Below are 88309 nucleotides of genomic sequence, written 5' to 3'. Positions count from 1 at the left end.
GCCCCCCCCCCCCCCCGGGGGGGGGCCGGACCCCCCCGGAGTGGGGTGGTGGGGGTGGCCCCGCCCGCCACAACCACTCCTTCGTCTGGACGGTGGCGGGCTGCGTCGTGCGACGGGTCAGAGACCGCTGAGGCGTTGGCCGGCGCGGACCACGGCCATCGCGTGCCGGTCACCGGGGCGGCGACCGAGGCGCTCGATCGGGCCGGAGATGCTGACCGAGGCGATCACCCGGCCGGTCCGGTCCCGGATCGGCGCGGAGACGCTCGCCACACCGACCTCCCGTTCCGCGACGCTCTGCGCCCAGCCCCGGCGGCGTACCTCGGCGAGGGTGCGGCCGGTGAACTTGCACCGGGGGAGCAGTGGCATCACCGCCTCCGGAGGCTCCCAGGCGAGCAGCACCTGGGCCGCCGAGCCGGCGGTCATCGGCAGCACCGCGCCGATCGGTACGGTGTCGCGCAGCCCGCTCGCGCGTTCGGCCGCGGCCACGCAGATCCGCTCGTCGGCACGGCGCAGGTAGAGCTGGGCGCTCTCCCCGGTGGCGTCGCGCAGCGCGGCGAGCAGTGGCTCGGCGGCGGTCAGCAGGACGTCCGGTGCGGCGTTGGCGAGCTCACCCAGACGCGGACCGGGACGCCAGCGCCCCTGGGTGTCCCGTACCAGCATGCGATGGATCTCCAGGGCCTGTGCCAGCCGATGTGCGGTGGCTCGAGGCAGCTTGGTGCGATCGACGAGTTCGGCCAGGCTGGCGCCGTCCACGCAGGCGGCCAGGATGACCACCGCCTTGTCGAGAACGCCGACACCGCTCATACTGTGTCCCACAAGCCGAAACATACCTCCCAGAATTTAGGATGTCCAGATGGTGGGAGTCACGCCAACACCGTCCTCGCCCAGGACCCTGGCCGAGAAGGTCTGGGACGCTCACGTGGTGCGATCCGCCGAAGGCGAACCTGATCTGCTCTTCATCGACCTGCACCTGCTGCACGAGGTGACGAGCCCCCAGGCCTTCGACGGGCTGCGGATGGCCGGACGCCGGGTCCGGCGTACCGACCTCACGCTCGCGACCGAAGACCACAACACCCCGACCGGGTACGCCGACCCGGCGTTCCGGTCCCGTCGAGGTGACCTGCTCACCATCGACGACCCGACGTCACGTACGCAGATCGAGACCCTGCGCCGCAACTGCGCCGAGTTCGGCGTCAAGCTGCACCCGCTCGGCGACGAGAACCAGGGCATCGTGCACGTGATCGGACCACAGCTCGGACTCACCCAGCCCGGTCTGACCATCGTCTGCGGCGACTCGCACACCGCCACCCACGGCGCTTTCGGTGCGCTCGCCTTCGGCATCGGCACCAGCGAGGTCGAACACGTACTCGCGACCCAGACGCTGCCGCAGGCGCGGCCGAAGACGATGGCGGTCACCGTGACCGGCCAACTCGGCCCCGGCGTCACCGCCAAGGACCTGGTGCTGGCCCTGATCACCCAGGTCGGCACCGGCGGCGGGCGTGGACACGTCGTCGAGTACCGGGGTGAGGCGATCCGGGCGCTCTCCATGGAGGGCCGGATGACCATCGCCAACATGTCGATCGAGTGGGGCGCCAAGGCCGGCATGATCGCGCCGGACGAGACGACCTTCGCCTACCTCAAGGGGCGGCCCAACGCTCCGCAGGGAGCCGACTGGGACGCCGCGGAGGCGTACTGGCGCACGCTCCCCACCGACGAGGGCGCGACCTTCGACACCGAGGTCATCCTCGACGCGAGCCAGATCACCCCGTTCGTGACCTGGGGGACCAACCCCGGCCAGGGCGCGGGGCTCGGCGCGACCGTCCCGGCCCCGGAGGACTTCGTCACCGAGGCCGAGCAGAACGCCGCCCGGCGTGCGCTGGAGTACATGGACCTGCGCCCCGGTACGCCGCTGCGTGAGGTCCCGGTCGACGTGGTCTTCGTCGGCTCCTGCACCAACGGCCGGCTGGAGGACCTCCGGGCCGCCGCCGACGTGCTGCGCGGGCACACCGTCGCCGACGGCGTACGGATGCTCGTCGTACCCGGTTCGGCCGCCGTACGCGAGGCCGCCGAGCAGGAGGGCCTGGACAAGGTCTTCACCGACGCGGGGGCCGAGTGGCGCTTCGCCGGCTGCTCCATGTGCCTGGGGATGAACCCCGACACGCTCAAGCCGGGACAGCGTTCCGCCTCCACCTCCAACCGTAACTTCGAGGGGCGGCAGGGCCGTGGCGGGCGCACCCATCTGGTCTCGCCACCGGTCGCCGCCGCCACCGCCGTGGTGGGTCGGCTGGCCGCCCCGGCCGATCTGTAGAAGGGCTCGCAGACATGGAAAAGTTCACCGTGCACAGCGGTACCGCGGTCCCGTTGCGTCGTTCCAATGTGGATACCGATCAGATCATTCCGGCCGTGTATCTCAAGCGGGTAACCAGATCTGGCTTCGAAGACGGACTCTTCAGCGCCTGGCGCGAAGATCCATCATTCGTGCTCAACGATTCCAGTTATTCGGGTGCGTCGATACTATTGGCCGGGCCGGAGTTCGGCACCGGGTCATCGCGTGAGCACGCCGTGTGGGCGCTGCGCGACTGGGGATTCCGGGTGGTGATCGCTCCCCGCTTCGGTGACATCTTCCGCGGCAACTCACTCAAGGAAGGGCTTCTGCCAGTCGAGCTTGAATTGAAGGCCGTCGAAGAATTGTGGGAGCGGGTCGAGGCCGACCCGACCACCCGCATCGACGTCGACCTCGCCGCCCGGGAGGTCCGGGCAGGGGAGTCCACCTGGTCGTTCCCGCTCGACGACTTCAGTCGCTGGCGGCTCATGGAGGGCTTGGATGACATAGGACTGACCCTCCGCCACGAGACCAACATCACCGAGTACGAGCAGAACCGGCTTCCCTTCCTGCCGGTGGTGGCATAGCCCACACAGCCCCTCCCGAGGCGCCTTTTCGCCCCCACCGGAGTTACGGATTCCTTGCTGCCCTACGCCTTCCGGGCAGCACGGAGCCGCCGGTGGGGGCGAATCCGTTGCGACACAATGGCTTTTTTCCCGCAGATGTTTGTGTCCCGGTGGCACAGGGCATACCGTGCGCGCAGAATGGCTCGCGTTGAGTCCAGTTGCACATACGGGAGGAAGTCGTGAACAAGGCCGAGCTCATCGAGGCGCTCGCCGCTCGCCTGGGGGACCGGAAGACGGCGACGGCGGCGCTCGACGCGGTCCTCGCCGAGGTTCAGGGGGCGGTCGCCAAGGGGGAAAAGGTGGCGATCACCGGTTTCGGAGTGTTCGAAAAGCGTGTCCGGGGGGCGCGAACAGCGCGGAACCCCCGAACAGGCGAGTCGGTGAAGGTGAAGAAGACATCCGTTCCGGCCTTCCGGCCGGGCGCTGGCTTCAAGGACATGGTGTCGAGCGGCCGGGTGCCGAAGACGACCACCGCCGCCGCGGCGAAGAAGACCACGGCGACGGCGACGGCGACCAAGTCCACCGCCACGGCCACGAAGACGGCCGCCACCAAGAAGGCGACGGCCACGAAGACGGCCGCTACCAAGAAGGCGACGGCCGCCAAGAAGGCCGCCCCCGCCAAGAGCACCGCCACCAAGGCGGCGGCGAAGAAGACCGCGCCGGCGAAGAAGACCGCCGGGGCCAAGAAGACCGCCGCAGCCAAGAAGACCACGGCGGCGAAGAGCACTTCCACCCGCGCCACAGCGGCGAAGAAGGCTCCGGCGAAGAAAGCTCCGGCCAAGAAGGCCGCCGCTCGACGCTGAGCGGATCGCGGTTGCGAGACGCCCACCGGTGCGACCGGTGGGCGTCTTCGTGTCCGTGCAGGCGTGTCGTGGCAAGCCACGCCGGTCGAGCGCGACCCGGGAAACGTTGACCGGCCGGCGGAACCGCCCGGACGATGGCCACGCGCTGTCCGCGCCAGGGCGATGTCTGGCCGGGCTCTATCCGGTTCGGTCTCGACGGCTGGCTCGACCTGCCCGCCCTCACCCGGACATCGCCGGGCAGCGCCCGGCGTGATGGTGCTGCGCGCGGTCGACCGGGCCCGACTGCGCGACGGGGCACGACATCCGTACCCTGCTCGCCGCGCGACTCGACAAGGGCGACCACCTCGCCCCGGTGGCCGCCCGCCCGGTCCGGCGACCACCTCGCCCCGGCGACCACCTCGCCCCGGTCCGGCCGCCGGGTCCGGCCGCCCGGTTCGGCCGTCACCTGACGGCGACCCGGTCGGGCAGGTCGTACGGGGTGGCCCGCTACGCCGCTGAGCTGGCCGCTGGCCGGCTATTGGTGCTGGCAGGGGATCTGTACACCCAGCCGGGCGGAGCTGGCGTTCCAGGCCCTGCTGGAGCGGTGACTGAGCGACGCACTCGCCCCGGCTGGGGCGTTAGGAAGGGCCCCTTCCTCTACCAAATGCGATAACAGGGGGCCCTTCCTTACAGGCGGGTGGCGCTGGCCAGGTGCTCGGCGGTGAAGGCGAGCAGCCAGCCCTCGCCCTTGGGGGTGCGGTAGTCGTCGCGGATGCCGGTGAGGTGCTCCAGTGCGCCCGGGATCACCTTTCCCTGGCCGCAGATCACGGCCGTACGTCCGGTGGCGGCCAGTTCGGCCATCCGGGCCGCTCCGGCGAGCGCGCACTCGGCCACGTCCTGCCCCGGTTTCGGCTCGTCGAAATGGGAGTCGACCTCGATCGGCAGGTCGAAGAGGGCAGCCAGCGGTTCCAGTGTCTGCACACAGCGCCGCGCCGACGCCGACCGGAGCCCGTCCGGGCGTAGCACGGCGGCCAGTGTCGCCACCTGCCGCGCCTGGACCAGCCCCGCCGGATCCAGCGGCCGGGCCGTGTCCGGCCCCGACCAGGTGGCCCGGTTGCCGGCCCGCGCGTGCCGGAATACGGCCAGCACCGAGGTCACCGGTGGCAGGTCGGCGAACTCGCGCAGCACCCATACGTCGTGTGGGTACGTCACCAGCCCGATCGCCCCCTCCACCGGCAACCAGCGGATGTCGTCCACCTCGGTCTCCGGCTCGAACCCGCCCACGTCGACCGCCCGCATCGCCCAGTAGTCGACCACCTTCGGCCGGCCGTCGCTGACATAGCGGACGCTGCGTAGCCGGGCCTGCGGCACCGCCCGTACGTCCGCCTCCTCGGCGATCTCACGTACGGCGGCGACCAGCGGATGCTCGTCCGGCTCCAACTTGCCCTTCGGCAACGACCAGTCGTCGTAGCGGGGCCGGTGCACCAGACAGACCTCGACGCCCCGGTCGGACGGGCGCCAGACCACGCCGCCCGCCGCCCGGATCTCGCTCGTCACAGCCAACTCGTCCGGCTTCCCTTGGTGGTCCTGCGCCAGGCGGCGGGGAAGGCCGCCCGGACCGCGCGGATGCTGGCTCGTTCCCGTTCTGCCAACCGTCCGGCGTTCACCGCGAGCGCGTGGTCGGTCGGGTCGGCCGCCGCCACCTCAAGCCAGGTTTCGGCGGCCACGGCGGCGTCCTGGTGCTCGCCGAGCAGTTCCTGCACCCGGGAGAGGGACTTGGCGAGCTTGCGGGCGTCGCCACCGAGCACCGGGGCGACCGCGTCGACCGCGTACCGGGCCTTCTTGCCGTTGATTCGTACCGCGTGCCACCGGTGGTCCGGGGCGAGCGGGTCGAGGTCGGCGGCGGCGTCGGCACCCTTGCCGCCCCGGGCCAGCCGGTGCCACGGTTTCGCGACCAGCCGGGGAAGCACCTTCGTCGCCGGACCCTGCGCCGCGTCGGTCAGCCGTGGCGCACGCGCCGCCTGGACCAGCGCCTCGACCAGGGCGGTGTACCGGTCCGAGGTGAGCGCCTCGTCGACCGAGGCCAGGGCCTGGTCGTGCCGTCGGACGAGCACCGCGTCGATCCGGTCCACCGCGTCGGAGTCGAGCGGGCTGAGCGGGTCCGCGGCGGCCGTCACGTGCAGTCGATCCCGCAGCACCTCCGCGTCCCGGGCGGCACCGAGCACGTCGGCGAGCCACTTCAACTCGTCGCGCAGCGGGCCGACCCACTCCGGTCGCAGCAGCGACCGGAAGGTCCGCAGGTCGCTGCGGAGCCGCCGGCAACCGACCCGCATCTGGTGTACGGCGGTGTCGTCGTCACCGACCGGCGCACGCAACCGGACGAGCGGGTCGTGTGCCAGCACCCGGCCGACGCCACGGCGGATCGCGTTCGTCACCACGTCGGCGGCGCTCGGTTTGCCGGAGAGCTTGTCCGGCGCGACCAGATCCGGTGCTCCCGCCGCCGCCTTGCCCAGGGCACGTACGTGTTTGGGGGTGAAGTCACCCGTGACCGCGCCCGCGTCGCGCAGCACCGACTCCACCCGGTCGAGCAGTTCCCGGTCGCCGCCCTTGCGCTCGACCTCGACCTCGCGGAACCGGGACCGTACCCGCTCCCCGTCCAGCACCGAGACGGCGTCGTCGGCGATTTCGGCGAGCACACGGTCCGAGGCGTCGCGCAGCTCGTACGCGTGCCGCACGGTCCGGACCACGGCGGCCGGCGCCAGTGGCGCGGACCGGGAGTACGCCGTGACCAGCCTGATCAGCTCCGCCGGGGTGTCCCGGCGCTTACCCACCCGGGAGATCTCGTGTCGGGTGCCCGGCACGTCGGCCGGGAGCTTGACCGTCCACGGCAGCGGATCACCCTTGCGGTGCCGCAGCGAGACACCGGCGCGGGCCAGCCGCAGATCGGCGGTGTCGAGGTAGGTGGCGGTGAGGGTGACCGGGGGCAGTCGCACCACCCGGCCGCCGGGTGGCACGCTGCCAGTCAGGTCCGGCAGCGTGAAATCCTTGTCGACCTCGTACTTGCGCTCCTCCTCCAGCATCCGGCAAGCCTATCCACGTCGGTTGCCGCCGCGCCTATTTCGCGGTTCGTGCCACCCGACGCAGCATCGCGTCCTGGAAGTCGACCAGGGGGTGTTCGGCTGTGCCGGCCCGGCGGCTCCAGGTGCCGTCCGGGTGCAGTTCGAACGAGGCGACCTCGTCGCTCATCGCGGTGCTCAGCACCTGGTCCAGTTCAGCCCGCGCGACCGGGTCGGTGACCTGCACCAGCGCCTCGACCCGGCGGTCGAGGTTGCGGTGCATCAGGTCGGCCGAGCCGATCCAGAACTCGGCCGAGCCGGCCCCGTTCGCGATCGGACGCCCACCGGCCGCGGCGCCGACGGCGAGCTGTCCGCCGCCGTTGCCGAAGCGGAAGACCCGGGAGTGTTCGAGGAACCGGCCGAGGATCGAGCGGACCCGGATGTTGTCCGAGAGACCGGGTACGCCCGGACGCAGTGTGCACATGCCCCGGATCATCAGGTCGACGTGCACCCCGGCCCGGGAGGCGCGGTAGAGCGCGTCCACGATCTCCTCGTCGACCAACGAGTTGACCTTGATCTGGACCAGGCTCGGTACGCCGAGCGCGGCGTGCGCGATCTCCCGGTCGATCCGCTCGATGATGCCGCTGCGTACGCCCTCCGGGGCGACCAGCAGTCGCCGGAACCGGGTCTGCCGGCTGTAGCCGGTCAGCACGTTGAACAGGTCGGTCAGGTCCGCGCCGACCTCGGGGTCGGCGGTGAGCATGCCGAAGTCCTCGTAGAGCCGGGCGGTCTTGGGGTGGTAGTTGCCGGTGCCGATGTGGCAGTAGCGGCGGATCTGGTTCCCCTCCTGACGTACCACCAGCGCGGTCTTGCAGTGCGTCTTCAGCCCGACCAGGCCGTACACCACGTGGCAGCCGGCCCGCTCCAGCACCCGGGCCCAACCGATGTTCGCCACCTCGTCGAACCGGGCCTTCACCTCGACCAGCACCACCACCTGCTTGCCGGCGGCGGCGGCCTCGATCAGCGCGTCCACGATCGGGGAGTCGCCGCTGGTCCGGTAGAGGGTCTGCTTGATGGCGAGGACGTTCGGGTCGGCCGCGGCCTGCTCGATGAAGCGCTGCACGCTGGTCGCGAACGAGTGGTACGGGTGATGCACCAGGATGTCCCCGTCGCGCAGGGTGGCGAAGACGCTCCGGGGCACCTCGCCCTCGACCAGTCGGGGGTGGGTGGCCGGCACGAACGGCCGTTCCTTGAGGTCGGGCCGGTCGCACTCGTTGTAGATCTGCCAGAGCGAGGAGAGGTCCAGCAGCCCCGGCACCCGCAACACGTCCTGGTCGTCCATGTCGAGTTCCCGGACGAGCAGGTCGAGGACGTGGTCGGAGATGGACGAGGCGACCTCCAGGCGTACCGGGGGGCCGAAGCGGCGCCGGGCAAGTTCGCGTTCCAACGCCTGCAACAGGTCCTCGTCGCGGTCCTCGTCGACCTCGACCTCGGCGTTGCGGGTGATCCGGAACAGGTGGCACTCGGCCACGGTCATGCCGGGGAAGAGCTGGTTCAGGTGTGCCGCGATCAGGTCTTCCAGCGGCAGGAAGCGCATCCCGGGGATGTCTCGTTCGACCCGTACGAACCGGGGCACGTTGTTCGGCACCTTCACCCGGGCGAAGAGTTCCGGTCCGCCGTCCGGGTCGCGTACCGCCACGGCCAGGTTCAGCGACCGGCTGGAGATGTACGGGAACGGGTGGGCGGGGTCGACCGCGAGCGGGGTGAGGACCGGGAAGATGTGCTCCCGGAAGTAGGTGCGCAGCCGTTCCCGTTCCTGGGCGGGCAGGTCGGCCCAGCGGATCAGGTGGATGTCGGCGGCGGCCAGCCGGGGCACCACGTCGTCGACGAAGCAGCCGGCATGCCGGGCGACCAGGTCGGCGGTCTTCTCCGAGATCAGGTCCAACTGGGTACGCAGCGGCAGCCGGTCCCCGCCGCGTACGGGTAGTCCGGCCTGTAGCCGGCGCTTCAGGCCGGCGATCCGCACCATGTAGAACTCGTCCAGGTTGCTGGCGAAGATGGCCAGGAACTTGGCACGTTCGAGCAGGGGGGTGGACCGGTCCTCGGCGAGGGCGAGGACCCGGGCGTTGAAGTCGAGCCAGGAGAGTTCCCGGTTGAGGAAGCGGTCCTCGGGCAGCGGCTCGGCCGTCGACGGTGGGCCGTCGACCGGCGGTGGTGGCTCCCCGTTGCCGGTGCCGTCGTCGGGACCGCTGCCGGTAGCGGAACCGGTGTCGCTGCCGGTGTCGGAGCGGCGGCCGTTGCCGTTGTCGTGCACGGCGTCGTCGGGGGCGGTGACACCGTCACCCGGCAGCCGGACGAACCGCCCGTTCGACCCACGTTGGGGCGAACCGGGAGGAAGGATCGGGTCGGCGTCCGGCGCCGCCGTACGAGGAGGGCTGCTCTTCGCACGACGGGGCGACTGGGGGCGGGGGTGGGCGGGCGGGGTGCTCACGGCTTCATCATTGCCCGAACCGGATGAACGCAAAATGAACTTGGCGTCTTCTGATCACGAGAAGTCGGACAATGCGAGCGGCGGACGGCGATCCGACCGGATCATGGGATTGGTCACACCAGACCGGGCAGGGTGATCCGAGTTACCTCGCCGGACTCGCCGTGATCGATGCGTACCCGCTGGCCGAGCCGGAGCAGGCGCAGCCCCGACGCGTCGAACGCCACCGCCGGAAAGGCGAGTTCGGTGCCGTCGTCGAGGAGGAGAGTGCCGGACCGCGTCTGCGGGTCGTACGTCGCCACCGTGCCCTGCATGCCCAGCACCGTACACCGGGCGCGGCGCGGGCGAACCCGCAAGTGCGCGTACGGGCGACGCTCAGGCGGCGTCCGGGTCGGCGGCGACCAGCCCGGCGGCGTCCGGGACGAAAAGCTCGGCGGTGTACCGGCCGAGGCCGAGTGCGGCGGCGGCGAGCAGGTCGGCCCGGGTGTCGACGTCCCGGCGCACCGTTGGACCGACCTCGGTCAGGGCGAGCGCCCCGGACGCGGCGTGAGCCGCCGCCGACGACCCGCCGAAGTGCGGGTCCAACGGCACCCCCGCCGGGGCGAGCAGCAGCACGGTGCCGGTGCCCGGGGTGTCCGCGGCGAAGCGGCGTACCCGGGGCGGGCCGGCAGCCGCCGCCCGCAGCGCGGCGGTGAGTTCCGCCGGGCGCAGCGCCGGCAGGTCGGCGGTGAGTGCCACCACGCCGCTGTCGGCCAGCGACGCACCACGGGAGAAGGCCGGGTTCAGGCCGCCGCCCGGCGGGTCCGGCGTGACCCGGGCACCGAGCGCCCGCAGCGCCCGCCCGGCGACTATGTCGTCGGTCACCACCAGCACCTCGCGCACCGGTGGGCTGGCGAGTGCGGCGCTCACCGTGTCGAGCGCCAACGCCAGCGCCAGCGGCTCGTGCGGCACCCCGGGAAGGGCCCCGCGCAGCCGGCTCTTGGCCGCGCTCAGCCGCTTCAGTGGCACCACCACGGTCCACGTCGGTTCGGTCACCGGATAATCCTGCCAGCCGGCGGACGCCGGCCCCTCGCTGGCCGTACCCGGGGCGAGCAGGCATGATTTCGCTGCGGGCCGGGGTGGTGTGGCGGCACCGGGGCGGCTGGTGCCCGAGGGCCCGGGTACAACGAGGAGGGCATAGTGGCACGGCGGAGGCTGGGGTTCTGGCGGCGGTTCGCCATCGCGTTGGTGAAGCCCGCGCTGCGGGTCTGGACCCGGCGGACCTGGACCGGCATGGAGCACGTGCCGACCTCCGGTGGGGTCATCATCGTGCCGAACCACATCTCGCACGCCGACCCGTTGGTGGTCGCGCACTACATCAACGACACCGGACGGTGGCCACAGTTCCTCGGCAAGGCCAGCATCTTCCGCGTACCGGTGGTCGGTTACATCCTGCTCCGGTGCCGGCAGATCCCGGTGGAGCGCGGCACCATCGACGCCGCCCGGTCACTGGAGACCCTGGTCGCGGCGGTCAAGGACGGCGGCGCTGTGGTGATCTACCCGGAGGGCACCACGACCCGGGAGCCCGACCTGTGGCCGATGCGCGGCAAGACCGGCGCGGCGCGGCTCGCCCTCACCACCGGCGCCCCGGTCGTCCCGGTCGCCATCTGGGGTGCGCAGCGGTTGTTCGACCCGCGTAGCGGCAAGCTCAGCCTGCGTCCCCGGATTCCGGTATCGGTCCATGCCGGCCCGCCGGTGGACCTGAGCCGCTGGGCGGGTGCGGCACCGACCAGGACGGTGCTGGACGAGATGACCAACGAGATCATGCTCCGCCTCCGTGACCAGCTCGCCGAGATCCGGGGCGGCACGCCGCCGCCGATCTACTCGCCCAACGGCCACCACGCGGGCGATGCCGTCACCGCGGAACCGGCCGTCGGCGGGACCGACGACCGCCGTGGGGACTCCGCGTGAGCGGCCACGCCGTTGTCCTCGGCGCCGGTTCCTGGGGTACGGCCTTCGCGAAGGTACTCGCCGACGCCGGCCGGGACGTGACCATCTGGGCCCGCCGCGAGTCCGTGGTGAGCGCCATCCGGGAAACCGGTCGCAACACCGAATACCTACCCGAACTGCGGTTGCCGCATCGGGTCACCGCCACCGGCGACGCCTCGGCCGCGATCGCCGGGGCGGACCTGGTGGTGCTCGCCGTACCGTCGCAGACGCTGCGTGGCAACCTGGCCGACTGGGCCGCCTTCATCGACCGGGACGCGACCCTGGTCTCGTTGATGAAGGGGATCGAGTTGGGCACCACCAAGCGGATGAGCCAGGTGATCGTGGAGACGGCCGGGGTGGCCGAGGACCGGGTGGCGGTCGTGTCCGGCCCCAACCTGGCCGCCGAGATCGCCGCCGAGCAACCGGCTGCGACCGTGGTGGCCTGCACCGACATGGACCGGGCGACGGTGGTCCAGGCGTCGGTGTCCACCCCCTACTTCCGGCCCTACACCAACGACGACGTGATCGGGTGTGAACTCGGCGGCGCGGTGAAGAACGTCATCGCACTCGCGTACGGCATGGCGACCGCGATGGGACTCGGTGACAACACCAAGGCCACGCTGATCACCCGAGGGCTGGCCGAGACCGCCCGGCTCGGGGTGGCCCTCGGTGCCGACCCGCTCACCTTCGCCGGGCTCGCCGGCATGGGCGACCTGGTCGCCACCTGCTCGTCCCCGCTGTCGCGCAACCGGACCTTCGGCGAGCACCTGGGACGTGGGGAGACCCTCGAACAGGCGCAGACGGCGACCCGGCAGACCGCCGAGGGGGTCAAGAGCTGCCTGGCGATCCGGGACCTGTCCCGGATGCACGGGGTCGAGATGCCGATCACGGAGCAGGTCGAGCTGGTCTGCCACGAGGGCGCCGACCCGCGACTGGCGATGGCCGCGCTGATGAGCCGCAAACCGAGGCCCGAATGAGCACCGAATCCCCGACCCCGGCTGGAGTGTGGCGATGAACGACGAACGCGATCCCCGGCCCGGCGACGGCTCCGGGGCAGAAGCGGGCTCCTGGGACGGCTACGGCGACGGCACCAGGAGCGTGCACGCCGGGCTGCCGGCGCCCGAGCCGGGCCAGCCGTTCCTGCCCGGCCCGGTCTTCGCCGCGCCGTACCACCTCGACCCGCAGGCGGGTCCGGCGGCGAGCCCGAACGGTTACGGCCGGCCGGACAACCCCACCCGGCGGGCTCTGGAGGCGGCGATCGGCGAACTGGAGGGGGGCGACTGCCTCGCCTTCTCCAGCGGACAGGCGGCGATCAGTGCGCTGCTGCTCGCGGTGCTGCGTCCGGGCGACGGTGTGGTCCTCCCCACCGACGGCTACTTCCCGGTCCGGGCCTTCGCCACCGAGACCCTCGCCCAGTTGGGGGTACGGGTCCAGTTCGCGCCGACGGCCGGGCCGTACCCGTCGTTCGAGGGGGTACGGCTGCTGCTGCTGGAGACGCCGGCCAACCCCGGACTCGACGTCTGCGACGTGGCCGAACTGGCCGAGCGGGCGCACGCCTCGGGGGCGCTCGTCGCGGTCGACAACACCACCGCCACCCCTCTCGGTCAGCGTCCGCTCGATCTCGGCGCCGACCTGGTCGTGGCCTCCGGCACCAAGGCGCTGACCGGCCACTCCGACCTGCTCCTCGGTTACCTGGCGACCCGATCCGCCGAACTGCTCGACCTGCTGCGGTCCTGGCGGGCCACCACGGGTTCGGTGCCGGGCGCGTTCGACGCGTGGCTGGCACACCGGTCACTGGCCACTCTCGACCTGCGGTTGGCCCGGCAGAGCGCCAACGCGGCGGCGGTGGCGGCGGCGTTGAGTCAGCGGGCCGACGTCACCGGTCTGCGGTGGCCGGGGCTGGTGGACGACCCGGCGTACCCGGTGGTGAGCCGGCAGATGCGGCGGGTGCCCGGTGTGCTCTCGTTCGACCTGGGCGACGCCGACCGGGTGACCCGGTTCCTGCGTGCCTCCCGGTTGGTCTTCGCGGCGACGTCCTTCGGTGGCCTGCACACGAGCGCGGACCGGCGGGCGCAGTGGGGCGACGACACCTCGGACGGTTTCGTCCGACTCTCCTGTGGTGTGGAGGACGGCGCCGACCTGGTCGCGGACATCACGGCGGCGCTCGACGCGTCCGCCTGAGCGGACCGGTGACGGGGGACTGGTACGGGCACGGCGGAAGCCCCGATCGGAGTGATCGGGGCTTCCGGGGGTGACGGACCGCTCGCTCGGTCGGGGCGCCGAAGTCTCTACCGGACCGTGTGGGCGCCGGTGTCGCCGATCCGGCGACCCGGGCGGCTGAGGAGCTAGTCGATCACCGGGGCGGTCGGCACGGAACTGGCGAACGCCGACCAGGCGCTCGCGGGGAAGAGCAGCACCGGGCCGGCCGGGTCCTTCGAGTCACGAACCCCGATCGCGTCGGCGGTGACGGCGAACTCCACGCAGGCGCCCTGGTCGCCACTGCGGCTGCTCTTGCGCCAGGTGGCGGTCGCGAAGGCGGCCATCGTGGTGGTGGTTGGAGCGGACATGTGTCTACCGTCCCTTCAGGAGGTTGGAGATCAGCTCGCTGCTCGCCTCCGGGCTCAGCGCCACGGTTCGCAAGTGCTGCATGATCTTCATACAGGTGTCGAGCTCGGGCGCGCTGTCGAAGGAGAGCTGACCGGCGACAGTCTCGACCGAGGCCAGGGGTTGATCTTCCAGGCCGAATTCGAGGATGTGCAGCGATCCCCTGGTGCCCCGGTGGTAGCCGGTGTCCAGCGGGATCACCTGGATGGTCATGTGTGGCATTTCGGCGATCTTGATCAGGTGTTCCAGTTGCTCGCGCCAGGCCGCCTCGCCGCCGACCTTGCGCATCAGGGCCACTTCGTCGATCACCGAGACGACGACCAACGGATCGGGTGTGGCGGTGAGGCGCTTCTGACGGTTGAGCCGGAGCTGCACCCGCTCTTCAATCCCGTCGTCGGTGAGGGTGTGCGGGCCGCCCCGCATGATCGCCCGGATGTAGTCCGGGGTCTGCAACAGGCCCGGCACCAGGGACGGTTCGAACGACTGGATGCCGCTCGCCTCGGACTCCAGCGCGATGAAGTCCATCGTCTTCCGGTCCAACATGTACGAATAGGACACCCACCAGCCGGGCTTCTTGGCCTCCTTGGCCAGTTCGATCGTGGCCTTGAGGTCGTCTCCGTCCACGTTGTAGTGCGTGAGCAGGGCGCGGACGGTGGCCGGGCTGGGCAGGCTCAGCGCGTTCTCGTAACGCGACAGTGTGCTGCGGGTGCTGTTGATTTCCTCGGCCGCCTTTTCGAGGGTTAGTTCGGCCTTCTCCCGGTATGTCCGGAGGGCGATGCCGAGTCGGCGGGCGCGAGCGGTCTTCGGTGCCATGGACCGAGTCTGACACACGTCGGCGAGAAAGTGTGCATGAGAGATCTCCCGTGAGAGTTGCATTCACGCTTTCACGGATGGCAACCTGTCAGGGCGTCCTCGCTGCCGGTGGTCGTGTCGACGGTGGCGGTGAGTGACGGAATGGGGAATGAGGCGCACGGTGGTCGGGGACTCCCCCGTACCCGGCCGCCGTGTGCCCCACCGCCGCGGACCCGGAGGTGTCGGATGACAGCGACCCCCTGTTGGCCTCGTGTTTCACGCTGCCGATGGTGTACACGGCCGGTGCTGCGCGACAACGACGGCGCGTGGATCCACGCCGACCTGGCGTACGTCTGCCGTGACCGTTCGGGCGGACTGGCCGGCACCACGGCGGAACCGGAGGCGGTGGCCCGCCATGCCGGCTGACCTCCGTCGCCTGCCCGTTCGGCCCGCACCACCGGCACCGGCAGGCCGCTGGTGGTGACCCGCTATCTGGTGGTGCTCACCGACGTGCGTCCCCTCACCAACGAGGGGCGCAACGAACGGGTCGAGCCGGAGCGGCGCCGGCAGGTGGTCGGTGCCACCAGCCGCGACGCCGCCGACCGGATCGCCGGCGCGTTCGCCGCGCTCGGCATGGTCCGGGCCGGCCGGCAACGCGTCAAAGTCATCGCCGTTGGTCGGCGATGTCCTGAACCACACTGAATGCCGGAGTCCCGGTGGTCGAGGTCCCCGACCACCGTGGCCCGGCCCGCGCCGCCCCGGGGCACCAGCTGGTGCCCGCCTGGCTGAGAGCCCCGGGGCGGGTCCGCGGGACGATCGTGACCCAGCCGTCGGTCACCCCTGACATTGATCGAATCCTTGACCTATCGGCCCCGCGCGGCGGCCACGCAGAGTAGGGTCACCGGCGTGACGAGCCCACGGAAGACCCGCGTAGCAGTTGTCTTCGGCGGTCGTAGCACGGAGCATGCGATCTCCTGCGTGAGCGCCGGAAGCATTATCAACGCCCTGGATCCGGACGAATACCAGGTGGTCCCGATGGGTATCACCAAAGCCGGTGAGTGGGTGTTGACCACTGGTGACCCAGGGCAACTGGCGATCACGGAAAGTATTCTTCCGGCGATCACCTCGGGTGCCGAGGCGACCGTCGTCCCGCCGTCGGACCCAACCGCCAACGGTCTGGTGGTGCTCGAACCAGCCGAAGGCCCGACCGCACTCTCCGATGTCGACGTGGTCTTCCCCGCCCTGCACGGCGCGTACGGCGAGGACGGCACGATCCAGGGGCTGCTGGAGATGGCCGGCATCCCGTACGTCGGCTCCGGTGTCTTCGCCTCCGCCGCCGCGATGGACAAGGAGTTCACCAAGAAGCTCACCATCGCCGAGGGCATCCCCAACGGCCCGTACGCGGTGCTGCGCAGCGGCATGGACCTCTCCGAGGCGGAGAAGGCGCGACTCGGCCTGCCGGTCTTCGTCAAACCGGCACGCGCCGGATCGTCGTTCGGTGTCACCAAGGTCTCCGACTGGGCCGACCTGGAGGCGGCGATCGTCACCGCCCGGCAGATCGACCCGAAGGTGCTGGTCGAAGCCGCGATCGTCGGTCGCGAGGTCGAGTGCGGGGTGCTTGAGGGCGAGACAGGCGGCGCCCCGGAAGCCTCCGTCGTCGCCGAGGTGCGGGTGGTGGCCGACCACGACTTCTACGACTTCGAGGCGAAGTACGTCGGCGACGCCTGCGAGTACGACATCCCGGCCGCCCTGCCCGAGCGGGTCACCCGGCAGATCCAGGAATACTCCTGCCGTACCTTCACCGCGCTCGACTGCTCCGGACTGGCCCGGGTCGACTTCTTCGTCACGCCCGACCTGGAGGTCTACCTCAACGAAATCAACACGATGCCGGGATTCACCCCGACCTCGATGTTCCCGCAGATGTGGGCCGCCGCCGGGTTGGAGTACCCCAAGGTGGTCGACCGCCTGGTCCGCACCGCGCTGTACCGGGGCACCGGTCTGCGTTAGCCGGGGGCGGCGGTCTGGGTCAGCCGGGGCGGCCAGCGCCAGCCGGGGCCGGGGCGGGTCGTCTCAGGCGGTGCAGCCGTAGGGCTTGGTGGCCGAGGAGGGAACGGCTTCGACCACCGACTCGGCGAGCGGGGCGATCAACTGCAACGGCGGGTCGTCACCGCGCGGCACGGCGACCCGTACCGGCACCTCACGGTCCACTGTGACGAAGACCGTCTGGTCGGACTGCTCCTGCGCGTGCCAGCAGACCGAGTTCACCACCCAGACCTGGTCGGTCGGCGGGAACGAGGGGAGCGGGCTGCCGCAACTGACCGCGACGGCCGGGTCGCCGTACGCGGCGTTCTGCTCCGGACCGGCGCTGACCGGCCGCTGGGCCAGTTCGCCGAGGGTCGCCGGCAGGCGGGAGATCAGCGCCCGGCAGACCGTGGCCGGCCGTTCGGCGAGCGGTAGGGCGGCCATCTCCACCGGGGCGGTGGACTGCGCCCGGGGCGTGGTCGCCGACGGCGTCGGGTTCGCCGAGGCGGCGTCGGGCGTGGGGGCGAGCTTGCCGAAGGCGAAGATCGCGACGAGTACGGTCAGCGGCAACGCGACCACGGTGGCCCAGATCGCGGCCTGACGATTCGACCGGTCCGAGGCGGGCGGGGCCGTCCGTTCGGTGTCGGAACCGTCCTGCTCGACCGGTGTGGGGGTGGGGCTGCTCTCCGCCATCAGAGGCGCACCACCGAGCAGGTGAGGGTACGGGTGATCCCGGGCACCAACTGCACCTTGCTGACGATCATCTTGCCCAACTCGTCGACCGTGTGCGCCTCGGTGAGCACGACCACGTCGTACGGCCCGGTCACGGCATCGACCCGGACGACACCGGAGATATCCGTGATCTGCGCGGCCACGTCACGCGCCCTTCCGACCTCGGTCTGGATGAGGATGTACGCCTGGACCACGACCTGACCTCCGTCCGCCGCCGAGCGGCTTCGACCGTGAAAATACCGTACGGAGTGGGTCGGTTCCCCACCGGTGGTCAAGGGAGGCGCAAGTGAGCGTGCGGAGCAAGCGGATCGGTTGGTGTGCGGTGGCGGTGTGTGCCCGGGTGCGGCGTACCGGGGGCGGCGCGTGAGCGTGGCCAGCGCCGGTGAGTTCGGTCTGATCGCCCGGGTGACCGCGCGGCTGGGCAGCGGGGCGACGGTGCTGCTGGGGCCGGGTGACGACGCCGCCGTGGTGAGCGCACCGGACGCACGGGTGGCCGCGTCGACGGACGTACTGGTCGAGGGGCGACATTTCCGCCGGGACTGGTCATCGGCGGCCGACGTCGGGCACCGGGCGGCAGCAGCCAACCTCGCCGACATCGCCGCGATGGGTGCGGTGCCGACCGCCCTGCTCGTCGCCCTCTGCATCCCACCGGATCTGGAGGTGCGGTGGGCCGAGGAACTCGCCGACGGTCTCGGCGCGGAAGCCGCCCTCGTCGGGGCGAGTGTGGTCGGCGGCGACATGTCGTCGAGCCCCACCCTGACGATCGCGGTCACCGCCCTCGGTGACCTGGGCGGCCGGGCACCCGTCGTACGCAGCGGCGCGCGGCCGGGCGACCAGGTCGCCCTCGCCGGTCGGGTCGGGTACGCCGCCGCCGGCTACACCGTGCTCTCCCGTGGCTTCCGTACGCCGAAGCTGCTGGTGGAGGCGTACCGGCGACCGGAGGTGCCGTACCGGGCGGGGCCGCAGGCGGCGCGGCTCGGCGCCACCTCGATGATCGACGTCTCGGACGGGCTCCTCGCCGACCTCGGTCACGTCGCCTCGGCCAGCGAGGTCGGCATCGACCTGCGCAGCGGGGCCTTCGAGATTCCGACCCAGATGCGGGACGCGGCACACGCGCTCGGCATCGACCCGTACGCCTGGGTGCTCGGTGGCGGGGACGACCACGCTCTGGCCGCCACGTTCCCGGCACACGTGGCGTTACCGGATGACTGGCGGGTGATCGGGCGGGTGGTCGACGGCACCGGGTTGACCGTGGACGGCAAGCCGTACAAGGGGAGCGCCGGCTGGGACCACTTCCGGTAGGGGACGGACCGTCGACCGGATCGGTAGGGGACCGTCCGCGCCGTACCCTTCACGGGTGAGCGAGATCGAGATCCGCATGGTGCGTTACGACTCCCTGGTGGCCCAGCAACTCGTCGCCGACGCCCTGGCCGACCTGGGGCGTCGGTACGGCGGGAGCGGCGACGAGACCCCGGTGGACGTACGCGACTTCGAGTCGCCCTCGGGGGCCTTCCTGGTGGCGTACCGGGGTGGGGAGCCGGTCGGTTGCGGTGGCTGGCGCAGCCACGGCGACGACGGGGAGACGGCCGAGCTGAAGCGGATGTACACCGCCCCGTCGGCCCGGGGGCGAGGGGTGGCCCGCGCGGTGCTCGGTGCGGTGGAGCGGTCAGCCCGTGAACAGGGGCGCAAACGGCTCATCCTTGAGTGCGGCGACAAGCAGCCCGAGGCGATCGCAATGTACGAGTCGTGCGGTTACGTGCGGATCGAGAACTTCGGTTACTACCGCGACTCCCCGGACTGCCTCTCCTACGGTCGGCCCCTCTGACCCACCCGGTCCGACGGTTTCCGGCTCCCGGAGGAGAGATCGTCGGTGTGGTCGCTCAGCCAGGGGCGTGGAGCGGCCACCCGTGGGATCGGGCCCTCGGACAGCGCACGCGGGGATACGCGGACACGCAACATGCGGGGAGCGCGGACACGCAAGTAGCCGTCGGGTCCTTCGGGACCCGACGGCTGATGCGGTCTGGACCGGCGTGCCTGGGCCGCCGGATTGCGGGACGCGACGAACGCGTCAGGCGCGGGCGACCTTACCGGCCTTGATGCAGGAGGTGCAGACCTGCATCTTGCGGGTGTTGCCGCCACCGGCCGGGGTGCGCACGGTCTGGATGTTCGGGTTCCAGCGGCGGTTGGTCCGCCGGTGCGAGTGGGAAACGTTGTGGCCGAAGCCCGGTCCCTTGCCACAAACGTCGCACACGCTAGCCACGGGATACTCCTGGGATTGATCGTTCATGAAGTCGCCGGCAGGGTGCTGTCCGGGCAACCTGGCCAGGCTACCCGATGCCTCCACCGTCCGGCGAATCGGCTCCACCCCACCCACCGGCTCCGGCCTGCGTCGGGGCGGTGTCGGGCCGCGGAGTACGGCGGGCGTCGGTGGTCGCCAGTAGGCTTCACGCCGTGCTGCAGACCCTCGACGCCGCCGCCATCCGGCAGTGGTGCGCGGGTGGGCTGGCGGCACTCGTTCGCCACCAGGTCGAGATCGACGAGCTGAACGTCTACCCGGTGCCCGACGGTGACACCGGCACCAACCTGGTCCTCACACTCACCTCGGCACAGCAGGCGCTCGCCCTCGACTCCGACGGTACGCCGGAACCGAACCAGACCGGACCGGCCCCGCACGCGCGGGTGCTGCGCCTGATCGCCCGGGGGGCGCTGCTCGGCGCCCGGGGCAACTCCGGCGTGATCGTCTCCCAGATTCTGCGCGGCCTGGCCGACACGCTCGCCGACGAGCCGGTGGTGGGCGGTCGGGAGCTGGCCCGGGCGCTGCGGGCGGCCAGCACGGCGGCGTACGCGGCAGTGGCGGAACCGGTCGAGGGCACCGTACTCACCGTTGTCGCAGGGGCGGCGGATGCGGCGGAGCGGGCCGACACCGACGACCTCGCCACGGTCGCGACGGCCGCCGCCACCGGTGCGGCCCACGCGCTCGCGTCCACCCCGGAACTGCTGCCGGTGCTCGCCCGGGCCGGGGTGGTCGACGCCGGTGGCCGGGGACTCTGCGTCCTGCTCGACGCACTGGTCGAGGTGATCACCGGCGCGGCGCCGAGTCGGCCGGTGACGGCGCCACCCGGGCCGCGCCCGCCGCGCACCGTCGCCCGCGAGACCGGCGCCGAGACGTACGCCTACGAGGTGCAGTTCCTGCTCGACGCCGCACCCGAGGCGGTGACCAGGATGCGGGCGGTGCTCGCCGGGCTCGGTGACTCACTGGTGGTCGTCGGCGACGAGGCCACCGCTGGCCGGATCGGCACCTGGAACGTGCACGTACACGTCAACGACGTCGGGGCGGCGGTGGAGGCGGGGGTGGTGGCCGGCCGGCCGTACCACATCTCCGTCGTCCGCTTCGCCGACCAGGAGGCCGGTGCCGCCCCGGTCGCCGGTGCCGTCCCCCTGCCGGAGCGGGTCGAACCGCCGAGCCGGTCGGCGGTCGTGGTCGCACACGGCGCCGGGCTGGCCGAACTCCTCGTCGGCGAGGGCGCCACCGTGGTCCGGGGCAACCCCTCCACCGGCGAACTGCTCGCCGCCATCCGGTCGACCGGCGCGAGCCGGGTGGTGGTCCTCCCCAACGACCCCAACACCCAGGCCGTGGCGAACGCCGCCGCCAAGGAGGCGCACGAATTCGGCGTCAAGGTCAGCGTGGTGCCGACCCGCTCGCCGGTGCAGGCACTCGCCGCACTCGCCGTACGCGACCCGGCCCGCCGCTTCGAGGACGACGTGATCGCGATGGCCGAGGCGGCCGGGGCGTGCCGGTACGGCGAGGTCTGTTATGCCAGCCGGGAGGCGCTGACGGTGGCCGGGCGGTGCCAGCCCGGAGACGTACTGGCGCTGGTCGAGGGGGAGGTGCACCTGATCGGCAGCGACCTCGTGTCGACCTGCACCGCGCTGCTCGACCGGATGCTGGGCGGCGGCGGCGAACTGGTCACGTTGCTGGTCGGAGCCGACGCACCGGCCGGACTCGCGGCAGCCGTACGGGAGCACGTAGGGAGTCGTTGGCCGTTCGTGGAGGTGCACGACTATCCCGGCGGGCAGCCGTTGTATCCGCTGCTGGTGGGGATCGAATGACCGAGCGGAGAGATGGCATGACCGAGCCGAGAGATGGCACGACCGAGCCGTTGACGGCCGAGACGCCGCTGCGTATCCCGCTGGGCGAGAAGACGGCCAAGGCTCTCGCCAGCCACCTCGACCTGCACACCGTCGGCGACCTGCTCTACCACTTCCCGCGCCGGTACGACGAGCGTGGCGAACACACCGACATCCGGTCACTGGAGATCGGTGAACAGGTCACCGTCCTCGGTCAGGTGCAGCGCACCATCGTACGGCCGATGCGTCAACGGCGCGGCAACCTGCTGGAGGTGGCCGTCGGGGACTCCTCCGGCGGAGTGCTGACGATCACCTTCTTCGGCAACCAGGCATGGCGTGAGCGGGAGCTGCGCCCCGGCCGGTGGGGGCTCTTCGCAGGCAAGGTCACCGAGTTCCGGGGCAAGCGGCAACTCAACGGCCCGGAGTACGTGCTGCTCGGTGAGGGGGCCGCCGACGGCGAGGCGGCGGCGGGGGAGGAGATCGAGGAGTTCGCCGGGGCGCTGATCCCCGTCTACCCGGCCGCGGTGGCGATGCCGACCTGGGTGATCGCCCGCTGTGTGCGGGTCGTGCTGGACACCGTGACCATGCCGGAGGATCCGCTGCCGGCAACCATGCGGGCCAGCCGGAACCTGGTCGGACTCGGCACCGCCCTGCGGGAGATCCATCGGCCGGGCACCAAGGAGGACCTCTACCGGGCCCGGCACCGGCTGAAGTGGGACGAGGCGTTCGCCGTACAACTCACGTTGGTGCAGCGCAAGCACCGCGCGGCGGCGTGGCCGGCGCGACCCCGACCGCCGCGTGACGCCGGCCTGCTCGCCGCCTTCGACGCGCGCCTGCCGTACGAGCTGACCGAGGGGCAGCGGTCGGTCGGCGAGGAGATCGCCGCGGATCTGGCCACCGCCCACCCGATGCACCGGCTGTTGCAGGGCGAGGTCGGCTCCGGCAAGACGGTCTGCGCGTTGCGGGCCATGCTCCAGGTGGTCGACGACGGCGGACAGGCGGCGCTGCTGGCGCCGACCGAGGTGCTCGCCGCCCAGCACCACCGGGGCATGCTCGACCTGCTCGGACCGCTCGGTCGCGCCGGTGAGCTGGACGGCGACCCGGACGGCACCCGGGTCGCGCTGGTCACCGGGTCACTCGGCGCGGCGGCCCGGCGCAGTGCGCTGGAAGAGGTGGCAGCAGGCCGCGCCGGCATCGTGCTCGGTACGCACGCCCTGCTCTACGAGGGGGTCGACTTCGCCGACCTTGGCCTGGTGGTGGTCGACGAGCAGCACCGGTTCGGGGTGGAGCAGCGGGACGCGTTGCGGGCCAAGGCCGAGCAGCCGCCGCACGTGCTGGTGATGACCGCGACCCCGATCCCGCGCACGGTGGCGATGACCGTCTACGGCGATCTGGAGATCTCGACCCTGGCCCAGTTGCCGCGCGGCCGGTCGCCGATCGCGTCGCACGTGGTTCCGGCGTCGGAGAGGCCGGCGTTCCTGGACCGGGCCTGGCGCCGGCTACGCGAGGAGGTGAACGCCGGACACCAGGCGTACGTGGTCTGTCCCCGGATCGGCGACGGGCCGGCGTCGGACGAGGAGGCGCCGACGGACGAGTCCGCCAAGCGCCCCCCGTTGGCGGTGACCGAGGTGGCCCCGCTGTTGGCCGAGGGGCCGCTGCACGGGCTGCGGATCGGGGTGCTGCACGGGCGGCTGCCGGCGGACGAGAAGGACGCGGTGATGCGCTCCTTCGCCGCGGGTGAACTGGACGTGCTGGTGGCGACCACGGTGGTCGAGGTCGGGGTCGACGTACCGAACGCCACCGTGATGATCGTGCTGGACGCGGACCGGTTCGGCGTCTCCCAGCTGCACCAGCTTCGCGGCCGGGTGGGTCGGGGTTCGGCCGCCGGTCTCTGCCTGTTGGTCTCCGAGGCGATGGAGGGTACGCCGGCCCGGGAGCGGCTGGACGCGGTCGCCTCCACCTCGGACGGTTTCCGCCTCGCCGAACTGGACCTGGAGCAGCGCCGCGAGGGGGACGTGCTCGGCGCGACCCAGTCCGGCCGCCGCTCGCATCTGCGCCTGCTCTCGCTGCTGCGGGACACCGACCTGATCCGGGACGCGCGGGCCGAGGCGATCGCGCTGGTGGAGGAGGATCCGGAGTTGACCGGGCAGCCGGCGCTGGCCGCCTCGGTGGCCGCGCTGGTCGACGAGGAGCGGGCCGAGTACCTGGAGAAGGGCTGACGGCAGCCGCGACGCGTGGGCGCGGTCGTAGCGCCCCGGGCGGTGGCGTCACGGCGTCTGTCGGTGTGACAAAGCGTCGAGGGCGGGCCGACCGGTTGGTCGGCCCGCCCTCTGGCGGATCAGTTGTTACTCGCGGAGCGGTTCAGGCTCAGGCTCAGGCGGTGAAGGTCAGCCGGCGGCGACGGGCCACCACGAAGAGCGCCACACCGATGCCGAGCAGGACCAGTGCCCCAGCGGCGATGCCACCGGCGGCCGCACCGGTCACCGGCAGGCCGCCCCCGGCGCCACCGCAGTCTGCCGGCTTCTCCCAGGCGATCGCCTCGGTGTCGTCCAGACCCTCGGCGCTTGGGGTAACGGTCAGGCCCTCGGAGGCCGGGAACTTCGCGGTCTCGGTGGTGCCGGGCGCCACGGTCAGCGTCTTCGGCTCGCCCGTGCTCGGGGTGAGGGTCAGGGTGACGGCCTCGCCGTCCTCCGGGTTGCTGATCATGAAGATCAGCTCCTCGCAGGTGGACTCGTAGCCGCCCACCGGCTCGCCCGGCTCGACGCAGTTCTCCGGCTCGACCCAGGTGTAGGTCTCGCCGACCTGCTTGTTGCCCTCAGTGATCTTGATCTGGCCGGCGTTGGCCGGGACGACGATGTCGTCCTTGCTGGTGCCCGGCGCGAGCGTGTACGTCTTGTCGAAACCGGTGGCCTTGACCTGCAGCACCGCGTCCGCCGTGGCGTCCTCGCCGTTGCTCAGGGTCACCTGAACGGTGCCGTCGCAAGCCGACGAGGTGGAGGCGTTCGGGTTGCTGACCTTGGCCGGCGGGGTGACCGGCGGCGTCGGGGTGGCCGTCGGGGTGACCGGCGGCGTCGGGGTGGCCGTCGGGGTGGCCGGCGGCGTCGTTGGCGGGACGTCCTTCTTGCAGGTGCCCTGGAAGGTCACGTTGCCCTCGCGGACCGTCTCCTCCTTGAAGCCGTCGCTCCAGGTGGCCTTGACGTCCAGTTCCGCCTTCTTGAAGGAGGCGGGAACGCGCTGCGTTCCCCTGATCGCGGTGCCGACCGGGTGGTCCTCGTTCTTTTTGATGCCCTCGAGTGTGGTGCTCTCGGGGGTGTGCTTGACGTAGTGCAGCTTGAACGTCCGGGACTTGTAGTGAAGGGTGCTCTTGACCTTCCAGGTGACCACCCACTCACCGGTCTCGGTGTCACAGACGGCGCTACCCGAGGGGACAGAGATGTGGGCACTCGCAGGCGTTGCCACGGCGATTGCCGCGGCAAGGCCCAGGAAGGTGGCCCCGAGGGCGGCGAGCGGTCGCCGGAGCGACAGCTTGGGACGGATCACGGGTACTCCTGAGGGGTGAAAGCTTCAGGGCACGGCGTTGGGGTGACGTAAACGGTCGCTGTCCACATAGGTGCGACCCACGTTGTTGCCTCCCGCCGTCGTGCGTCGGCGACAACGCACCGGCACAGCGCCCGACCTTAGCGATATCCGTGCTGCGGCGACAGCCTTCAGGGGCAGTTAAGGATTCTGTTATGTATTTGAGATAACGGATGCGATGTCCGTTCGCCAGGATTCCCCGTTCATTCATGCTTTCACCCTCCGCCGTACGGGGAATCGCGGGAAGTAATCGAGTGGCCACGCTTGAGTTACTGGGAATGATCGTTTGGGAATGCACGATCGCATGTAGAGGGACGATGCGCCGTCCATCCCGCGTCCACGAAGGACTGGACCGGAAGGCTCTCGACCGTAAACGTCGGTGAAACGCCCGGTCCCCTGTCAGGACAGGGAGCCACGTTTCCGTGGCGAAACGCCGAGGGCGCGTCGACCAAATGGTCGACGCGCCCTCGGTTCGGTGCTGTGGATCCGGTGTTACCTACTACCCGAATCGTCCGCCGGTCGGGCCGGTGGGGATCAGGCGGTGAAGGTCAGCCGGCGACGGCGGGCCACCAGGAAGAGCGTGACGCCGATGGCGAGCAGGACCAGGGCCCCGGCGGCGATGCCGCCGGCAGCGGCACCGGTCAGCGGCAGGTCGCCGCCGCCCGCACCGGAGTCACAGCCCTCGGGCTTCTCCCACGCGACCGGCGTGGTGTCCGCGACACCCTCGCCGCTCGGAGTGACGGTCAGGCCCTCCTCGGCCGGGAACGACACGCTGCCGGACTTGCCCGGCTCGACGGTCAGGGTCTTCGCCTCGCCCTTGCTCGGGGTGACGGTGACGGTGACGGTCTTGCCGCCCTCCGGGTTGGTGACCGCGTAGGTGAGCTCGTCGCAGGTGCTCTGGACCGAGGTTTCCGGCGTGACCGGCGCCGGCGGGGTGGTGCTCGCCGACGGGGTCGGGGTGGCCGGGGTGCTCGGGCTCACCGACGGGCTCGGGGTGGCCGGAGTGCTCGGGGTCGCCGACGGGGTGGGGCTGGCCGAGGTGCTCGGGCTCACCGACGGGCTCACCGACGGGCTCGGCGAGGTCGGGGTCGCGCAGACCTTGGTCGGCTTGTTCACCCAGGCGGACTCGGCCTCGTGGTTGATTATCTGGTTCTGGTGGCGACCCTCGCGCACCCAGCGGGCGCCCACCGTGAGCTTGGTCCGCTGCTGGTTCTTGGTGAGCGTCTGCACGCCCGTCAGCGTGCCGTCGTTCTTCTTCGGCAGCACCGCGTTGACCGTGATGCCGGTGAGCGGCTGGTTCGGCGTGGTCGACCGGACCTTGACAACCGTGCCGGTGATGTCGGCTTCGCTGTTTGCGACGCTCCAGTTGACCTGCCAGTCACCGGACGCGGTCACGCAGGGGGCCGATCCGGTGACGGCGGTTTGGTGCGCGCTGGCGGGCGCGGCGATGGCGGTCGCGGCGGCGAGGCCCATGAGGGCGGCCCCGGCGACAGCGAGCGGGCGCCGCAGCGACAGCTTGGGATGGATCACGCGTGACTCCTGGAGATGGAAGCGTTAGGGCACGGCGTTGGGAGTTAGGGGATTGGGTCGCCGCCGACTTGGGCGCGACCGGAGACGACGCCTTTCCCAACGTCGTACGCCGGCGAGAGGCAGCCGGCACGGCGCCTGACACTACAGATTCCGGGAATATTGAGACAGTTTTGAGATCATCCGGCTCTCATTGTTATTGACTCGGGATCTTTGATCAACAACTCGTGTCCGGAAGATCTCTCTCGGTCGACGGGTGGTGTCGCCGAGCCGCCGCCGAGGGTCGGCGTACCGTCTTGGCGTGGAGAGCGGGAGGTCGTCGTGACCCGGATCGTCGCCGGCACCCTCGGCGGACGGCGCATCGTCGCCCCGTCGGGCGCGTCCACCCGGCCAACCTCGGACCGGGTGCGTGAAGCGTTGTTCAGTGCGCTGGACAGCCAACTGGACCTGGACGGCGCCCGTTTCGCCGACCTCTACGCCGGCTCCGGCGCGGTCGGCCTGGAGGCGCTCTCCCGGGGTGCGGCACACGTACTGCTGGTCGAGGGGGACCCGAAGGCGGCTCGGATCGCGCGGGACAACCTCGCCACCCTGCGTGCCACCCCGGCTGCCAGACTGGTCACCGGAAAGGTCGCCCAGGTGCTCGCGACCGGCCCGGACGGCGGGCCGTACGACATCGTATTCGCCGACCCGCCGTACGCGGTCCCCGACGAGGAGATCACCGCCATGCTGGCCGCCCTGGTCGACCGGGACTGGTTGGCTCCGGAGGCGGTGGTGGTGGTGGAGCGGTCCACCCGTACCGGCCCGGTCGAGTGGGTGCAGGGGATCACTGCCGAGCGCGGCCGGCGTTACGGCGAGACCACTCTTTGGTACGGTCGCCGATCATGAGACGTGCGGTCTGTCCCGGCTCGTTCGACCCGGTCACCAACGGCCATCTCGACATCATCGGACGGGCCAGCCGGCTCTTCGACGAGGTGATCGTCGGCGTCCTGATCAACCAGTCCAAGAGCGGGCTCTTCACGGTCGACGAGCGGATCGCGATGCTGCGCGAGGTGACCGCGGACTACGACAACGTACGAGTCGAGTCGTTCCGCGGGCTGCTGGTGGACTTCTGTCGGGCGCAGCACGCGTCGGTCCTGGTCAAGGGGATCCGGGCGGTGAGTGACTTTGACTACGAGTTGCAGATGGCGCAGATGAACATCGGGTTGGCCGGGGTCGAGACCCTCTTCATGCCGACGAACCCGACCTACTCGTTCCTCTCGTCGAGTCTGGTCAAGGACGTCGCCAAGTGGGGTGGTGACGTCTCCCCGCACGTACCCGACCTGGTCCGTCGGGCGCTGCGGGAGCGACTGAACTCCACCGCGCCGGCCTGACCGCCGGCCGGGCCTGTGGGGGTACTCCCCGGCAGGCAACGGATCGCGGCGTGCGCTTTACTGAGCGTGCCTACCGCACCGGCTCCGGGTGTCCGACGCGCCGCGCCGGGCAGTTTGGTCCCCTTGTCCTCCGGGCACCGCATCATTGGTTGAGCAGCGACCCGGTGGTACGCCGCATCATGTAGGTCGGCAGACGAACGACAGGAGTGAGGTACCGGTGGACCCGCTCGACCGCATCGACGATCTCATCAACATCGTGGAGACGGCACGCTCCGTCCCGATGTCGCGCACGAACTGCATGGTCGACCGGGCGGAGTTCATCGCCGCGCTGGACGAACTCCGCGCCGAGCTGCCGATCGACCTGCGCCGGGCGGCGGCGCTGCTCGAGGAGCGGGACAACATCATGGATGCCGGCAAGCGCGAGGCGGACCGGATCATCAGCGAGGGCGAGGCGGAGCACGCCCGGCTGGTTTCGGTGAACGAGATCACCGTTTCGGCCGAGCACGAGGGTGCCCGGATCATCGCCGAGGCGCGGGCCGAGTCACAGCGGCTCCGCGCGGAGGTCGACGACTACGTCGACACGGCGCTCGCCAACTTCGAGCAGTTCCTCACCCGGGCGCTCGCCTCGATCGAACGGGGTCGGGACAAGATGCACGCGTTGCGTGAGATCGGCACTTTCGCCGGCGAAGAGAGCGAACGCCCGTTGCCGTTCTGATCGTGACCATTCTGACCCGACGTACGGACCCGGACGGACACCGCCGGCCAGGACCGGAGCACCCCCCGGGGGTGCCCCGGTTCGACGGCCGAGCCCCTGTCCAGGTAACCTGTTTCGTCGGCCTCCAACAGGCCGGAGTCTGATTATGCCCAAACACTTGCCAAACCAACTCGATCCCAGGTCGCCGCTGGTCCTCGACACGAGGGAACTGCCGCGTCGGCCTGGTGCGTTGCGTACGGTCACGCGGGTGGTACCGGCGCCAGCGGACCTCGGCCTGGAGATGATCGGCATGCCGGAGGGCACGGACCTGAGCCTCGATCTGAGTCTCCAGTCGGTGTCCGAGGGCGTATACGTCTCCGGGACCGTCTCCGGGGCCGTGCAGGGCGAGTGTGGTCGCTGCCTGCGCCAGATCGACGACTCGTTGGTCGTCCAGGTCCAGGAGCTGTTCGCATACGAGAACAGCACCACGGACGAGACGACCGAGGAGGACGAGGTGGGCCGCATGCAGGGCGACCTGATCGACCTGGAGCCGACGTTGCGGGACGCGGTGGTGCTCGCACTGCCGACGAACCCGCTGTGCCGGGAGGACTGCCCAGGACTGTGCACCGAGTGTGGGGTGCACTGGGACGAACTGCCGGCTGACCACAGTCACGAGCAGGTCGACCCGCGCTGGGCGGGCCTGTCGCAACTGACCCGTAAAGAGGAGTAGGAACCGTGGCCGTCCCGAAGCGCAAGATGTCGCGCAGCAACACCCGGTCCCGCCGGGCGAACTGGAAGGCTACGGTGGTCGCGACCGTGGCGTGCCCGCAGTGCAAGTCGCCGAAGCTGCCGCACGCGGCGTGCAGCGTCTGTGGCACCTACAACGGTCGCCAGGTCCTCGAGGTCTGACACCGGAGTGACGCTCCCGACCCCGGGTCGGGTCGCGCCCACGCCTTGGCGATCGCCCGGTGTGCCGGCTCCCGCCGACACCGGCCGCAATACGACGGCCGGCGTTCCCGTGGAGCCGGGCACCGTGCGGATCGCCGTCGACCTCCTCGGCGGGGACGGTGCTCCCGCCGTCGTGGTTGACGGCGCTCTGCGGGCGTTCGGCGCCGACCCCGATCTGCACCTGCTGCTCGTCGGCCCCCCTGAGGCGGCCGACGAGCTGCTGGGCGTCGTGCACCCGGCAGATCGGGAGCGGATCTCCGTCCGGCCGGTCCGACGGGGCGTCGCGATGACCGACGACCCTCGGCGGGTGAGCCGGGCCGACACCACCGTCCGCGCGGCGGTGGCCGCGGTCGCCGACCGGACCGCCGACGCGGTCGTCTCCGCCGGTGCCACCGGCGCCACCGTGACCGCCGCCGTACTCGGCTTCGGACGCTGGCCGGATGTTCGTCGGCCGGCCCTGATCGCCACCATGCCCGCACTCGCCGGGCCGGTGGTGCTGCTCGACGTCGGCGGTTCGTTCGAGGCTCGACCGGGCACCCTGGCCCGGCACGCGGTGCTCGGCGCCGCCTACGCCACCGTCGTACACGGAGTGGTCCACCCCCGGGTCGGGCTGCTCTCCGTCGGGACCGAGGCGGGCAAGGGCGACCGTGCCCGGCGCGCCGCCGACCCCGTACTCACGCTCGCACCACTGCCGCCGGGCGCGCACTACGTCGGCATGGTCGAGGGGTACGACATCACCTCCGGCGACCGCGCCGACGTGATCGTCACCGATGGCTTCACCGGAAACGTCCTGCTCAAGGGGATCGAGGGCGCGTACGCCATGGCCGGCGGGCCGCCGGCCAGCGGGGGAGCGCCCCGGGCCGCCGCCCTGCTCGGCGTGGCCGGTACGGTCGTCGTCTGCCATGGCGCGGCCCGCGACGACGACCTCGCCTCGGGAATCGCACTCGCCGCACATCTGTACCGGCGCGGTGCGACCGCGGCGATCTCGGGGCTGCTCGCCGACCACGCCCGGGACGGTCACGCGACCGACCGGGGTACGGCCGACGGACCCGGTCGTACAGATCATGGCGCCGACGAGCGGACCGAGGAGACTCCATGACCGATACCGAGGTAGCCGCATGAGCAACGACAAGCGCCGACGCGCCCCGATCGGGTACCTGGAGGCAGCCTTCGGCGTCAGCCTCGACCCGGAGCTGCTGGAGCGGGCGTTGACCCACCGCTCCTTCGCGTACGAGAACGGTGGTCTGCCGACCAACGAGCGGTTGGAGTTCCTGGGCGACTCGGTGCTCGGTGTGGTGATCACCGCAGCGCTCTTCCACAACCACCCGGACCTGCCCGAGGGTCAACTGGCGAAGCTGCGCGCGAGCGTGGTGAACATGCGCGCGTTGGCGGACGTCGCCCGTGGCCTGGGACCGGAGGGGCTCGGCCCCTACCTCCTGCTCGGCAAGGGGGAGGAGACCACCGGCGGGCGGGACAAGGCGAGCATCCTCGCCGACACCCTCGAAGCCCTGCTCGGCGCGATCTACCTTCAGTACGGGCTGGACACCGCCGGGATCGTGATCCACCGGCTCTTCGACCCGCTGATGGCGGAGTCGGCCGGGCGGGGGGCGGCCCTGGACTGGAAAACCAGCCTGCAGGAGCTGACCGCGGCGCTCGGGCTCGGAGTGCCGGAGTACCGGATCGACGACACCGGTCCGGACCACGCCAAGACGTTCACCGCCTGGGTGGTGGTCGCCGGTCGCAGGTACGGCGGCGCCGACGGGCGGAGCAAGAAGGAAGCTGAGCAGCGTGCTGCGGAGGCCGCCTGGCGGATCCTCTCCGAACCAGCCGACACCGAACCAACCGAAACCGGACCGAGTGGGACCGAACAAGCCGAAACCGGACCGAGCGGGACCGAGGCGACGGTGACCGGAGCCGCGGAACCGGCCGACTCCGCGACGACCGGGTCCGGTGAAGCCGTCGGCGCGTCGACACCCGCCGCCCCGGGCGACGAGGAGAGCGACCGCGACGTCTCCTGAGTACGCTCGACGTTCGCGCGCCGCAGGCGCCCGCTGTCGCCGCGAGGAAGCCGACGGCCAGCCAGGGGGCGCCCCGGACGTCATCCTGATCGCGCCGTACCCGAGGTGAGGTTTGCGAAATGCCTGAGCTGCCCGAGGTGGAGACCGTCCGGCAGGGCCTGGCCAAGTGGGTGACCGGTCGGCGGATCGCCACGGTCGAGGTGCGCCACCCGCGTGCCGTACGCCGGCACCTCGCCGGTGACGCGCACTTCGCGGCCGTACTCGCCGGTCGGACCGTGCTCGACGCGCTCCGCCGGGGCAAGTACCTCTGGCTGCCGCTGGACAGCGGCGACGCGGTGATCGGACATCTGGGCATGTCGGGGCAGTTGCTGGTGCAACCGGCGGCGGCCCCGGACGAGACACACCTGCGGGTCCGGTTCGGGTTCGACGACGACGGACCCGAGCTGCGCTTCGTCGACCAGCGCACCTTCGGCGGTCTCTCGGTCTCCGAAGGTGGCGCGGAGCTGCCGGCGGAGATCGCGCACATCGCCCGGGACCCGATCGACCCGGCCTTCTCCGACGACGACTTCGTGGCCGCGTTGCGACGCAAACGTACGGAGATCAAGCGGGCCCTGCTCGACCAGACGTTGGTCTCCGGGGTGGGGAACATCTACGCCGACGAGGCGCTCTGGCGGGCGAAACTGCACGGCACCCGGCCGGCGGACGCGCTGACCGGGCCGGCCGCCCGACGACTGCTCGGCCACGTCCGGGACGTTCTCGGGGAGGCCCTGATCCAGGGCGGCACCAGCTTCGACGCGCTGTACGTCAACGTCAACGGCGAGAGCGGCTACTTCGACCGGTCGCTCAACGCGTACGGGCGGGAGGGGCTGCCGTGTCACCGCTGCGGCAGCCCGATTCGGCGGGAGTCGTTCATGAACCGCTCGTCGTACAGCTGTCCCCGCTGCCAGCCCCGGCCCCGGGCAACCGCCGTCGGTTGACGGGGCAGCCGGGGCCGGGACCTGCGCCCGCAGGCGCGTTCGGGCTAGCGGGGCGGGAAAGCGGTGGGTCCGCTGACCTGGACGAACCGGGCGCCGTTCCACCGGTAGCCGCGTTCCTGGGACACCGGCTGCTCGCTGTAGCGCTGATTGACGGTGGCGACGAGGATGCCGTCGCGTACCCGTACCGTGCCGTAGTTCTCACCTACCGGACCGGCGTAGCCGAGGCCCACGAGTTCGCCGTCCCGTTCGGTGACGACCAGGAGCTGGCCCGAGCCGTCACCGCTGTCGCCCTCGGTGTGTTCGCAGTGGAAGTGGATGACGGCCTCCACCCGCCCGTCGCGGTCGAGGTCGCCGTGGGCGAGCGCGGTGGAATCGACCTTGATGGTGCGGGCGCCGACCACGGTCGTCTCGCCCCGGCTGGTGAATCGGCCGGTCGGGCAGGTGGAACCGGCCCGGTCGGTGGGGAGGCGGATGGTGGTCCGCTGCCAGTTCACCTCGCGGATGTCCAGAGCGGGCCGCCCGCTCGTCCGCGACGGGCTGCCCGGCGTGCTGCTGGGGGTCGGCGGGGTGACGCTCGGCGTGGTGGGTGTCGGGGTGCCGGTCGGGCTCGGGACGCCGGTGGTGGCAGGCGCCGAGGGAGGCGGAGGCACCGGTGTGGGCTGCCCGGACGTGCCGAGCTGCCCGGCGAGCAGGGTGCCGCTGGCCGTCGCGAGGACGACGGCGAAGGTCGCCGCGACGCCGGTCCGGCGTCGGGTGCGGCGCTGGGCCGCCGTCGCGATCCAGCTCACCGACGGCGCGGTGACAGCCTCGTGGGCGGTGTCCCGGTAGGACATCAGCAGGGCGTGCGAAGCGGGATCGGAATCAGGGCCGGTTTCCAGAGGAATGTGGGGCATGACGGTCACCGCCTCGGGAGGTCGTCGTGGGAGTTCTGTTCCCGTCTGGTGCCGGGGCCCGATTCGGCGAGGTGGACCGCGAGCTGGGCGCGGCCCCGGTGCAACCAGGACATCACGGTGCCTTTCGGTACGCCGAGTTCCGTGGCCACGGTCAGCACCGGCAGATCCGCGAGGTAGTGCAGCACCACCGCCCGGCGTTGTCGGTCGGGCAGCCTCCGCAGGGCCGCCACCAGGGCGACATGATCCGGGCTTGGTGCCGGGCTGGCTGCGGGTGGCTGCTGGCGGCGCATGGTCCGGGCGGCGAGGGCCACCCGACGCAGCCGGCTGGTCGCCAGGTTCCAGGCCACCCGGCGTACCCAACTGGTCGGTTCGTCGTACCGGCAGACTGCCGGCCATCGCTGCCAGGCGCGGATGAACGCCTCCTGGACCACGTCCTCGGCTTCGGCCTGGTCGCCGAGGTAGGCGTGGATCTGGGCCACCAGCCGGCGGTACGACCCTTCGAAGAAGCTGTCGAATCCGGCACGTCCCGTGATGTCGACCACCGGCCCGCCGGACTGGACCTCGATGGTGGTGGGATCGGTCGCACCGGCTCGCACCGGTCTCTCCCCCATGCTCGTCTCCCCCCGCTCCGGCCCCGGCTGCCGGGGCTCGTACTCGTCACGCCCGCCGGGGTGGGGTGATTGCGTCCTCGACCCCGGGTGTCGCCAGCACGACAGCCAGCCGGTGGGACAGACGACAGCACCGTGGGTGGACACGACAGGGGGGCCGGGCGCGGATCCGGCGGACCCGGATGCCGCTCGCCGCGCCCAGGGTAGGGAGCCGCACCAAGAGGGTGGGTCAGCGTGCCGGTGGGGCGGTCAGGCAGAGGTCGCGCCAGGGGCCGAGATCGGGCTCCTTGCGGATGGTGGCGAAGCCGTAGCCCTGGGCCGCTACGCAGGTGTCGTCGGCCAGTTCGTCGTACTCGACCTGGAAGACCGGTTTCCGCGCCTCGACGAAGGGCAGCAACTGGTCACATTCGGCCTGCTGGAAGCACTGCTCGTTGACCGCGAAGTCGAAGGACGGCTCCAGGGCCACCACCTGTTCGAGATCGTTCGTCAGGCCGGGGGAGAGCTTCGCCGAGCGGGCGAGGGCGGCGAGCCGGCGGTTGAAGACGAGTTGGTCGTCGAAGGTGAGCGGGAAACCGGACTCCCGGGCGTATCCGTCCATGTGCGCCGGCATGACGGCGGTGAAGCCCTTGCCGTAGCAGAGCCGGAACCGGTCGGCGAGCACCGGTTCGAGTGCCGACCACTGCCGGATGTCCAGCCAGCGGTCGCCATCGGCGTGCGCCGGGGCGCCGAGCACGGTCTCCGGGAAGCGTTCGGCGTCGGGACGGTCGGGTTCGTACGTGCCGACGCTGACGTAGCAGACCGCCCGCCGGTCGCGTTCGCGTAGCCGGCGGATGTCCTCGACCGGCGTACGGAAGGCGTCGAGTACGAACACCTCGGCGTCGACGTTCGGGTCGAACTCGCCGCGTAGCTGCCACTGCCAGGTGGGGGTGGGTCCGGCCGGCCAGGGCGGGATCGCCACCGGCCGCGCCCACTGCGGTACGCAGCCCGACAGCGCCGGTGCGAGCAGGAGCAGTACGAGCAGCAGGAGTGCCGCAGGGGCCGGTGGGCGCGGGCTGAGTCGGCGGGGTGGGTCGGGTAGGGCCGCACGGCGTCCGGTTCCGGCCGTTCGAAGCGGTCGGAACCGGTGTCCGGGTGCCCGCCCGGGCATGGATCAGTGGGCCGCGGTTGTCAAGAGCAGCACACCCCCTCGTGGGGGCTCAACGATCCAGCCGCTGGTACGGCACGGCCCAGCGCACTTCCGGGCGCTCGGACGACGGGCGCTCAGACGACGGTGCCGAAGACCTGGGTCCAGTAGAGGCGGCCGGCCGAGTTGGCCGCGATGCCGACGCCGATCGCCTTCGCGTCGCAGTTGAGGATGTTCGTCCGGTGGCCCTGGCTGTTCATCCAGCCGTCCATCACCGCGGCCGGGGTGGCGTACCCCATGGCCACGTTCTCGCTCATCGGGTTGGCGTAGCCGGCCTCCCGCGCCCGGTCGACGAACGAGCTGCCGTCGCTGCCCTCGTGCGACATCTTGTCGTGTACGGCCTGGTCCTCGCTGTGCAGTCGGGCGGCCTCGGCCAGTTTCGTGTTGATCGAGACGGTGCCGCAGCCGTTGGCGGCCCGTTCCTGGTTGACGATCTCCACGACCTGTTCCTCGCGGCTGTCGGCCTTGCTGACCACCTTCGGCGCCTTGCTCGGGGTACGCGACGGCGTGGGGCGTGACGACGGGGTCGCTCTGCCGCTCGGCGTCGGCCGGAGGCGGGGCGTCGCGCTCGGGGTGGGGGCGTTGCCGAGGATTCCGATGCCCTCGGGCTCGGCGGAGGCGGTGGTCGGGTCGGCTGGGGCCGCCTCCGGTGAGCTGGCCAGGCCGATCGGCATGACCGCGGCGCCGACCCCGAGCATCACCAGGAGCAGGGTGACCGCGGTGGCGAGGCCGACGGGCCCCGGAAGGCGGGTGGGGCCGCGGTGCCGCCCGGTGGAGCGTTCCGGGGCGGAGTGCCGCTGCGTCCGGTCGCCGCCTGCCCTCCGCTCGGATCGCCCGTGCACGCGTACGCCTCCGGTTGGTTTTCGGGGAGTGCTGGCTGGTGCGGACGCTACGCGCGGGCGGGTTGGGCGGGCAACGTGGCTAAGGAAGATCTAAGACAGCGGCTGGTATCCGGTTGACCAGCCAGAGCTAGACTTTGAGTGTCCGAACAGCGACCTTGTTCGTGCCATGTGGCGGCCTTCGGTAAGCAAACCGGTTGACATGAGAGTGATCTGCGCCCGGTCCAACTTGACGAAGCGGGGACATCGGCACACTATAGAGGTGTCGCCAGTCGCGCCCGATCATGCCCGCGTGTTCCTGCGGGTAGGTAGTCGCGAACGAGTTGGGCGCGCGTTGGCCGGCCTTTCCGGCAGCGCATTACAAGGAGACGCAATATGGCGAAGGCCCTCTACGGCCACGTTGGTGCGGCGCCCGACCGGCGCCTGCTCGACGAGGTCACCCGACTGCGTTCCAGGGTTCAGGCACTCGAGTTCGAGATCACCCGGTTGCGTGCCGACAACGATCGGCTCGAAGCGGCGGTGGCCGAGGCAGACGACCTGCTGCGGATCGCCGAACCGGCACTGACCTGATCGAGGGGGCGCCGGGACCGGCGCCCACCGCCCGTACTCCTGAATCGCACCAGCACCGATCGCGCGCCGACACATTTGTGGCGGCGCGCAGCTTTTTGTCCGAACCCGGGCCGTCGGTTCGGGCGCTCGGCACCGTTCGCGCCGCCCCTGAAGTCACCCACGGTAGTGATCTTGATTTGGGGTGACCGGGACCGCAGGGTCACGGCCAGGTAGCGGACCGGCCTGGGGTGCGTGCCGCGTCGGTCGGGAGACCGGTTCGGGTTACGCTGCGGGTTGACCAGGTCCCCGCGGCCGGGAGTGGCCGGCTGGCCCAGACGACCACGGTGGCGACGAGTCCCGGCGGCCGGATCGCGTCACGGCCGCCCGACAGACCGGCGCTCGCGCCGGACGAGGATCGGCAACGTGTATCTGAAGAGCCTGACGGTGAAGGGGTTCAAGTCCTTCGCCTCCGCGACGACGCTCCGCCTGGAACCGGGCATCACCTGTGTGGTGGGGCCGAACGGCTCCGGCAAGTCGAACGTCGTCGACGCCATCGCCTGGGTGCTCGGCGAGCACAGTGCCAAGGCACTGCGCGGCGGCAAGATGGAGGACGTCATCTTCGCCGGCACCGCCGGCCGGGCACCGCTCGGGCGTGCCGAGGTGACACTGACGATCGACAATACCGACGGCGCGCTGCCGATCGACTACACCGAGGTCTCGATCACCCGCCGGATGTTCCGTTCCGGCGAGAGCGAGTACGAGATCAACGGGAACTCCTGCCGCCTCCTCGACATCCAGGAACTTCTCTCCGACTCGGGCATCGGCCGAGAGATGCACGTCATCGTCGGACAGGGCCAGCTCGACGCCGTACTGCACGCCAAGCCGGAAGACCGGCGGGCGTTCATCGAGGAGGCGGCCGGCGTACTCAAGCATCGCAAGCGCAAGGAGAAGGCGCTTCGCAAGCTCGACGCCATGCAGACCAACCTCAACCGGCTCACCGACCTCACCGCCGAGCTGCGGCGACAACTCAAGCCGCTGGGCCGGCAGGCCGAGGTGGCCCGCCGCGCAGCCGCGATCCAGGCCAACCTGCGTGACGCCCGACTCCGGCTGCTCGCCGACGACCTTGCCACCCTGCGCACCACCCTGGACAAGGAGATCGCCGACGAGGCCGCCCTGCGGGACCGGCGGGAGCAGGTCGAGGCGGAGCACACCGAGGTCCAGCACCGGCTGGCCGAGCTGGAGGAGGCGCTCGCCGAGGACGCGCCACTGCTCACCCGCGCCCAGGAGACCTGGTACAAGCTCTCCGCGTTGCAGGAGCGGTTCCGCTCCACCGAACAACTCGCCCGGGAGCGGCTGCGGCACCTGAGCGCCACCCCGGACGACGAGCGGCCCGGCCGCGACCCCGACCAGCTCGCCGCCGAGGCGGAGGCGGTCCGGGCGCACGAGGAGGAACTACGGGGCGCCCTCACCGACGACCAGATCCGGCTGGCCGAGGCGGTGGAGAGCCGCCAGCAACTCGAACGCCAGCTCGCCGAGGCCGAACGGGCCCTCGTCACCGCCGCCAAGGCGATCGCCGACCGGCGGGAGGGGCTCGCCCGGCTGACCGGGCAGGTCAACTCGGCGCGGGCCCGTACCGGCACCGCAGCCGAGGAGATCGCCCGGCTCGCCGCCGCGCACGCCGACGCCCAGGGGCGGGCCGAACGGGCCCAGGCCGAGGTGGACGCGGTCGCGGCACAGTCGACCGCCGCCGACCGCGACAACGCCGACCTGGACACCCGACACGCCGAGGCGCAGGCCGCGCACGAGGCCGCCAACGCCGCCGTACGGGCGCTCTCCGACGCCGAACGGCGGGCGGAGAAGGACGCGGCGACCTGGAAGGCCCGCGAGGAGGCGCTCGCCATGGGGCTGCGCCGCAAGGACGGCGCCGGGGCGCTGCTGGCCCGCGCCGACCAGGTCCCGGGACTGCTCGGCGGGCTCGCCAGTCTGTTGACGGTGGCGCCCGGCAACGAGGCGGCGCTCGCCGCCGCGCTCGGCGGGCTCGCCGACGCGGTCGCGGTCAGCGGCGTGGACGAGGCCGCCGAGGCGATGCGGCTCCTCAAGATCCAAGACGCCGGACGGGCCAGCCTGCTGGTCGGCGGTGCCGCCGGTCCCGGCATGATCGGTTCCTTGGACGCGCTCCGACCCGCGCTGCCCGAGGGCGCGCGCTGGGCGCCGGACCTGGTCGGCTGCCCCGAGGAACTCCGCCCGGCGGTGCACCGGGCGCTGCGTGACGTCGTACTCGTCGACGACCTGGAGGCGGCGACCCAGCTGGTCGGCGCGAACCCCGAGCTGCGCGGGGTCACGCCGGACGGCGACGTGGTCGGCGCCTACGCCGCCGCCGGCGGATCAGCCAAGGCTCCGAGCTTCATCGAGGTGCAGGCCGCCGTCGAGGAGGCCCGCACCAACCGGCTCACCGCCGAGGAGACCATCGCCGAACTCGCCGGACAGCTCGCCGACGCCCGCGCCGAGGTGGCCGAGCGGAAAGAGGCCGTCACCACCGCCGCCGCGATCAAGCGGGAGGCCGAGGGGCAGCGCAACGCCGCCGCCCGCCGGCTCGCCGAACTCGGCGCCGCCGCCCGCTCCGCCAAGGCCGAAACCGACCGGCTGGCCGAGTCCCGGGCCCGCGCCGAGCAGGCCCGCGACGCCGACCTGGCCGGCCTGGCCGAACTGGAGGAGCGGCTGCGGCTCGCCGAGGCGACCCCGATCGACGCCGAACCGTCCACCGAGGAACGCGACGAACTCGCCAGTTACCTGCCGCCGGCCCGGCAGAACGAGATGGAGGTACGGCTCGCCGTCCGTACCGCCGAGGAACGGGTCGCCGCGATCGCCGGCCGGGCCGACTCGCTGACCCGCCAGGCGAACGCCGAGCGGGCCGCCCGCGAGCGCGCCGCCGCCCGCCGGGCCGCCCGCGCCCGGGGCGCCGCCATCGCCCGCGCGGTCGAGTACGGCGCCCGCGAGGCGCTGACCCGGGTGGTGGTCTCGCTTGGCGCCGCCGAACGGACCCGGGACGAGATCGCCCGCGCCCGCGCCGGCCGGGAGGCCGAACTCCAGGAGGTACGCGGCGCCGCGAAACGCCTCGGCGCCGACCTGGAGCGGCTGACCAGCGCGGTGCACCGCGACGAGGTGGCCCGCGCCGAACAGCGGATGCGGATCGAACAGTTGGAGATCAAGGCCGCCGAGGACTTCGCCCTCGACGTGGAGACGCTGATCAGCGAGTACGGGCCGCAGCAGCTCGTACCGCCCACCCCGGCGGACGTGGCGGCGGCCGAGCGGGACGGCACCCCGGTCCCCGAGCCGGTGCCGTTCGAGCGCCCGGTGCAGGAGAAGCGGGCCGCCAAGGCCGAACGGGAGCTGGGCCTGCTGGGCAAGGTGAACCCGCTCGCGCTGGAGGAGTTCGCCGCCCTGGAGGAACGCTTCAAGTTCCTCTCCGAGCAGCTTGAGGATCTCAAGGCCACCCGACGTGACCTGCTCACCGTGGTCAAGGACGTGGACGACCGGATCCTGGAGGTCTTCGCCAGCGCCTTCGCCGACACCGCCCGCGAGTTCGAGCAGGTCTTCACCGTGCTCTTCCCCGGCGGCGAGGGTCGGCTGATCCTGACCGACCCGGACGACCTGCTCACCACCGGCGTCGAGGTCGAGGCCCGCCCGCCGGGCAAGAAGATCAAGCGGCTCTCGTTGCTCTCCGGTGGCGAACGGTCGCTGACCGCGGTCGCGATGCTGGTCGCGATCTTCCGCGCCCGGCCCAGCCCGTTCTACATCATGGACGAGGTGGAGGCGGCCCTCGACGACGTCAACCTCGGCCGCCTGATCACCCTGATGGCCCAGCTCAGGGAGAAGAGCCAGCTCATTATCATCACCCACCAGAAGCGCACCATGGAAGTGGCGGACGCGCTCTACGGCGTCACCATGCGCAACGGGGTCACCGAGGTGATCAGCCAGCGGCTCAGCAGGGAAGAGGATTGATGGCTCGGGAGCGGGCGACGGCGCTGCTCGTCGACTTGGACGGCGTACTGCGACAGTGGGATCCGGCGGTCACCGAGGCGGTGGAGCGGGAGTTCGGACTTCCGGCCGGCGCACTGCTGGAGACCGCGATGCGCTGGTCGCTGCTCCAGCCGGCGGTCACCGGACAGATCAGCCACCTGGACTGGATGACCGGTGTCGCGGAGGCACTGGCGGAGCCGGCCGGCGGCCGGGAACGCGCGCTGGCCGCGGTCGACCAGTGGCAGGCGTACCGGGGGGTGGTCGACCCGGACGTACTCGCCTTCGTCCGGGAGGTGCGCGCCTCGGGTCACCGGGTCGCGCTGGCCACCAACGCCACCGACCGGCTCGACACCGACCTGGCCGTGCTGGAACTGGTCGACGAGGTCGACCTGGTGCTCAACTCCTCCGTGCTCGGCGTGCACAAGCCGGCGAAGGAGTTCTTCCAGCAGGCGTGCCAGGCGCTCGCCACCCCACCGGGCCGGGTGCTCTTCGTCGACGACGACGACCGTTCGGTACGCGGCGCCCGCGCGGCCGGGCTGTCGGCGTACCGCTGGAGCGGGCCCGCCGACCTGCCGTACCTGCGGGCCGCGCTCGCCGACTGAACCCGGCCGGGCGGGCGGGGGTCGGCTACGGGACGACGACGACCGGCCAGTGACCGGACTTCACCAGCCGGGCGGCGATCGAGCCGACGAGCCGGTGCCCGGCCTGGGTGGAGGCTCCGACCACCACCATGTCCGCCCGTACCTCGTCGGCGACGGTGCGCAGTTCGGCGTACGGCTCGCCGCGGCGGCCGAGGAAGGTCAGCGGTACGCCCAACTCCTCGGCGGCGCTGCCGATCTCCGCACGCAGTTCGGCGGCGAGTTCTTCGAGCGCGTCCTGCACCTGCCCGCCGACGCCCGGGGTCAGCGAGGCGAGTACGGGCGGCGCCGCCACGAAGACGACCACCAGTTGGCTGCCCTGCCGGCGGGCCAGGCCGGCGGCGTACGCGACCGCCCGCATCGAGGTGACGGTGCCGTCGACCCCGGCGAGCACGACCTTCGGCCCGTCGGTGCCGCGTTCGAACGGGGACGGGGCGTCGGCCGGGCTGTACCGCTGCGGTTCGGCGCGGCTCGGGTCGTACGCCGGTGGGTCGGTCGGTTCGACGGTCATCGGATCGCTCCTTCTGCGCCGGTAGCGGGGATGGCCGGGCCGTCGTGGGGTTGCTCGGGGCCGGCTGCCGAGAGCTGGCCGCCGCTCTGCTGGTGCAACGGGACCTCCTTGATGACAACGACCGTGCTCAGGGTGATCAGGGCGAAGGAGCCGCGGTCCACCCGGCAAAAGCCTACGACCCGGACCGGGCACCACCCACCCGACGCCGATCCGTCCACCCGATCCGTCCGCCCGACCCGCCGGCACTCAACGAACCTTCAGCGATCTTCCCGGAGCTTGCCAGCCGTAGCGCGCATCGTTGGACGAGCCGCGCACCGTTCCTGACGTGCGGCCGGACACCGCCCGGTGTCGTCTCGTAGACCGTACGGAGGGAACCGCCACCATGCCGAGTGAGAGCCGGAAGGCACGCGCCGCAGCCGCCCGGAAGGCGATGGAACGCGCGCGGCAGCAGGAGCGTCGGCAACGGCGACTGATCTTCGGTGCAGCCATCGGCCTTGCCGTTGCGGTCATCGTCGCGGTCAGCCTGGTGGTCTCCCTCGACCACCCGGGCAGCACGGCGTCGGCCCACTCGGCGGCCCAGTCGATTCCGACCACACCGCCCGCGACCGCCGAGGGGCGTACGGAGCAGCCGCCCTGGTCGGCCCCGGCGGACACCACCACCCAGGTACGCGCCGCCGGACTGCCCATGCTCGACGCGGAGGGCACCGTGGAGCACATCCACGCCCACCTCGACGTCATCGTCGACGGCAAACCGGTCGTGGTGCCGGCGGAACTCGGCATCGACCAGGCCACCGGCGAGATCAGCCCGTTGCACACCCACGACACCAGTGGCGTACTGCACATCGAGTCGCCGGTCCAGGCCGACTTCAGCCTGGGGCAGCTCTTCACCGAGTGGCAGGTGGCGCTCTCGGAGAACCAGATCGGTGGGCTCCAGGCCGGTGACGGCAAGGTGCTCCAGGCGTACGTGAACGGCAAGGCGGTCACGGGCAACCCGGCGGGCATCGTCCTGCACGCCCACGACGAGATCGCGATCGTCTACGGCACCGCCGCCCAGCAGGCCAACCCGCCGTCGAGCTACGCCTTCCCGGACGGGCTCTAGGCCGGACACCGTCGCGCGGTCAACGTGACGCGCTGAGTCGTTTCCGCCCGACCGTCACCAACGTCCCGTCCTTGCGGGTGCCCTCGATCAGTACGTCGGCGACCCGGCCGTCGTGTGCCAGGGTGCTGATCGCGTTGCCGAAGTACGGCCCGGTCAGCCTCCGCCACCGTACGCTCGGCCGGGGCACCCCGGCGGTACGCGCCAGTGCCCGCGCCGCCCCGATCGGTCCGGCCCACCAGCCGAGCTTGAGCAGCGGGCGCATGAAGGCGGGCACCTGGTTGTGGATCGGTGAACAGGTGAGCTGGTGCACCGGGGTGGTGACCTCGCCGGCGAACCGGGCCCGGGCCACGTACGAGTGGTGCACGTCGCCGGAGAGGACGCTGATCGACGCCGGTGCCGGGTACGCCGGACCCGCCCCGACCGGCACCGTCCCGCCGCCCGTCCCGTTTCCGCCTGCGCCGCCGCTACCCGTCCCGTTTCCGCCCGTGTCGGCCCCGTCGCCGATCACACCGCCCGTGTCGGCCCCGTCGCCGATCACACCGCTGGTCTGGGCGGTGCCGAGGCGGGCGAAGAGCGCGGCGAGTGCCTCGAACGAGCGGTCGAAGGCCGCCCAGTGTTCCAGGTCGAAGGCGCGACGAAGCCGTTCGGCGAGCGCCGCCACCCGGGGTCGGCGCGAGTCGGCCAGTCGCTCGTTCCACGACTCGACGTGGTGTACCGCGGGCGGCAGCAGCCAGGGCAGGGACGAGCCGACCACCAGGTGGTCGTACCGGCCGTGGGCCCGGTCGACGAACCAGGCCCACTCCTGCGGCGAGAGCATCGAACGGCGGGCCCGGTCGAGCACCCGACCGCACCGGTTGTCGAGCATCACCAGCCGGGTCCGGCCGATGTCGAGCCCGTAGCTCCACTGGTAGCGCCCGACCTGGACCGGCCCGCCGAGCGGGTCGGCACCGGGACCGGTGGTGGCGCTGCTGTCCGCGGCGGCCTCCGAGACGTGCGCGTCGACCTGCGCGCCGAACTCCCGTAGCACCGAGGTCGCGTCCTCGGCGGCGACCACCTTGGCGTAGACCGGGTCGGCCGCCACCTCGTCCGGGTCGAGGTTGCCCAGGTGCTGGTACACCCAGTAGGAGGCGATCCCGCTCGCGATCCGCTCGTTCCACCAGGGCTGCTCGGCGACCTCCGTCCGCCAGCGGGCGGAGGTGTTCCAGTCGTCGATGATCTCGTGGTCGTCGAACATCATCACGCTCGGTACGGTCGCCAGCAGCCAGCGGATCTCCGGGTCGCGCCACGACTCCAGGTAGAGCTTGGTGTACTCGTCGAAGCTGACCACCTGGTCGGCCGGCGCGTCCGTGGGTCGGTTACGGCGCCGGCGCAGCAGCTTGCGGACCGTCGGTGAGGTGACGTCGGCGTAGACCTGGTCGCCGAGCAGCACCATCAGGTCGGGCAACTCGGCGGTCGTGTCCGAGCTGGCCATCAACCGCCGGGCGTACGCGTCGAGTGCGTCCGGCGGTAGCCGTCGCGCGGTGGAGTGCTGGGTGGTCTCCCGGCACGAGCCGAAGATCAGACGGACCGGTTCGGCCGCGTCGTCGGCCGCGCGGGTACGGATCACGCTCGGTGGGTACGTCGACTCGGGCAGCGGCCAGACCCGCTCCTCGTCGAGCCACACCTCGTACGCGGTCGCGCCGCCCGGGGTCAGTCCGTCGACCACCACCAGGGCGTAGTGGTGGCCGAAGGCGCTGAACGTTGGCGCCGTACCGCTGGCCCCGTCCGCGGTCTCGACCCGGACCACGGCCGGCGCGCTCGTCTCCACCCACACGGTGGCCCGCGTGCCGACCACTCGGCGCAGCAGTGGGCCGATCAGCAACCGGGATTCGGGCATGGCTGGACCTCCGAGGGGTGGATGGATCCATCCTTCCTACCCGGCTGCCCGGCACGCCACCCGGGTTTTGGCGCAGGGTACCGGTGATCTCCGTCGCGCCTGTCGGGAGCGGCGGCTGGGCCGGCCGAGTCGGCATCTGTCAGGATTCCCGCATGGAGTACCTCGTTCTCGCGCTGATCCTGCTAGGTGTGCTGCTGCTCGGCACGGTCGGCCTGGTCGTGCCACGGCTGCGCCGACGGCCCGAGCCGCCGTTGCCGGAGACGAGCGTGCGGACCCGCCCGACCGGGGAGGTGCCCGGGCCGACGGTTGAGGCCCCGGAGACGGAACGGGCCGCCACCGGCACCGTGACCGCGCCGCCGCCCGTCGAGCCGGTGGCGCCGCCCGTCGAGCCCGCACCGACGCTGGAGCGGCCGGAGCCGACCGCAGGACGGCTGGTCCGGCTCCGGGCCCGGCTCTCCCGGTCGCAGAACGTGTTCGGCAAGGGACTGCTCAGCCTCCTCTCCCGGGACCATCTCGACGAGGAGGTCTGGGAGGAGATCGAGGACGCCCTGATCGGGGCCGACGTCGGGGTGGACGCCACCCGGGAGATCGTCGACCGGCTGCGCGAGCGGACCGCGGTGCTCGGCACCCGTACCGCTGTCGAACTGCGTACGCTGCTCGCGGTCGAACTGGTCAACGCGCTCGATCCGGGGATGGACCGGTCGCTGCGGGCGGCCCCGCACGACGGCACCCCCGGGGTGGTGCTGGTCGTCGGGGTGAACGGCGCCGGCAAGACCACCACCTGCGGAAAGATCGCCCGGGTGCTGGTCGCGGACGGGCGTACGGTCCTGCTCGGTGCCGCGGACACGTTCCGGGCCGCCGCCGCCGAACAGCTCACCACCTGGGGTTCCCGGGTGGGTGCCGAGGTTGTCCGGGGGCCGGAGGGTGCCGACCCGGCGAGTGTGGCGTTCGACGCCGTCCGTCGGGGTATCGAGATCGGCGTGGACACGGTGCTGATCGACACCGCCGGCCGGTTGCAGAACAAGGTCGGCCTGATGGACGAACTGGGCAAGGTCAAGCGGGTGGTGGAGAAGCACGGCCCGGTGGACGAGACGCTGCTGGTGCTGGACGCCACCACCGGCCAGAACGGCCTGGAGCAGGCGCGGGTGTTCATGGAGGCGGTCGACGTGACCGGGGTGGTGCTGACCAAGCTCGACGGCACCGCCAAGGGCGGGATCGTGATCGCGGTGCAGCGCAAGCTTGGCCTGCCGGTGAAGCTGGTCGGCCTCGGCGAGGGCCCGGACGACCTGGCCCCGTTCGAGCCGGCCCAGTTCGTCGACGCGCTCATCGGCGTCGATCCGCTGGGAGCCGGGGCGTAACCTCGGTGACCTACCGTGAACCGCCGCCGCGCATCGGGAGACCGTACGTGACTTCGCAGGAGATTCCACTGCACGGCGGCAACGTGAGCACCGTGGTACGCGTCGGCGACACCGTACGGCGCAACGCCGGGCCGTGGACGCCGTCGGTGCACGCCCTGCTGCGGCACCTGGAGTACGTCGGGTTCACCGGCTCGCCCCGGGCGCTGGGTATGGACGAGCGCAACCGGGAGGTGCTGTCGTACCTGGAGGGGGAGTGTGGCGTCTATCCGCTCGCCCCGCACTGGGTCACCGACGAGGCGCTGGTGACGGTCGCCACCATGCTGCGGATGTTCCACGACGCCCAGTACGGCTTCGCCCCGGTGACCGGGGCGGTCTGGCGGTCGTTCGGTCCGCCACCGCCGGACACCGAGGTGATCTGTCACCACGACGCCGCCCCGCACAACGTGATCTGGCGGCCGGACGGCACCCTGGCGCTGATCGACTTCGACCTCGCCTCGCCGGGTGCCCGGATCTACGACGTGGCGTACGCGGCCTGGACCTGGGTGCCGCTCTTCTCCGACCGGGACTCGTACACGCTGGGTTGGAAGCGTCCGAACCGGCCGCGCCGGCTGCGGCTCTTCGCGGACGCGTACGGGCTGATCCCGCGCGACCGGCACCGGCTGGTCCGCACCATCCGGAAACGAATTGTCGATCATGTCGAGGGAATTCGTCGGATGGCCGCCGCAGGCGAGCCGGCGTTCGTACGCATCGTGCACAAAGGACACCTACGTCGGCCAATGCGTGATCTTCGACTGCTCGATTACGAGCGGCACACGCTGGAGTACGCACTCCGCTGACCCGCGTCGCTTTCCGTATAGCGCGGGCGGCCCTTTCGGTTGATATGCCCCCACCCGTTCTATCGACTGTGAGGAATTCGTCACACGTCCGAAACAACTGGTCACGCCCTGGAAACCTGACGGAGACCCTGGGTGAAACAGCCAGCCGGGAAGCTTCCGCCCAACCGGCGCGGCGGGCAGCGCTGCCCCTGAGTCGGTGGAAGTTTCGACTCGGGCCTCGTGGTAGCGGGGACAGTACCGGGCCACGAATCGGAGCTTTCGAGGGGAGGAAACTCAATTTTAGGAGGCCAGCGTGCCTGAAGCACCGACGATCGACGGCGCCAACACTACGTGGCTGCTGGTTTCGACGGCGCTCGTTTTGCTCATGACCCCCGGCCTGGCGCTGTTCTACGGCGGACTGAACCGGTCCAAGGGCGTACTGAACATGATGATGATGAGCTTCTCGGCTATCGGGCTCATCTCGATCCTGTGGTGGTTCTACGGATTCAGCGTCGCCTTCGGCGCGGACAGTCACGGCCTCTGGGGTGACCCGGGCGCCTACCTCGGCACCAAGACGTTCCTCGCGGAGACGGACCTCTGGGGCACCACCGGAATCCCGATCTACGTGTTCATGGCCTTCCAGATGGTCTTCGCGGTGATCACCGTCGCGCTGATCAGCGGTGCCATCTCCGACCGGGCCAAGTTCGCCGGCTGGCTGGTCTTCGCCTTCGGCTGGGCCACCCTGGTCTACTTCCCGGTCGCGCACTGGGTGTGGGGCGGCGGGTTCATCGGCGCCAAGCTCCACGCGCTCGACTTCGCCGGTGGTACGGCGGTGCACATCAACGCCGGTGCCGCGGCGCTCGCCCTGGCGCTGGTGCTCGGCAAGCGGCTCGGCTGGCCTCGCGAGGGCATGAAGCCGCACAACATCCCGCTGGTGGCGCTCGGCGCCGGCCTGCTCTGGTTCGGCTGGTTCGGCTTCAACGCCGGCTCGGAACTGACCGTCGACTCGGTCGCCGGCCTGGCCTTCATCAACACCCAGCTCGCCACCGCCGCCGCCGTGCTCGGCTGGATCGTGGTCGAGTGGATCAAGGGTGGCAAGCCGACCATGGTCGGTGCCTCCTCCGGTGCCATCGCCGGTCTGGTCGCGATCACCCCCGCCTGCGGTTTCATCGCACCCTGGGCCTCGGTGCTACTCGGCATCGTCGCCGGCATCGTCTGCGCCCTCGCGGTCGGCCTGAAGTACAAGCTCGGCTTCGACGACTCCCTCGACGTGGTCGGCGTGCACTTCGTCGGCGGCTGGATCGGGTCGCTCTGGCTCGGCCTCTTCGCCACCAACTCGGTCAACGCCGCGATCGGCGACGTGGTCGGTGCCTCCGACGGTCTGTTCTACGGCGGCGGCGCGACCCAGCTCGGCCGGCAGGCCCTCGCCGGCCTCGTCGTCACCGTATGGTCGTTCGTGATCGCCTGGGTGTTGGGCTTCGTGATCGAGAAGACCATCGGCTTCCGGGTCAAGACCGAGGCCGAGGTCGACGGGATCGACATCGCGGAGCACGCCGAGAGCGGCTACGACCTCTCCACGGGTGGCGGCAGCGGCGGTGGCGGCGCGTTCGCCATGGCCGGTATCGGCACCCCGAGCAACACCGCGGCCGAGCCGGCCGCTCCGGTCAGCGAAAAGGTCGCCGGTTAACGTCTCTGCGATGGAGGGTTTGGACATGAAGCTGGTGACCGCGGTCATCAAGCCGTACCAGCTGGACGCGGTGAAGGAGGCCCTGCACGCCCTCGGCGTCGCCGGCCTGACCGTCAGCGAGGTCCAGGGATACGGACGGCAGAAGGGCCACACCGAGGTGTACCGGGGAGCCGAGTACACCGTGGAGTTCCTGCCGAAGATCCGGGTCGAGGTGCTGACCGACGAGATCGATGTCGAGAAGGTCGTCGACGCGGTCGTCACGGCGGCCCGTACGGGCAAGATCGGTGACGGCAAGGTCTGGGTCACGGCCGTGGAGGATGTCGTCCGCGTCCGGACCGGTGAGCGCGGCCTCGACGCGCTCTGAGCAGATGGCGATGACCAGGAGGGGTACCGGGCCGGCAGCAGAACTCACCGACACCGGAGCACCACTGCTCACCGCCGGGATCGGCGCCGCCGCACGGGAACACCGTGCGGCGGCGCTCGACGCCTGGCTGCGTACCCTCATGCCGTCCGGACCGGACGGCACCGCACTGACCGGGGTCGCCCTGGTCGCCGTCGGCGGCCTCGGTCGCCGGCAGTGCTCCCCCTACAGCGACCTCGACCTGGTGCTGGTGCACGACGGCGTGCCCGGGATGGACGAACTCGCCGCCGCCGTCTGGTACCCGATCTGGGACGCCCGGCTCGGCCTGGACCACTCGGTCCGCACCATTCCCGAGGCGCTCTCGGTCGCCCACGACGACGTCAAGGTCGCCCTCGGCCTGCTCGACGCCCGGCACATCGCCGGGGACGAGTCACTCACCACCCGGCTCACGGTGGCCGCCGGCGACCAGTGGCGACGTACCGCCGTGCGGCAGCTACCGGTGCTGCACGAGGTGACCGCCGCCCGGTGGAAGGCCCACGGCGAACTCGCCTTCCTGCTCGAAGGCGACCTCAAGGAGGCCGCCGGCGGGCTGCGCGACGTCGGGCTGCTGCGCGCCATCGCGTACGCCGGCATCAGCGACGCCCTGCGCCCCGCCGTACGCGCCGCCCACCTGCGGCTGCTCGACACCCGCGACGCGCTGCACGTCTCCCGGGGCCGGCGGGTCGACCGCCTGGTCGCCCAGGAGCGCGAATCCGTCGCCACCCTGCTCGGGCTCGACGACGGCGACGCGGTGCTGCGCCGGGTCGCCGGTGACGCCCGTACCGTCAGCCACGCCCTCGCCGACGCGTTCCGGGCCGCCGACCGGCTCCGCTCCGGTCGACTGCGTGGCGCCGACGGGCGTGGCGCCGACGGGCGGCTGCTGCGCCGCCCGGTCGCCCGGGACGTGGTCGAACACGACGGTGAGCTGGTCCTGGCCCGGACCGCGATCGGCGCCCGACCCGACGCCAGCCTGTCGCTGCGGGTCGCCGCCGCCGCGGCCAGCACCGGGCTGCCGATCGCGCGGGCCACCTGTGAATGGCTCGCCGCCTACTGCCCACCGCTGCCCACCCCGTGGCCGGCGCCGGCCCGCGCCGCGCTGATCACCCTGCTCGGTGCCGGCCCCGGCCTGGTGCCCACCTGGGAGACCTGCGACCGGTACGGCCTCGTCGACGGCTGGCTGCCGGAGTGGCCCCGGTTGCGCAGCCTGCCGCAGCACAACCCGGTGCACCGGTACACCCTCGACCGGCACCTGGTGCAGGCCGCCGCCGAGGCGACCGCGTACACCCGCGAGGTCGACCGGCCCGACCTGCTGCTGCTCGCCGCGTTCCTGCACGACGTGGGGAAGGGGTTGCCCGGTGACCACAGCACCGTCGGCGCCCCGATCGCGGGTGGGATCGCCGCCCGGATCGGCCTGCCGCCGGCCGAGGTGGACCTGATCGAGAAGCTGGTCCGGCTGCATCTGCTGCTACCGGACGTGGCGACCCGTCGCGACCTGCGCGACCCGGTCACCATCTCGCACGTTGCCGACGCGGTCGGCGACAGCACCACCCTCGGCCTGCTGCACGGGCTGGCCCGCGCCGACGCCCAGGCCACCGGACCGGCCGCCTGGTCGGACTGGAAGTCCCGGCTGATCGCCGAACTCGTCGGCCGGGTGCACACCGCGCTGGACACCGGCGAGCTGCCCGACCCACCGGCCCCCGACCCGGCCCTGCTCGACGGGCCGCTGCCGGCCGTACACCTGGACGGCTCACGGGTCGCGGTGGCCGCCGCCGACCGACGCGGCCTGCTCGCCGCGGTCGCTGGTTGCCTGGCCCTGCACCGGCTGGAGGTGCTCTCCGCCGACGCCATCACGGTGGCCGACCGGGGTCTGGTCGAGTTCCAGGTCCAGCCCCGGTACGGCACCCCACCGGACCCGATCGCGCTCACCGCCGACCTGCGTCGCGCCGTCACCGGCGACGTCTCGGTCACCCAGCGGCTGCGCGGCCGGGCGCTGGCGAGCCGGGGTGCCGGGGCGGCGCCGAAGGTGGTCTGGCACCGGGCGGTCGCCACCGACGCGGTGGTGCTGGAGCTGCGTGCGGCCGACTCCGGTGGCCTGCTCTACCGGGTGGCGACCGCGTTGGACGAGGCGGGTGCGCTGGTCCGGGCGGCTCGGATCTCCACCCTCGGCGGAGACGTGGTCGACGCGTTCTACCTGGTCGGCGACTGGTCCGAGCCGGCCGAACGGGACCGGGTCGAAGCCGCCGTACTCGCCGCCGTCGCCCCCTGAACCCCTGCGGCGTACGTCGACCCGGGGCGGGGCACGGGTTGGTCGGGTGGCGCGAGCGGTGGTGGGTGCGGGTCGGCAGGGCCGGCAGCGACGCGGCGGTCGGGGTGGTGGGCGGCTACCCTAACGGTGGCCGGGTGTGTGGTGCCGGCCCGAGTCCTGCCCGCGGAAACTAGACAAACGGGATGTTGCGCCGTGTTTGACACCTTGAGCGATCGCCTCTCCGGGATCTTCACCAAGCTCCGCGGGAAAGGCCGCCTCACCGACGCCGACATCGACGCCACCGCCCGGGAGATCCGGCTGGCGTTGCTGGAGGCCGACGTCGCGCTGCCCGTGGTCAAGAGCTTCATCGCGAGCCTCAAGGAGCGGGCCCGGGGCGCCGAGGTGTCGCAGGCGCTCAACCCGGCCCAACAGGTCATCAAGATCGTGCACGAGGAGCTGGTCGCGGTCCTCGGCGGCGAGGGGCGGCGGCTCCAGTTCGCCAAGCAACCGCCGACCGTGATCATGTTGGCCGGCCTCCAGGGTTCCGGTAAGACCACGCTCGCCGGCAAGCTCGCCCGCTGGCTCAAGGCACAGGGACACCAGCCGATGCTGGTCGCCGCCGACCTTCAGCGGCCGAACGCGGTCGGTCAGCTCCAGGTGCTCGGTGGTCGGGCCGGCGTCGAGGTCTACGCCCCCGAACCGGGCAACGGCGTCGGCGACCCGGTGCAGGTGGCGCAGGCGTCGATCGAGCACGCCAAGCGGGCCGCCCGGGACATCGTCATCGTCGACACCGCCGGCCGGCTCGGTATCGACGCGGAGATGATGGCCCAGGCCGCCTCGATCCGGGACGCGGTCCAGCCGGACGAGGTCATCTTCGTGATCGACGCCATGGTGGGTCAGGACGCGGTACGGACCGCCGAGGCGTTCCGGGACGGTGTCGGCATTACCGGCGTGGTTCTCTCCAAGCTCGACGGTGACGCCCGCGGTGGTGCGGCGCTCTCCGTACGCGAGGTCACCGGGCAGCCGATCCTCTTCGCCTCCACCGGCGAGAAGCTGGAGGACTTCGACGTCTTCCACCCGGACCGGATGGCGAGCCGGATCCTCGGCATGGGCGACGTCCTCACTCTGATCGAGCAGGCCGAGCAGGCCTTCGACTCCGATCAGAAGGAGAAGATGACCGCCAAGCTGATGGGCGGCGAGCAGTTCACCCTGGAGGACTTCCTCGACCAGCTCATCGCCGTACGCCGGATGGGTCCGATCGCGAACGTGCTGGCCATGATGCCCGGCATGGGGCAGATGAAGGACCAGTTGGCGGAGCTGGACGACAGCCACTTCGACCGGGTCACCGCGATCATCCGCTCGATGACCCCGGGTGAGCGGACCAACCCGAAGATCATCAACGGTTCCCGCCGGCTCCGGATCGCCAACGGCTCCGGGGTCACCGTGATGGACGTCAACCAACTGCTCAACCGCTTCACCGAAGCGCAGAAGATGATGAAGCAGATGGGCGGCATGATGGGGCTGCCCGGAGGCCGGCGCAAGGCGACCAAGTCGCCGAAGAACAAGCGCAAGGGCACCAAGGGCGGCGGTCGGCCCCGGGTCGGCGGTCCCGCCGGTGGCTTCCCCGGTGGCGGGTTCCCCGGCATGCCGCAGCTCCCGCCGGGGCTGGACCCGGGTGCCCAGCAGGGGCTGCCGCCCGGATTCAAGCTGCCGAAGATCGACTTCAACAAGTTCACCAAGCGCCCCGACGACAAGTGACCCCGGCCGGCGTGCCGAATCGGGCACTGCACGTACGCGGGGTGGTGCTCCCCGACGACGAGGTCCGCGACCTGTGGCTGGACGGCGACCGGGTGACGTACGAGCCGGTGGCCGGGGCGGTGACCGTGGCCGAGGGCGGGTTCGTGCTCCCCGGGCTGGTCGACGCGCACTGCCACATCGGCATCGCGCCGAGCGGGCGCCCGATCAGCGGGCTGGACGAGGCCCGCGCGCTCGCCGTACCCGACCGGGAGGCGGGGGTGTTGGCGATCCGCGACGCCGGTTCGCCGTACCCCTATCCGGAGTTGGACGACGAACCGGGACTGCCCCGGCTGGCCCGCGCGGGCCGGCACCTCGCGCCGCCGAGGCGTTACCTGCGGGACATCGCGATCGAGGTCGGCGGGGACGATCTGCGGGCGGCGGTGACCGAGCAGGCCCGGGCCGGCAACGGTTGGGTCAAGCTGGTCGGTGACTGGATCGACCGGGACGCCGGGGACCTGGCGCCGACCTGGGACCCGGCCGACCTGGTCGGCGCGGTCGAGGCCGCGCACGCTGCCGGGGTACGCGCCGCGGTGCACACCTTCTCCGAGTCGGCCGTGGAGATCATGGTCCGGGCCGGGGTGGACTCGGTCGAGCACGGCACCGGGTTGAGCGTGGATCTGGTCGACGAGATGGCCCGGCGGGGGACCGCGCTGGTCCCCACGATGATCAACATCGACACGTTCGGTGGCATCGCCGAGCGGGCCGCCGAACGTTTCCCCGGGTACGCGACACACATGCTCGCCCTCCGGGACGGCTTTCCCGAGGTGGTCCGCGCGGCGTACCAGGCCGGAGTGCCGATCTACGTCGGCACGGACGCCGGTGGCGGCATCAACCACGGGCTCGCGGCCGAGGAGATGTTGCTGCTGCACGAGCGGGCCGGCATGTCCACCCTGGACGTCCTCGCCGCCGGCTCCTGGGGGGCCAGGGCCTGGCTCGGCTTCCCTGGCCTGGTCGAGGGGGGTCTCGCCGACCTGGTGGTCTACGACACCGACCCCCGCGTCGACCTGCGGGTGCTGCGCACTCCGCGCCGGATCGTGCTGCGCGGCCGGGTGGTCCGCTGAGCCGACGGGACGCTCGCCCGCCCGTCGGCGGGGTGCGCCCCGGAGCGATGCTTCTGATCCACGCGCTCCGATCTGTTCTCTGGGTGCCCCCGGCAACAGATCGGAGCGCGTGGATCGAGGGAGGCGGCCTGGTGCCGCGGTGAGCCGGTGTCGGCGTCAGCCGCAGAGGACGTCGGTCAGGGTGTAGCTGGTGCCGCCCACGATCTGACCACCGAGCGTGTACGTCCAGACCTCGGTGGTGTTGCGGCAGTGGTAGGTGGCCACCCCGGTGCCGCTGGCGACGTACTGCTGTGCGCCGCCGTTCTGGCTGCGGAACAGCACCAGGTATCCGGGCTGCCAGCCGCCGGCACAGGCGACGCCGCCGGTGACCTCGACCTTTCCGGCGTAGTGGGCGATCGTGTAGATCCCCTGACAGGGCACCGCCTGTGCGGCGGAGCCCGGGACGAGGACGGCGGCGGCGGCGATGGCCGCGGCGGCGAGCAACCTGACGATCTTCACGGTGATCCTTCGCGGGGAGGCAACGGGGGACGGGTGCGGTGGGGTGGCCGGGCAGGTGACGGCGTCCCTGCGCGGCGGGTCCAGGAGCCAGCCGAAATCGGCGCTGATGGATGGCCCTGGACGCAAGGATCGTAAGGACGGGCGCAGATCACCGCAAGATTTGAAGAGAACTCTGAAAAAACATGCGAAGCCCTCGGGTCGGGACGTGCCCGACGATCTCGGACCCCGCCCCTGCCCTCCTGTCGGCTCGTGCTCCCTGTCGCCGAGAGGCTCGGGCTTCGCGGTCAGCGGGCTCGGGCTTCGCGGTCAGCGGGCTCGGGCTTCGCGGTCAGCGGGCTCGGGCTTCGCGGTCAGCGGGCTCGGGTGGGGTGGGCGAACGTCGGGGAGCGTCGGGGGGCGCATAGGATGTGCGGTCATGGCACGCGTGCTCACTCCCCGTGCGGAGGACTTTCCCCGCTGGTACCAGGACCTGATCGCCAAAGCGCAACTCGCCGACAACGGCCCGGTGCGCGGGACGATGGTCATCCGACCAGCGGGCTACGCCATCTGGGAGCGGATGCAGGCCGAGATGGACAACCGGATCAAGGCGGCCGGGGCGGAGAACGCCTACTTCCCGCTCTTCATCCCGGAGAACTACCTCAAGCGCGAGGCCGAGCACGTCGAGGGCTTCTCGCCGGAGCTGGCCGTGGTCACCCACGGTGGCGGCAAGCCGCTCGCCGAGCCGGTCGTGGTCCGCCCCACCAGCGAGACCGTGATCGGCGAGTTCATGGCCAAGTGGGTCGACTCGTACCGGGACCTGCCGCTGCTGCTCAACCAGTGGGCGAACGTGGTCCGCTGGGAGCTGCGCCCCCGGATCTTCCTGCGCACCAGCGAGTTCCTCTGGCAGGAGGGGCACACCGCGCACGCCGACGAGGCGGACGCGCGGGCCTACGCCCGCCGCATCCTGCACGAGGTGTACGAGGACATGATGGTCAACGTACTGGGCATCCCGGTGGTCGTCGGGCGCAAGACCGCCCGGGAGCGGTTCGCCGGCGCCACCAGCACGTACACCCTCGAAGGCATGATGGGCGACGGCAAGGCGCTCCAGCTCGGCACCAGCCACGAGCTGGGGCAGAACTTCGCCAAGGCGTTCGACATCACCTACTCCGCCGCGACCGGCGGAATGGAACACGCGTGGACCACCTCCTGGGGCACCTCGACCCGGATGCTCGGTGGCCTGATCATGACCCATGGTGACGACAACGGGTTGCGCGTGCCGCCCCGGCTCGCCCCGATCCAGGCGTACGTGATGGTGGTCAAGGCCGGCGACGGGGTGACCGAGGCGGCGGCGAAGCTGCGCGACGCGCTGCGTGACGCCGGAGTCCGGGTCGCGCTCGACGAGCGGGTCGACACCCCGTTCGGTCGCCGGGCCGTCGACGCCGAACTCAAGGGCTACCCGGTACGGGTCGAGGTCGGCCCTCGTGACCTGGCCGCCGGCAACGCGGTGGTGGTCCGGCGTACCGACGGGTCGAAGACCCCGGTGCCGGTGGCCGACACGGTCGGCGCGGTGCTCGCCGCGCTCGACGCCGACCAGCAGGCACTGCACGACGAGGCGCTCGCGCTGCGCCAGTCCCGCACCGTCGAGGTCGCCACGCTCGCCGAGGCGATCGAGGCGGCGGCGACCGGCTGGGCGCGGGTGCCCTGGTCGGCCGTGGGCGCCGAGGGCGAGGCCGAGGCGAACGGGCAGGGCGTCACCGTCCGTTGCCTGGTCCGCGCCGACGGCTCGGTGCCGGACTCCGAGGACGAGCCCGACCTGATCGCCATCCTGGCCCGCTCCTACTGACGGTGTCGGCCGTCGCGCGCCATCTTCGGGGAACCGGGGCGACCGAGCCCCGGTTCGCCCCGGGCCGTCTGATCATGCACCGCAACGTGCGGCGGGGCCGGATCGGCTGGGTCCGGCCGGCGACGGTGGTCAGCGACGACGACCGGGGCCTGCTGCTCTGGATCGGGCGCGGCACACCGGTGGCGCACGAGGTGGCCGACGACGGCCGGGGTATGCGGGCGATGCCGTTCACCGAGTGGCTGACCCGGTCGTACCAGTTGGCCACGGGCGTCTGGGCGGGACCGCCGCTGTTGATGTTCCTGCCCGCCGGGGCCGACCACTCGGTCTGGTGGTTCCGCGACGGTGCCACCGACCGGTTCACCCACTGGTACGTCAACCTCGAAGAGCACGCTCAGCGCTGGGACGACGGTGCGGTGGCCGGGGTCGACATGGTCGATCAGGACCTCGACATCCTGGTCCAGCCCGACCTGACCTGGTGCTGGAAGGACGAGGAGGAGTTCGCCGAGCGCCTCGCCCACCCGGAGGGCTACTGGGTGCCGGACGAGGCGGCGGTCCGCGCCGAGGGTCTGCGGGTGGTGGCGACGATCGAGTCCGGCGGGTTCCCGTTCGACGGGACCTGGTGCGACCTCGTGCCGGATCCGGCGTGGACGATCCCGGCGGCGCTGCCAGCCGGCTGGAACCGCCCGCCGGTGCGCTGAACCGCTCCCGGTGTGGCGGCGGCGCCGGGTGGACGTACCGGCCGACGAGTCCGGACAAAACGGCACGCCGCAGTGTGTCGTGCTCCTGACAGAAGTCATAAAACCCCAGGTCAGCGGCCTAGGCTCCGGGCAAGTCGTTCCCCTGGTGGGAGGTCCCCGTGGCCGACCAGATCACCTCCTGGGCAGACCTGCAGGCACGCGCAGCCGAGATCCTCGCCCGGGTCAACGCCAATCCCCGGCTGGGCCGCGCCGCCGCGGCCAACCCGATGCTCACGCTGGGACGGCTCGACTACACCCTCGACCCCGAGGCGCGGGTCGCCATCGCCGACCGGCTCCGACTGGGCCCCGCCGCCGCCGAGCGCCTCGCCGACCTCCGTCGCGAGGTCGCCGGCCTCGCCGGTCGGGCCGTCGACCCGGACGACGCCGAGGACGTACGACACCTCCTGGTCGAACTCGGCATCGTCCCCGTGGCACCCGGGCCGGTGCTCGACACCAACCCGCCGCCGTGGCGACCCGGAGGGACCGGACCCGACCCGCTGCGCCGCCTGCGTGACCAGCACCCGGTGCTGGCGCCACTGCTCGACTACCGCCGGATCTCGGCCTCCCGCCCCCGGTTCGCACCCGAGCCGGTCTTCACCGCCCTGCTCGACGGGGAGGGGTGGGCGCCGGTGACCGAAGTGGTCGGTCGACTCCAGCGGGGCGCGCCGCCGAGCGTCGAACGGTAGCGCGGGAGGAGCGGGATGGTCGACACACACGGTTTCGACGTGGTGGTCCAGGCCACCCCAGCGGTGCTGCGCAAAGCCCTGCGCGCCGCCTGGAAGTCCGGCAGCGTCCCGCAGTACCTCGCCATCGGGGCCGGGCTCGACCTCGGCGGTCACACCACCTCCGGAGGTCAACTGGAGATCCCGGCCCACCAGCTCGACGCCGAACTGGTGCCCACGATCGACGGTTGCCGGCTCTCCTTCGGCCTGGTCGTCCAGGTGACCCTCGCCGACCCGCCGGTCCCCTCCGCCCAACTGCTCGACCTCACCGCCACCGTACGGGCCCAGGCGCCGATCGGGCCGCTGCCGGACTCCCGCGACGTGGGTGTCCGCTTCGACGGCCTGCCCCGGGGAGCCGTCGGCGTGACCGTCACCGGCGACCCGACCATCGGCAAACTCGACCAGATCCTGGCCGAGTACGTCCACCTCGCCTACTGCAACGGCGGTCCCGGTGGCCCGCCGCACCTCGGCGTACCCGCCTTCCCGCACGAGCGCGACGACACCGGGCAACGGTTCTCCTTCGGCGCCGGCAGCTACACCCTCGACACCCACCTGGAGATCTACGACGACCAGAGCCAGCCCACGCATCGGATCGAGGCGACCCGACCCGACCCCGGGACCGCACTGATCAGCGTGCCGAGCTACCTGCGGATCTGTCACGTTGACGGCGTCGATCCGGCGCCCACGCTCGCCGACCCGATGGCGATCGAGGCCCGGTGGGAGATCCTGGTCCGGTTGGAGACATCACCGGGGGTGTACACGCTGCGGTTCGACACCGCGGAGGTGAGCGTCCCCCGGCTCACCGCCGCCCCCGGACTGGAGGGCACCAACTACACGCTCAACAACAGCAACCTCTTCGGACTGCTGGAGGGCGGGTTGCGTACCTGGCTCGCCGAACAGGGCACGGCGCTGGCACAGGGCTTCGGTCCGCGCAGCGTGTCGGTGCCGACCGCCGGTCAGATCGAGTCGATGATCGGGGACCTGTTCCACGCCGACCTGGCCGGTCGAGGTTTCCTGGCGCTCTGGACCCCGGAGGCCGGCGGTGAACTCTTCGCGGCACGCGACGTGGTGACCCGGGTCGGCGCCCAGTCACTGACCATCGCCGTGAACGCCGGCCCCGGCGCGGACGTCGCCGCGATCGGGCACCTGGTGCCGTACGGGCGGGAGTTCGCCCTCGCGGTGCCCGGAGCGGTGCTGCGCGCCGGCATCGACGCCGCCCGGAGCCACCACGGGTGGGCCGAGGGCGACCTGCCCCGCCGGGTCGAACAGGACGACACCCGGGCCGACGTACGCGAACTCGACCTCGCCCTGTCCGACGGGGCGATCCGGATGACCGGCACGCTGACCGTGATCGACGCGATCCTCGGCTGCGTCGACATCGACGCCAGCTTCCGGTCCGAGGTCGGACTGCGCTGGCACCCCGACGGTGGGGCCGACGACGACGGCGTCCAGGTGCTGGAGTGCCAGGTGATCGGCGAACCGGAACTGGACCCGGAGCGGTCGGCCGCGTTCTGGCTCATCGCGACCATCCTCGCCGTGGTGAGCTGGGGCGCGGGCAGCATCCTGATCGGAATCCTCGTGGTGGTGGTCGCCGCCCTGGTCACCGCCATCGCCGCCAACACCGGTGCCGCGAAACTGGTCGACCCGACGAGCGGCACCATCCGGGGCGTCGCCGGTTGGCCCGCCCAACTCGCCCGCATCGGCCGGGTCCGGGCGGTCTTCCACAACCCGGTCACCATCCACCCGGACGGCCTCCTCGTCGCCGGGGACCTTGAGGTGGAGAGCGCGTACGCCGAGACGCCGGTGCGGGCCGCCCGTAGCGGTGGCTCGTACACCGGCACCGCCGGGTCGCCGCTCACCCTGACCGCCGGGCAGACCGACCCGGTCGCGCGCTACCGCTGGCGGCCCGGGGACGGCAGCCCGGCGGTGAACGTCCGGGACCTCTCGCACAGCTACGCCGCCAGCGGCGTCTACCTCGCCGAGCACCGCCTCACCGTTCCCGACCCCGGCGGCGCCACCAGCCACAACTACGCCCTGGTGTACGTGGCCAACGTTCCGCCGACCGTGGACGCCGGCCCGGACCTGGTGGTCGACCAGGGCGAACTGGTGACCCTGGTCGGCCGCTTCAGCGACCTGGAATGGACCGGCTCACACGTCACCAGTTGGAACTTCGGCGACGCGTCGCCGATCGAGCCCGGCACCGTCGTGGAGACGCACACCCCACCCCGGGCCGAGGGCACCAGCACCGTCCGGCACGCCTGGTGCGACGACGGGGTGTACGAGGTGACGCTGCGGGTCCGGGACCGCAACGGCGGCATGGCCAGCGACACCCGGCTGGTGACCGTACGGAACGTCTCGCCGACCGTCGACGCCGGCCCGGACCTCTTCACCTACCCGGCCACGGTGCTCACCCTCACCGCCACCTTCAGCGATCCGGGCTGGTGTGACACCCACACCGCCACCTGGTCGTTCGGGGACCGGACGGGGGCCATCCCGGCGGTGGTGACCGAGACCCACCAGGCACCGGCGAGCCGGGGTACGGCGGTGGCGGCGCACCGCTACCCGGACGGTGGCACCTTCCTGGCCCGCTGCACCGTGGTCGACGACAACGGCGGTACGGGCAGCGCCGAGGTGGTGATCCGGGCCATCGACGTGGTGAACCGGCACTTCGAGGACGGTTTCGCCCAGCGCGGCACCGGTGCGGTGGCGATCGGCTGGGAGCCGTACCTGCGCTCGTCCTCGCCGGGAACGAACACCGCTCCCCGGCACACGGCCAGCAATGTCGTCGTCCACGGTGGACGCAGGGCGCAGGGCCTCCAGGTCGGTGCCCGTGAACGGGTCGGGGTGTACCAGCGGATCGGCGCCAACCCGGACTGGTCCTACCAGCTCACCGCCTGGTACGACCTGGATCAGGCCCGCCCCGGCACCGCCCGGCTCGGCGTCGACCCGGCCGGCGGCGACGACCCGGGTGCCGCCACCATCGTGTGGAGCGACGGCACGGCGAGCGGGCGGTGGAGCCCGCTGACCGTACGGGTCACCGCCGGCGCCGCCGCGATCACGGTCTTCCTGGAGGCGTACCGGCCGGACGGGCGGGACCCGGCGCCGGGCGCCGAACGGGTCTGGTTCGACGACGTGGAACTGCTCGTCGCCCAGCCGTACTGCCCGCCGGCACCGCCACCGCCGACCGAGGTCGAACTCGACTTCGGTGCCAGGGAACGGGGTGCCCAGTTCCCGCCGGACTGGTCCGACCAGGAGTTCTCCCTCCGTACGCCGGACGGCGCCGGTCGGGCGGTGGTGGCGCTGGAGCCACCGGCCAGCGGCACCGCGCTCCGCCTCGGCCTCGGCCTGGTGCTCCGGCCGCCGCGCCCCGCCGAGCGGGTCGTCGTCACCCTGCTCCACACGGGTGGCCGGCCGCTGTCGCTGAGCGCGGTCGACGCCGCCGGCAACATTCGGGACCGGGCCCAGCTCCCACCGGCCAGCCCGGCGCTGCCGGCCAGTGCCGTGTTGACCGGGCCGGGCATCGTTGCGGTCAGGATCGACGGCCGGGGCGCGGAGGCGTTCCTGATCCGCTGTCGTGCCGTGCTGGACGCCCCTGTCCCGCCCGGTCCACGGGAACCGACCCACCCGGTGGCGGCACCGCCGTCGCCGGACACCGCGGGCGGGTACGGACGGGGCTGGCGTGACTGACCACGCCGGCCGTAGGCCCCCCGCCACCCGGTCACCCGGGACGAGCCCAGGAGGTCCGCCATGACCAGTTCGCGTCGGCACCCGTACGCGGCCGGGCCGCCGCCGGCCGGGACGGAGCGGCTCCGATGACCCTGGCCGGGGCGGCGACGGTGGACGACCGTTGGCTGACCAGTGCGCGAACCCGGACCGCCCTCGCCGAGCTGGACCAGCGGATGAAGGACGCGGTGGCGTCGCGTGACCCGGGCCTCTGGACCATGGCCACCACGCTGCTGGAACGGGGCGGGAAACGGATCCGGCCGGCGCTGCTCCTGGTGGCCGGCGAGTTCGGCACCTTCCGGCCCGATCGGCTGCTCGACGCGGCGGCTGCCCTCGAACTGCTCCACCTCGCCACGCTGTACCACGACGACGTGCTCGACCGGGCGGTCTCCCGCCGGCACGGGCCGACCGTCAACGCCGAGTGGGGTGAGCCGGCGGCCGTGGTCACCGGCACCTTCCTGGTGGCCCGGGCGAGCGCGTTGATCGCGACCTTCGACGACAGCTACGGCCGGGAGGTGGCCCGTGCCCTGGTCGCCCTCTGCGCCGGGCAGTTGCGGGAGACGGAGAACGCGTTCCACACCGGGCTGACCGAGGAGGAGTACATGAGGATCATCGCGGGCAAGACCGCGACCCTGTTCGAACTGCCCTGCCGACTCGGTGCCCGACTGGCCGGGGCGCCGGACCGGTTCGCGACGGCGCTCTCCCGCTACGGTCACGACCTCGGTGTCGCGTTCCAGTTGGCGGACGACGCGCTGGATGTCTGGGGCAGCGCGGAACGGTTGGGCAAGTATCCGCTCGGCGACGTCCGGGAGGGCGTCTACACGCTCTCCGTACTGCGGCTGCTGGCCCGGGGGACACCGGCCGCGCAGCGGGTACGCGAACTGCTCGGGGTGCTCGACCCCGGGGCCGCGCAACTGGCCGAGGTACGCAACCTGGTGCTCCGTTCGGGTGTCGTGGACCAGGTCCTCGGCGAGGCCCGCGAACTCGCCGCCCGTGCCCGGGGCCACCTGAGCGTGCTTCCCGCCGGACCGGCGCGGGAGTCGTTGTGGCGCCTCGCCGACCACGCCATCGCCCGGGCCGGTTGAGATGGGCGGGGCGGCCGGCCCGGACCGGCTCGACGCGGTGGTGGTCGGCGCCGGCCCGGCCGGCTCCGCGACCGCGTACCACCTGGCCCGACGGGGACGGCGGGTGCTGCTGGTGGACCGCCGGGACTTCCCCCGGGACAAGAGCTGCGGCGACGGGCTGACCCGCAGGGCGGTCCGGTTGCTGGGCGAGATGGGGGTACTGGAGGAGCTGACCGGGGCAGCCCGGGTCGGCGGCGTCCGGATCAGGATGCGGGGTCGGGGGAGCCGGGACTTCTGGTACGACGGGGACGGGCCACTGGCGTACGGAATGGTGGTGCCCCGGCTGGAACTCGACGCGAAGCTCTGCCACCGGGCGGTCCGGGCCGGCGCCACGCTCTGGTCCGACGCCCGCGCCACCTACCTGCTCGGCGAGCCCGGCGCGGTACGCGGGGTGGAGATCGAGCGGGAGGGACGGCGGATGGCGGTCCGGGCCCCGGTCGTGGTCGCCGCCGACGGCGCCGCCTCGGGGCTGGGCCGGCAGGCCGGGCTCCGCTCGGGTGAACGGGATCGAACCGGGTTCGCCGCGCGCGGCTACTTCGCCGACGTGATCGGCGCCGACCCGTTGCTGGAGATCCACCTGCCGCTCTTCGACATCACCGAGCGGCACCTGCTTCCGTCGTACGGCTGGGTCTTCCCGGTCGGCGGCGGGGTGGTGAACGTCGGAGTCGGCCTCTTCGATCCGGCCCACCGGGACAGCGTCCGTGGTCTCTACGACCGGTTCATGAGCGAGCTGATCCGCGACGATCCCCGGTTCCACCGGGCCCGGCCGGTCGGTCGGATGAGCGCGGCCCCGCTGCGACTCGACTTCGACCCGGACCGCTGCGGGGTGCCAGGGCTGCTCCTGGTCGGCGACGCCGCCGGGCTGGCCAGCCCGTTCACCGGCGAGGGGATCAGTCTCGCGCTGGAGTCCGGTGTGCTGGCCGCGGCCCGGATCGACGAGGCGCTGCACGAGTCCGCCGACGAGCCGATCGACCCGGCGCCGTACGCCCGCGCGCTCGCCGCCCGCCACGCCGGTCACTTCGAGGCGGGCCGTGAGACGGCGCGGCGTTACCTGCTCACCTGGCGGGTGTTGGAGTCGACCTTCGACGACGACCGCCCGATCTTCGACCTCTGTCGCCGGCTGGTGCTCTTCCCCGACGGGGCCCGCGTACAGCGGTTGCTGGGTCCGTTGCCGGCGATGGACCCGGCGCTCGGGCGCGCGTTGCGGCGGGACCTGAACACCGTCGCCGACCTGCTCACCGCCTGCGTACGCGACGAATGGCCGATGTTCGTCGGCCTGGCCGCACCGGACGAGGAACTGGCCTCGGTCGCGCTGCGCCCGGCGGTGCTCCTGCTCCTCGCCGGGTACGTCGGCCAACGTCGCCATCCGCTGCGCCACGCGCTGGCCGCGGCGGTGGATCTCGGGATGTTCGCCGGGCTGGCGATGGACGGGGCCGGAGCAGCCAACGCGCCGCCCGGCGCCGGGGCCGCCCGCGTACGGCCCGGGGCAGGTGCCGGCGCCGGGCTGCCCGGGGTGAGAGTGCCGACGCCCCGGTCCGGTCCGGTCTCCGCCGCCGGGGCGGGCCGGTGGTCGACGCCCGCCCGTCCGGTGCCCTGGGGTGACCGGTTCGCCATCCTCACCGCCGACTACCTGCTGGCCCGGGCGTACGAGCTGGCCGCGCGGGGCGGCGCGGCGATGGTGGCGGAGTTCGCCGAGGCGTTGACCGCGAGCTGTGAGGCGCGGGCCGGGCAGTGGCGCCAGGACCGGCCGGGAGGGTCCGTGGTCGACCACGCGGTGTCCGGGTGGGGCGACCCGGCGGGGCGGACCGACTGGTCGGCGCGGGCCGAGGCCCTGGCCGGCCGGGCGGCGATCTCCTTCGAACTGCCGTGCCGGCTCGGCGCCCGGCTGGGTGGCGTGGGCGCGTCGGTGGTGAACGCGTTGGCCAGCTACGGCCGGAACCTCGGGGTGAGCCGGGCGCTCGCCGGGGAACTGCGGTCCGCGACCGGTGACGCCGACGTGGCGCGGTCGACGGAGATCGCCCGGGTCGGCGACGAGTACGCCTGCCGGGCGCGTGAGGCGCTCGCCCGGGTCCCCGAGGGGCCCGCCCGCGACCTGCTGCACCGGCTGGCTGAGCCTCCGGTCACCGGTGACGCCCCCGTCGCCCGCCCGGCGCCGCCCTCCGAGCCGGTTTCTGGGCTGTCGCCCGAGCCGCCTCCCACGCCGTCGGAGACGGGTGGGGTGGGGCATCATGGGCAGCGCCCGGAGAAGCGTTGAATAGGACAATCAGGGCGGATAGGCGAGTTGGTCGGGTCCGAGGTGAGATCTCCGTACTGGATCTGGCACAATGGGTCGCTGGTATCCGGCACGCGTCCGGCGCCCTCTAACCCGGGCGTGTCGCCAGTCCACCGAGTTGTCTCCGGCCCAAACCCCACTGTGCCGGTCGGCGCTCACCCGCCCACCGCCCTCCCGGGCCGGTGAGAATCGCAACAGGAGCGAACACACTGTGGCCGTAAAGATCCGGCTCCTGCGGATGGGTAAGATCCGCAACCCGCAATACCGCATCGTCGTCGCCGACTCGCGCACCAAGCGCGACGGTCGCGCGATCGAGTTCGTCGGGATCTACCAGCCGAAGGAACACCCTTCGGTGATCCAGGTCAAGTCGGACCGGGTCCAGTACTGGCTGTCCGTCGGCGCGCAGCCGAGCGAGGCGGTCCAGCGTCTGCTGGAGAAGACCGGCGACTGGCAGCAGTTCAAGGGCCTGCCGGCCCCGCCGCCGCTGCTGGTGAAGGACGCGCCGGCCGACCGCCTGGCGGTCTACGAGGCTGAGGCCAAGGCAGCTGCCGGCCTCGCCGAGGCGCCGGCCAAGTCGGCCAAGAAGGCGGCCAAGGCTGCGCCGACCGAGGCCGCTGCGGCCGAGGAGCCGGCGAAGACCGAGGAGCAAGCTGGTGCCGCCTCCGGCGAGCAGGCCTGACATGGCTATCCGGCCGGCACTGGAGCACCTGGTCAAGGGCATCGTCGACCACCCGGATGACGTTCGGGTCCGGCTGGTCGACTCCCGTCGGGGCAAGCGACTTGAGGTGCGCGTGCACCCCGAGGACCTCGGCACGGTGATCGGCCGGTCCGGGCGTACCGCCAAGGCGCTGCGCCAGGTGATCGGATCGATCGGTGGTCGCGGGGTCCGGGTCGACATCGTCGACTCGTACTGATGCTCCTGATCGTCGGCCGGATCGGCCGGCCGCACGGGGTCCACGGTGAGGTCACCGTGGAGGTGCGGACCGACGAGCCTGAGGCACGGTTCGCCGTCGGGTCGGTGCTGCGCACCGACCCGACGGCGGCCTCCTCCGCCACCAGCCCGGCCCCGGTGGCCCGTCCCGGCGAGCCGGTACGGGTGCCGGAGGAGCTGACCATCGAGACCGTCCGCTGGCATCAGGGGCGTCCGCTGGTGCTCTTCGAGGGCTTCTACGACCGGGATCTCGCCGAGGTGCTGCGCGGCACCCTGCTCTGGGTGGACAGCGCGCAGGTGGCACCGCCGAGCGACCCGGACGAGTTCAACGACCACCAACTGGTTGGCCTGACCGTGGTCAGCCCGAGCGGTGAGACGCTCGGTGAGGTGGCCCGGATCGACCACGCACCCGCTTCCGACCTGCTGGTGCTGCGCCGCCCGGAGGGCCGGACCGCGTTGGTCCCGTTCGTCAAGGCGATCGTGCCCGAGGTGGACCTGGCCGCCGGCCGGGTCGTGGTCGACGCTCCCGCCGGTCTTTTCGACCTCTGACCGGCTCTCCCACCTCCGACCAGCCGGTCCTCGGACAGATCGGCTGGCCTTCGAGCTGAGCGGTGACTGGCATGCGCGTTGACGTGATCTCCATCTTCCCGGACTACTTCGCCCCGCTCGATCTCTCCCTGATCGGCAAGGCACGTGCCTCCGGCGTGCTCGACCTGGGCGTACACGACCTGCGGACGTGGACCCACGACGTGCACCGGACCGTCGACGACACGCCGTACGGCGGCGGGCCGGGCATGGTGATGCGACCCGAGCCGTGGGGCGAGGCGCTGGACGCCCTGGCCCCGTCCGGCGCGACGCCACCGCCCCGACTGCTCGTGCCCAGCCCGGCCGGGGTGCCCTTCACCCAGGCGCTCGCGTACGAGTTCGCCGCCGAGCCACACCTGATCTTCGCCTGTGGCCGGTACGAGGGCATCGACCAGCGGGTGCTGGCGCACGCCGAGACCCGGATGCCGGTGACCGAGGTCTCCCTCGGTGACTACGTGCTCTTCGGCGGCGAGGTCGCGGTGATCGTGATGCTGGAGGCGATCACCCGGCTGCTGCCCGGGGTACTCGGCAACGCCGACTCGCTCGACGAGGAGTCGCACGCGCACGGGTTGCTTGAGGCACCGGTCTACACCAAGCCGCCGAGCTGGCGGGAGCAGGACGTACCGGAGATCCTCCGTTCGGGTGACCACGGCCGGATCGCCCGTTGGCGGCGGGACGAGGCGCTGCGGCGTACCGCCGCCCGCCGACCGGACATGCTCGCCCGGTTGTCGACCGAGCAGCTGGACAAACGGGACGTGGCGACCCTGCGTGAGGCCGGATTTCAGGTGCCGCCCGCCGATATGGCAAAGTAGGGAGGTTGCCGTGCTCGTCCGCGCCGCGGGCGGGTACGAGGATCACCGGCCTCCGTGCCCGGCCACCAGGCCGGTACCGGCGGGTCGAGGATCAGAATCACCAATGTGCGCGCCGACGCCCGGTGCGCCGTAACCTTACGAGGATGCAGCGATGAACACCCTGGACGTTCTCGACGCCCAGTCGCAGCGGACCGACATCCCCGCGTTCCGCGCCGGTGACACCGTCAAGGTGCACGCCCGAGTCATCGAGGGTAACCGTTCCCGGGTCCAGATCTTCCAGGGCGTGGTCATCCGTCGCCAGGGTGGGGGCCTGCAGGAGACCTTCTCCGTCCGCAAGGTGAGCTTCGGCGTCGGTGTCGAGCGGACCTACCCGCTCAACAGCCCGGCGATCGACCGCATCGAGGTCGTCACCCGTGGTGACGTCCGGCGGGCCAAGCTCTACTACCTGCGTGAGCTGCGCGGCAAGAAGGCGAAGATCAAGGAAAAGCGCGAAAAGGCGGTTAGCTGACCGTTTGCGGCGACGCCTCCCGTCGTGGGGTGCCGTCCGGGTCGGCGGGTACTACGCTGGCCGCACGGGCAGAAGCGGAACGTATCCCCGCGGCTACGGCCGTGGGGGCGTGACGCGTCCGCGCTACCGCCCCAGGCCGACATCATCGGCCTGACCGGGCGGTAGCGCCGTATCTCGGGACCGGGGAGCCGCGTGGTACGCAGGGTGGAGGAAGAGGACGACGTCGAACCTTGGCGTCGGCGGGTCCGTCGTGTCCGCAAACAGATGCCACTCTGGCAGGAGCTTCCGCTGCTTCTCGTGGTCGCGTTCTGCCTCGCGGTGCTGATCCGCAGCTTCCTGCTGCAGGCGTTCTTCATCCCCTCCGGTTCCATGGAGGACACCCTGCTGATCGGCGACCGGGTGCTGGTCAACAAGGTCGTCTACGACATGCGCGACCCGATCCGGGGCGAGGTCGTGGTGTTCCGGGGCACCGACCGCTGGGCGCCACAGCAGAGCGACGAGCCCGAGCCGGGTTTCGTCGGCAAGCTGGGCCGGACCGTCGGCGACCTGGTCGGGGTCAGCCGCCCCGGTGAGAAGGACTTCATCAAGCGGGTCGTCGGAGTCCCCGGCGACCGGGTCAAGTGCTGTGACGAACAGGGTCGGGTCACGGTCAACGACGTTCCCCTCGACGAGACGTACGTGCTTGAGGACTCCCCCCTGGACATCCCGCCCGACCCCCGGGAGTGTCGCTCCCGCCGTTTCGACGAGGTCGTGGTCCCGGCCGGTCAGCTCTTCGTGATGGGGGACCACCGGCTGGTCTCGCAGGACGCCCGGTGCCAGGGACCGGTGCCGATCGACAACGTCGTCGGCCGAGCCTTCGTGGTCGTCTGGCCGTACAGCCGCTGGAGCGACCTCTCCGTGCCGGAGACCTTCGAGAAACTGCCGGAGACGGTGGCGGCACCCGCCGGGGCACACCCGCCGGTCACATCGGACGGCGGGGCCGGACTGGCGCTCGTACTCCCGATTCTGGGGCCGTTGTTCATTTCCGCGCGTTCCCGGCGATGGCTCCCAGCTCCGCGTCGTAGGCTCCACCCGTGATTGACGAGCAGACCGACAAGCCGAAGCCACGTAATTCCTTCTGGCGGGAACTTCCCGTCCTGCTCGGCGTGGCCGTGCTGGTCGCGGTTCTGGTCCGGGCCTTCGTGCTGCAGACCTTCTACATCCCCTCGCCGTCTATGCAGCACACCCTGGACATCAACGACCGGGTGCTCGTCAACAAGCTGGTCTACGACTTCCGCGACCCGCACCGGGGCGAGGTGCTGGTCTTCCGGGCGCCGTTCGAGTGGAGCAACAACCCCGACGGCGAGGACTTCATCAAGCGGGTGATCGGGGTCGGCGGCGACCACGTGGTGTGCTGCGACCCGCAGGACCGGTTGATGGTCAACGGGCACCCGCTGGACGAGTCGTACATCTTCTCCGAGAACGGGGTGCGGGACCGCGCCGCCGACGAGGAGTTCGACATCACCGTGCCGAAGGGACGGCTCTGGGTGATGGGCGACCACCGGTCGGCCTCCGGTGACTCGCTGGAGCACTGGGAGCAGTCCAAGGCGACCAACCCCGACGGGGACATCAACCTGGCCACCATCCCGGTCGACTCCGCGGTGGGCCGGGCGTTCACCGTCTTCTGGCCGCTCGACCGGGCGAAGTGGCTCTCGGTGCCGGACACGTACGACGGGGTCCCCAATTCGTAACGACCGACCGTACGGTCACTGCTGCACCGGATCCCGGGGCGGCCGGTCGTACCCGGTCCCGCCGGGCGCGTCTAGGCTGATCCGGTGACTGTCTTCACCCCTCGGCAGGCCGCCCGGGTGCTGTTGCTCGACGCCGAAGACCGGGTGCTGCTGTTCCACGGCTGGGACCCGGCCCGTCCGGGCCACCGCTACTGGTTCAGCCCCGGTGGTGGGCTCGATCCGGGTGAGTCGTCGGTCTCCGGGGCTGCCCGGGAACTGGCCGAGGAGACCGGCCTGCGGCTGGCCCCGGAGCAGCTCGGCGCCCCGGTCTGGGAGGAGACCACCGCGTTCTCGTTCGGTGGCCGGTGGTACCGCCAGCAGCAGGAGTTCTTCCTGTCCCGGCTGCCGGACGGGCCGGCCGTTTTCGAGGTGGACACCGCCGGGTTCGACCAGACCGAGCGGGACTCGATCGACGAGCACCGGTGGTGGTCGGTGGCCGAGTTGGAGGTCACGCCGGAGCGGTTCTACCCGGCGGAGCTTCCCGTGCTGTTGCGTCGGCTGCTGGGCGGTGAGCGCTGATGCTGACCCCGCCACGGACCGTGGTTCGCCGCGCGGGCGGCCTGTACGCGTTGGAGCGGGCGCTGCAACGGCGTGGCTTCCGGTACGTCGCCGGGGCGGACGAGGCCGGTCGGGGCGCCTGTGCGGGCCCCCTGGTGGCCGCGGCGGCGGTGTTGCCCGAGGGGCGGCGCGGCGAGATCGACGAGCTGGCCGACTCGAAGCTGCTCACCCCGGCCGCGCGGGAGCGGGTCTACAGGGCGGTGGTCGAGCAGGCGCTGGCGTACGCGGTGGTGGTCATCCCGGCCGACGAGGTGGACGCGCGTGGGCTGCACGTGTGCAACCTGGCGGCGATGCGCCGCGCCCTGGCGTCCCTGTCCACCCGGCCGGATTACGTCCTCACCGACGGGTTCGGGGTGGACGGCCTCGGGGTGCCGGGACTGGCGGTGTGGAAGGGTGACCAGGTTGCGGCCTGCGTCGCGGCGGCGAGTGTGTTGGCGAAGGTCACCCGAGACCGGATCATGGTGGAGCTGGACGGCCGGTACCCCGGCTACGGTTTCGCCGAGCACAAGGGTTACATCACGGCGGAGCACACCGCCGCGTTGGAACGGCAGGGACCGTGCGAGGAGCACCGCTTCTCGTACGTCAACGTGGCGTCGATCTCCGGTCGCGCGGGGAGCCCGCCACGAGCCCGGCGCCCGATCGGGGTCGGCCGGGTCGAGTCAAGGAAGCGGACGACCCCGCTAGAGAGTACCGTCGGCGTGGCGTTGGGGGAGCAGCCTCGGCCGCCAGCGTCGGTGGGGGAAGATGTGGCCATGGAAGGCGGAGTGCGATGAGCGCGGAAGATCTCGAGAAGTACGAGACCGAGATGGAGCTGCAGCTCTACCGGGAGTACCGCGATATCGTCCGCCAGTTTTCCTACGTGGTCGAGACCGAGCGCCGGTTCTATCTCGCCAACCAGGTTGACCTGCACGTACGGAATTCGGACGGTGAGGTCTACTTCGAGGTGGAGATGCACGACGCGTGGGTCTGGGACATGTACCGACCCGCGCGGTTCGTGAAGAATGTCCGGGTCATGACGTTCAAGGACGTCAACGTAGAAGAGCTGGAAAAGCCGGAGATTTCCCTTCCTGCGGATTCCGGCTTCGGTAACTGAGCCTTCGCGGCACGGACGTGTACTGACACCTACGAACGGCGGCGCCGGTAACCCAGTTACCGGCGCCGTGATTCGTTCTACCGGCCGGCGAGCACCACGACCTCGACCCGCTGCACCAGGTTGTTCGCGAACCCACCCCGGTTCCACGGCTGCTCTACCGGCTGGGTACGCCCCGACGCGTCGGTCGCCCGCGCGCTCAGCGTGTACCGGCCGGGGGTCGCCTCCCAGTCGTACCGCCAACGACGCCAGGACCACTCTGCGCTGTTCAGGCCGGTGTCCGTGCCCTCGACCGCCGGGTCGAGCGTGGCCGGCTCCCAGGTCACACCGCCGTCGACGGTCACCTCGACCCCGGTCACCGGGGCATGCCCGGACCAGGCCCGCCCGGTCAGCGGGACCGTGCCGGGCTGCACCGCCCGCGCCCGGGACATGAAGTCGGGGAAACCCGGGGGCTGGACCAGTGCCCTCGGCTCGATCCGGGTCACCGGCACGCCCGGGTCGTCGGGGTGCTGACGTACCCGGTAGGCGACCGCGTTCTGGTAACCGTCGAACTCCCGGTCGAGCACCTCGATCCGGTGCAACCACTTCACGTGCGCCATGCCGTACCAGCCCGGCACGACCAGGCGCAGCGGGGCGCCGTGCTGCGGCAGCAGCGGGGCACCGTTCATCTCGTACGCCAGCAGCACGTCCTCGCGCAGGGCCTCCGGCACCGGCAGGGAGCGCTGGTAGTCCTGTTCCACCCCGCGTTCGACCCCGTGGTCGGCGCCCGTGAAGAGGACCTCGACCGCGTCCGCCGACAGGCGGGCCTCGCGCAGCAGTGGTGCCAGCGGGGTGCCGGTCCAGTCGGCGGTGCCGACCGCCTCCACCAGCCAGGGCTGGCTCACCGGTCGCGGCTCCAGCAGGGCACGCCCGTTGCCGGCGCACTCCATGGTCACCCGGTGGGTGACCCGGGGACGCCGCCGCAACTCGGCCAGGTCGAGTACGAGCGGGTGGTCCACCCGGCCCTCGACGGTGAGCGTGTGACGCGCCGCGTCGGTCTCCGGGATGTCGTAGTGGGTGAGCAGGTAGTGCAGCCCGACCGGGGTGACGTCGTAGCGGAGCGCCTCCAGTGGCAACCCGTGGTTACGGGCGGCGAGCTGCAACTCCTCCGCGGAGATGCCCTCGCCCGGTTCCGCCAGTCGCGAGGGGCGACTCACCTCGTCCACGGTGCTCATCAGTTGGCCTCCCTGCTCGGGCCCCGCGTCGTCGGCGGCGGGCGTACCCGGGCCAAGCCTAGGCGAGATGCCCCGTCGGGCTGTCGCCCATAGCAGATCAAGTGGCCCAGCGGACGTTTTCCACAGCGGTCTCGCTTGTCCACAACCCGGGACCGGACCGGTTGCGCCGGACCCGGCAGCCGGCCAGGCTCCCCGCTCATGAGGACCTTTCTGCACCCACTGCGCGGGCTTGCCCTCGTCGTGCTGATCACGGTGGCCGCGCCGCCGCCATCGGCCCGCCCGGCGTCCGGGGCCCCGCAGGCGTGGCAGGTCGGCCTCGGGGCACCCGCACCCCGGTCGGTGGGCTCCGGCGCGGTGGTCTCCGGGGTGCCGGTCCGGTCGACCTTCCGCTGGCCGCTGGCGGGCGTACCCCGGGTGACGCGTCGGTTCGACCCGCCGCCGCTGCCGTGGCAACCCGGGCACCGGGGGGTGGATCTTGTTGGGGTCGCGGACGCGGTGGTCCACACGGTCGGGCCCGGGGTGGTCCTCTTCGCCGGCGAGGTGGCCGGCACGCCCACGGTGAGCGTCAGTCATCCGGTCGGGCTGCGCACCACCTACCAGCCGGTCCGCCCGACGGTGCGGGTCGGTGACCGGCTCGCCGTCGGTGACCGGCTCGGTCTGCTCGTCCCCGGCCACCCGGGCTGTCCCGAGCCGGCGTGCCTGCACTGGGGCCTGCGCCGGGACGAGCGCTACCTCGACCCTCTCGCGCTGCTCGGACTCGGTCGGGTCCGGCTGCTGCCGGTGCGAGCGGCGCGGCGGGTGCGGCGCCCGGGCCGCCCGTCCGGCTCACCCCGGCGACCCGCCGGGTCGTCAGGTGGCGATCAGGCCCGGCAGGCTCTCGGCGAGCCGGTCGTACTCCTCGGCCCGGTTGTAGACCTGGGCGCTGAGTCGCAGCCAACCCCGGTCGTTCCAGGGGGTGACGAAGATGTCGGCGTTGAGCGTGTCGGCGGCCCGCTGCCGTAGCGCGAGCGCGTCCGGGAAGGTGGCGGCGACGCCTTCCGGAAGCGGTAGGAGCCGCATCGAGACCGTCGGTCCGCCGGGGTCGAGCAGGTCGGCCGGGCCGAGGCCGAGCGCCGCACCGACAACCCGCTGCCCGTACGCGGCGAGCGCGGCGTTGTGCGCCCGTACCCGGTCGACACCGAGGTTGCGCAGGGTGAAGATGCCCACCGGGGCGGCCAACCAGCCCGAGTAGTCCAGCGTCGCCTGGTATTCCACGTTGAGCGGGAAACCGGTCGGCTGCTCCCAGGAGACCACCAGCGGCTCGATCCGTGCCCGCCACCGTGGCGCGACCACGAGCACCGCCGTCCCCCGGGGCGCGTACGCCCACTTGTGCAGGTTGCCGACCCAGAAGTCGGCGCCGATCCGGTCCACCTCCACCGGCAACATGCCCGGGGCGTGCGCCGCGTCGACGAACACCGGTACGCCGAACTCGCGGGCGACGGCGACGATCGCCTCGACCGGGAAGAGGCGGGCGGTCGGCGAGGTGATCTGGTCCACGATCAGCAGCTTCGTCCGGCCGGGGCGCAGACCGGTGCGGATGATCTCGACGATCTCCTCGTCGGAGGAGGTGAGCGGCACCGACACCGTTCGCGCCACCGCGCCCGTACGCCGGCACTCCCGCTCGACCGCGAAGGCGACCGCGCCGTACCCGTGATCGGTGCTGAGCACCTCGTCGCCCGACTCCAGCCCCAACGACTGCAACACCACGGCCGCACCGGTGGTGGCGTTGCCGACCAGTGCGGTGCCCTCCGGATCGGCACCGAGGAAGGCGGCCAGGAAACGGCGGGCGTGGGTGAGCCGGTCGGTCAGCCCGACCGTGTAGAACCGTTGCGGGTTGGTCTCGGTCTCGTCGCGTAGTCGCTGCTGGGCGCGCTGCACGGTGATCGGGACGGTGCCGAACGAGCCGTGGTTGAGGTGGGTGACCGCCGGGTCGAGCGAGAAGAAGAGCCGGGCCCCGGGGATCGGTTCGGGCGGCAGAGACGGTGCGTCGCTCACGTGATCATCCTATCCCTGCCGTTTCCCGGCCGGACCAGGGAAGCCGTAGTCAGGCGCGGGGGTGCGCCTGACGGTACGCGGCGCGCAGACGCTCGGCGGAGACGTGGGTGTAGATCTGGGTGCTGGACAGCGAGGCGTGGCCCAGCATCTCCTGCACCGAGCGCAGGTCGGCGCCGCCCTCCAGCAGATGCGTCGCGGCGGAGTGGCGCAGGCCGTGCGGGGTGGTCCGGGGCAGGTTCGCGGCACGGGCGTAACTGCCGACCACCCGCCGGGCGATGGTCGGCTGCAACCGACCGCCCCGCAGCCCGAGCAGCAGCGCGTCGGCGCTTGCCGGCCCGGCCAGCGCCGGCCGGCCCAGCCGCAGCCAGTCGTCGAGGGCCCGCTGGGCCGGCAGGCCGTACGGGACCGACCGTTCCTTGTCACCCTTGCCGAGCACCCGGATCACGCGCCGGCCGTGGTCGATGTCGCCGGTGTCCAGCCCGCAGAGTTCGCTGACCCGCACCCCGGTCCCGTAGAGGAGTTCGAGCAGGGCGCGGTCGCGCAGCGGCACCGGCGACGCCTCGTCGCCCGGGGCCAGCACCAGGGCGGTCGCCTGATCGGCCCGGAGCACGCTCGGCAGTTCCCGGTGCGCCTTCGGACTGGCGAGCGGGGCACCGACATCGACGGCGATCCGGCCGGCGCGAAACGCCCAGGCGGTGAACGTACGCGCCGACGCGGCCCGGCGGGCCAGGGTCGTACGGGCGGCGCCGAGCGTACGTTGCTTTGCCAGCCAACTCCGCAGGACGACGAGGTCCAGTTCGCCCGGTGTGCCACAGCCCATCCGGACGGCGTGGTCGAGTAGCGAGACCAGGTCGGCCACGTACGCCCGGACGGTGTGGGTGGAGCGGTTGTCGACCCGGGAGAGGTGCCGGGCGAAGTCGTCGACCACGTCGCGCATCGGTTCCGGCAGGCGCTCGTGCACCGCCCGGGTGCTACTGGTCTCGCGGCTCATCAACTCCGACCGTCTGCCGGATCCCGGTCGCAGTCAAGCCGGCGCGCCGGTCAGGCGGTCGGGTTCTGCGCCTGTTCCTTGGCGTTCTGGACCCGGCTGATGATGTCGTGCACCGGCTTGGTGCCGCTGCCGACCATGACCCCGGTGATGATCGCGTCAACCCAGACCGGCAGGCCCTGCCACTCCGGGCCGGCGACCGCGTGCAGGACGTAGAAACCACCGGCGCTGGAGGCGACCGTGGCGACCGCGGTCGCGATGCCCCAGGAGACCACCGTACGGTTGCTCCGGGCGCGCTCGACCCGCGCCTTCGCCTCCGCCACCGCGACCAGGTCGTCGTGCGTCGGGTTGGTCCGGTTCGCCAGTGCCACGATCGACTGTTCGAGCACGGCCTCGGTACGCCGCCCCGGGAACCACCGGGAGAAGGGCTCCAGCACCCGCTCGACCGCCGCCGCGAAGACGAGCAGCGTGCCGAAGACGGCGGTGGTGTCCGCCGGCTGGATGATGGTCGCCGCGTTGCCGCTGGACCAGACCGCCCAGGCTCCGTAGCCGCCGACGGCGATGGTCGCGAAGGCCGCGAGTACGCTGCCGAATCCGGCCTGCTGCGAGGTGGCCGAGGCGGCTTCGGACGTGTCACCACTGCCGGCCGGCTGGCCGGAATCCGGGGCTTCCACGGTGCCGTCACCGGCCGAAGTGGAGCCGACGGCGGAGACCTGGGCGGTACCGGCCTGCGCGGATTCGGCTCGGGCGGCGGCGACCCGGCCGACCGCGGTCACCACAAGCTGTCCGGCGTTCTCCAGAACGGACGCGCGTCGTACCAGAGCCATTGGCGGATCCTCCGTTTGAGCGTCTTTGCGGTGAACCGTGCGGAAGGCTACGCCCCGCTGATGACGTCGCGCACGTGGGGCGCGGTAATCCCACAGGCCCGTGACGTTTTCGGTGGTGGGAGCCTTGAAATCGTGGCGGGCACGGCAGAATTGCCGAATGTGAACCGATCGCGGTATTCGATCCATTGAGGACTCAGGCATCAAGGACGACCCGCTCTGCCTGGAGATCCTCGCCGCCCGCGACGCGTGAGCTGGTGGCATGACGGCGGACAAGCGAATGGGTAGCACGGGCGGAATCTGGGGCGTCCGACTGGCGGGAGTGCGGGGCCAGCGTCGTCGAGCGACGGCGGGACGGTGCGGTGGGTCCTACCCGCATCAACTCATGTGTCCTCGCGCCGACGGTGCGAGCCAGACGGTGCGAGCCGTCGCGACCGCCACGCCTGCATCGTGCGTCCGGGTGCGACGACATCGTGTCCCGGCGACCGCACCATCACCGCGTCGTTCCGCGCCCACGGCGTCGGGGTCCGACTCCCTACAGAAGGGTCGGGTCCGCCGTCGTCGGGCGAGCCGACGGTACGGCGATCGCGTACCCGTCGTCGCGGCGGACGATCAGGTCGAGGTCTTCGAGCAGGGCGAGTTTGCGCAGCGTGGTGCGTACGTCCAGACCGGCTCGGGCGGCGAGCGCGTCCGGGTCGAGGGCGCCCCGGCGGGGGAGCGCCTCCAGGAGCAGCGCGGACTCGTCGTCGAGCAGGTCGCGGGGTTGCCGGGGCGCGCGCGCCGGCGGTGCCAGGTCGGCGCCGATCCGGCCGACCTCTTCGAGCACGTGTGGCAGGCCGGTGACGAGCCGGGTGCGTGGATGTTCGCGGAGCAGTTCGTGGGCGCCGACCGACATCGCGGAGGTGACCGGACCGGGAACGACCATCGCCGGACGGTTGATGGCCAGTGCGCGCCGCAGGGTCTGGGTGGCGCCGCTGCGGGCGGCTGCCTCGACCAGCACCGTGCCGGCGGTGGCCGCCGCGATCAACCGGTTGCGGATCAGGAACCGGTGCCGCAGCGGCTCGGCACCGGGCATCCACTCGCTGACCAGCAGGCCGGTTTCGACGATCCGGTCGAAGAGCGAGCTGTTGCCGGCCGGGTAGGGGCGATCGACGCCGCAGGCGAGTACGGCGACGGTCAACCCGCCCGCGTTGAGGGCGCCCCGGTGGGCGGCGGCATCGATCCCGTGCGCACCGCCGGAGACCACCGTCCACTCCCGTTCGGCCAGTCCGTAACCGAGTTCGGTGGCGACGTGCAGACCGTACGGGCTTGCCGCCCGCGCACCCACCACGGCGACCGCCCGCTCCAGCGCCCCGGTGAGCGGGTGGTGTCCGCGTACCCAGATGGCCAGCGGTGGGGCGGTCTCCTGGTCGATCGTGCGTTCGGCACCGGGCAGCGACAGCAGGTCCAGGTCACGTACCTGTTGTGGCCACTCGTCGTCCTCCGGGACCACGATCCGGGCGCCGAGCCGCTCGGTGTGGGCGAGCGCCGCCGCCGCGACGTCACGCGGGTTCCCTGCCGCCCGCCGGGCCGCCACCGCCGTCCGCAACCGCCGGTCCGGTACGTCGCCGGCGAGCAGCCGGTCCAGCGTGCCGACCGGCCCGTACGTGCCCACCAGCCGGTGCACCGACCGGGTGCCCGGTTCGGTGAGCCAGGTCAACGCGACCCGGGCGAGTCTGACCTCCGTCAGGTGGTCCTTCGAGGTGGACTCGTTGACGGCGGGCCGCAGTGGTGTGGTCATGACGTCTCCCTGGTGCGTAGCTGGATCGCCTCGGCGACGTCGTCGGCACCTGGCCGTTCCCGTCCGTCGAGGTCGGAGATGGTCCAGGCCATCCGGATGACCCGGTCGAATCCACGAGCGGAGAGCGAGCCGCTGTCCAGTCGCCGCCGCAGTTGCACGGTGCTCGCCGCCGGCAGTCGCCACCTGGCCTGCCGCAGGTACGGGCCGGGTACGTCGGCGTTGACCTTCCAGCCCAGCTTCGCCCAGCGCGCGGTGGCCGCCGCCCTGGCCGTGGCCACCCGCGCCCCGACCACGGCCGACGACTCGTTCGCCTCCGCGCTGGCCATCAGTTCGGCGGCGCGCAACGGGGTGAGCGTCACCTGCACGTCGATCCGGTCCAGCAGCGGGCCGGAGATCCGGGACAGGTACCGTCGCCGGGCCAGCGGAGTGCACTCGCAGTGCGTGTCGCCGGCGGGTTTAGTGGGTGTCCACATGACGGGTACTCACAAACCAAGACGGGGCCGGCAGGTGCGCCAACACCTGTTACTCCGGCCCCTTGATCGCACTGGAGCTGCGACCCATGAACATGATGACGGATGCTCCCTTCTCGAGGGGACCCCTCTCCGCCGGACCGGTCGATCGCCTGCACGCGTACGCGCTGCTGCTCGTCGCCGCGATGACCGGCCTGCCCGCCCCGATCCGCGTCGAGGCTCATGACGCCTCGCTGAACCTGCGCTTCGCCTTCAATGACCGCGCGTCGGTCGAGGCGTGGGCCGCGCACCTCGGCCTGATGACGCCGGTGCTGACCGGCAAGGTGCAGACCTTCAAGCGCGGCACGATGGTGAACTACCGCTCGCGCCGACGTAACTTCCCCGCGCTGCCCGGCTGGTCGGTGTCGGTCGGGTGCATGGTCGACGTGGTCGCCGACGAGCTGCCGGTGGACGAGCCGGTCGAGCACTACATGGTTGCCGGCGAGGCCGGCGGTCCGGGCGAGTGCAGCGCCACCTGCGCCTGTGGCACCACCTACGCCGGGTTCAATACCCTCGCCGAGGCGACCGCCGAGTTGACGGTGCACATCTCCGAGACCGAGACGCCGGAGCCCGCCACCGACCCGCGCCGCCGCCCTCACGCCCTGATCGCCGCCGGCATCGCGGCCGGCCTGCCGATTCCGACGGTGCTGGAGATCTACACCGCGAGCCGGGCGCAGCTCGGCCTGACGTTCGACGTCGGCGCGCTCGAGGCGGTCGACGCCTGGTCAACGTTCCTCGGCCTGCCGACCCCCGGCCCGATCGTCGGTACCTTCCTGCTGCCGGACGCGGAGGTGCGCGAGGCGTACGGGTCGCGGACGACGACCCACCCGGCCCTGCCCGGCTTCCTGGTCGAGGTCGTCGCCGGCCAGCGCATCGAGGGGCTGGACCGGTGAACGCCCTGACCCTGCCCGGCTGCGGCCAGCCGGCCACCATCCGAATCGAGGGCTACACCCACGCCGACGGCAACGTCTCTCTCGACGCGTCGGCGTACGCCTGCGACATCCACATCGACGTGACGATGGCGGCGCTGGCCATGGTCGGGCTCGCCGGGTACCGGGCGCCGCTGGTGGTGGGCACGAAGCGGTGCGGCGACGGCATGGACTTCACCGGCCCGGTGTCCGTCATCCTGACCGCGCCCGTGGTTCCCATCCGAGCTGTCGACGCCTCGGCGGAGATCGCCGCCGCCGCAGCCCGGTTGCTCTCCGGGATGGACCCCGGGGCCGAGTCGACGCCGGAGGCCGAGCACGACGCCGCACAGGTCGCGGACTTCCTGCGCGAGCTGATCGAGCCCCCGGTCGACCTGGACGCGGTGATGACGCTGGCGATGGAGGTCGGCGAGGCCGAGGGCCGACGGACCGCGACCCGGGACGCCCTGGCCCACGTGTCGGTGCTGGCCGGGCGGGTCCGGGCCGAGGCGGCGTCCGGCGGCGACGTCCTCGAGGCCCTGGCCCTGCTTGCCGACCCGGCCCGGCTGACCGCGCACCGTACGGCGATGCTCAACCGGAACCGTGGTTCCGAGCCGGCGCCGGGGTTCCCCGCCTTCCTCGAGCCGCGCCACGTGGCCAGCACCCTGACCGTGGTGGAGATGGCCACCCTGACCAGCCTGACCCCGTGGGAGGTCTTTCTCGCCGGTGCGCGGTTGCGGACCCGCGCCGACGCGGTCGCCGTGGCGGAGTCGACGCCGATCGGTACGTCGGCCGAGGTCGCCGACTGGGTCGAGCGGGTGGCCCGGATGTCCCCTCAGGCGGTGGTGGCCGCGCTCGACTGGACCGTGGACGAGGACGGAGCGCGGCGGGTCATCGACCTGTGCGTCGGCTTGGCCGCCGAGCGGGACGGGGGCCAGTGATGCGCCTGCGTCGCCTGACCCACCCCGCGAACCGGCCCACCCACCGAGCCGCCCCGCGCCCCCGGGTCCGGGTGCCGCGCCTCGAGGCCGAGCCGCTGACGCCCGAGCAGGAGATCGCCATGGCCGAGTTCGACGCGGACGTGGAGCGCAACCGGCAGGCCATCGCCTGCCCGGCGTGGTGCCGCACCGACCACGCCCACTTCGCCGAGGGCGAGCTGATGGAGGGCGTCCGGGAGTGCAGCACCGAGTCGCCCACGCTCCCGGGCCTCGCCGGAGGGTCGTACAGCGCCGAGGCGGTCCGGTTCACCGACTTGCAGATCGGTGCGATCCGCCAGCCGGAGATCCGGTTGAACGGCCCGGACGCCGGCACCCTCACCCCGGCGAACGCCCGCCGCCTGGCCGCGCAGCTGCTCAACGCCGCCGACATCGCCGACGTCCCGCCGGCCGACACCACCACCGACCACCACGGAGGCGACTACCGATGACCGCTCCCACGAGCAGCCACCCGCGTTCCGTCGAGGACGTGATGCCCGACGCCCGCGCCCTGGTGCTCAAGCTCGGCGGCCTGCCGTCGCGGAACAAGGTGAAGACCACGTTGCGCGTCGGCGGCCCGAAAGCAGACGAGGTGCTGGCCCGGCTGCGGGAGGACGCGGCGGGACCGGTCGACCCGTGGGCGTTCGCCGACCCGGAGCCGGCGACCGTCCCGCGCGGGGCATTCCGACTGTCCCACCCGGGACAGTCGACCGAGCCCGACGAAACCGAGGTGAGCACGGTTGCTCACCTGTCCGAGTCCGGACACCTGCCGACCGGAACAATTGTTCCGGTCGCAACTGCGTCGGATGACGCAGTTGCCCAGCCCGCCGGGACCCGGTTGGTCGATCGCCTGCGCGCCGCGCTGGACCGGGTCCGGGACCGAGGTCCCGAAGTGAGTACTTCTACTCAGTTCGACCAGCCGGAACCCCTGGTCGCGGTGGGCGTAGACCCGGTCGTGCCCGCCGGGTCCGAGCAGGTCCGGGCGCTGGCGGTGTGGCCGATCGTGCTGCTGGCCATGCCGGCGTTCGTGGCCATCTGGAGCGGGTGGGTCGGGCTCGGCGGGCTCACCGGGTTCGGGGTGGTCCGGCCGCTCCCCGGCATCTGGGACAGCCTGAGCCTGGACACGGCCATCACGCTCCCGATCGGCGTCGAGGCGTACGGCGCCTACGCGATGTACGTGTGGCTGTCGACCCGGGCACCGGTCCGGGCGCGGAAGTTCGCTGCCTGGTCCGCCGTGATCTCGCTGCTGGTCGGCGCGGCCGGGCAGGTGGCGTACCACCTGCTGGTGGCCAACGGCATCACCGCGGCCCCGTGGCCGATCACCGTGGCGGTCGCCTGCCTGCCGGTGGTCACGTTCGGGCTCGGCTGCACCCTGGCCCACCTGGTCCGGGTGAAGTAGCCCGACCTCGGTGGGCATGACGCCCACGCAGATCCCCGGCCCGGACCGCGATGGTCCGGGCCGGTCGCGTCTCGACCGGGACCCCTCGATCGTTTGCACGAGGTATCGTCCGCAGTGGCGGCTCCCGTCGGTTGTAGCGGTCGGCGGGGCCGCCGCCCAGACCGCTACCTGGGAACGAGGTCCGCCATGCTGCCAGCACCCACCTCATTCGGCACCCGGCTACGCGCCCATCGCGAACGCGCCGGCAAGACACGAGCAGTCCTCGGCGGCCTCGTCGGGCGCAGCGAAGACTGGGTGAAGGCCCTGGAATACGGCCGCCTGCTCACCCCACGGCTGCCGATGCTGCTACGCCTCGCCGAGGTCCTCGACGTCAATGACCTTGCCGATTTGACCGGCGAGCAGTCTCTACCCGTCGCCTCCGTGACCCGCGCAGGCCATCCCGCTGCCGAGCAGATCAGCGCCGCCATGCAACCAGGCGCCGTGCCGCCAGGTACCCCGACCCCAGTAGCCATCCTGAGGGGCCGGGTCGACCAGGCGTGGACGCTCTGGCACCAGTCCCACTCCGAGCGGTCCGCCGTCGCTGCGGTCCTGCCCGACCTGCTCGGCGAGGCACGTGTGTCCGCCCGGCGACTCGACGGCCCGGACCGCCGGCAGGCCCTGGTCGAGCTGGCCAGGGTGTACCACCTGGCACAGCTTTACATCGCGCACCAGCCGTACCCCGAGCTGGTCTGGTTGGCGGCGGACCGGGCGATGGCTGCGGCGCAGGATGCTGACAACCCGGGCGCCATCGCGGTTGCCGCCTGGTACTACGCCCACGTCTACCGGTCGTCGGCTCAGGTTGACGCGGCCGAGCAGGTGCTGATGGACGCTGTCGACCTGCTCGACCCGGAGTCCGGCGCCGAAGATCTCGCCCGTTGGGGGCAACTCCATCTCGGCCTGGCGCTCGGGCACGGCAAGGCGGGCCGGTCGGGTCAGGCGTGGAGAGCGTGGGACCAGGCCCACCGCGCCGCCGGCCAGCTCGGCGGCGCGCATTCGTGGCTCATGTTCGGTGAGGTCGCGGTGGAGGCGTACGCGGTCACGCTGGAAACAGACCTTTGCCGACCAGGTGAGGCCGTGCGTCGGATAGCCCGGACGCACTACTCCTCTCTGCCGTCGCGGACCAGGCGGTCATCACACCTAGTTGACGCGGCTCGCGCCCACCTCCAGCGCAAGGAAGAGATCGCGGCGGTACACCTGCTCGGTCGTGCCCTCCGCGAGTCGGTCGACACGGTGAGGCACGTGCCGTTCGCCCGGATGGCCATCCTGGAGATGTGCGGCAGTCGCGGTCCGGTAGGCGAGGATGCCCGGGAGCTGGCGCTCGCCGTCGGCATCGACTGGTAGGTCTACCGGGGGTACAAACTATCCCTGTTACTGGCCGCTACCGCTCATAGCTTGTGAGTAGGCGCGACGACCCCGTTTGTTGAGGGGTGGGCGGGGTCGTCGCGCCCGCCATGGCACCGTAGCTGCGTCTTCTATGGCGGCTCGGCGTCTGGGGGTGCGGCGCTCAGGGGCGGGCCGTCGCGCCCCCACCTCCACACCGTCCCGGAGGTGACACGTGAACAGCACCCGACGTAAGTGGTTCGCGGACCCCAACGACCAGGCACCGGCCGCCGCCTCACCGCCCGCGTCCGAGCCGGCACCGGTGGAGCGCGTCGACATCCGCCCGGCGCTGATGCTGGTCGGCGCGGCCACGATCGGCGCACCCCGCCGGACCGGATCGGCACCGACGCGGCGCGGCAACCGGGGGTGGTGGCGGTGAGCAGCCCGGAGGAGACCGTACGGCAGGCGCTACAGGTCAAAGCCCAGCACGAACGCAAGGGGCGGTGCTCGGACCCGAGGTGTACCGGCGACGACTCCTGCCCGGCGCTGGCCCTGACCAAGCCGGGTGAGTGGTGATGGTCGTCCTGCGCGGCGTGGTCCTGCGCGACCTGGTCGTGGAGCTGGAGCCGGGCGAGTGGTACGCGGGCTGGGAGCTGCCTGCCGTCACCCGCAAGGCCGTCCGTCTCGGCGACGTCGACCGGATCCGGACCCGGATGGTTGCCCTGCGAGGCGGCGGCCAGCGCGAGGAGATGTGGGTGTCCGGCCACAAACCCGAGTGTGGGCAGCACCCGGAACACCAGGGGTGCATCGCCGAGTACGTCGCCCTGGCGGCCGTCGAGCGGGCATTGGCGCAGCGGGGCACGCGATGATGGATGAGGGCTGGACCCCGCAGGCGATGTGGTGGTCGGCCAACATGACGATCACCGGCCACGCCGGCGGGCAGCGGTGCCCGCAGTGCCGCCCGGACGGGTGCGCCCAGCTCGCCTGGGCGATGCAGCAACGGGAGGCGGGCCACCCGATCTCGGTGGTGCCGGTGCTGCTCGCCGGTGCGCGACCGTGAGTGAGGGCGCCCGGCCGGCGCTGACCAAGCGGACGTACAACCACACGGCACCGGTCGACGCGACGCTGACGTGGCTGGTCGCGCGGTGGGGAGTTCCCCGCACCGATGCGGTCGGCCGGGCGGTGCTGATCGCGGCCGTGATCGACCGGATCGCCCCCGACGGGCACCTGATGATCCAGCGTTCCGACGGCACCACCACCGAAGTGTTCCTGGTGTGAACGGGGCCGGCGGCAACCGGCTCCGGACGCACGAAAGCGGCCCCCGACCACCTCGTGAGAGGCAGTCGGGGGCCGTCAGGTGGGCTCAGTTACCGGCGATGGCGGGTACGGGCTGCCTGATTTCGGGTCGTGGCCGGTGACGAGGACTTGCGGTCCTCCTCTCGACGCAGCATGAACTCGTCCACCGCGGACCGACGGATCCGGTACCGCGGCCGCTTCCTTCCGAGCCCGATGTCGATGCGGGGCAGGTGCCCGCCCCACACCATCTGGTAGACGGTCTGCTTGTTGACGCGCAGCAGGGCGGCGACTTCCAGGACGGTGAGGTAGTCCTCGGTCATACGGCCCTCATCGAGGAAGGAGCTGCGGACGTCGCTGGGGCCGTCCACTCTCGGCGATGGCAGCGAGTCGAAGCCGCTCCTCCGAGATGACCTCGATTCGCGGCACCGTCGGCGGGATGTGATGGCGCTGGCCGACGACCGCCACGTCCGCGTTACCGGTCAACAGCTCGGAGAACACGCCTGACCAGCGGCTACCATCCGCGTCGAGTACCAGCGAGGCCAAGTCGTATCCCCGTAGCTCGCACCAGTCGGTGCCCCGTTGTAGCCAACGCGCCTGCTCCCCGCCGTCGGGCACGTAGAGCACGGCGCGGGGCCTGACGACCGATTCTCGCTGCCGGATTTGATCTTCCATGAGGCGACACGTTGCATGAAGATCATTCGGCCAGATCGCACACCGGGTGCGACGTCGTCCAGGTTCGGTGTCAGGCCCCTGACAGATCGCAGCCGTTCATCTGCCTCCCGGATAGCGTGCGCCCGGTGACCGCACCCCCCGAAGCTTCGTCGAGCAGCGACCCGGCGCTCGCCAACCTAACCGTGCACTGGAAGTGGGTTTCGTTAACCCTCGCGATTATCGCGCTCACCGCGATCGGAGTTCTCAGCGTGATCGTCGGCACGAACGACGTCGACACGTTGAGCACGATTGCACTGGCCCTTGCCGTGCTGGCCTTCGCAGCCCAATTGATTGTGTCCCTGGCTCAAGGCATGGCCGGTGCGCAGCAGTTGGCCCAAGCCGAGAGAGTCAATGCCGATACACAAGCGGCACTTGCTGCTCTCCGCGCTACGAGTGACGCCATGCTTGCGACACAACGAGAGCACTTTGGGCAGGTCCTACAAGCTGCGCTGAACCGAGCCGTGCCGGCTGCCGTCAATGACCTTGCAGCGAACAAAGCTGGTCGTGTGGGAGAGAAGGCAACAGAGCAGACCGAGGAGCTACAGGAAGCGATTCTGGCGAGGCTAGATGAGTACTTTGCAAGGCGTTTTGGATCTCCGGGGACGGCTCCCGCTGGCCGCACGTTGAACTCGGTGTCTTGGCGAGCCCCGTCCCTAGCCAATCCCTCGTGGAGGTTGGAAGCGGAAGATTCGCTTCCGGTGAGCTTGCGAGGCGATACGGGAGCAGCCCCACCGACCCTTCAGTGATGTCGGTGGGGCTGCTCCTGTTGTGTCAACGCTTGGCGCGTACTCCAAGCCAGTCCATCGAACGCTGGACCTACCGCTGCGTCGACGGCAGGTCCGGGCGCGCGGTGTGCTTCGCCCAGTAGCCGGCGCCCCACGCGGCCAGGCCGGTAACGATCAAGCCGATGACGCCGACGACCGGTAGCGGCACGTCCGGCGGGGCGTCGCCGTTGAACGCGAGCAGGTCGATCAGCCACACCGCGAACGGCGTGATGACGGCCGCCGCGCCGGCACCGGCGGTCGCCGCCGCCTTCACCTTGGTCTCGGTACGCGGCGGGGTCGGGTAGCTGTCGGACATGGTGTCTCCTCAGGCTGGTCAGGGGTTTATCTGGGCGTGGATGATCGCGACGACGATCGACCCGACGATCGAGATCGGCAGCCCGACGATCGCCAACGTCAGGCTCAGCCGGGACTGCCACGCCCGCTGACCGGCGACCTTTTCGGCCTCTTCGCGGGCGGTGATCTCCTCTTTCAGGTCACCCTCGAGCCGGCGCATCCGCTCGTGGTCACCCGACCGGTCAGCCGCGTACACGGCCGCCGGCACGAACGTCAGCCCCCGGAGTTCCTCCCGGAGCTGCTGGAACCCGTTGCGCATCTCGACGTCGACCCGGTCGACGCGCCGGCCGAGTTCGCCCAGGGTGACCGGGTCGGCGTCGGCCATCAGCTCATCCGGGTTGCGGCGACGCGGCGCAGCAGCGCCTCAGCCAGCTTGTCGTAGTCGATCGGCTGCGGTGCGGTCGCCCGCTCGGCAGCGGCACGCGCCGCCTTGGCGTCAGCGGCGATGGCCCGGATCTGGGCGGTGACCCAGACCGGGTTGCCGCCCTTGTCGGTGCCGGCCGCCGGGGTCTTCTCCGCGCCGGTGATCAGAGCGCTGCCGACCTGGTACGAGACGCCCAGAGCGCCCTCCTGGCCCGGTGTCAGTGCCATGTCGTCGTCCTCTCCGTTGAGCAGCGCGGTCACCCGCGTGCGGAATGCGCCCATGTCGAACGTCGGGTCGCTCTTGCTGCTGGTCTCCCCGGCGGGCCGACCGGCGTACGGCTGGTGCTCCTTGTGACCTGCGACCTTCGCGGCGGTCCAGCCCATGCGCCGGCAGATGGCGGCGACTCCGCGTTGGTAGGAGTCGAGCTGGGCGGCCGGCCACGCCTGGTTGCGGTTGTCGTTCTGTGCCTCGATGCCGATCAGGTTGGTGTTGCCCAACCCTTTGAGTGGCCCGGCCCACCCGACCTTGGCGTGGTTGCACCGCCCGGACGCGATGACGGTCCAGGCGCCGGAGCGGGACAGGTACAGCTGGGCGATCGGCGGCGGCGCGGTGTTCGACCCCTCCAGCAGCACCCGGATCTCACCCGCGTCGGTCGACGTGGCCGAGCCGGCGGTGGCGTGGCAGATCAGCCCACGCGGGTCGTACGAGTCGGCACCCCGGGTTCGCCATCCGGACTGCTCGTACACGGTCAGACCGGCTGCCCTCAGTACCTCGGGCAGCCACAGTAGACGGGCCATTCTGTCCTCCTTTGCGTTGTCATCCGATGCGCATCAGGCGCAGCCACGATCCCGCCGCGACGGCTGTTTGACTGGCGGTTGAAACGCTCTGCGCCCACCTGAATTGGAAGATGCCGCCACTGCCCGCAGGAATGATCAGGGTCCCTCTAGGTGCCATTGTCCCGAATGGTGGGCCACCCACGACCGCCGTGTCGCTAATGGAGCCAATCCACGAAAGGACAATCGGATCAGGTGACGAGCTGGACGAGGATCCATGGGCAATCGCTGCCCAGTTGAACGTCGCTCCAGATGGCCCTGACCAGCCAACTTTGAGATCAGCGGCGGCCGTGGTTTGGAAAAACAGCATCGAATCGACAGCCCAAGTCGATGCCGCCGGCAAGGCGGTGAACCGTAGTTGAGTATCATCCTGCAGAACGGTTTGTGACTGGATCGGCTGGAAATCTGTTTTAACCGCGATCACTGTCGAGTTGAGTTGGGCCGGGTACATGAGCATGCCCGTCTTCCAGGTGGTCACAGATGTCCTCCTAAAGGGGCACGATGGCGGGGGTCGTCACATTCACTGGTGTGCCGACTGGCCATAATCGGGTCGGCCCAGAACCGGGGGCTATGAACGCGGTCTGCGGGCTGACGTCACCCGAGATTCCCGACAGGGTGATCAGGTCCCCGCTGACCTTGA

General features: G+C 71.6%; 91 protein-coding genes and 2 pseudogenes. 60 read left to right on the top strand and 33 right to left on the bottom strand.

Annotation, left to right across the window (positions count from 1 at the left end; genetic code table 11):
* Positions 1–117 precede the first annotated feature (117 nt).
* Positions 118–804, bottom strand: coding sequence for an IclR family transcriptional regulator (locus ACIBF5_RS16270; protein WP_326560479.1), 687 nt, complete (start codon positions 802–804; stop codon positions 118–120).
* Between the two features lie 49 nt (positions 805–853).
* Between ACIBF5_RS16270 and leuC the strand changes: the two genes are divergently transcribed.
* The 3 genes from leuC (at position 854) to ACIBF5_RS16255 (ending at position 3752) form a co-directional block, all read left to right on the top strand.
* Positions 854–2308 carry a 3-isopropylmalate dehydratase large subunit gene (gene leuC / locus ACIBF5_RS16265; RefSeq protein ID WP_396812265.1) on the top strand — a complete coding sequence of 485 codons (1455 nt, stop codon included), beginning with the start codon at positions 854–856 and terminating at the stop codon, positions 2306–2308.
* Positions 2309–2322: 14 nt separating this feature from the next.
* Positions 2323–2910, top strand: a complete 588-nt coding sequence (gene leuD, locus ACIBF5_RS16260; protein WP_396812263.1) for a 3-isopropylmalate dehydratase small subunit — start codon at positions 2323–2325, stop codon at positions 2908–2910.
* Positions 2911–3128: 218 nt separating this feature from the next.
* Complete coding sequence (locus ACIBF5_RS16255; protein WP_396812262.1) at positions 3129–3752, top strand: HU family DNA-binding protein; 624 nt, start codon at positions 3129–3131, stop codon at positions 3750–3752.
* Positions 3753–4418: 666 nt separating this feature from the next.
* On the opposite strand, the gene ACIBF5_RS16250 is transcribed toward ACIBF5_RS16255, so the two are convergent.
* From ACIBF5_RS16250 to cofC, 5 genes are all read right to left on the bottom strand, one after another.
* Positions 4419–5288, bottom strand: a complete 870-nt coding sequence (locus tag ACIBF5_RS16250) for an NUDIX domain-containing protein (RefSeq protein ID WP_396812260.1) — start codon at positions 5286–5288, stop codon at positions 4419–4421.
* Positions 5285–6811, bottom strand: coding sequence for a CHAD domain-containing protein (locus tag ACIBF5_RS16245; protein WP_396812259.1), 1527 nt, complete (start codon positions 6809–6811; stop codon positions 5285–5287). Before ACIBF5_RS16245 ends, ACIBF5_RS16250 begins: the two co-directional genes overlap by 4 nt.
* A 34-nt stretch (positions 6812–6845) precedes the next feature.
* Positions 6846–9278, bottom strand: a complete 2433-nt coding sequence (locus ACIBF5_RS16240; RefSeq protein ID WP_396812257.1) for an RNA degradosome polyphosphate kinase — start codon at positions 9276–9278, stop codon at positions 6846–6848.
* 113 nt (positions 9279–9391) lie between these two features.
* Entirely contained in the window at positions 9392–9589 is a 198-nt protein-coding gene (locus tag ACIBF5_RS16235; RefSeq protein ID WP_396812255.1) for a cold-shock protein, read from the bottom strand.
* Positions 9590–9650: 61 nt separating this feature from the next.
* Positions 9651–10310 carry a 2-phospho-L-lactate guanylyltransferase gene (cofC, locus tag ACIBF5_RS16230; protein ID WP_396812253.1) on the bottom strand — a complete coding sequence of 220 codons (660 nt, stop codon included), beginning with the start codon at positions 10308–10310 and terminating at the stop codon, positions 9651–9653.
* Positions 10311–10454: 144 nt separating this feature from the next.
* Here cofC and ACIBF5_RS16225 point away from each other — a divergent pair, with 144 nt between their 5' ends.
* Genes ACIBF5_RS16225 through ACIBF5_RS16215 form a run of 3 tightly spaced genes read left to right on the top strand, consistent with a single transcriptional unit; the run spans position 10455 to position 13424 of the window.
* Positions 10455–11225, top strand: coding sequence for a lysophospholipid acyltransferase family protein (locus ACIBF5_RS16225; protein WP_396812251.1), 771 nt, complete (start codon positions 10455–10457; stop codon positions 11223–11225).
* The gene (locus ACIBF5_RS16220; protein WP_396812249.1) at positions 11222–12220 is read left to right on the top strand and encodes an NAD(P)H-dependent glycerol-3-phosphate dehydrogenase; all 999 of its coding nucleotides are present in this window, start codon (positions 11222–11224) and stop codon (positions 12218–12220) included. The genes ACIBF5_RS16225 and ACIBF5_RS16220 overlap by 4 nt, the downstream gene beginning before the upstream one ends.
* A gap of 34 nt (positions 12221–12254) precedes the next feature.
* Positions 12255–13424, top strand: coding sequence for a cystathionine gamma-lyase (locus tag ACIBF5_RS16215; RefSeq protein WP_396812247.1), 1170 nt, complete (start codon positions 12255–12257; stop codon positions 13422–13424).
* Between the two features lie 164 nt (positions 13425–13588).
* On the opposite strand, the gene ACIBF5_RS16210 is transcribed toward ACIBF5_RS16215, so the two are convergent.
* Complete coding sequence (locus ACIBF5_RS16210) at positions 13589–13810, bottom strand: DUF397 domain-containing protein (protein ID WP_396812245.1); 222 nt, start codon at positions 13808–13810, stop codon at positions 13589–13591.
* A 4-nt stretch (positions 13811–13814) separates the two neighbouring features.
* Positions 13815–14660, bottom strand: a complete 846-nt coding sequence (locus ACIBF5_RS16205) for a helix-turn-helix domain-containing protein (RefSeq protein ID WP_396812244.1) — start codon at positions 14658–14660, stop codon at positions 13815–13817.
* Between the two features lie 282 nt (positions 14661–14942).
* Between ACIBF5_RS16205 and ACIBF5_RS16200 the strand changes: the two genes are divergently transcribed.
* The 3 genes from ACIBF5_RS16200 to ACIBF5_RS16190 all read left to right on the top strand — a co-directional run bounded on the left by ACIBF5_RS16200 (position 14943) and on the right by ACIBF5_RS16190 (position 16646).
* Complete coding sequence (locus ACIBF5_RS16200; RefSeq protein ID WP_281278644.1) at positions 14943–15065, top strand: hypothetical protein; 123 nt, start codon at positions 14943–14945, stop codon at positions 15063–15065.
* A gap of 54 nt (positions 15066–15119) precedes the next feature.
* Positions 15120–15341, top strand: a complete 222-nt coding sequence (locus tag ACIBF5_RS16195; RefSeq protein WP_121162559.1) for a hypothetical protein — start codon at positions 15120–15122, stop codon at positions 15339–15341.
* A 204-nt stretch (positions 15342–15545) separates the two neighbouring features.
* Positions 15546–16646 (top strand): D-alanine--D-alanine ligase family protein, encoded by a 1101-nt coding sequence (locus tag ACIBF5_RS16190; RefSeq protein WP_396812241.1) that lies wholly within the window; start codon positions 15546–15548, stop codon positions 16644–16646.
* Positions 16647–16709: 63 nt separating this feature from the next.
* Here ACIBF5_RS16190 and ACIBF5_RS16185 read toward each other — a convergent pair whose 3' ends face one another.
* Positions 16710–17354, bottom strand: a complete 645-nt coding sequence (locus ACIBF5_RS16185) for a DUF3515 family protein (RefSeq protein WP_396812239.1) — start codon at positions 17352–17354, stop codon at positions 16710–16712.
* Positions 17354–17587, bottom strand: coding sequence for an Lrp/AsnC ligand binding domain-containing protein (locus tag ACIBF5_RS16180; protein WP_326560463.1), 234 nt, complete (start codon positions 17585–17587; stop codon positions 17354–17356). The genes ACIBF5_RS16185 and ACIBF5_RS16180 overlap by 1 nt, the downstream gene beginning before the upstream one ends.
* Positions 17588–17756: 169 nt before the next feature.
* Between ACIBF5_RS16180 and ACIBF5_RS16175 the strand changes: the two genes are divergently transcribed.
* Together ACIBF5_RS16175 and ACIBF5_RS16170 are read left to right on the top strand one after the other, a co-directional pair.
* Complete coding sequence (locus tag ACIBF5_RS16175; protein ID WP_396812237.1) at positions 17757–18695, top strand: thiamine-phosphate kinase; 939 nt, start codon at positions 17757–17759, stop codon at positions 18693–18695.
* Between the two features lie 76 nt (positions 18696–18771).
* A complete protein-coding gene (locus tag ACIBF5_RS16170; protein WP_396812476.1) occupies positions 18772–19218 on the top strand; it encodes a GNAT family N-acetyltransferase in 447 nt (148 codons plus the stop codon).
* 243 nt (positions 19219–19461) lie between these two features.
* Here ACIBF5_RS16170 and rpmB read toward each other — a convergent pair whose 3' ends face one another.
* On the bottom strand, positions 19462–19653 hold the full coding sequence (rpmB, locus tag ACIBF5_RS16165; protein ID WP_121158930.1) for a 50S ribosomal protein L28: 192 nt from the start codon (positions 19651–19653) through the stop codon (positions 19462–19464).
* A gap of 191 nt (positions 19654–19844) precedes the next feature.
* Here rpmB and ACIBF5_RS16160 point away from each other — a divergent pair, with 191 nt between their 5' ends.
* Both ACIBF5_RS16160 and recG read left to right on the top strand, forming a co-directional pair.
* A complete protein-coding gene (locus ACIBF5_RS16160; protein ID WP_396812235.1) occupies positions 19845–21503 on the top strand; it encodes a DAK2 domain-containing protein in 1659 nt (552 codons plus the stop codon).
* 17 nt (positions 21504–21520) lie between these two features.
* The gene (gene recG, locus ACIBF5_RS16155) at positions 21521–23740 is read left to right on the top strand and encodes an ATP-dependent DNA helicase RecG (RefSeq protein ID WP_396812233.1); all 2220 of its coding nucleotides are present in this window, start codon (positions 21521–21523) and stop codon (positions 23738–23740) included.
* 154 nt (positions 23741–23894) lie between these two features.
* Here recG and ACIBF5_RS16150 read toward each other — a convergent pair whose 3' ends face one another.
* Positions 23895–25061 carry a cell wall anchor protein gene (locus ACIBF5_RS16150; protein WP_396812231.1) on the bottom strand — a complete coding sequence of 389 codons (1167 nt, stop codon included), beginning with the start codon at positions 25059–25061 and terminating at the stop codon, positions 23895–23897.
* Positions 25062–25631: 570 nt separating this feature from the next.
* A complete protein-coding gene (locus ACIBF5_RS16145; RefSeq protein ID WP_396812229.1) occupies positions 25632–26627 on the bottom strand; it encodes a cell wall anchor protein in 996 nt (331 codons plus the stop codon).
* Positions 26628–26945: 318 nt separating this feature from the next.
* On the opposite strand from ACIBF5_RS16145, the gene rsmD reads away from it, so the two are divergent.
* From rsmD to mutM, 8 genes are all read left to right on the top strand, one after another.
* The gene (gene rsmD / locus ACIBF5_RS16140) at positions 26946–27509 is read left to right on the top strand and encodes a 16S rRNA (guanine(966)-N(2))-methyltransferase RsmD (protein WP_396812227.1); all 564 of its coding nucleotides are present in this window, start codon (positions 26946–26948) and stop codon (positions 27507–27509) included.
* Positions 27506–27994 (top strand): pantetheine-phosphate adenylyltransferase, encoded by a 489-nt coding sequence (coaD, locus tag ACIBF5_RS16135; RefSeq protein WP_396812226.1) that lies wholly within the window; start codon positions 27506–27508, stop codon positions 27992–27994. Before rsmD ends, coaD begins: the two co-directional genes overlap by 4 nt.
* A gap of 217 nt (positions 27995–28211) precedes the next feature.
* On the top strand, positions 28212–28709 hold the full coding sequence (locus tag ACIBF5_RS16130; protein ID WP_121158938.1) for a hypothetical protein: 498 nt from the start codon (positions 28212–28214) through the stop codon (positions 28707–28709).
* 145 nt (positions 28710–28854) lie between these two features.
* Positions 28855–29418, top strand: a complete 564-nt coding sequence (locus ACIBF5_RS16125) for a YceD family protein (RefSeq protein ID WP_396812224.1) — start codon at positions 28855–28857, stop codon at positions 29416–29418.
* A gap of 5 nt (positions 29419–29423) precedes the next feature.
* Entirely contained in the window at positions 29424–29597 is a 174-nt protein-coding gene (rpmF, locus tag ACIBF5_RS16120; protein ID WP_030335284.1) for a 50S ribosomal protein L32, read from the top strand.
* Positions 29598–29706: 109 nt separating this feature from the next.
* Complete coding sequence (locus ACIBF5_RS16115; protein WP_396812223.1) at positions 29707–30735, top strand: phosphate acyltransferase PlsX; 1029 nt, start codon at positions 29707–29709, stop codon at positions 30733–30735.
* A gap of 19 nt (positions 30736–30754) precedes the next feature.
* A complete protein-coding gene (gene rnc / locus ACIBF5_RS16110) occupies positions 30755–31654 on the top strand; it encodes a ribonuclease III (RefSeq protein WP_396812221.1) in 900 nt (299 codons plus the stop codon).
* Between the two features lie 119 nt (positions 31655–31773).
* Positions 31774–32631 carry a bifunctional DNA-formamidopyrimidine glycosylase/DNA-(apurinic or apyrimidinic site) lyase gene (gene mutM, locus ACIBF5_RS16105; protein WP_396812219.1) on the top strand — a complete coding sequence of 286 codons (858 nt, stop codon included), beginning with the start codon at positions 31774–31776 and terminating at the stop codon, positions 32629–32631.
* A 44-nt stretch (positions 32632–32675) separates the two neighbouring features.
* Here the strand turns inward: mutM and ACIBF5_RS16100 are convergent, their stop codons facing one another.
* The 4 genes from ACIBF5_RS16100 to ACIBF5_RS16085 all read right to left on the bottom strand — a co-directional run bounded on the left by ACIBF5_RS16100 (position 32676) and on the right by ACIBF5_RS16085 (position 36157).
* A complete protein-coding gene (locus ACIBF5_RS16100; RefSeq protein WP_396812217.1) occupies positions 32676–33524 on the bottom strand; it encodes a hypothetical protein in 849 nt (282 codons plus the stop codon).
* Positions 33525–33529: 5 nt separating this feature from the next.
* A complete protein-coding gene (locus ACIBF5_RS16095; protein ID WP_396812215.1) occupies positions 33530–34135 on the bottom strand; it encodes an RNA polymerase sigma factor in 606 nt (201 codons plus the stop codon).
* A 226-nt stretch (positions 34136–34361) separates the two neighbouring features.
* On the bottom strand, positions 34362–35279 hold the full coding sequence (locus tag ACIBF5_RS16090; RefSeq protein ID WP_396812214.1) for an endo alpha-1,4 polygalactosaminidase: 918 nt from the start codon (positions 35277–35279) through the stop codon (positions 34362–34364).
* Positions 35280–35392: 113 nt separating this feature from the next.
* Positions 35393–36157: a CAP domain-containing protein gene (locus ACIBF5_RS16085; RefSeq protein ID WP_396812212.1), complete on the bottom strand. Its 765-nt coding sequence runs from the start codon at positions 36155–36157 to the stop codon at positions 35393–35395.
* Between the two features lie 372 nt (positions 36158–36529).
* Between ACIBF5_RS16085 and ACIBF5_RS16080 the strand changes: the two genes are divergently transcribed.
* From ACIBF5_RS16080 to ACIBF5_RS16070, 3 genes are all read left to right on the top strand, one after another.
* The gene (locus ACIBF5_RS16080) at positions 36530–36724 is read left to right on the top strand and encodes a hypothetical protein (RefSeq protein WP_396812210.1); all 195 of its coding nucleotides are present in this window, start codon (positions 36530–36532) and stop codon (positions 36722–36724) included.
* Between the two features lie 402 nt (positions 36725–37126).
* A complete protein-coding gene (smc, locus tag ACIBF5_RS16075; protein ID WP_396812208.1) occupies positions 37127–40705 on the top strand; it encodes a chromosome segregation protein SMC in 3579 nt (1192 codons plus the stop codon).
* Positions 40705–41325: an HAD-IA family hydrolase gene (locus tag ACIBF5_RS16070; protein ID WP_396812206.1), complete on the top strand. Its 621-nt coding sequence runs from the start codon at positions 40705–40707 to the stop codon at positions 41323–41325. The genes smc and ACIBF5_RS16070 overlap by 1 nt, the downstream gene beginning before the upstream one ends.
* Positions 41326–41350: 25 nt before the next feature.
* Here the strand turns inward: ACIBF5_RS16070 and ACIBF5_RS16065 are convergent, their stop codons facing one another.
* Positions 41351–41872 carry a universal stress protein gene (locus tag ACIBF5_RS16065; protein ID WP_396812205.1) on the bottom strand — a complete coding sequence of 174 codons (522 nt, stop codon included), beginning with the start codon at positions 41870–41872 and terminating at the stop codon, positions 41351–41353.
* A complete protein-coding gene (locus tag ACIBF5_RS16060; protein ID WP_396812203.1) occupies positions 41869–42033 on the bottom strand; it encodes a hypothetical protein in 165 nt (54 codons plus the stop codon). Before ACIBF5_RS16060 ends, ACIBF5_RS16065 begins: the two co-directional genes overlap by 4 nt.
* A gap of 221 nt (positions 42034–42254) precedes the next feature.
* Between ACIBF5_RS16060 and ACIBF5_RS16055 the strand changes: the two genes are divergently transcribed.
* Positions 42255–42971: a hypothetical protein gene (locus ACIBF5_RS16055; RefSeq protein WP_396812202.1), complete on the top strand. Its 717-nt coding sequence runs from the start codon at positions 42255–42257 to the stop codon at positions 42969–42971.
* Positions 42972–42990: 19 nt separating this feature from the next.
* Here the strand turns inward: ACIBF5_RS16055 and ACIBF5_RS16050 are convergent, their stop codons facing one another.
* Positions 42991–44847, bottom strand: a complete 1857-nt coding sequence (locus ACIBF5_RS16050) for an alkaline phosphatase D family protein (protein WP_396812201.1) — start codon at positions 44845–44847, stop codon at positions 42991–42993.
* A gap of 152 nt (positions 44848–44999) precedes the next feature.
* Here ACIBF5_RS16050 and ftsY point away from each other — a divergent pair, with 152 nt between their 5' ends.
* From ftsY to ACIBF5_RS16015, 7 genes are all read left to right on the top strand, one after another.
* Entirely contained in the window at positions 45000–46205 is a 1206-nt protein-coding gene (gene ftsY, locus ACIBF5_RS16045; protein WP_396812199.1) for a signal recognition particle-docking protein FtsY, read from the top strand.
* A 5-nt stretch (positions 46206–46210) separates the two neighbouring features.
* Positions 46211–47041, top strand: a complete 831-nt coding sequence (locus ACIBF5_RS16040; protein WP_396812197.1) for an aminoglycoside phosphotransferase family protein — start codon at positions 46211–46213, stop codon at positions 47039–47041.
* A 292-nt stretch (positions 47042–47333) separates the two neighbouring features.
* Positions 47334–48707: an ammonium transporter gene (locus tag ACIBF5_RS16035; protein WP_396812195.1), complete on the top strand. Its 1374-nt coding sequence runs from the start codon at positions 47334–47336 to the stop codon at positions 48705–48707.
* Between the two features lie 25 nt (positions 48708–48732).
* On the top strand, positions 48733–49071 hold the full coding sequence (locus tag ACIBF5_RS16030; protein ID WP_173041812.1) for a P-II family nitrogen regulator: 339 nt from the start codon (positions 48733–48735) through the stop codon (positions 49069–49071).
* Positions 49072–49081: 10 nt separating this feature from the next.
* A complete protein-coding gene (locus ACIBF5_RS16025; protein WP_396812193.1) occupies positions 49082–51373 on the top strand; it encodes a [protein-PII] uridylyltransferase in 2292 nt (763 codons plus the stop codon).
* Positions 51374–51565: 192 nt separating this feature from the next.
* Positions 51566–53110 carry a signal recognition particle protein gene (gene ffh / locus ACIBF5_RS16020; RefSeq protein ID WP_396812192.1) on the top strand — a complete coding sequence of 515 codons (1545 nt, stop codon included), beginning with the start codon at positions 51566–51568 and terminating at the stop codon, positions 53108–53110.
* An 11-nt stretch (positions 53111–53121) separates the two neighbouring features.
* Entirely contained in the window at positions 53122–54210 is a 1089-nt protein-coding gene (locus tag ACIBF5_RS16015; protein WP_396812190.1) for an amidohydrolase family protein, read from the top strand.
* A 156-nt stretch (positions 54211–54366) separates the two neighbouring features.
* Here ACIBF5_RS16015 and ACIBF5_RS16010 read toward each other — a convergent pair whose 3' ends face one another.
* Positions 54367–54708, bottom strand: coding sequence for a hypothetical protein (locus tag ACIBF5_RS16010; protein ID WP_396812188.1), 342 nt, complete (start codon positions 54706–54708; stop codon positions 54367–54369).
* A gap of 415 nt (positions 54709–55123) precedes the next feature.
* On the opposite strand from ACIBF5_RS16010, the gene proS reads away from it, so the two are divergent.
* From proS to ACIBF5_RS15930, 16 genes are all read left to right on the top strand, one after another.
* Entirely contained in the window at positions 55124–56530 is a 1407-nt protein-coding gene (gene proS, locus ACIBF5_RS16005) for a proline--tRNA ligase (RefSeq protein ID WP_396812186.1), read from the top strand.
* Positions 56531–56604: 74 nt separating this feature from the next.
* Positions 56605–57228 carry a DUF402 domain-containing protein gene (locus ACIBF5_RS16000; protein ID WP_396812184.1) on the top strand — a complete coding sequence of 208 codons (624 nt, stop codon included), beginning with the start codon at positions 56605–56607 and terminating at the stop codon, positions 57226–57228.
* 158 nt (positions 57229–57386) lie between these two features.
* Entirely contained in the window at positions 57387–57953 is a 567-nt protein-coding gene (locus ACIBF5_RS15995) for a hypothetical protein (RefSeq protein ID WP_396812182.1), read from the top strand.
* A 15-nt stretch (positions 57954–57968) separates the two neighbouring features.
* Complete coding sequence (locus ACIBF5_RS15990; RefSeq protein ID WP_396812181.1) at positions 57969–61676, top strand: PKD domain-containing protein; 3708 nt, start codon at positions 57969–57971, stop codon at positions 61674–61676.
* Between the two features lie 125 nt (positions 61677–61801).
* Positions 61802–62797 (top strand): polyprenyl synthetase family protein, encoded by a 996-nt coding sequence (locus ACIBF5_RS15985; protein ID WP_396812179.1) that lies wholly within the window; start codon positions 61802–61804, stop codon positions 62795–62797.
* A gap of 1 nt (position 62798) precedes the next feature.
* On the top strand, positions 62799–65090 hold the full coding sequence (locus ACIBF5_RS15980) for a geranylgeranyl reductase family protein (protein ID WP_396812177.1): 2292 nt from the start codon (positions 62799–62801) through the stop codon (positions 65088–65090).
* Positions 65091–65319: 229 nt separating this feature from the next.
* A complete protein-coding gene (rpsP, locus tag ACIBF5_RS15975; protein WP_396812175.1) occupies positions 65320–65787 on the top strand; it encodes a 30S ribosomal protein S16 in 468 nt (155 codons plus the stop codon).
* The gene (locus ACIBF5_RS15970) at positions 65762–66022 is read left to right on the top strand and encodes an RNA-binding protein (protein ID WP_246017239.1); all 261 of its coding nucleotides are present in this window, start codon (positions 65762–65764) and stop codon (positions 66020–66022) included. Before rpsP ends, ACIBF5_RS15970 begins: the two co-directional genes overlap by 26 nt.
* Positions 66022–66588, top strand: coding sequence for a ribosome maturation factor RimM (rimM, locus tag ACIBF5_RS15965; protein ID WP_396812173.1), 567 nt, complete (start codon positions 66022–66024; stop codon positions 66586–66588). Before ACIBF5_RS15970 ends, rimM begins: the two co-directional genes overlap by 1 nt.
* 71 nt (positions 66589–66659) lie before the next feature.
* A complete protein-coding gene (gene trmD / locus ACIBF5_RS15960) occupies positions 66660–67436 on the top strand; it encodes a tRNA (guanosine(37)-N1)-methyltransferase TrmD (RefSeq protein ID WP_396812171.1) in 777 nt (258 codons plus the stop codon).
* 151 nt (positions 67437–67587) lie between these two features.
* Positions 67588–67944, top strand: coding sequence for a 50S ribosomal protein L19 (rplS, locus tag ACIBF5_RS15955; RefSeq protein WP_396812169.1), 357 nt, complete (start codon positions 67588–67590; stop codon positions 67942–67944).
* A gap of 192 nt (positions 67945–68136) precedes the next feature.
* Positions 68137–69021 carry a signal peptidase I gene (gene lepB, locus ACIBF5_RS15950; protein ID WP_396812167.1) on the top strand — a complete coding sequence of 295 codons (885 nt, stop codon included), beginning with the start codon at positions 68137–68139 and terminating at the stop codon, positions 69019–69021.
* On the top strand, positions 69018–69674 hold the full coding sequence (gene lepB, locus ACIBF5_RS15945; protein WP_396812165.1) for a signal peptidase I: 657 nt from the start codon (positions 69018–69020) through the stop codon (positions 69672–69674). The genes lepB (ACIBF5_RS15950) and lepB (ACIBF5_RS15945) overlap by 4 nt, the downstream gene beginning before the upstream one ends.
* Before the next feature lie 84 nt (positions 69675–69758).
* The gene (locus ACIBF5_RS15940; protein ID WP_396812164.1) at positions 69759–70232 is read left to right on the top strand and encodes an NUDIX hydrolase; all 474 of its coding nucleotides are present in this window, start codon (positions 69759–69761) and stop codon (positions 70230–70232) included.
* Entirely contained in the window at positions 70232–71044 is an 813-nt protein-coding gene (locus tag ACIBF5_RS15935) for a ribonuclease HII (RefSeq protein WP_396812162.1), read from the top strand. The genes ACIBF5_RS15940 and ACIBF5_RS15935 overlap by 1 nt, the downstream gene beginning before the upstream one ends.
* Complete coding sequence (locus tag ACIBF5_RS15930; RefSeq protein ID WP_121158970.1) at positions 71041–71364, top strand: DUF2469 domain-containing protein; 324 nt, start codon at positions 71041–71043, stop codon at positions 71362–71364. The genes ACIBF5_RS15935 and ACIBF5_RS15930 overlap by 4 nt, the downstream gene beginning before the upstream one ends.
* Before the next feature lie 77 nt (positions 71365–71441).
* On the opposite strand, the gene ACIBF5_RS15925 is transcribed toward ACIBF5_RS15930, so the two are convergent.
* Positions 71442–72575 (bottom strand): sulfite oxidase, encoded by a 1134-nt coding sequence (locus ACIBF5_RS15925; protein WP_396812160.1) that lies wholly within the window; start codon positions 72573–72575, stop codon positions 71442–71444.
* Positions 72576–72773: 198 nt separating this feature from the next.
* Between ACIBF5_RS15925 and ACIBF5_RS15920 the strand changes: the two are divergent.
* Positions 72774–73256, top strand: a pseudogene (locus tag ACIBF5_RS15920) (peptidoglycan DD-metalloendopeptidase family protein); the annotation flags it as partial.
* 168 nt (positions 73257–73424) lie between these two features.
* Here the strand turns inward: ACIBF5_RS15920 and ACIBF5_RS15915 are convergent.
* The 5 genes and pseudogenes from ACIBF5_RS15915 to ACIBF5_RS15895 all read right to left on the bottom strand — a co-directional run.
* The gene (locus ACIBF5_RS15915) at positions 73425–74609 is read right to left on the bottom strand and encodes an aminotransferase class V-fold PLP-dependent enzyme (protein ID WP_396812158.1); all 1185 of its coding nucleotides are present in this window, start codon (positions 74607–74609) and stop codon (positions 73425–73427) included.
* A gap of 49 nt (positions 74610–74658) precedes the next feature.
* The gene (locus ACIBF5_RS15910) at positions 74659–75600 is read right to left on the bottom strand and encodes a tyrosine recombinase XerC (protein WP_396812156.1); all 942 of its coding nucleotides are present in this window, start codon (positions 75598–75600) and stop codon (positions 74659–74661) included.
* A 50-nt stretch (positions 75601–75650) separates the two neighbouring features.
* Positions 75651–76424, bottom strand: a complete 774-nt coding sequence (locus tag ACIBF5_RS15905; protein WP_396812154.1) for a hypothetical protein — start codon at positions 76422–76424, stop codon at positions 75651–75653.
* 532 nt (positions 76425–76956) lie between these two features.
* Positions 76957–78201 carry a DNA-processing protein DprA gene (locus ACIBF5_RS15900; RefSeq protein WP_396812153.1) on the bottom strand — a complete coding sequence of 415 codons (1245 nt, stop codon included), beginning with the start codon at positions 78199–78201 and terminating at the stop codon, positions 76957–76959.
* Positions 78198–78659 (bottom strand): annotated as a pseudogene (locus ACIBF5_RS15895) (ATP-binding protein); the annotation flags it as partial. The pseudogene ACIBF5_RS15895 and the gene ACIBF5_RS15900, both read right to left, overlap by 4 nt.
* Before the next feature lie 101 nt (positions 78660–78760).
* On the opposite strand from ACIBF5_RS15895, the gene ACIBF5_RS15890 reads away from it, so the two are divergent.
* From ACIBF5_RS15890 to ACIBF5_RS15845, 10 genes are all read left to right on the top strand, one after another.
* Positions 78761–79603, top strand: a complete 843-nt coding sequence (locus tag ACIBF5_RS15890; protein WP_396812152.1) for a hypothetical protein — start codon at positions 78761–78763, stop codon at positions 79601–79603.
* Positions 79600–80556, top strand: a complete 957-nt coding sequence (locus tag ACIBF5_RS15885) for a hypothetical protein (protein ID WP_396812150.1) — start codon at positions 79600–79602, stop codon at positions 80554–80556. The genes ACIBF5_RS15890 and ACIBF5_RS15885 overlap by 4 nt, the downstream gene beginning before the upstream one ends.
* Positions 80556–81041, top strand: coding sequence for a hypothetical protein (locus ACIBF5_RS15880; RefSeq protein ID WP_396812148.1), 486 nt, complete (start codon positions 80556–80558; stop codon positions 81039–81041). The genes ACIBF5_RS15885 and ACIBF5_RS15880 overlap by 1 nt, the downstream gene beginning before the upstream one ends.
* Complete coding sequence (locus ACIBF5_RS15875; protein WP_396812146.1) at positions 81038–81988, top strand: ABC transporter permease; 951 nt, start codon at positions 81038–81040, stop codon at positions 81986–81988. The genes ACIBF5_RS15880 and ACIBF5_RS15875 overlap by 4 nt, the downstream gene beginning before the upstream one ends.
* Positions 81989–82174: 186 nt before the next feature.
* Positions 82175–83368 carry a helix-turn-helix domain-containing protein gene (locus ACIBF5_RS15870; RefSeq protein WP_396812144.1) on the top strand — a complete coding sequence of 398 codons (1194 nt, stop codon included), beginning with the start codon at positions 82175–82177 and terminating at the stop codon, positions 83366–83368.
* 214 nt (positions 83369–83582) lie between these two features.
* Positions 83583–83786, top strand: a complete 204-nt coding sequence (locus ACIBF5_RS15865; RefSeq protein WP_396812142.1) for a hypothetical protein — start codon at positions 83583–83585, stop codon at positions 83784–83786.
* Positions 83783–83923, top strand: coding sequence for a hypothetical protein (locus ACIBF5_RS15860; protein WP_396812140.1), 141 nt, complete (start codon positions 83783–83785; stop codon positions 83921–83923). Before ACIBF5_RS15865 ends, ACIBF5_RS15860 begins: the two co-directional genes overlap by 4 nt.
* Positions 83923–84216, top strand: coding sequence for a hypothetical protein (locus tag ACIBF5_RS15855; RefSeq protein WP_396812138.1), 294 nt, complete (start codon positions 83923–83925; stop codon positions 84214–84216). The genes ACIBF5_RS15860 and ACIBF5_RS15855 overlap by 1 nt, the downstream gene beginning before the upstream one ends.
* Positions 84213–84407, top strand: a complete 195-nt coding sequence (locus ACIBF5_RS15850; protein WP_396812136.1) for a hypothetical protein — start codon at positions 84213–84215, stop codon at positions 84405–84407. The genes ACIBF5_RS15855 and ACIBF5_RS15850 overlap by 4 nt, the downstream gene beginning before the upstream one ends.
* Positions 84404–84625: a hypothetical protein gene (locus ACIBF5_RS15845; RefSeq protein ID WP_396812135.1), complete on the top strand. Its 222-nt coding sequence runs from the start codon at positions 84404–84406 to the stop codon at positions 84623–84625. Before ACIBF5_RS15850 ends, ACIBF5_RS15845 begins: the two co-directional genes overlap by 4 nt.
* An 89-nt stretch (positions 84626–84714) precedes the next feature.
* Here the strand turns inward: ACIBF5_RS15845 and ACIBF5_RS15840 are convergent, their stop codons facing one another.
* Both ACIBF5_RS15840 and ACIBF5_RS15835 read right to left on the bottom strand, forming a co-directional pair.
* Positions 84715–84963 (bottom strand): helix-turn-helix domain-containing protein, encoded by a 249-nt coding sequence (locus ACIBF5_RS15840; protein WP_396812133.1) that lies wholly within the window; start codon positions 84961–84963, stop codon positions 84715–84717.
* A gap of 7 nt (positions 84964–84970) precedes the next feature.
* Positions 84971–85315 carry a hypothetical protein gene (locus ACIBF5_RS15835; protein ID WP_396812131.1) on the bottom strand — a complete coding sequence of 115 codons (345 nt, stop codon included), beginning with the start codon at positions 85313–85315 and terminating at the stop codon, positions 84971–84973.
* A 125-nt stretch (positions 85316–85440) separates the two neighbouring features.
* Here ACIBF5_RS15835 and ACIBF5_RS15830 point away from each other — a divergent pair, with 125 nt between their 5' ends.
* Complete coding sequence (locus ACIBF5_RS15830) at positions 85441–86100, top strand: hypothetical protein (RefSeq protein WP_396812129.1); 660 nt, start codon at positions 85441–85443, stop codon at positions 86098–86100.
* Positions 86101–86170: 70 nt separating this feature from the next.
* Here the strand turns inward: ACIBF5_RS15830 and ACIBF5_RS15825 are convergent, their stop codons facing one another.
* The 4 genes from ACIBF5_RS15825 to ACIBF5_RS15810 are packed head-to-tail and all read right to left on the bottom strand — an operon-like array spanning position 86171 to position 88147.
* A complete protein-coding gene (locus ACIBF5_RS15825; protein ID WP_396812127.1) occupies positions 86171–86434 on the bottom strand; it encodes a hypothetical protein in 264 nt (87 codons plus the stop codon).
* Between the two features lie 18 nt (positions 86435–86452).
* Positions 86453–86797: a hypothetical protein gene (locus tag ACIBF5_RS15820; protein ID WP_396812125.1), complete on the bottom strand. Its 345-nt coding sequence runs from the start codon at positions 86795–86797 to the stop codon at positions 86453–86455.
* On the bottom strand, positions 86797–87633 hold the full coding sequence (locus ACIBF5_RS15815) for an N-acetylmuramoyl-L-alanine amidase (RefSeq protein WP_396812123.1): 837 nt from the start codon (positions 87631–87633) through the stop codon (positions 86797–86799). Before ACIBF5_RS15815 ends, ACIBF5_RS15820 begins: the two co-directional genes overlap by 1 nt.
* Before the next feature lie 19 nt (positions 87634–87652).
* Complete coding sequence (locus ACIBF5_RS15810) at positions 87653–88147, bottom strand: hypothetical protein (RefSeq protein WP_396812121.1); 495 nt, start codon at positions 88145–88147, stop codon at positions 87653–87655.
* Positions 88148–88309: the final 162 nt, after the last annotated feature.

The organism is Micromonospora sp. NPDC050417 (assembly GCF_044458865.1).
Classification (GTDB): Bacteria; Actinomycetota; Actinomycetes; order Mycobacteriales; family Micromonosporaceae; genus Micromonospora_G.
The sequence above is the reverse complement of the archived record's forward strand: the minus strand, read 5'-3'. Positions and strand labels throughout refer to the sequence as shown.

Bases quoted from the DNA above. Each gene is read 5' to 3' on its own strand.
- ACIBF5_RS16210 (WP_396812245.1), bottom strand. From the start codon at position 13,810: ATGTCCGCTCCAACCACCACCACGATGGCCGCCTTCGCGACCGCCACC.
- ACIBF5_RS16025 (WP_396812193.1), top strand. From the start codon at position 49,082: ATGACCAGGAGGGGTACCGGGCCGGCAGCAGAACTCACCGACACCGGA.
- ACIBF5_RS15905 (WP_396812154.1), bottom strand. From the start codon at position 76,424: ATGGCTCTGGTACGACGCGCGTCCGTTCTGGAGAACGCCGGACAGCTT.
- ACIBF5_RS15910 (WP_396812156.1), bottom strand. From the start codon at position 75,600: ATGAGCCGCGAGACCAGTAGCACCCGGGCGGTGCACGAGCGCCTGCCG.
- ACIBF5_RS15985 (WP_396812179.1), top strand. From the start codon at position 61,802: ATGACCCTGGCCGGGGCGGCGACGGTGGACGACCGTTGGCTGACCAGT.
- ACIBF5_RS16050 (WP_396812201.1), bottom strand. From the start codon at position 44,847: ATGCCCGAATCCCGGTTGCTGATCGGCCCACTGCTGCGCCGAGTGGTC.
- ACIBF5_RS16215 (WP_396812247.1), top strand. From the start codon at position 12,255: ATGAACGACGAACGCGATCCCCGGCCCGGCGACGGCTCCGGGGCAGAA.
- ACIBF5_RS16270 (WP_326560479.1), bottom strand. From the start codon at position 804: ATGAGCGGTGTCGGCGTTCTCGACAAGGCGGTGGTCATCCTGGCCGCC.
- ACIBF5_RS15980 (WP_396812177.1), top strand. From the start codon at position 62,799: ATGGGCGGGGCGGCCGGCCCGGACCGGCTCGACGCGGTGGTGGTCGGC.
- ACIBF5_RS16055 (WP_396812202.1), top strand. From the start codon at position 42,255: ATGCCGAGTGAGAGCCGGAAGGCACGCGCCGCAGCCGCCCGGAAGGCG.
- ACIBF5_RS16205 (WP_396812244.1), bottom strand. From the start codon at position 14,660: ATGGCACCGAAGACCGCTCGCGCCCGCCGACTCGGCATCGCCCTCCGG.
- trmD (WP_396812171.1), top strand. From the start codon at position 66,660: ATGCGCGTTGACGTGATCTCCATCTTCCCGGACTACTTCGCCCCGCTC.
- ACIBF5_RS15900 (WP_396812153.1), bottom strand. From the start codon at position 78,201: ATGACCACACCACTGCGGCCCGCCGTCAACGAGTCCACCTCGAAGGAC.
- ACIBF5_RS15855 (WP_396812138.1), top strand. From the start codon at position 83,923: ATGGTCGTCCTGCGCGGCGTGGTCCTGCGCGACCTGGTCGTGGAGCTG.
- ACIBF5_RS16065 (WP_396812205.1), bottom strand. From the start codon at position 41,872: ATGACCGTCGAACCGACCGACCCACCGGCGTACGACCCGAGCCGCGCC.
- ACIBF5_RS16170 (WP_396812476.1), top strand. From the start codon at position 18,772: ATGGTGCGTTACGACTCCCTGGTGGCCCAGCAACTCGTCGCCGACGCC.
- rimM (WP_396812173.1), top strand. From the start codon at position 66,022: ATGCTCCTGATCGTCGGCCGGATCGGCCGGCCGCACGGGGTCCACGGT.
- ACIBF5_RS15935 (WP_396812162.1), top strand. From the start codon at position 70,232: ATGCTGACCCCGCCACGGACCGTGGTTCGCCGCGCGGGCGGCCTGTAC.
- leuD (WP_396812263.1), top strand. From the start codon at position 2,323: ATGGAAAAGTTCACCGTGCACAGCGGTACCGCGGTCCCGTTGCGTCGT.
- ACIBF5_RS15875 (WP_396812146.1), top strand. From the start codon at position 81,038: ATGACCGCTCCCACGAGCAGCCACCCGCGTTCCGTCGAGGACGTGATG.
- ACIBF5_RS16245 (WP_396812259.1), bottom strand. From the start codon at position 6,811: ATGCTGGAGGAGGAGCGCAAGTACGAGGTCGACAAGGATTTCACGCTG.
- ACIBF5_RS16100 (WP_396812217.1), bottom strand. From the start codon at position 33,524: ATGCCCCACATTCCTCTGGAAACCGGCCCTGATTCCGATCCCGCTTCG.
- ACIBF5_RS16090 (WP_396812214.1), bottom strand. From the start codon at position 35,279: ATGCCCGGGCGGGCACCCGGACACCGGTTCCGACCGCTTCGAACGGCC.
- ACIBF5_RS15890 (WP_396812152.1), top strand. From the start codon at position 78,761: ATGAACATGATGACGGATGCTCCCTTCTCGAGGGGACCCCTCTCCGCC.
- ACIBF5_RS15990 (WP_396812181.1), top strand. From the start codon at position 57,969: ATGGTCGACACACACGGTTTCGACGTGGTGGTCCAGGCCACCCCAGCG.
- ACIBF5_RS15850 (WP_396812136.1), top strand. From the start codon at position 84,213: ATGATGGATGAGGGCTGGACCCCGCAGGCGATGTGGTGGTCGGCCAAC.
- ACIBF5_RS15880 (WP_396812148.1), top strand. From the start codon at position 80,556: ATGCGCCTGCGTCGCCTGACCCACCCCGCGAACCGGCCCACCCACCGA.
- proS (WP_396812186.1), top strand. From the start codon at position 55,124: ATGGCACGCGTGCTCACTCCCCGTGCGGAGGACTTTCCCCGCTGGTAC.
- ACIBF5_RS15870 (WP_396812144.1), top strand. From the start codon at position 82,175: ATGCTGCCAGCACCCACCTCATTCGGCACCCGGCTACGCGCCCATCGC.
- ACIBF5_RS16185 (WP_396812239.1), bottom strand. From the start codon at position 17,354: ATGGCGGAGAGCAGCCCCACCCCCACACCGGTCGAGCAGGACGGTTCC.
- ACIBF5_RS16000 (WP_396812184.1), top strand. From the start codon at position 56,605: ATGCACCGCAACGTGCGGCGGGGCCGGATCGGCTGGGTCCGGCCGGCG.
- ACIBF5_RS15825 (WP_396812127.1), bottom strand. From the start codon at position 86,434: ATGTCCGACAGCTACCCGACCCCGCCGCGTACCGAGACCAAGGTGAAG.
- ACIBF5_RS16070 (WP_396812206.1), top strand. From the start codon at position 40,705: ATGGCTCGGGAGCGGGCGACGGCGCTGCTCGTCGACTTGGACGGCGTA.
- mutM (WP_396812219.1), top strand. From the start codon at position 31,774: ATGCCTGAGCTGCCCGAGGTGGAGACCGTCCGGCAGGGCCTGGCCAAG.
- ACIBF5_RS15820 (WP_396812125.1), bottom strand. From the start codon at position 86,797: ATGGCCGACGCCGACCCGGTCACCCTGGGCGAACTCGGCCGGCGCGTC.
- ACIBF5_RS16125 (WP_396812224.1), top strand. From the start codon at position 28,855: ATGCCCAAACACTTGCCAAACCAACTCGATCCCAGGTCGCCGCTGGTC.
- rplS (WP_396812169.1), top strand. From the start codon at position 67,588: ATGAACACCCTGGACGTTCTCGACGCCCAGTCGCAGCGGACCGACATC.
- ACIBF5_RS15925 (WP_396812160.1), bottom strand. From the start codon at position 72,575: ATGAGCACCGTGGACGAGGTGAGTCGCCCCTCGCGACTGGCGGAACCG.
- ACIBF5_RS15815 (WP_396812123.1), bottom strand. From the start codon at position 87,633: ATGGCCCGTCTACTGTGGCTGCCCGAGGTACTGAGGGCAGCCGGTCTG.
- ACIBF5_RS15835 (WP_396812131.1), bottom strand. From the start codon at position 85,315: ATGGAAGATCAAATCCGGCAGCGAGAATCGGTCGTCAGGCCCCGCGCC.
- recG (WP_396812233.1), top strand. From the start codon at position 21,521: ATGACCGAGCCGAGAGATGGCACGACCGAGCCGTTGACGGCCGAGACG.
- rnc (WP_396812221.1), top strand. From the start codon at position 30,755: ATGAGCAACGACAAGCGCCGACGCGCCCCGATCGGGTACCTGGAGGCA.
- ftsY (WP_396812199.1), top strand. From the start codon at position 45,000: ATGGAGTACCTCGTTCTCGCGCTGATCCTGCTAGGTGTGCTGCTGCTC.
- ACIBF5_RS16030 (WP_173041812.1), top strand. From the start codon at position 48,733: ATGAAGCTGGTGACCGCGGTCATCAAGCCGTACCAGCTGGACGCGGTG.
- ACIBF5_RS16080 (WP_396812210.1), top strand. From the start codon at position 36,530: ATGGCGAAGGCCCTCTACGGCCACGTTGGTGCGGCGCCCGACCGGCGC.
- ACIBF5_RS16235 (WP_396812255.1), bottom strand. From the start codon at position 9,589: ATGCAGGGCACGGTGGCGACGTACGACCCGCAGACGCGGTCCGGCACT.
- ACIBF5_RS15930 (WP_121158970.1), top strand. From the start codon at position 71,041: ATGAGCGCGGAAGATCTCGAGAAGTACGAGACCGAGATGGAGCTGCAG.
- ACIBF5_RS15840 (WP_396812133.1), bottom strand. From the start codon at position 84,963: ATGACCGAGGACTACCTCACCGTCCTGGAAGTCGCCGCCCTGCTGCGC.
- coaD (WP_396812226.1), top strand. From the start codon at position 27,506: ATGAGACGTGCGGTCTGTCCCGGCTCGTTCGACCCGGTCACCAACGGC.
- leuC (WP_396812265.1), top strand. From the start codon at position 854: ATGGTGGGAGTCACGCCAACACCGTCCTCGCCCAGGACCCTGGCCGAG.
- ACIBF5_RS16095 (WP_396812215.1), bottom strand. From the start codon at position 34,135: ATGGGGGAGAGACCGGTGCGAGCCGGTGCGACCGATCCCACCACCATC.